We start from the raw sequence: 115,343 nt of genomic DNA on the forward strand, positions 1-115,343 counted from the left end.
GCACGGCCACCAGCACCGCGCCGGTCGAGGCACCGGACGAGATGCCGAGAACAAAGGGGTCCGCCAACGGGTTCCGCAGTAGAGACTGCATGATCGCGCCGCACAGCGCGAGACCCGCACCGCACACTGCGGCCAACAGTGTTCGTGGCAGCCGCAGTTCCCAGACGATGCCGTCCTGCAGCCGAGTGAGTCCCGACGTCCCGATGCCCCAGTGCTCGAGTATCACCGCGTACACGTCACGGACCGACAGACTCGCCGGTCCGATCGTGACCGTCACCGCGATCGACAGGAGCAGGAGAACCACACCGCCGACCAGCACGGTGGCGAACACAGTCCTCGATTCGGTCCACGGCGCCTTGGCGGGCGCGGCGCCGGCTGTTCCGGCGGCCGCGTCCCTCGGCGTCACGGGTGCACTCACGATTGCGGTTCGGCGAGATTCCACTGTCGAAGCGCCGTCGCGACCTTCTCGACCCCGTCGACGGTCCGGATGGTGGGATTCATGTCCGCGCCGTTGACGATGATGAAGCGTTCGTCGCGCACCGCTTCCATCTGTGAGGTGACCGGATTCGATTCGAGGAAGGCGATCTTGCTCTCGAGCGCGTCACCGTCGATACTGCGTCGGCTGAGGTCTGCCATGACCAGCGCGGTCGGGTTGCGGTCGGCCACCGTCTCCCACGTCACCTGTGGCCACTCGTCGGAGGTGTCGTCGAATACGTTTCTCGCGCCGACGGCATTGGTGATGACGCCGGACGACCCGCAGCACCCCGCCATGTAGGGCGTCTTGGTGTCCGCGAACCAGAACGCCAACGAGACGCCGGTCGCGTCGACCGACTCCGAGGCAGTGGTGTAGCGGTCCTGAAGTTCGGCGACGAACTCCTCGCCGCGTTCACGGACGTCGAAGATCGCCGCGAGCTCGCGGATCTCCTGATAGACACTGTCGAGCGTGTACGGAGTGGTGCGGGCGCCGTCGGCATTCGACGCCGAGGACACCTCTCCCGCGCAGCCGTTGTCGGTGGGCGACAAATACGTCGGTACACCGAGTTGTTCGTACTGGTCGCGACCGGCTTCGCCGCCGTCGCCGATCGACGATGCGAACGACGCGGTCACGAAGTCGGGCTCGGCATCGAGGACCACTTCCAGTGATGGCTTCTGATCGGACAGCCGCGGCACCGTCTCGTTGGCCTCGGCGAGGTTCTCACGGACCGGATCGGTCCACGTCGCAGTGCCGACCATCCGGTCCTCGAGGCCGAGGGAGAGCAGGATCTCGGTGGAGGCCTGGTTGAGGGACACGACCCGTTCCGGAGGGGCGTCAACCGTGACGCTTCGACCGCAGTTCTCGATGGTCACCGGGTAGCCGGCGGCCGTCGACGCATTGTCGCCGGAGTCGGAATCGGAGTCCGAGCTACCGCACCCGGCGACCACGAGGGCGGACACGGCGAGGGCAGTGGTCCAGCGAATCGCTGACTTGCGCATCAAGACGAATACTTCCTGCTCAAAGGCCCGTTCGCGGGGCCCGAAGTGAACCTGACCCGATCGTCGAGTAGCCGGACTCGCGTCACGCCCTTCACAAGCGGATGCTCACCGTTGCGCGTCAGTCCCGGATTCGCACCGGGTTCCCTCTCCGATCGGTGCCGCAGAGCGGCCGCGGTCACCATACACCGGGCCGTGCCCCGGCTCAGATCGCGAAGGAGTCGATGATGCGATTCAACACCGCCACGACGTCCTCGGTGGCCGCAGCCTTGTCCTCGGCCGCCGCGACATAGAGCGCCGACTCGTCGAGAGCTCCGATCGCGACGTGGGCGATCGGGCGGACCGGCTGGTCGGCGATCTGACCTGCCGCTATCGCCGCCAGCAGGATGCCCTCGATGAGGGCGAAGCCGAACTCCTCGCCCCGTGCGCGCCATTCGCTCCAGCCCAGGACGGCCGGGGCGTCGACCAAGGTGATCTGATGCACCGCCGGATCGGTGGCCCGTTCGAGGAACACACGTGACCCTGCCTTGAGCGCGCCGAGCGGATCGCTCGCGCCGATCTGCGCCACCTGTGTGGCGATCTCCGCGGTGATGTCCTGCTCCACCTGGTCGTAGACCGCGGCGAACAGTCCCTGCTTGTCCTTGAACTGGTGATAGAGCGCGCCCCGCGTGACGCCGGCCTCGGCGACGATCGACTGGGTGCCGACGGCGGCGTACCCGTGGTTGCCGAAGAGTGTGCGCCCCGCGGCCACGAGTGCTGCCCGGGTCGCGGCGGTGCGCTCGGCCTGGGTACGACGATTGACTTTCATACAGCTTGCACGTAACTTTCATACAGAGTGTTCGTAAGTTCTCCGAGTCTATCCGAGAGGCGGCACCCGCGATGACGACCACGATGTCGACGATCGATCTGCCCACCGCCACCATCGAATACGCGAGCCACGGCCCCGCCGACTCGCCCCACCCGCCGGTCGTGTTCGTCCACGGTGTCCTCGTCGATCACCGACTCTGGCAACCGACGGCTGAACTCCTCGCCGACGCCGGGTACCGCAGCATCGTGCCGACCCTGCCGCTGGGCGCGCACCACCTCCCGTGGGGGCCGACGGCGGACCGCAGCCCTCGTGGTGCGGCACGCCTGCTCCACGAGTTCATCGATGCATTGGATCTGTCCGGTGCGACCCTGGTCGCCAACGACACCGGCGGAGCGATCACACAGTTCGCCCTCGACGACGATCCGGACATCGTTCGCGCCGTGGTGTTCACCAATTGCGACGCCTTCGACCTCTTCCCGCCTCAACCGTTCCGACTGCTGTTCGCCCTGCTCCGGCAGCGACCGCTGCTCAAACCCCTCGCCGGGAGCATGCGGTGGCGTGCGCTGCGGCATTCACCACTCGGAGTGGGGCTCCTGATGAACCAGCCGGACCCAAAGCTCACGCGGTCGGTGTTCGAGCCCGTACAGACAGACGCCCGCATCCGAGACGATCTGATCGCGTTCCTGAAGGCGATCGACCCCGCGGAACTCGCCGAGGTCACCGCACGGATGTCGCGGGTACGGCTGCCGGTCACGATGGCGTGGGGCGCCGACGACCGGTGCTTCACCCCTGAGCACGGACGACGATTCGCCGCAGTCTTCCCGGACGCCCGCTTCGTCGAGGTGCCGAACGCCCGCACGTTCGTGTCGCTCGATCAGCCGCAGGCGGTGGCGGACGCCGTGGTGGCGACGTCGGCGCGGGTCTGACCTCGCCCGATCCCCGAGGAGATCCGGAGCCTGCGGAGGACCCGACCCCCTGGTCCCCGAGGAGATCCGGAGCCTGCGGAGGATCGTCACGAAGGGCCCTTCGAGACCCTTCGATACGCTCGCAAGCTCGCTACTCAGGGCGGCGCGCTCGCAAGCTCGCTCCTCAGGGACCGAGGGGGAACGCTCGCGACCACCGCGAAGAAATTCTCGGATCGGGCGTCGGATTCCGACCGCCACGAACGACGATGTAGATGTGAGCGGCGAACGAGAGGGTCCGCCCGGAGGCGGTGCGCCCGCGCTGCTGGCGGTGTACGACGATGCGCTGCCGGCGGTGTACGGCTACCTGTTCCGGCGGTGTTCGGACAGACGCGTCGCCGAGGACATCACCTCGGAGACGTTTCTCGCCGCGATGGACACCGTGCGCCGCGACGACGCGGCCAGGCCCACGACGGCTTGGCTGATCGGCGTGGCCCGGCACAAACTCGCCGACCACTGGCGCACGATGCAGCGCACACCGGAACCGGTCGAGGAGGTACCGGAACCGGCGGACGACCTCTGGGACGCCCATCTCGACCGTATGGTCGCCCATCACACCCTCGCCACGCTGTCACCGACACATCGCGCGGTGTTGACGCTGCGCTACGTCGACGACCTACCGGTCGGCGACTGCGCGGCGATCCTCGACCGCACCGTGGGCGCCACCGAAGCGCTGCTCACACGGGCCAAGCGGGCCTTCCGCGCGGCCTACCCGGAAAGCGACCGCCAGCCGGGCCGACCTCAGCGAACACGGAGAGGAGGTCACGCATGAACGCCCACGACGGCACCGGGCACGACAACACCGCATATCCCGGCGGTGCGACGCCACCCGACCCGTTCACCATTCTGCGGGCCGCCGACTCGCCGGGCTGGGCCGACCCGATCGCCCCCGACGCCGAGTTCGCCCGCCACCTGCGCGACCGACTCGAACGCGGGGCGACCCTACCCGAAGGAGTTGTCATGAGTACCACCCTCGACACCATCAGCACCACTGCCGAACCGGCGGTGGAACGCCCCGGCGCCCTGCCGTACCTGACCGTCGCCGATGCGCGTGCCGCGATCGATTGGTACGTCGCACATCTCGGCGCCCGACTGCGCGGAGAACCGATCGTCATGGGCGACGGCAGGATCGGCCACGCCGAACTCGAGATCGGTGGTGGTGCCGTCTATCTCGCCGACGAGTTCACCGAGATGGGCATGAGCGCACCACAACCGGGCCGGGTTCCGGTCAGTCTGATGCTGCCCGTCGACGACACTGATGCCGCGGTCTCCGCCGCCGAGCGCGGCGGTGCGGCGGTCACCCGGGAACCCTACGAGGGCTACGGCCATCGCAGCGGCACCGTCATCGACCCGTTCGGGCACCGGTGGATGCTCACCGGACCGTCGAAGGCAGGATCGGCGCCCGATCGCATCCGCACCGGCGACCTCGTGTACATGTCGTTGCAGACGCCGGACGTCGAGCGGGCGGCACGCTTTTATGGAGCCGTGCTGGGCTGGGAGTTCGATCCGGTCCGGCGTCAGGTCACGAATCTCGGTCACCGACTGGGCATCTCGCAGGCCGGCGACTACGGCGAGCACACCCTGTACTGCGTGTATGCGGTCGATGATTTCGACACCGCGCGTGCGGCGATCTTGGCCGCCGGCGGCAGCGCCGGCGAGGTCTCCGAAGTCGGTCAGGAGGGGCGGCGGGTTCTCGACGCCGTCGATAATCAGGGTGTGGCGTTCTCGGTGCACGTCCCGGCCGACGACGAACCCCGACCCGACTCCCACCCCCGCGGTGTGGGCGAGATGTCGTACCTCACGCTGCTGACCCCCGACAGCGCGCGATTCCGCGCCTTCTACGGTGCGGCATTGGGCTGGACGTTCCGCGGTGGCCGCATGGACGACGGGTGGGAGGCCGACGACGTCCGTCCGCAGATCGGAATCGCCGGCGGGGCCGATCGGTCGGTCGCCGTACCGATGTGGAACACCGACAACGTCGACGCCGCCCTCGAACGTCTACGATCCGCGGGGGGCAGGATCATCGACGAACCCGACCGCAAGCCGTACGGGGTGATGGCCTTCTGCGCCGACGACCAGGGCACCGAGTTCTATCTCGGCCAGCTCTACTGACCGCGCGTCTGCAGCAGCCCGAGGATCATCACCGCGAAACCGGCGGTGGCGATCACCGCCCGGATGAGGTTCCAGCGCACCCACGGTCCGACGAAATCCGCCCAGACCGTGGGTGCGTCGGCTGCGGGGACGTCACCTGCGGCGACGAGACGGTTGTTCAACGGCACGTTAACGGCCGCGGTGATCACCACGGCCATCAACGTGAGCACGACCCCGGCGATGAGCCACCACCGCATCGCGTCGCCCCACCAGAGAAGCACGGCCACGATTCCGAAACCGACAGCGCCGAAGAAGATCACCGCGAACACCGGATTGATGATCGCGTCATTGATGCGCTGCATCGCCGGGACGGCGGCCGGCGCACCCGCGCGCTGGAGGCCGGGCATCACCGCGTAGGCGAACGCGGCGAGGAGCCCGGCGACCAGCCCGGTGGTGGTGATCGCGAAAACCAGGACGATGTCGCGAAGGATGTTCATCGCGCGACCTGATCCTCGTGGGCGGGCGCAGTCGCCATCGACTCCGCGAATGCCGAGAAATCTGTCGCCGGGCGGCCGAGGACCCGGGCGACGTCGTCGGAGACATGCGAGTTCCGGCCGTCGAACAACGTGCCGAACAGTGCCAGTAGCAGCCCGATCTCGGCGTCGGGAACATCGAACTGCTGCAGCAGTTCTCGATAATCGTCGAGACCCACACGGGTGTAGGCGATCTCGGTGCCGCGAGCTCGGCCGATCTCGGCTGCGACGTCGGCGAAGGTGAGCAGACGCGGCCCGGTCAGCTCGTAGGTCCGGCCGGCGTGTGGATTGCCGGCGGGCGAATCGTCGAGGAGCGCGGCCACCGCGACCTCGGCGATGTCGTCGGCATCGATGAACGGCTCACCCACCGCCGGAACGGGAAGCGTCAACGAACCCATGGCCACCTCGGGTGCGAATCCGCCCTCGGAGAAGTTCTGATCGAACCACGCGCACGACAACACCGTCGACTCGATGCGGCTCTCGTGCACCAACCGGCCGGCCTCGGCGGCCTCCGGTTCACCGCGCCCGGCGAGCAGGACCAGACGCGTCACTCCGGCCGATTCGGCCATCCGGACGAACTCCGCGATGTCGTCGGTCGCGCCGGGAACGATGAGATCCGGTTGATACGAGATGTAGACGGGGCCGACGCCGGTGAGCGCCGGCATCCAGGTGGATCGGTCGGTCCAGTCGAAACGGGTCGCGCTCGACCGGCTCGCGCCGCGGACGGGGTGGCCGCGCCGGGCGAGGAGGTCGGCCACCCGACGGCCGGTCTTGCCGGTCGCCCCCACCACGAGGACGGGAGCCACCGGGGCTGTACGTGCAGTGTCTGGTGTTGCTGAGTTCTGTGTCATGAACTCAGTCCACACCGGAACGCCGAGACGATCCATGGTCGATCGGCTCGATTTCATACGTGATCGTCTCACCGGTCGTAGACTCGCTCACATGGACGCTCTCGGCAGCCTCTTGAACGGTCCCCGCGCGCAGGCGCCGATGATGCTGCGCATGGTCATGCGATCCCCGTGGTCGGTGCGGATCGAGGACACCGCCCCGCTGACCGTCGTCGCCGTCACCCGCGGGTCGTCGGTGCTGACCTACGACAACGGCACCAGCCATCACGTCCGCCCCGGCGACGTCGCTCTGATCCGGGGCACGCATCCGTACACGATCGGTGACGCCGAAGGCACCGATTGGGTGGCGCGGATCGATGCCCACGGCGACTGCTACGACCCGACCGGCACCCACAGCGTGGCCGACGACATGTGCTTCGGGGTGCGCTCGTGGGGCAACACCCCCGACGACTCCGACGCCGCCGCGATCATGCTCATCGGCACGTACTCCAGTGGCGAGGTCAGCGAACGCCTTCTGAACGCGCTGGACCGGATCACCCTCGTCCCGATGGCCGACCATCCGCTCATCTCGTTGATGGACGACGAGATCGTGCGTGATTCGCCGGCTCAGGAGGCGGTGCTGAACCGTCTGCTCGACCTGCTGCTCATCACCGGTTTGCGCCAATCGATGGAGGGCGGCCACCTCCGTGCCACCCAGTGGTACCGGGCGCACTCCGATCCCGTGGTCGGGCAGGCGCTGCGACTGTTGCACAACAGTGTCGACAAGCCGTGGACCGTCGGGACGCTGGCCGCCGCCGCGGGGGTGTCCCGAGCGGTCATGGCGCGTCGCTTCGCCGACCTCGTCGGGGAACCTCCGATGGCCTACCTCACCCACTGGCGTCTCTCGGTGGCCGCTGACCTCCTCGCCGACCACGACAGGTCGTTGAGCAGCATTGCCCGGCAGGTCGGCTACTCCAGTCCGTTCGCCTTCAGCGCAGCTTTCAAACGCCACCGTGGCCTGAGTCCGGCCGCGTTCCGCGCCCAGGCCACGACCGATCGACTCGCCGCCCGGCCGGAGGCCGCCCAGACCACATGATTCACTGATGGCCATGCCCGCCCGATCACCGATGCCCGATCTCGCGCGGCGCCTGCCCTTCGGCATCGGCACCGTCACCATGGTCCTCGTCGCCGCGATGATCGCGACGGTCGGCGTGGTGCTCGCCATCGGCACCCCGGAGAACCAGCAACAGGAGTATGTCGCCGGCCAGCTTCGGGGCTACGAACGCGAACCCGACGACGCGTGGACGCACTCCGACGAGACCTTGCCGGACTATCAGACCGGCGGTGGGATCGAGGTCGCGGACACCCACGCCGATCAGTGGCTGCTCAGCTACCCGTCGGGGCTGGGTCGGGCCTATCAGCTCGTCGACAAGCGCTCGGGCGCAACGATCTGGGGGGAGCCTGTCGTCGCCGGCCTCGGAGATTGCGCGTTCGACGAGTTCGGGCAGGTGGGATGCGCCGTCAAGGTCGGCGGTATCCCCGACGGCTTCTACCTCGTCGACGACGACGGCCCCGGCTCCCCGACAGCGCTCGACGACACGAAGCAGGTCGTCGGCCTGGGTACCAACTATCTTCGGATCGACCAGGCCGGGTATCAGGTCACGCTGCGCACCCCCAACGGTCGCGAGCTCTGGTCGCGGACGTTCGCCGCGGCCGCAACCGCCGACGTGCGCCCGGACGGCGTGCTGTTGGTGACGACCGCCGACGGCGGCCGGTTCGTTCTCGACCCGGACACCGGCGCCGACCGACTCTCGTGCACGCAGTGCACCATCACGACATATCCCAGCGGAATCGCCGTCCAGTACAACGAGTTCGGACAGGAGCGCGTCGAGACCCACGCTGTCGAGGGTGGAGTCGTCCGGACGCCGCCGACCACTGTGGCCGAAGGTCTGCGCATCGTCCCCGGCCCGTCGGTGCTGCCGGTGCTCACCGGAACCGGCGACGGCCAGGTGCAGGCCACGCAGGGTCGCTACGAGATCCGCGATCCCTCGCGGTCGGAGGCGCTGTGGCAGATCACCGACCCCGAGTTGTCGAAGGCCAACACCAAGCCGTGCGGCACCGAGGTCGCGTTCGCGCTCAAGGACCGGTCGCGGGTGTTCTACACGCTCGCCGACGGCGAACGGGTCGGTGGGATGGAGCCGCCCAGCTTCGATGCACCGGCGGAGAATCTCGACAATCTGAACTGCATCGGTTCTGCCGGAACCGAACTCGTCTTCGCCAATCCCGATCAGGTGACCGCGGTCGATACGGAGAGCGGCGAGATCACCTGGACGCGACCCATCATCGGGTCCGCCGAGGCGGTCGACGGCTATGTCGTCCTGAGGCAGGGAACCACCCTCACCGTGTTGCGACCGAACTGATCGTCGCCGAAATCGTGTGGCGGGTATCACAGCGACACCTGCCGACTCGCTGACCTGCTCAGCGAGCGGAGCCGATCAGCGACCGATCAGGAACCTCTCAGAATCGGTAACGGCACCGTAACGGCCGGCGGACGATCTGATGTACGGTCGAGCGCGGCCATGGCCCGCAGCGGCGGGTCGGAGGTCGACCGAACTGTCCGACAATCGTTGTCCGCGAGGTTGATACGCTTGGGAAAGCACTCCGCACCGCGTCCGCTGCCGTTCGCCCGGCCCACCGACACGGTGCCCCACCGGTCCCGAGCATCGCGATCCCATCGTTCCCGAAACACCCGTCCGCCCTGGCTGGCAGTGACCGTCGTCCCGCTGGGAGTGCTCGCTGCCGCGGCCACCACGACGGCTGGGGCCGGCCAATCCGCGGCTCCGCAGGCGTCCGACACGGCGAACGTGACGTCGGCGTCCCCGAACCCCCTCCCCCGCGTCGTGGACGCCTCGCCGGTGACCGCTGAGCGCCCCGCACCGCCCCCGGCACCCGCACCGCCTCCACCGCCACCGCCACCTCCCGCGAGCGTTGCCAACGGGTCGGTGCCAGAGGCCAACTACGTCGCGTATCGTGATGCCGCCCAGTCGATGTCGCAGTCGAGTCCCGCGTGCGGGATCGAGTGGCCGATGATCGCCGGGATCGGGCGCGTCGAGTCACACCACGCGAACAACGGCAATGTGGACCCGGCCAGCGGAGATCTACGCGATCCCATCTACGGGCCGACGCTGAACGGAACGCTGGCGGGCAACGAGGTCATCACCGACACCGATCACGGGCAGCTCGACGGAGACGCGCACTATGACCGCGCCGTCGGGCCGATGCAGTTCCTGCCGTCGACGTGGGAGACGTATGCGTCGGACGGCAACGCCGACGGAAAGGCCGACCCGCAGAACGTGTTCGACGCCGCCCTGGCGACGGCCCGCTATCTCTGCGACGAGCAGGGGGACCTGCGCGATCCGAAGGATCAGGTGGCCGCGATCCTGCGATACAACAATTCGATGACCTACGTCGATGACGTACTGGGCCACGCACGCACGTACTGAACGCAGAAGCCCCAGGTCAGGGTGCGCTCAGGAAAGCCTGCAGTGCAGCCGAATACATGGCCACGTCGGCAGCCCCCATCATCTCGCGGGCGCTGTGCATCGCCAGCTGTGGGGCGCCGACGTCGATGGTGGTCAGCCCGGTTCGTGCCGCCGTGATCGGTCCGATCGTCGAACCGCAGGGTAGATCCGCGCGATGGGTGTAGCGCTGCATCGGCACCCCGGCGTTCTCGCACGCCACGGCGAACACCGCTTCGCCCACCGCATCCGAGGCGTAGCGGAGATTCTGGTTCACCTTGAGTACCGGGCCACCGTTGATCGCGATCCGGTGCGACGGCTCGTGCCGTTCGGGATAGTTCGGGTGGGTCGCGTGCGCCATGTCCCCGGACACACAGACACTGCCCGCCATCGCCTGCAGGTAGTCGGCACGAGAGCCGCCCCGCGCCAGCACGATCCGTTCGATGATCGTCGCCAGGAAGCCCGAGGCGGCACCACGCTCGGAACCGCTGCCCACCTCCTCGTGGTCGAACAGCGCCAGGACCCGGGTGGGGATCGACGGCTCGCCGTCGAGGAGGGCCCGTAGGCCCGCGTAGCAGGTTCCCTGATTGTCCAGCCGTGGCGCACTGAGCAATTCGTCGTCGGCACCGATCAGGCGGCTCGGCGCCACATCGTGGGTCATCAGTTCCCACCCCAGCACCGATGTGGGGTCGATCCCGGCGTAGCCCGCGACCCACTCCAGCACGTCCGGCGCCTCGGGGTTCAACGACCAGATCGCATCGACGTGCCGCTGCGGGTCGAGGGTGACGCCCTTGCGGTCCTCGGAGAGGTGAATCGCCAACTGCGGCACCCGCACCACCGGCTCGGTCACGTGGACGAGCACATGGTCGACACCGCCTCCGGACCGGAAGGCGAGCCGGCCGGACAGACCGAGATCACGGTCGAGCCACGAGTTCAGCCAGGCCCCGCCATAGGGCTCGAGCGGCACCATTCCCAGGCCCGCGGACGTCTTCGCAGGCCGCTGCTTGACCCTTAGGTTCGGGCTGTCGGTGTGGCCGCCGACGATTCGAAAGGTGTTGCCGTCTCCGGCGTCCCAGGCGATGATCGACCCGCCGCGGATCACATAGTTCCGGCCGCCGGGCCCCGTCCACTCCTGGTCCTCCGCGAGTCGCACGTACCCGGCGGCCTCGAGTTCGGCGGCGACGGTGGCGCACACGTGAAACGGTGACGGCGACGCGTCGATGAACTTGCCGAGCCCCTCGGCTGTCGCGGTCGTCGTCATGGTCATCGAGAGGACTCCGTTCGTCGTCGGTTCACCGGGCGGGTCTCGGGCGGATTACGGGCGGGGACGGGTGACGGACGGGGTCGTCGGCACCTTCGCACCGCCGACCGCGGCCATCGTCACCAGGACCGACACCATCAAGACGAGTTCGCCGAGGTTGCCGACCCACAGCACCGAGCTACCGATCGGTGCGGCGATCAACATCACCAGGGCACCGACGAACAGCCACGGGAAACCTGCGTAGCGCCATGCGACCATGCCCAGGACGATCAATGCCAACACGGTGATGATGGCGGGGATTGGCGCTCCCTCGACGCCCGTGTTCACATATCGCAGGGCGTCGCCGGCGTCCTCAGGTGCCAGGTCGAGCCGTACGACGTCCTCGACGATCCCGATCAGGATCAGCATCGCCACGAGCGCCCAGCCGCCGAGAACGACGTTGCGGGTGCGTGCCTGCTCCACTCCGAGTCGCGCCACCAGGTTGCCGGCGACGATGATCAGCAGCGGCGTCATCACCGCGTGAATCCAGAAGCGCGGCATGTTGATTGCCATCAGCGTGTCGCCGTAGCCGACGACTCTGCCGATGGCGACGACGATGTTGTCGTAGGCGAGGCCTACGCAGATCGCGGCGACGAGCCCCGCGACCGCACCGACCTTCGGTAACAGTCGCAGCGCGAGCGCACCGACCACGAGCATCGCGACACCGATGGCCGCCATGATCACCGAGGTCATCGGGCTGTGGTCATCAGGCTGCGGCGAGGACCGAGTCGATGACGGAGTAGAACAGGCCGAGCCCGTCGTCACTGGGTCCCGTCAACGGTTCGGTCGCGTGCTCTGGGTGCGGCATCAGTCCGACGATGCGGCCGTCGCGGCTCGAGATTCCCGCGATGTCGAGGGCAGATCCATTGGGGTTGCCGCCGGCGTAGGTGAAGACGATCTGTCCTTCGCCCTCGAGTTCCTCGAGTTTGCCGGGCGGGGCGACGTAGCGCCCTTCACCGGACTTGAGCGGGATCAGGATCTCCGCGCCGAGTTCGAACCGGGTCGTCCAGGTGGTGGTGTTCGACTGCACCTTCAGCCACTCGTCACGGCAGATGAAGTGCAGACCCTCGTTGCGGGTCAGCGCCCCGGGAAGCAGGCCTGCCTCGCACAACACCTGAAAGCCGTTGCAGATGCCCAGCACCGGCATTCCCTTGGCGGCGGCGTCGACGACGGAACCCATCATGGGAGCGAATCGCGCGATGGCGCCGGCGCGCAGGTAGTCGCCGTAGGAGAAGCCGCCCGGGACGATGACGGCGTCGACGGACTTCAGGTCGGCGTCGCCGTGCCACAGCTCGACCGGCTCCGCGCCGGCGATGCGCACCGCGCGGACGGCGTCCACGTCGTCGAGGGTGCCCGGGAAGGTGATGACCCCAATTCGAGCAGTCATGCCGGAGCCTCCCCTACTCCGCGACGCGGGAGACGTTGAAGTTCTCGATCACCGTGTTGGTGAGGAGCTCCTCGGCGATGCGCTCGAGGGTGACGTCGTCGACGGTGTCGTCGACCTCGAGTTCGAAACGCTTACCCTGCCGGACATCGGCGATCCCGGAGAACCCCAGGCGACCCAACGCCCCGACGATCGCCTGGCCCTGCGGATCGAGGATCTCGGCCTTCGGCATCACATCGACCACCACTCGCGCCATGGGCAGTTGCTCCGTTCTCACAGGTGCGCAGTTCCGGCGATCAGCTTACCGGTACGCCGGCCCCGTCGAGTGGGCGCCACTTCTCGTTGACTGGGCGCCGCTTCTCGTTGACTGGGCAAGGCCGTGCCGCCGGTGCTACCCACTCAACCGAAAACGGCGCCCAGTCGACGGGAAACGGCGCCCAGTCGACGGGGCAAGAACGTCAGAGAACGGCCTCGATGGCCGAGACCACCGTCGGGTCGGTCGGCTCGGTGCGGGGACGGAACCGATTGATCACGGTGCCGTCGGCGCCGACCAGGAACTTCTCGAAGTTCCACTGCACGTCGCCGGCCTCGCCGTCGGCGTCGGGGGCCTTGGTGAGTTCGGCATATAGCGGGTGCTGGTCGTCGCCCTTCACGTCGGCCTTCTCCAGCAGCGGGAAGGTGACGCCGTAGGTCGTCGAGCAGAATGTCGCGATCTCCTCGGCCGTGCCGGGCTCCTGCCCCATGAACTGGTTGCAGGGCATACCGACGACGGTGAGTCCGCGGTCGCCGTACGTCGTGGCGATCTCCTCGAGGCCGGTGTACTGCGGGGTCAGGCCGCACTTGCTGGCGACGTTGACGACCAGCAACGGGCCCGCAAAGTCGGAGAGAGCGAGTGCGCTGCCATCGAGCGCCTTGACCGGGATGTCCTTGATATTGCTCACGGATCCGACGCTATCGCAGGCTCCGAGCCCATCCGGAGGCTGTGATCCGAATCACCCGCGCCTGCGAGATATGTGCGATCTCACCAATAATTGCGTGGACGATATAGTTGCGTGCGCGTAACTTTCTTGGGGTGTCCACGTCCGAAGAGTCTCGCGATGCCACGACGGCACTCGATGCCGCCTGCGCGACCTTCGTCGAATTCCTGGAGCGACTCAACTGTGTCGGCCAGGCGAAGACGATGGACGCGCTCGCCGCAACCGACCTGACCTTCTCCCAGATGCGCGTCCTGTTCGGGCTGGCCGCCCACTACGACGCCGGCGAAGACATGTCGGTCAATGACATCGCCGACCACGTCGGACTGTCACTGGCGGCGGCCGGGCGCACCGTCGACAAGCTCGTCAGCCTCGACCTCGTGGACCGCCGCGAGGACCCGACGGATCGCCGGGTCAAGCGGATCTCCCTCACTGCCGCCGGAACGCAGGTGGTGACCACCCAACTCGACATCAAACGCGAGACCGTACGAGCCTTCGTGACCGGGCTGTCACAGCCGCTGCGCGACGACCTGAACCACGTTCTCCGAGCCATCATCGACGCCGATGTCGATCACTTCTCGGTGTCGACCGATCGCACGTCCACCCCCTCGACTCCAGACCACACACAGAAAGCCACTTCATGACCTCCTCATCCACTCCGGCGCACGCGCATGCGGGCCCACCGGACACCAAACTGGACCGGCACGTCCTGATGGTCGCCGGCGTGGTCGTGCTCGGCGCGATCATGTCGATCCTCGACGTCACCGTGGTCGCGGTCGCGCAGAACACCTTCCAGCAGGAGTTCAACACCGATGCGGCCGGCGCTGCCTGGACCGCGACCGGCTACACGTTGGCATTGGCCGCCGTCATCCCGCTGTCCAGCTGGGCGGCTTCACGGTTCGGCACCAAGAAGGTGTACCTGACCTCGCTGGTCTTGTTCATCCTCGGCTCGGTGCTGTGCGCCCTCGCCTGGAACATCGGATCGCTGGTCGCCTTCCGCGTCATCCAGGGTCTCGGCGGCGGCATGCTGATGCCGATCGGCATGATGATCCTCACCAAGGCGGCCGGGCCCGAGCGTGTCGGATCGGTCATGGCAGTGCTCGGTATCCCGATGCTTCTCGGACCGATCGGCGGCCCGATCCTGGGCGGCCTGCTCATCGAGAAGGCCAGCTGGCACTGGGTCTTCCTGATCAACGTGCCGATCGGCATCGTCGCTCTCGTCTACTCGTGGTTCGTGCTGCGTGACGACGAGGCGACGTCGCGTCCGAAGATCGACATCATCGGCCTGCTGCTGCTGTCGCCGGGTCTCGCGCTGTTCCTGTTCGGCATCTCGTCGAGCGCGGAGCACCGCACCTTCATGAGCGCCAGTGTGCTGATCCCCGCGATCGTCGGCGCCCTCCTCATCGCCGGATTCATCTGGCACGCACTGCACACCGACAAGCCACTGCTGGATCTGCGGTTGTTCCGCAACCGCACCCTCTCGGTCGCCGTGATCACCATGACGTTGTTCATGATCGCGTTCTTCGGTGCCGCACTGTTGTTCCCGCAGTACTTCATCGGTGTCCGCGGCGAGTCCACGCTCACCGCCGGTCTCCTGCTCGCACCGCAAGGCCTGGGCGCCATGCTGACCATGCCGATCGCCGGTCGCATGACCGACAAGATCGGTCCCGGCAAGTTCGTGCTCGGCGGAATCCTCCTGCTCCTCGCGGGCATGTCGGTGTTCGTGTTCCTCGGCGCAGAAACCTCGTATCTGCTGCTGTGCGGTGCCCTGTTCGTCCAGGGTCTCGGCATGGGTATGACGATGATGCCGATCATGTCCGCCGCCCTCGCGACGTTGAACAACGCGCAGGTGCCCGACGGCTCCACGCTGATGAACGTCGTGCAGCAGAGCTCGTCGTCGATCGGTTCCGCGGTCATCTCGGTGGTCCTGGCCAGCGGACTGGCCGGCAGCATGCAGGCCGGCGTTGCGATCACGTCGAACACGGCACCGCAGAACCTGCCGCCGGAGCTGCAGAACGCGCCGATCCCGCCGTCGTTCTTCGAGTCCGCTGCCGACATCTTCGGCTCGACGTTCCTGGTGTCGGTCGTGCTCATCGCATTGACGTTCATCCCGGCGCTGTTCCTGCCGCGCAAGAAGATCGCCTCGCCGCTGGTGGAAGAGGACATGGATCAGCCCTCGCCGATCATCATGCACTGACGCCAGCGCAACTCCCGTCGCCACCGTGCCCAGCACGGCGGCCCGGAACGTACGTCGTCGACGCGACCAGCACGGCGGCCGACAGAACCCAGAAAATCACCGAGAGAACCCACCCGCACTGCAGACGCGGGCATCCGTCCAAGACGGTGGGTTCTCTCGGTGATTTTCTGGGTTCTGTCGGCGTGAAAGGAGGTTCTGTCGGCGTGAAACCGGGTTCTGTCGGCGAGATTCCGGGTTCTCTCGGCGTACGCCCCTCAGTCAGTCGGGAGCGACCGCCCCCGTCTGCTGCAGAATCCACGCCAACTCGAACGCGACTTCCTCCCACTGCTTGTAGCGTCCGCTGACACCGCCGTGGCCTGCCGACATCTCGGTCTTGAGCAGGATCGGATTACCCGACGTGCTCCGCTCCTGGAGCCGCGCAACCCATTTCGCCGCCTCGGTGAACAACACTCGGGTGTCGTTGAGTGACGTGAGGGCGAGGATCGGTGGGTATGGCTTCGCCTCGACGTTCTCGTACGGCGAGTACGACCGCATGTAGGCGTACACCTCCGGGTCGTGCAGCGGGTTGCCCCACTCGTCCCATTCGATGACCGTCAGCGGCAACGAGGGATCGAGGATGGACGTGAGCGCGTCCACGAACGGCACTGCCGCGAGAATGCCGTTGAACAGCTCCGGGGCCAGGTTGGCCACCGCCCCCACCAGCAGGCCGCCCGCAGAGCCGCCCTCGGCGACCATCTGTCCCGGCGTCGTCCACCCCGTGTCGACGAGATGTTGTGCGGCGTCGACGAAATCGGTGAAGGTGTTCTTCTTGGTGAGCGTCTTGCCGTTGTCATACCAGTAGCGGCCCATCTCGCCGCCGCCACGAATGTGGGCGAGCACGAACACCACCCCACGGTCGAGCATCGACAGCCGCGAAACCGAGAACGATGGGTCGATGCTCGCCTCGTATGACCCGTATCCGTACAGCAGCAGCGGCGCCGGGCGCGCGTCGTCAACGCCCTTGCGGCGCACGATCGACAGCGGGATCTCGGTCCCGTCGGCGGCCGTCGCCCACTCGCGGGTCTGGACGTAGTCGGCCGCGTCGTAGCCGCCCAGAACGGGTTGCCGCTTGAGGAGTTTCAGTTCGCCGGTGGCGACGTCGAGGTCGAGCACCTCCGTCGGATCGATGAAGCTGCCGTAACCGATGCGCAGGCGTGGCGTCGACCATTCGGGGTTGGCCGCGAGTCCTGCCGAACACAGTTCCTGCCGGAATGTGACCTCGTGGAAGTCGGTGGCGGCCGGAATTCCGTCGATCGCCCGCAGGTCGGCGATGGCCATCTTGGGCAGCGCCGCACGGCGGTAGGACAGGACGAGGTAGTCGCGGAAGGCGTCGATGTCCTCGATCCGCCGTTCCGGGTCGTGGGCGATCAGTTCGCGGCGGTCCGCCAGGTCGCCGACGGGCGCGATGTCGATCGCGAAGTTCTCTGCCTTCACGCCGTCCCGGATGTCGTTGTGCACGATCAGGAACTGGTCGGAGCCGTCGATCACCGCGTGTTCGACGCTGTACTCCACACCCTCGACCCGGGGTGCGACGCTGTGGAACTCGCCGGTCGGATCGTCGGCCGCCAGGACGTAGACCTCCGAGGTGACCTTGGAGCCGACCCCGATCATCAGGTACTTGTCACTGCGTGTTGCACCCATGCCGACCCAGTATCGCTCATCGGGCTCGTGGAACACCCGCACGTCGTCGGTGCCGGCTCCGATGTCGTGGCGCCACACCGTGTCCGGCCGCCACGCGTCATCGACGGTCTGGTAGAAGACATGTCGCGCATCCGCCGACCACACGGCACCGCCGGCTGTATTGGCGATGACGTCGTCGAGCAGGTCGCCGGTTCGAAGGTCCTTGAACCGCAACGTGTACCGCTCGTCACCGACGACGTCGGTGCTGTAGGCAAGCCAGTTGCCGTCGTCACTGACCGTCAACGCGCCCAGGCTGAAGAAGTCGTGACCCTCGGCCTCGATGTTGGCGTCCAGCAGGACCTCTTCACCGGGCAGCGGCGCGTCGGCGACGACCTCCGGTGGCGTCCAGTCGTCGTCGCCGGCGATGGGACACCGGCAGCGCGACCCATACTGCTTGCCCTCCTCGGTGCGGGCGTAATACCAATACCTGCCGCGGCGACTCGGGACCGACATGTCGGTCTCCTGGGTGCGACTCTTGATCTCCCCGAAGATGTCGGCGCGCAGACCCTCGAGACGGGCGGTGTGCGCCTCGGTGAAGGCGTTCTGTCCCTCGAGGTATGCGATGACCTCAGGATCGTCCTTGTCGCGCAACCATTCGTAGTCGTCGACGAAGGTGTCGCCGTGGTGGGTACGTTCGCTGGGCACCTTCTTGGCGACCGGCGCGTGGACGTCGGTGGTCACTGTCATCTCCTACTCGTTCCCCGGCCACTCATCGAACGATCTCTGCGAGATCCATTCGTAGGCCTCGATATAGCGTTCTCGGGTGCGTTCCACCACGTCATCCGGCAGGGACGGCGGCGGCTGATCGGCAACTCGATCCCAACCGGAGTCCGGCCCGGTGAGCCAGTTCCGCACGATCTGTTTGTCGAAACTCGGCTGCACCTGCCCCGGGCGATACGTTGCCGCCTCCCAATACCGAGACGAGTCCGGGGTCAACACCTCGTCGGCCAGCACGAGTTCTCCGCTCTGGCCGATACCGAACTCGAACTTGGTGTCCGCCAGTATGATCCCCCGCTCCGCCGCGAGCTCCGCACCGCGGCGGTAGATGTCGAGGGTGGTGGACCGGAGCCGCTCCGCCCGCGCCGTCCCTTCCTGCTCGACGACACGGTCGAACGAGATGTTCTCGTCGTGGTCGCCCTGCGCGGCCTTGGTGGCGGGGGTGAAGATCGGCTCCGGAAGCCTGCTGGCTTCCTCCAGACCGGAGGGGAGTTGGACCCCGCACACCGAACCCGTCGCCTGGTAGTCGAGCAGGCCCGACCCGGTGAGATACCCACGCGCCACACATTCGACCTGAACCATCGGCAGGCGATGGACCACCATCGACCGCCCCACCACCTCGGCGGGAATCCGCTCGTCGGTCGGCCCGCCCGCGAGGTGATTGGGCACGCCGAGAACGTCGAACCAGAAGAAACTCATCGCGGTCAGGATGCGCCCCTTGTCCGGGATGACCGGGCTCAGGATGTGGTCGTAGGCCGAGATGCGGTCGGACGCCACCAGCAGCAGGGTGCCCGCATCGATCTCGTAGATCTCACGCACCTTGCCCGACGCCACGTGTGTGTATGACTGCAGTTCAGGACGCATGGCTTCGACACTAGAGGTATGAGACGCTGCAACGCGTGACGGGCCCACAGATCTCCATCACCTACTGCACCCAGTGCAACTGGCTGCTGCGCGCGTCGTGGATGGCCGGCGAGTTGCTCAACACCTTCGGGACCGACCTGGGCTCGGTGACCCTGGTACCCGGTACGGGCGGGGTGTTCCACATCGATGTCGACGGGCAACAGGTGTGGGAACGCAAGCGCGACGGCGGGTTCCCGGACGCGGTCACCCTGAAGAAGCTGGTCCGCGACGTCGCTCTGCCGGACTGGAATCTCGGCCACGCGGACCGGAGTGCGGACCCTTCGTGACGGTCCTCCGCAAGCTCCGGACCTCCTCAGGGATCGAGGGGGAAACTCCTCCGCACCCGCTTGACCTCTTCGGGGAGCGAGGGAATCCTCCGCACGCCGCTGCCTGGGGAGCCCGCGACGCCACCCGTTGCCTGAGGAGCCCGCGACGAAGGAGCGGGCGTCACGAAGGCGTACCGACTGGTCAGAGGATCGGCGCAGGAGTGTACGTCGCCGCGTCGGGGTACTCGGCGATGACCTTCTCGGCCGCGGCGACCACGTCGGCGACCTGCTGTTCGGCGGCTCCGACGAACACCGTTTTGTCGGCGAGCAGTGCGTCGAGTTGTGCGCGATCCAGCGGGATGCGGTCGTCGGCGGCCAGCCGGTCGAGCAGGTCGGGCTCGCGGCCCTCTTCACGCATGGCGAGCGCCACCGCAACCGCGTTCTCCTTGATCGCCTCGTGAGCAGTTTCTCGCCCGACACCGGCCCGCACCGACGCCATCAACACCTTGGTCGTGGCGAGGAACGGCAGGTACCGGTCGAGTTCGTTGGAGATCACCGCCGGGTAGGCGCCGAACTCGGCGAGCACGGTCAGGAACGTCTCCATCAGGCCGTCGATGGCGAAGAAGGCGTCGGGCAGCGCCACCCGGCGCACGACCGAGCAGAACACGTCGCCCTCGTTCCACTGGGCACCGGCGAGCTCGGCGGCCATCGACCCGTAGCCGCGCAGCACCACCTGCAGCCCGTTGACCCGTTCGCAGCTGCGGGTGTTCATCTTGTGCGGCATCGCCGAGCTGCCCACCTGCCCCGGCTGGAAACCCTCGGTGACAAGTTCGTGGCCGGCCATCAGCCGGATTGTGTGCGCCAGCGACGACGGACCCGCCGCGAGCTGCACCAAGGCCGAGACGACGTCGTGGTCGAGGGAGCGGGGATAGATCTGCCCCACGGATGTGAGCGACCGGGCGAACCCGAGGTGATCGGCCACCCGTGACTCGAGGTCGGCGAGCTTGATCGCGTCGCCACCGAGCAGGTCGAGCATGTCCTGCGACGTCCCCATCGGCCCCTTGATCCCGCGCAGCGGGTAGCGGTCGATCAGCTCCCGCACCCGGGACAACGCGATCATCAGCTCGTCGGCCGCGCTCGCGAACCGTTTGCCCAGCGTGGTGGCCTGAGCGGCGACGTTGTGGCTTCGACCCGCCATCACCATCGCCGAGTATTGGGCGGCCCGGTCGACGATGCGGGCGAGCACCGCGACGCCGTGCGCGTGCACATGCTCGAGCGAACGCATGATCTGCAGTTGCTCCACGTTCTCGGTGAGGTCGCGGCTGGTCATGCCCTTGTGGATCTGTTCATGACCGGCCAGCGCGTTGAACTCCTCGATGCGGGCCTTCACGTCGTGCCGGGTGATCCGCTCCCGCTCGGCGATGGAGTCGAGGTCGATCTGGTCGACGACCTTCTCGTAGTCGGCGATCGCATTGTCGGGGACGTCGATGCCGAGGTCCCGCTGCGCCTTGAGGACGGCGATCCACAGTTCGCGTTCGAGCGCGATCTTGTGGTTCGGCGACCAGATCTCCGCCATCTCGGGAGAGGCGTAGCGGCCGGCCAGGACGTTGCTGATGGAGGGCTTCGACACGCACACAGTCTAGTCGCGGTGTGTCGACGCCAAAGAATCCGTCGACTCCGCGGTCACAGCGCGAAGCAGGCCCACCCCGACCCGTACCCCTGATGAACCGGGAACACCGCGATCGGACCGGTGGCTCCGTTCTGTGTCGCATAGAGTTCGGTGGTTGCAATTCGTCGCGGAACCCATTTGGTCGTCGCGATCGCGCCGTACGCAGGGGCCACTCCGATGACGCGGGCCGGCCCACCCCGGGGACGTTCCCAGAACGTCACGGCGCCCGAGGAGTTCACGTCGACCGTGAGTTCGTACAAGCAGCCTGTCCCGTAGACGATCGAGGAGAACGGCACCCCCGCATCGACCTTCCCGACCGGCGCGGCCGACGCCTGCCCGGGCACCGCTACCCCGGCCGCGGCGAGCGTCGCCGCGGCGGTGACCGCCAAACGCCGGCTCAGCGCCTGTCGTCGTCCCGATCCCATGGTCCGCTCCCCTCGTCGGCCGATCCTCTGCTACTCCCGAGGCGCGAGCACCTCGATGACTTCGATCAACGCGTCCCGCGCGGCCATGTACGGGCTGACCTGACGCAGTCCCAACGCGCCCACGACCGCGCCGTCCTCCACCGCGATCAGCTGCTGGACGTGGGCCGGCTCGGCCACCCGGAACGATCGCTGCAGGACGTCGGAATGCATCTCCGCCAACATCACCCACCGATCGATGACGACATCCTTCAGCCTTGGATACCGGGCGGCGAGCGCGAAGGTCTCGTATCGCGCGGCCAACGTCTCGATGGTCGTGTCGGGCCCGACGAACACCTCGGCAAGCGCATCCGCCGTCGCGTGCCCGCCGCGTCGTCGACGTGTCACGGCATCCCGACGCTGCGCGATGCACTTCTCCTCGTGATGACAGACGTGGGCGGCGGCCTCGGCCATCAGATCCTCAAGCGATCCGAAGTAGTACGTGGTCGATGCCAACGGAAGCTGCGCCCGTTCGGCGACCGCACGGTGACGGACAGCGTCGAAACCGCCTTCGAGCAGCAACTCTCCGGCGGCCTCGATGAGTCGGGACCGACGTCGCAGCCCCTTCGGGGTCGCCGCCGAAGTCATGGAATCATGCTGCCAAAGCGGTTGCCCACGGGGTGTTGCTTTGGCAAAAGCCACTTCGCCCGCAACCGGAACTCTCCCCCCATCGCGTCCCGCGTTCGCGCGGTCGACCTATCCGGATCCTTGCCTCCATATACCCCATGGGGTATGTTCGATCGCGTTCCTGGAATACCCCCATGGGTATATGAGTCCCACACGAATGCGGAGGAAGCATGACGACGACCTCGCAGCCATCAAGAACCGACCACGTCCCGCGATCCGGGCCGCTCGGACGGCTCGGCGGCGCGACTGCAGTCCATCGGCGCTGGGTGTTCGCGGCCTGGGCACTCATCGTGATCGGCCTCGGTGCCGTGGCGCCATCGGTCTTCAACTCCCTCGCCGGCGCCGGATGGCAGGCCAATGGATCCGAGTCCGTCGCCGTACGCGATCTCGCACAGGAGCACTTCGGCGGCAACTCCTCCGCGGCCGTGCAGGTGGTCGTCCACTCCGATGTGCAGTCGATCACCGACACCGGAATGCAGCAAGTCATCGACGAGATCAGCGACATCGCCGCCATCGACGACCGGTTCGGCGCGGTGGTGCCACCGCAGCCCGGCAGCTCCATCAGCCCGGACGGCCACACCGGCATCGTCCTGATCGGCGCAGACGGCACCACCGATGACATGGTGCGCGCCGTCGACGAGCACAAGGACGAACTGACCGCACTGTCCGGCAACGGAATCGAGGTCTACCCCACCGGGGCGTCCGCGCTGTGGAGCGACTTCAACAAGGCCAACCACGACGCGATGATCAAGGCGGAGATGGTGTCCTGGCCGATCACCTTGGCCATCATGGTCATTGCGTTCGGTTCGCTGGTCGCCGCGGGCCTGCCCCTGCTGCTGACCATTGCCGGTCTCGTCGCTTCGGCCGGCGGCCTGGTGCTACTCAACATGGTCACGCCGATTTCGGTGTGGGCCATGAACTTCGCGATGATGTTCGCGCTCGCGCTGGGCATCGACTACGCGCTGTTCGTGGTCTCGCGGTTCCGAGCGGCATTGGCCGCCCGCAAGGATCCGATCGCGGCGACCATCGAGACGATGGACACCGCCGGCAAGGCGGTCTTGTTGTCCGGCCTGACGGTTCTGGTGAGCCTGTCGGCGGTCCTCCTTGTGCCCGCGCCTGCGGTCCGGACCATGGCGGTGGGCATCATGTTGGCGGTCACCTTCGTCCTGGCCGCCACGATGACCCTGCTACCCGCCGTTCTCGGCGCACTCGGAACCCGCGTCAACGCGGTCTCCCTGCCCTGGGCCAAGCGTCAGCACCATCGTTCGCCGATCTTCGCCAGGTGGGGCGAGTTGCTGCACCGCCATCCGTGGCCGTTCGCTGTCGGCGCGTTGGTCGTTCTCATCGCACTCGCGTTGCCTGTCATCGGCCTCAAGGTCGCGATGCCGTCGATCAGCGTGGTGCCCGACGACGCCCCGGTACGCCAGGGCTACGCCGTGGTGCAGGAATCGATGGGCCCGGGAGCGCCCGGCGCACTGCAGATCGTCGTGCCGGATGGGCAGGCCACACAGGCAGCCGAAGTCGCGGCATCGACACCCGGCGTGTCGATGGTCACGCCGCCCCAGCCGGCCGTCGACGAGTCGGGTCTCGCGATGCTGCAGGCCGTTCCTGCTGTGGACCCGTCCGATCCGACGATGAACGCCATCGTCGAGGATCTACGGACCTCATTGCCGGCGAATGCGCTGGTCGGCGGCGCTCCGGCGGAGAACATCGACCTCCAGCAGGCACTGAACGACTGGTTCCCGATCATTGTCGCGGTGATTCTCACGCTGGGGTTCCTGCTGCTGCTCATCGCGTTGCAGGCTCCGGTGATCGCCCTGCTAGGCACCGTGGTGAGCCTGCTGTCGACCGCAGCCGCATTCGGCGTCGCGCGGCTGATCTTCCAGGAGGGCTGGGGCGCAGGGCTGCTCGGATTCGAGCCACAGGGGTTCCTGAACGGGTGGGGTCCGGTGTTCTTCTTCGCCATGATCTTCGCGATCGCGATGGATTACACCGTCTTCCTCCTGGCCACCGCCAAGGAACACTACGAACGCTCCGGAGACCCGAAGGTGGCTCATGTGGACGGGCTGGCCCACTCGGGTCGGGTGATCTTCGCCGCCGCGGCGGTCATGGTCGCCGTGTTCTTCACCTTCGCTCTCGCAGATCCGTTGCCGCCGAAGGAGATGGGCATCATCCTGGGCGTGGCGGTGCTGCTCGACGCCACGCTGGTCCGCCTCGTCTTGCTCCCGGTACTGCTGCGCATCACCGGCCATGGGGCGTGGTGGAGCCCCGCATGGCTTCGGCGCCTCCTACCGAAGGTCTCGTTCGGCCACTGACCTCCACCGCACATACCCCAAGGGGTATATGATCGTGGGTGGCAACCGAACAGAGAGAAGGCACCTCATGGTAGGCGACGAAGAAGCGATCACCGTGGTACTCAACCGATTGCGTCGAGCACACGGCCAGTTGGCGGGAGTGATCTCGATGATCGAGCAGGGGCGCGACTGCAAGGACGTCGTCACCCAGCTCGCCGCGGTCTCGCGGGCCCTCGACCGCGCCGGATTCAAGATCGTCGCGACCGGGTTGCGCCAGTGTCTGACCGGTGAGGACGCCGACAACATGGAACCGATGACCGAGGAGCAGCTCGAGAAACTGTTTCTCGCTCTCGCATGACCCCTATCGAAAGGACGAGCAATGCATCTCGGATACACCACGACTCTGCAGACCACCTTCGACGATGCCGTCGCACGTACGCGTGAGGCGTTGTCCGATCAAGGATTCGGCGTGCTGACCGAGATCGACGTCAAGGCAACGCTGAAGACCAAGTTGGACGAGGACATGGAGAACTACCTGATCCTCGGCGCCTGTAATCCGCCGCTGGCCCACCGCGCGCTCGGCATCGACCGCCAGATCGGCCTCCTCCTGCCCTGCAACGTGGTCGTCCGGGACGACACCGAAAACTCCGGCACGGTGATCGTGGAAGCGATGAATCCCGACATCATGGTCGAGGTGACCGACGCCCCGGGATTGCCCGATGTGGCCGCCGACGCCGCGTCGAAGCTCAAGGCCGCCATCGCCGCCCTGCAGTCGACGGTTTCGCAGTAGACATCCCCGACCCGAGGTCGCCTCGAAGCCCCGGGATGGCAATGCCAGATAACTGAGATGACACAAATTTGTGTTATCTCAGTTATTACTGCATACTCTGTTCATGCCTTCGGATGAGCAGCTCACCTTCGCCGACCACATGGCCCGCTACTACGCGACCCGTTTCAGCTTTCCGCCGATGGTCGGTCGGCTCATCGGCTATCTGACGGTGTGCGACCCGCCGAACCCCACCATCGGCGAACTCGCCGATGCCCTGCTCGCCAGCCGCTCCGCGATCGCGGGCGCGATCAACTCCGTCGAGAACCTCGGCATCCTCAAGCGGTCCCGCACGGCGGGTGAACGCATGGATCGCGTCCGCGTCGACCTGTCGTCGGCACGGGCGCTCGGCTTCGACACCAGTGAGTACGACGAACTCGCCGACCTCGCACGAGAAGGCCTCGCCGTGCTGAAAGACGCTCCGCCCGAACGCCGCGCCACCCTCGAAGAGGTGCTCGCGCTCGCGGAGTTCCTCGTCGACCGCATCCCCGTCATGTACGAGGAGTGGAAGAAACACCGGGCATCTCTGATCGCCTCGGGCGAACTGACCGACCCGGCCGCCGCAGCACCCGACGACAACGAGGTGAACCGATGACCACCACCCACTCCGGCAACTCCATCGCGGTGCGTGGACTGCGAAAGACCTACGGGGACAAAGTGGTCCTCGACGGACTCGACCTGACGATCGCTGCGGGCGAGGTCTTCGCACTCCTCGGGCCCAACGGGTCCGGCAAGACGACCACGGTGAACATCCTCTCGACGTTGCTTCCCGCCGACGCGGGGACCGTCGAGGTCGGCGGGCACGACCTCGCCGACGACGCGGACGGCATCCGCTCGGTGATCGGCGTGACCGGGCAGTTCGCCGCCCTCGACGACCTGCTCACCGGGCGGGAGAACCTGCGGCTCATGGCCGATCTACGCCACCTCGGCCGCGCCGCCGGAGCCGCTCGGGTCGACGATCTGCTGGCGCAGTTCGGTCTCACCGACGCCGCCGACAAGCCGGTGTCGACTTACTCCGGCGGCATGAAACGGCGACTCGACCTGGCGATGACGCTGGTGTCCACGCCCGATGTCATCTTCCTCGACGAACCCACGACGGGTCTCGACCCGCGCAGCCGCCGAGACCTCTGGGAGACCATCGCCGGTCTGGCGCACAGCGGGGTGACGATCCTGCTGACCACTCAGTACCTGGAGGAAGCCGACCAGTTGGCCGACCGGATCGCCGTCCTCGACGCCGGGCGAATCGTCGCGGAGGGCACCGCGGGTGACCTCAAGAAGCTCGTCCATGGCGCCGCGGTGCGGCTGGTCTTCACCGACGACACCGACTTCGACCGCGCGGCCGCGACATTCCCTGACGCAGTGGCACATGCGGCCGGCCGACGGGTCGACGTACCCACCGACGACACCGTTCGCACCCTCCGGGAAGCGTTGAGCCGCATCGAATCCGAGAATCTGGAACTCGCCGATGTGTCGATTCACACCCCCACTCTCGACGACGTGTTCTTCGCCCTGACCGGACACCGGCCGGCATCCGAAGGACCCGGCACCGAGGCCGTCGACCAACCGGTGGCCGTCGATCAGACCACCACACACTCCGAAGGGGTCCCGCGATGACCACCCTCACCCACACCGCCGCCGACTCGGCCACCATGCTGCGTCGCAGCCTGCGACGCATCATCCGCTACCCGTCGATGACGGTGCTGCTGGTCGGCATGCCGATCGTCTTCCTACTGCTGTTCGTGTTCGTGTTCGGCGGCCAATTGGGCGCGGACATGACGAGCGCCTCGGGCAACACCGGCCGTGCGGCCTACCTCGACTACGTCGTCCCCGGTGTGTTGCTGATGACGATCGCCGCCGCCGTCCAGGGCACGTCGATCACCGTGGCGATGGACATGACGTCGGGCATCATCGCCCGGTTCCGCACCATGCCGATCAGTCGGTCGTCGGTGCTGACCGGCCACGTCCTGGGCAGTCTGATCCAGACGATCGCCAGCATAGCGATCGTGTTGGCCGTCGCCGTCGCGCTTGGATTCCGGCCCTCGGCGACCCCGATCGAATGGCTCGCCGCGTTCGGGTTGGTCGTCCTGTTCTCCGTCGCGCTGATCTGGCTCGCGGTGTATCTGGGACTGTCGGCGAAGACCGTCGAGACCGCGAGCAACACCCCGATGTTGCTGACCCTGCTGCCGTTCCTGGGCAGTGGTTTCGTCCCCGTCGACACCCTGCCGCCGGGGTTGAAGCAGTTCGCCGAATACCAGCCGTTCACACCGGTGACCGAAACCCTGCGCGGTCTCCTCAGCGACACACCGATCGGAACCGGAACGGTCGTGGCCGCCCTGGCCTGGAGCGTCGGGATCGCCGTCGTGTCCTATGCCGCGGCCCTGCGCACGTACTCGCGGCGCCGCGTCGCCTGACCCGGCCCGACGCGGACGCTCATCGCCAGTACGCTGTGGAGGCAATGACCTCCGAACGGACGCCCGAACGCGGCACGGCGATCACGAGCACGACAACTGGCCCGACCGGGCATCGTCCCGGTCGGGCCAGTCGCCGTTCCGTCCTCGTCGGCGGGTTCGGAGCCGCCATGGCGGCCGGTCTGGCCGCATGCTCCACCGAGGAGCCGACCACCGTCGAACCGCGCAATCTCGAGACCCCCGCGGCCGACGACGTTCTCCCCCAGGAGGCCAGCCCACCCGAGATCCCCACGGAGGGTCCGCAGCTGGTCACCGGAAGTTTCACGTCGGCGAAGATGGGTGGCCGGTCCACCCGCTGGGCGGTCGCGCGTCCGGTCGGGGTCTCGGGTCGGCTCCCGGTCGTCGTGGTGCTGCACGCCCTGAACACGAACGAGCAGTCGATCTTCTCGTCGAAGCTGCAGATGCAGAACGTGCTCCAACGCTACGTCGATGCCGGTGGCGCGCCGTTCGCACTCGCTGCCGCCGACGCCGGCCGCAACTACTTCCATGCACGCACCGACGGCACCGACGGCGGCGCGATGGTTCTCGACGAGTTCCTACCGATGCTCGAGTCGAATCCGGACCTGAACCTGTCGACCGAACGCATCGGTCTGTTCGGCTGGTCGATGGGTGGGTACGGGGCACTGCGTCTCGGGTCTCTGCTGGGTGCCCCCAAGGTGTCTGCCGTGGCGGTGAGTTCGCCTGCGCTGTGGGCGGATCCGCGCAACTTCCCGCCGCGGGCGTTCGACTCGCTGGAGGACTACCGGGCGAACTCGCTGTTCGGTCGGCAGGACGCCTTCACCAAGATCCCGCTGCTCATCTGCATCGGGTCGTCGGACCAGTTCTTCACCTACACCCGCCAGTGGGCCGCGGGCCTGCACCCACCCGCCGCGTTCGGGACGTCTGCCGGCGGGCACACGAACCGGTACTGGCGCAGCGTGTTGCCCGATCAGGTGGAGTTCCTCGGCCGGAATCTGGCCCGCTGACCCACACCGACTGACGTCCGGGCTGGTCAGAGGCTGATGCGGCCCTCGAGAGCGGCTTTGCCGATGTCGGTACGGTAGTGCGAGCCCGGCAGCTTGATCTCCGCGATGCGGTCGTAGGCCTGGGCGCGCGCCTCGGCGAGGTCGGCACCCGTGCCGACGACGGCGAGCACCCGGCCGCCGGCAGAGACCACCGACCCGTCGTCGCGTGCCGTGCCGGCGTGCAGGACGCCTTCGCCGTCGGCGCCCGTGATGACGTCGCCGGTGCGCGGTTTGCCCGGGTAGTTCTCCGCGGCGACGACGACCGTGACGGCCGCACCGTCGGCCCATTCGAGCGGCGGAAGACTGTCGAGGGTGCCGGTGGCGGTCGCGTTGAGCGCCTGTCCCAGAGGGGATTTCAGCAATGCCAGCACGGCCTGTGTCTCCGGGTCGCCGAATCGGCAGTTGAACTCGACCACGGCGGGACCGTCTTTGCCGATCGCGAGGCCGGCGTAGAGCAGGCCGGAGAACGGCGTGCCCCGGCGCGCCATCTCGGCGGCGACGGGCTTGACCACGTCGTCGACGATCTGCCGGGTCACCTCGTCGGGCAGCCACGGCAGGGGCGTGTAGGCGCCCATGCCGCCAGTGTTGGGTCCGGCGTCGTTGTCGCCGACGCGTTTGTGGTCCTGTGCAGGGATCAGCGGGACGACGTTCTCGCCGTCGACCAGTGAGAACAGCGACACCTCGGGGCCGTCGAGGAAGCTCTCCAGCAGCACCGGGTGTCCGTTCTCGAGCAGCTCGGCGGCGTGGTCGCGGGCGGCGAGCCGGTCGTCGGTCACCACCACGCCCTTGCCGGCGGCAAGACCGTCGTCCTTGACCACCCAGGTCGGCCCGAACCGGTCGAGTGCGGCGTCGAGTTTGGCGGGGTTGTCGACGATCTCGCTGTGGGCGGTGCGCACCCCGGCCGCGGACATCACGTCCTTGGCGAAGGCCTTCGATCCCTCGATGCGGGCGGCCTCGGCACCGGGGCCGAAGGTGGCGAAACCGGCTGTGCGCAGCGCGTCGGCCACCCCGGCGACCAGCGGAACCTCGGGGCCGATGACCACCAGGTCGGCCTCGACACGCTTGGCCAGCGCGACGACGGCGTCGGGCGAGACGATGTCGACCGGATGGTTGGTCGCGATGGCCGACGTACCAGCATTTCCCGGACCGGCGTGGAGTTCGGTGACCGAGGGGTCGTTCGACAGTCCGATGAGCAGGGCATGTTCGCGGCCGCCCGAGCCGATCACGAGTACGCGCACGATCCCGACTCTAGTTCACCCGCGTTCGTCCGCCCGATATGTGCTCCTCCCCCGGACGTTTCCGAAGGGGCTACGCATATCGGGCGGACGAACCCTGGCCAGACGTCAGCCGGTGGGTGCCGTGAGGTCGTAGACCGTGGTGCTGCCGACGGTGGTCGCGGTGAAGTTGTCGGCGACCCACGCGGCGATCTGCGCCGACGGTTGCGAATCGTCCGAGTTGCCGAATCCGCGACCGCCGCCGAGGAAGTAGTGGATCTTCTTCTCCGACACCAGTTTCTGGAACTGCTCCAGGGTGGGCGAGGGATCGGTGCCGTTGAAGCCGCCGATCGGCATCACCGATTCTCCCGATTCGAGCTGGTAGCCCGACGCCTCGTTGGAACCGACCGCCGCGGCCGCCCAGACGTAGTCATCGGCGTCGGATTGCAGCATCGCGACGAGTTCGTCACTGGGCTGCGAGCCCCTCAGCAGACCGCCCGGCCCACCTGCTCCCGCTGCCGCGTCCATCCGGCCAGGTCCGCCTCCGCCCGGCATGCCCGCACCGCCGGGGCCGGTCATCGGGCCTCCGCCGCCGAACGCGGTGCCTGCGACGCCGGGTCCGGTGGCCTGCGTCCCGTCGGAGAAGGGAGGCGGACCTCCCCGCATCCCTCCGGCTCGCGGGCCGCCGCCCGGACCGCCGCCGCCGGGACCGAATTCGCCCTCGACTCTCGGGCCGGCGCTGATGATCGACCCCTGTTTGGGGGTCGCGATCGTGTCGACGGTGTACGCGATCGGTCCGGCCAGACCGGCGACCAGGGCCGCGACCACGGCCACCGCCGACAGATAGGCCCGGTGGGCGACCAGCATCACGGCGCCGCCGACGATTCCCATGGCGAGCACCGTCCATCGCAGCCATGGCACGAAGTCCGGTGACCGGTTCAGCAGTACGAAAGCCCAGATCGCGGCGATCCAGACAGCTGTGGCGAGCACGATCCGTACCCACAGTCGCTCGCGCTGTGACCAGCACACAGTCGCGCCACCGGCGACCACCGCCGCGACGGCAGGCGCCAACGCGGCCGTGTAGTAGCTGTGGAAGATGCCGGCCATGAAGCTGAAGACCGCCATCGTGACGAGAAGCCACAGTCCCCACACCACCAGGTAGGCGCGCCGCGGATCGGTTCGGCGGGCCTTGCCGATCAGCACGAGCGCCGCGATGGTCAGCACGATCCCGGTCGGGATGAGCCAGGCGATCTGGCCGCCCTGCGCGGGCTCGAACATTCGCAGCCAGCCGGTGTCGCCCCACATGCCACCGCCACCACCGCCATCGCCGGGCGCGCCGTATCCGCCACCGGGCACGACACTTCCGGTCTCGTTGCCGTTCAGTCGGCCCAGGCCGTTGTATCCCAGGGTGAGTTCGAGGATCGAGTTGTTCTGGGACCCGCCGATCCACGGCCGCGCCGACGCCGGCCACAGTTCGACAGCGAGAATCCACCAACCCGCACTGACGATCATCGCGCCCAGCGCAGCGAGCAGATGTCCGATGCGTCTGACCCAGTTGTGTTGCCCGAAAGCGAGATACGTGACGGCCAGCGGCGGGACGATCAGCATGACCTGAAGCTGTTTGGTGAGGAATCCGAATCCGACGAACACGCCGGTCAGGATCATCCAGCGGAGCCGCCCGTCGTCGATCGCCTTGAGCGTCGCCCAGACCGCCGCGATCATCAGCAGGATCAGCAGCGCCTCGGGGTTGTTGAAGCGGAACATCATTGCCGCCACCGGCGTGACGGCGAGCACAAACCCGGCCAGGATGCCCGGCCAGTGCCCGAAGTACTTCCGGGTGATCAGGTACAGCAGCGCCACCGACGCAACCCCCATCAGCACCTCGGGAACGAGGATGGACCAGGAGTTGAGTCCGAAGATCCGGACCGACAGGCTCGGAATCCACAGCGAAGCAGGCGGTTTGTCGACGGTGATGGAGTTCGCCATGTCCGACGACCCGAAGAACCAGGCCGTCCACGACTCCGAGCCAGCCTGGATCGCGGCGGAGTAGAACGAGTTGGCCCAGCCGTTGGCCGACAGATTCCAGAGGTATGCGATCGCAGTGCCCAGCAGCAGTGCTGCCACCGAGAATGGTTGCCAGAGTCCGGCTTTCCGCTCGTGCTCAGGGATCTCCGGTTCGGCGGGCACCGCAGATGTCGTATCGATGACGGTCATTCGGCGCCTCCTTCGACCGCAGCATGCGGCGCGCCGGTCGCGTGGGTGCGAAACACCCAGCGGAGACCGACGAACCGGGTGATGGTCGCAACGAGATTCGCGACCACGAGCACCGCGAGTTCCACGTGTTTCGACGCCCCGGGGGCGACGCCGTGCAACACGATCAACGATCCCGCCGTGACCGCCCAACCGAACGCGAACACGCCCAGCCCGAAGAAGTGGTGACGCAGCATGCCGTCGCGCCCGGATACGCCGAAACTGAAGCGCCGGTTTGCCGCCGTGTTGAGCACGGCCGTGATGGCGAGGGCGACGAAGTTGGAGACCTGGGCGCCGAGGAAGGCGTGCAGCAGCAGGTAGAGAATCGCGTAGGCGGCGGTCGAGGCGACACCGATGACACAGAAGCGCGCGAGTTGACCGATCAGGCCGTGTGGGACACCGTCGATCTCGGGGCCGGGACCGCGGTCACGGCCGACGGCCGCACGCAGCTCGGCGATCGGCAGCCGGCCGGTGGTCAGTGCGTATCCGACACGGGCGCAGCCCTTCAGGTCCGCGATGGCGGTGGCGACGATGTCGACGGTGCTGTCGGGGTCGTCGACCCAGTCGACGGGCACCTCGGCGATGCGCAGCCCGATGCGTTCGGCCAGCACGAGCAGTTCGGTGTCGAAGAACCAGCCGGTGTCCTCGACATAGGGCAGCACCCGGCGGGCGACGTCGGTACGCATCGCCTTGAAACCGCACTGTGCGTCGGAGAACTTCGCCCGCATCGTCGTCTTGAGGATCAGGTTGTACGAACGCGAGATGAGCTCTCGTTTCGGTCCGCGGACCACACGGGAGGAGCGCGACAGGCGGGTGCCGATGGCCACGTCGGAGTGCCCGGAGATCAGCGGAGCGATGAGCGGCATCAGCGCGTTCAGGTCGGTCGACAGGTCGACGTCGCAATACGCGACGATCTGCGCGTCGCTGGCCTGCCACACCGCGTTGAGTGCGCGACCGCGGCCCTTCTGTTCCAGATGGGCGACCCGCACGCCGTCGATCTCGCCGGCGAGCTGCGTGGCGATTGCCAGTGTCGAGTCGGTGCTGGCATTGTCGGCGACGGTGATGCGGGCCGGGTAGGGCACGGTGGCGCGCAGATGATCCGCAAGTCGTCGCACCGATCCGGCGAGGTCGGACTCTTCGTTGTAGACCGGGACGACGATGTCGAGGACGGGTGCGGGTGGCGAGCTGTCGGCGACGATCTCCACCCGCTCTCCCACCGTCGGGAGGATGTCTGGCTCTGCTGTCATGGGTACGAGAATCGGACGCGCAGCTTCGCCTACTCTGCGTCGACGCTGTCAGCTTCCTGTGAACGAATCGGCTCGCTGTCCACAGCCTCGACGGTCGGCCTGAGTGTGTCGGTTCGAGCAGATAGGTTGGCGTCATGTCTCCCGCAGCAGCGACCCTGGCCCCCGATCAGCAAGCGGCCGCCGACCGGGTGATCGAGAGTCTGGCCGGTTCCGGGGCGCGCCTTCGCGACGACCAGCTCACCGCGGTGTCGGCCTTGGTCGAGCCCGCGGCCCGGGTGCTGGTGGTGCAGGCCACCGGGTGGGGAAAGTCGGCGGTTTATTGGTCGGCGACCGCGATCCTGCGTTCATCCGGCGCCGGGAGCGAAGGGAGCGGGCCGAATCAGCACCATTCGGGTCCGACGTTGATCGTGTCGCCGTTGCTGTCGTTGATGCGCGACCAGGTGGCCGCAGCCGAACGTGCGGGGTTGCGGGCAGCGACGCTGAACTCGTCGAATTTCGACGACTGGTCGGTGATCGAGGCGCAATTGCACGCCGGAGATCTCGACGTGCTGTTGGTGTCGCCGGAGCGACTCGCCAACCCGGGGTTCGGCCGCCGGGTGCTCGACGCGCTGTCCGGCCGACTGGGTTTGCTGGTGATCGACGAGGCGCACGCCATCTCCGACTGGGGACACGACTTCCGCCCCGACTACCGGCGCGTCTCCGATGTGCTGCAGACACTCAATCCACAGACGCCGGTGCTGGCCACCACCGCGACGGCCAATGCCCGGGTCACCGACGACGTCGCGGCCCAACTGGGTGGTCAGACCCTGGTGCTGCGCGGCCCGCTGGCCCGTAAGTCGTTGCATCTGAACGTGATCGACGACCTGTCACCGATCGAGCGGTACGGGTGGGTGGCTCGGTACCTGCCGGACCTGCCCGGATCCGGAATCGTATATGTACTCACCGTGGCCGACGCCGATCGGCTCGTCGCCGCCATCGCGGCTGTGCACGGCGACGACGTCCCGGTGGCCGCCTACACCGGGCAGCTCGACGCAGCACGCCGCCACGAGCTCGAGGACGCACTGTTACGCAACGAGGTGAAGGCACTCGTGGCGACGTCGGCGCTCGGGATGGGTTACGACAAACCCGATCTCGGCTTCGTGGTGCACGTCGGTTCGCCTCCGTCGCCGGTCTCCTACTATCAGCAGGTAGGGCGTGCAGGGCGCGCGCTCGACGACGCCGTGGTGATGTTGTTGGCGTCCCGTACCGACGACGCCATCTGGGACTATTTCGCCACCGCGACCATCCCCGACCCGGACAAGATGACGGCCCTCCTCGCGGCACTCGACGAGGCGGACGGGCCTATGTCGGTGCCACAACTCGAGGCTTCCACCGGATTTCGCAGGGGCCGTGTCGAATTGATGCTCAAGCAGCTGTCGGTGGATGGGGCCACCGACCGCGGACCGGACGGGTGGACAGCGACCGGGACACCGTGGAAGTACGACCAGGAGCACTACGACGGCGTGATCGGCGTGCGCCGGCGTGAAGCCGACATCATGCGCGACTACGTGGCGGGGCGGCAGTGTCTGATGCAGTTGCTGACATCGTCGCTCGACGACCCGGAGGCACAACCGTGCGGCCGATGTTCGGTGTGTCGTGGACAACTGACCGAACCGTTGTCGGCGGAGGTTCCGGCTGAGATCGTGCGTACGATCACCGGCGCCCTGCGTCGGTCGGCCGTGCTGCTCGAACCCCGCAAGATGTGGCCCGGTGGTTCGTTCGGCACCCGCGGCCGCATTCCGGCGGGCCTGGCCGCGGAGACCGGGCGGGTCCTCGCCCACGCTGACGCACCCGAGTGGGCCGACCTGTTGGCAGGCGCGCGCCGCGGCGACGAGCAGGCAGTTGCCGACCTCGGCGACGCGGCGGTCGCCACCCTGAGTGCGTGGGTGCGCGAGACGGGTGCGCGTCCCGATGTCATCGCCGCGTTGCGGTTGACCGGAACGGCGGTGGCCGAGAAGGTCGCCGAGCATCTCTGTCGGGTCGGCCGTCGGCCCGGTCTCACGGTCCCGGTGCGGATGGGCGATCCGCCCGGTCGTGACGCGACCGGCGCCACCGAGGCCGCCTACTGGCGTGACCATCTGGGCGAGATGCCCGATGTCGCGGGACAGAACGTGCTGCTCGTCGTGGACGAGACGTCGTCGGGCTGGCCGATCACCGTTGCCGCCGCCGCGCTGCGTGAGGCCGGCGCCGCCGCGGTGTCCCCGCTGCTCATTCATCGGTCGGTATGACGCGGCACCCGCGTCTCGAACGGTCTCGAGCGGCCCTTCGGGACGACCCTCCGCAAGCTCCGGGTCTCCTCAGGGACCGGGGGGAGGCGAGCGTCACGAAGGGGGTCGCATCGTCTCAGGCGTCGGCGACGTACTCTCCGTAGCCGGTTCCGCGGAGCGCGGCGCGAATCCTCTCCGCGGCGTCGTCGAGGGCGGCCGGATCGGGGTCCTTCTGCGCATTGCCCAGGTCGAAGTCGTCCATGCTGGCCAGCGGGAACACATGAATGTGTACATGCGGCACCTCGAGCCCGGCGATCATCGTGCCGATGCGGTCTGCCCCGAAGGCCTCCTTGACCGCTCGGCCCACACGCTGGGAAACATCAGCGAGGTGGGTGTAGGTCGCGGTGTCCATCTGCTCCCAGTGATCGACCTCTTTGCGTGGGACGACCAGCACATGGCCCGGGGTGACCGGGTTGATGGTGAGGAAGGCTACGGCCTGGCCGTCCTTCCACACGAAGCGGCCCGGGAGTTCTCCGTTGATGATCTTGGTGAAGACGGAAGCCATGGGCATCACTGTAGCCGCGGGGTCGGGTGCGCCCGCCGTGTTGTCCCCTCGTCGTGTTGTCACCGTCCTGTCAGAGGTCCATGACATTCTTTTCCGTGTGAGTCGACCAGAGTTCACCCGTCGTGCGCCGGCGCGGGTCCACAGTGTGGCATCGTCGGAGGTCGTCGAATCGGCGCAGCGCTTCCCGCGGCTGCGCTACATGGGCTCGAAGTATCGGCTCCTGCCTCACCTCGAACGCACTTTCGCCGAGATCGGCGGAACCACCGCGGTCGACGCGTTCTCCGGCTCGGGGGTCGTGTCGTATCTGTTGAAAGCACAGGGCTTTCAAGTCCTGAGCAACGATTTCCTGACGTTCCCCCACATCATCACCCGCGCGACGGTCGCCAACTCGAGCGTGCGACTGGAGCCGGAGCTGATCGAGGAAATCTGCGGTCCGCCCGCCGACGACCGCGACTTCATCCGCTCCACGTTCGACGGCCTCTACTTCGATGCCGAGGATCGCGCGTTTCTCGACTCGGCGTGGTCGCACATCGACCAGTTGCGCGGCTACCGTCGGGACCTCGCGATCTCGGCCCTGGTGCTGTCGGCGGCCCGTAAACAGCCGCGCGGCGTCTTCACCTTCACCGATTCCTCACGGTATGCCGACGGCCGCCGTGACCTGCGGATGTCATTGCGCGATCATTTCCGCACGCGGTCGGCGGCCGAGTACAACGCAACCGTGTTCAGCAACGGACGGTCGAGTCGCAGTGTCAGCGGCGACATCTTCGACCTCGACCTCGCCGCGTTGGACGGCCCGCCGGACCTCGTCTACCTCGATCCTCCTTATGCGCCGCCAACCGACGACAACGACTACATCAAGCGGTATCACTTCCTCGAAGGTCTCAGCGCGTACTGGCGCGGCATGACGATCATGGAGCACACCAAGACCAAGAAGCTCACCAAGCGGTACACGCCGTTCGCGTACAAGCACTCGATCGACGACGCGCTCCTCCGTACATTCGAGCACTTCGAGAACGCGGGCGCGATCGTCTTGTCCTATTCGTCGAACGCGCTGCCGGGCGCCGACCGGATCATCGACCTGCTGGGTAAGGTCAAGCCGTCCGTGGAGGTGATCGCGATCGACCACAAGTACAGCTTCGGCACCCACGTCGCCGCCACCCGGCGCGACGTGAGTGAGTACCTCTTCATCGGGCGCGATTGAGCCGGAGGGTGTTTCGTTGTCGGCGGGAGGTCGTGGGGTCTCGATACGCACGCTCGTTCCTCGCGGGCTACTCGACCAGCGGAAAGGGTGTCGCGGGGTCTCGATACGCACGCTCGTACCTCGCGGGCTACTCGACCAACGGAAAGGGTGTCGCGGGCTACTCGACCAACGGGAAGGGTGTCGCGGGCGATGAGTGACGCCGGGGACTTCGACGATTACCTGAAGACGTTGGGCCGCCTCACCTCTCATGTCGATCCGACGGCGTCGACACCGGAGGCGGAGCGGATCGTGGCGGCCACCGGCACCCTCGGGGAGCTGCTCGACACCGACATCGCGGGCCTCGCCGCGTGGGTGCGCGATCATCCGGGCGATGTACCGGTACTGGGGCTGGCAGTCGGGTTGTCGCAGGAGAAGCTGAAGAATGTTCTGCGAGATCGGTTCGGCACTACCGGGTGGCACGGTGTGGCCCGTAGTCAGCCGGTCGATCTGGTGACCTGGCTCGACACCGAGTTCGACCTGGTGCGGATGCTGCGAACCCAGCTCGCCCGCACGTTCACCTTCGCCGACATCCTCGTCGCGCGCGCCGGCAGCCGGGTCACCGCGACGCGTGCGGGGGCGTCGGGCCGACGCATCGAGGACGAGATCGAGTCCATCGCACAGGATCTGGGCCTCGACTACGTGACACGCTCCCGTTTCACCGGACGCAACGGACGCACCGCGCCCGCCGACCTGATCATCGGCGACCCCGAGACCGCCGACATCGTCGTCGCGGCAAAGGGATTCGATTCGACCGGCAGCAAACTCACCGACGCGGTACGCGAGATCGAGGAGATGGCCGAGGTCCGGCTGCCCAAACAGCTCGTCCTCGCGGTGATCGACGGAATCGGCTGGAAGTCACGGCAGTCCGATCTCCGTCGAATCCATCAGCTCTGGGCGGACCGACAGATCGACGGCATGTACACACTGGTCAGCCTGGACCGATTCCGTGACGACGTGCGCGAATTCGCCACGCTGCGCCGGCTGATCTGATCGGGCCCGATCACTCCCCGTACAGCCGTGCGATGTCGGGAGAGTCGAGCCAGCCCGAGTAGGTGGGCGTCCGCGGCCAGCCGTCCGGCGAATCCTGCCACTCCTCCCGCCTGCCGTAGGGCAGCAGGTCCATCAGCGAGAATGTGTACGACAGTTGCTCGGTTCCGCGCCCGTTGGTGTGCCAGGTGCGGTACACGCTGTCGCCGTCGCGGAGGAAGACGTTGACGGCGAAGCCTTCTCCGGGCGCGGCATCGACATCGGCACCGAACGAACTCTCCGACGACGAATACCACTCCATCTTGTTGCCGACCCTCGCCCTGTAGGCCAGCGCCTCCTCGATGGGCCCGTTGGTCACGATGACGAACCGCGCGTCGTAGTTGTCGAGGAAGTCGAGCCGGGTGAACTGCATGGTCAGACTCGTGCAGCCGCCGCATTGGAACTCGGCGCCGTCGGTCCACATGTGGTTGTAGACGATCAGCTGCGACTTCCCGGCGAAGATGTCGGCCAGCCGGATCGGTCCGTCGGCGCCGATCAGCGTGTAGTCCGGCATCTCGACCATGGGCAGGCGTCGCCGCTGTGCGGCGATGGCGTCGAGTTCTCGCGTCGCCGCCTTCTCCCGGACTCGGAGATCGGCCAGGGCATCCCGCCAGGTCTGGGCGTCGACGACGGGTGGCGTGTGTGCAGACATGGTTCTACTCCTCTCGCTCCTACGAGTATCGACCGCGCCCGCCGCCGGAATTCATCGTTTCACTCGACCCGCCGCGGCAGTCGGACCCAGAAAGTCGCCCCCTCACCCGGTGTCGAGTCCACCCCGACCGTCCCGCCGTGCGCATCCACCAATGCGGCAACGATGGACAGGCCGAGTCCACTGCCGCCGCCGCGGTCGCCCCGCTGCCGCGATGAGTCGCCGCGGTAGAACCGTTCGAACACATGGGCGGCCTCATCCTCGGTGAGGCCCTGTCCGGTGTCGGTGACGGTCACGACGACATCGTCACGGCCGGGGGTGCGGTCGATCTCGATGCCGACGGTGATCGACGCGTCGGCCGGCGTGTGCGCGATGGCGTTGTTGATCAGGTTGCGCACCACCTGCAGCAACCGCGGGGCATCGCCGGTCACCATCGGCGGTTCGTCGGAGTCACCCACATGGAGCCGGATGTCGCGCTGCGGGGCGGCCACCGCGGCCCCCTGCACCGCGTCGGCGGCGACGCCCAGCACGTCCACGGGCTGCTCCTCGATCGGCCGGTGGGCGTCGAGGCGCGCGAGAACCAGCAGATCTTCGACGAGGACATTCATCCGGCCGGCCTCGGTGTCGATACGGCCCATCGCGTCGGAGGCGTCTGGGACACCGCCCTGTTTGTACAGTTCGGCGAAGCCCTTGATCGACGTCAGCGGTGTACGGAGTTCATGACTCGCGTCGGCGATGAATCGGCGCATCTTCTCCTCGGATGCGCGCGCCTGTTCCTCCGACGACCGTGCCTGCCGCTCCGAGGCCGCCGTCCGCGCGAACGCGCGCTGGATCTGACCGAGCATGGTGTTCAGCGACGCGGCGAGACTGCCCACCTCGGTGTTCTCCGGCGACGGCGGCACCCGCATGGTGAGGTTGCCGGCCGCGATCGCATGTGCGGTCTCCTCCACCCGCCGCAGGGGCCGAAGACTGGATCGGACCAGCAGATAGCTGAGCACGCCGAGCGCCAGGACGACCAGCGCTCCGATGCCGAGCTGGAGCCACATCAGCCGGGAGAGTGTGTCGTGCACGTCGGTCAGGGGGGTCGCGACGACCGACACACCGAACGGGCTCTCGTCCTTGATCGCGCGCCATTGCGGGCCGTCGCCGCCTTCGGAATCGATCGTCGACGGTCCGACGTCCCCGGCGGGCAGGTCGTCGAGGTCGGGTTGATGGGAGAAGTCGTTGCTGACGATCGTGTCGCCGTCGGCGGTGACGATCATCGAGTAGTACTGCGACGGTGGGCGACGAGGCCCCAGAGGCGGTCCGGGAAGCTGGCTGACGGGCTCCCGGGGTTTCGCCCAGGTCTCCACCGCCGACGTCAGGCCCTCGTCGGTGCGGGAGATGAGGTCCTGCTTCATCGCGGAGGTGACCGCGACGCCGGATGCGAACAGTCCGAGAGCCGCCAGCACCAGCGTCAGCCCGACCAGCGACAGCCGCAGCGGCACACCCCGTCTGCCATTTCTTCCGGTCGGCGGGCCTGCCCGATCGCCGGTCGGCGCGACCGCCGAGGTGGTGGTCACCCGCGAGGCTCCCGCATCACGTACCCGACGCCGCGCAGCGTGTGGATCAACCGCTTGTCCCCGGTGTCCAGCTTGCGGCGCAGGTAGGAGACATAGGACTCGACGACGTTGACCTCGCCGCCGAAGTCGTAGTTCCACACGTGGTCGAGGATGCGCGGCTTCGACAGCACCGTTCCGGCGTTCACCATGAAGTAGCGCAGCAAGGTGAACTCGGTCGGCGAGAGGGCCACCAGTTCCCCGGCCTTCCACACCTCGTGGGTCTCGTCGTCGAGTTCGATGTCGGCGAAGGTGATGCGCGCCGACTCCGCGCCCTGCTCGTCGAATCCGCCGCGTCGCAGCAGCACCTGCAGACGAGCGACGACCTCCTCGAGGGAGAACGGCTTGGTCACGTAGTCGTCGCCGCCGATGGTCAGGCCGTTGATCTTGTCCTCCACCGAGTCACGCGCGGAGAGGAACAGCGCCGGCGCCTCGATCCCGTCGGCCCGGAGTCGTCGCAGTAGGCCGAACCCGTCCATGCCGGGCATCATCACGTCGAGGATGAGCGCCGCCGGTTTGAAGGTGCGGCACCGGTCCAGGGCCGCAGGGCCGTTGGCCGCGGTCGCGACGTCGTACCCCTGGAATTTGAGCGACACCGACAACAACTCGCGGATGTTCTCCTCGTCGTCGACGACGAGGACCTTGGCGCCGCGCCCGCCTGCCGAAGTCCCAGCTGCCGAGATGTCGGATTCGCTCATGTCACCACCTTCTCCGACCAGGCTGCCACGGAACTGCATGATTGCTGGGAGCTTGCTGTGAATGCTCACCTGCGGCGATGTCGGAGTGCTCAGCGCTTCATGAACGGTGCGGGGTATCCCGCCGTCACACGGGTCTCGCCCAGCCATTCGGCAAGTTCGTCGGCTCTGGCAGTGAGGGCCCGGCCGGCCGCCCGGGACACCTTCTCGAAGGTCTGCACCTCGATCCGCCCGCCGTCGACCTGACGCCAGCCGCCGACGATGCGTCCGCCCCACCACGCGGTCTGCCCGCCGTTGCCGTTGCTGTCGAAGATCTGCGCGGCGTGATCACCGAGGTAGAAGCCGCGTTCCTTCCATCCCATGGTGGCCGGATCCAGTTCCGGCAGCAGCGCCGCCTGCGGATCCACGTCGTCGTCGGATGCGGTCTGCGGCACGTCGTCGGCGAGAACGTAGCCGACAGACCCGCCGTCGAGATCGACCTCGACGACGTCGAGGTCGGCGAGCGCTGCGCGCACGGCCCGTTTTGTGGAGCCCAGCCACCAGACGATGTCGGTCTCGGTGCCGGGCCCGAACGTCCGGAGCCATCGGCGGATCAGCGCGCGGTGCCCGTCGGCGACGGAGACCTCGGGTAGTGGATGCCCGAGCCACGACTGCATCGACACCCACGACGGCCGCGACAGTGTCCACCGTCCACTGTTCGGGCCGCGCACGATCTCGCCGGCCGCGCTCATCATGTTCAGCACCCGCGGACCCATCGCCGTGCGACCGCCCCACGACTTGCCCTCGCCGAACACGATGTGACCGTCCAGGGCGGGGTTGCGGGCGCGCAGTTCGGTCGACGTCCGGGCGGTGCCGTCGGCGAGATCGGCGAGGACGGCGGCGCGAGCAGCGTCGATCCAGCCCTCCGGATCATCGAAGTCGGGGCTGCGGCGCAGATCGCGCAGCATGTTGGTCCGCTCGGATGCGGTGACGCGTGGCCCGACCGCGCCGATCGCCTCGGCGAGCGTGTCGTGCCCGAACACGAACAGGGTGCGACGCATGGCGAGCTGCTTGACGAGAGTGCGATCCGTGTAGAGGGCGTCGTCCATCGCGTCCGGCGCGAAGCCCTCGACCCGTGCCCACGCCGACAGGTACACGGTCGACGCCGTCGTGGCGTGGAGGCCGACGACGGCGTCGGCGGCCGCCGTCACCGTCGTTGCACGACTGTCGACGGCCAGCAGGTGTCGGCGCTGCAGCCGGCGGCGTCGGGTCTCGTCGTCGATCGTGGGCCGCGCGGCCATCACGCGGGCGGGGCGGCGATCGCCTCGATCTCCACGAGTTGGTCGTCGTAGGCGAGCACGGTCACGCCGAGCATCATGGCCGGCGGAACGGGATCGCCGAACTCGGCGACGACCGCCTCCCATGCGACGACCAGATCGGCCTGGAGATTCTCGGCGACATAGATGGTGAGTTTGACGATGTCGGCCATCGATGCGTTCTGCTCGGCGAGGACGGTCCGAAGGTTCGCGAGGCAGGTGCGGGTCTGACCGACCACGTCGCCGGTCGGTTCCACCGACCCCGCGGCGTCGAGGGGGCTGATGCCGGCGGTGAACAGCAGTGGCCCCGGAGACACCGACGCGCTGTAGGCGAACCCCGCGGCCGGAAGTGCGGACGAGCCGTTCAAGTGGACGCGTGCCATGCCGCGATCCTAACCGGGAAGGTTGGCTGCAGCCGTTGCGCGACCCGCACCCCCGAACAAGCGGCGTCCGTCGCGCCACCGCGCATCGTGCAACGGCTGCAGCCACGCGCTCGATGGCGGTCTCGCGCGTTGCTCTGTAGTTCACTCCGTCCACCCCTCGACTGCCAGTGCCCAGTCCGTCCGGCGCCCAAATGTGCTGCTCAGGGTGGAATCGAACATTCCGGACCGGACACCGGACGGCCTCCGGCGCAGTGCGACCTCGTCGATCGGCCCGCTCACCAGCGTGTTCCGGCTCACTCGAATGGCGGTTGAGGCACCTGACGGAGCATGATGGGGCCGAGATTGTCGGTCGGGGGTTTTCGGTGATGGTGAGTGGACTTCGGTAGTGCGTTGGCGCGCCTGTTCGTACAGGCTGGACGCCCCACGTTGCGTGCCGCCGCGGCCCGGTCCACGGTGTCGGCGCAACGCATCAGTGACTGGCGCAACGGCCGTCATCTGCCGCGGGATTTCGCGACCGTCGAACCGCTGTTGCTGTGGCTCACCGCGCGGGCCGTCGCCGACGGCCAGGATGACGTACTGAACCTGCCGCAGTGGCGTGAGCTCTGGGACAAACACCTCACCGAGTCCGATGCCGACGATCCACCGGGTCCGGCGACGACCACCACCGTGGCGCGGCCCTACGCCGGCCTCGCCACGATCACCGCGGCCGACAGCGCGGTGTTCTTCGGCCGCGACGATCTCGTCTCGACGCTCGTGGACACCATCATCGATGCCGCCATCGCGCCGTCCGGTCCGCGGCTCGTCGTCGTCGCCGGCGTCTCCGGTTCCGGCAAGTCGTCACTCCTCGATGCCGGTCTCGCCCGCGATCGGCGCATCGTCAGACCGCGCCGCGCGGCCGTCACCACGACCGGTGTCCGCGTCGATCCCGTCACCGACGACGGCGGGGTCGTCGTCACCCCGGACCCCGCCGGCGACGAGGTGTGCGACGTCATCGTCCTCGATCAGTTCGAGAACGTGTTCGCGCAGGCGCCGGAGACCCTCGTCGACACGATGCGGGCGGTCGAGGAGCTGTCGGCCGAATCGGTCGTGGTGCTCGGCGTACGCGCCGACTTCTTCGGACAATGTGTGGAGTTCGCGTTCCTGGCGCAGGCGTGGCAGTCGCGCTGCGTGATCGTCTCCGAGATGACCGGCGCCCAGCTGCGTGAGGTCATCACCGGGCCGGTGCGGTTGGCGGGCGGGCGGATCGAGTCGGGTCTCGCGGACGTGATGATCAGCGATCTGCACGCCGCGTCGACGGTCGGCGACCGGGCGGGACGGTTGCCGTTGTTGGCGCACGTCCTGGCGGCGACCTGGTCACGGCGCTCGGGCAATCGCATGACGATCTCCGGGTACCGGGCCACCGGCGGCATCGCGCGGGCGGTCGCCGACACCGCGGAGGCGGCGTGGTCGGCGGTCGAACCGGAGGACCGGAACCTGGCGCGGGCCCTGCTGCTCGCGCTGGTCCACGTCGGCCCCGGCGGCGTGGCACTGCGCGTGCCGCTGCACACCGAGACCATCGCCGATCGGTTTCCCAAGCGGATATCGGCAGTCATCGACATCTTCGCGCAGGCACGACTGCTCATCGTGACGTCGGACTCGATCATGCTGGTCCACGACGTCGTGTTGACGTCGTGGCCGCGGCTCGCGGAGTGGATCGCCGCCGACTCCGGAATCCACGTGTGGCGTCAACAGCTGGCCACCGACACGGTCGCCTGGCTCGAGACGGACCGGAGCAGGTCGTTCCTCTACACCGGGTCACGGCTCGACGACGCCCGCCGGCACCGGGATGCGCTGCGACGCAGCTACCAGCACCTGCTGACCACCGAGAACGAGGAGTTCCTCGACGCCGCGGTCACCCAGCAGCGCCGACGACGACTGATCCAGATGCTGTCCATCGCTGTCGTCGTGGTGCTCGCGGTGGTCTCGACGATCACCGCGGCGATCGGATTCCGGCAGGCCCACGACCTGACGCAGCAGCGCAACAACGCCGAACGCGCCGCCCTGCTCTCCCACATCGACAGCCTGCAGCAGACGAATCCGTCGTTGGCGGCGCGACTGCTGCTCGTCGCGCTCGATCTGTATCCAGACGACCCGACGGTCAGCCAACGTGTCCTCGGCGCCGCCACCAGTCCTCTGTCGGAACCGTTGAGCGGCCACACCGGCCCGGTGTACGACGTCAACTTCTCTGCCGACAGCTCGATGTTCGCGTCTGCGAGCGGTGACCGCACCGCGAGGCTGTGGGAGCGAACCGCGGGCGGCTCCTACCAGTCGGTGTCGACGCTGCGCGGCTACGGCAACTACCTCACCTCGGTGGCGTTCCATCCGTCCCGGCCGTTGCTCGTGACCGGCAGCGGCGACGGCACCGTCCGCATCTGGAACATCGCCACGCCGTCGGCGCCCCGCCAGCGAACATCGGTGAGCCCGGGCCACGGCACGGTCTACATGGTGCGGTTCGCTCCGGACGGTTCCCATCTCGCCGCTTCCTCCGACGACGGCACCGTCACCATCTACGCCGTAGACGACACCGGCGCGCTGCGCGAGACGACCGTTCTCGACGCGCACACCGCCGCTGCCCGCACTGTGTCGTACAGCCCGGACGGCAGGCTGCTGGCCACCGGCGGCGACGACCGCGCTGTCCGGCTCTACGACACCCGTGACGGCGACGTCCCGATCCCGGCGACACCGCCCATCACCGGTTTTCCGAGCATCACCCATGCGGTGGCGTTCAGCCCCGACAGCCGCACGCTCGCGGTGACCGGCGACAGCCCCAACGCCCAGCTGTGGGATGTGTCCACACCGGCGCGGCCCACTCCGCTGTCCACGTCGCTGCCCAACACCACCGCCGGGTCGTGGTCGATCTCGTTCGACGACGACGGCAACCAGCTGGCGTCCGCCCGTGCCGACGGCCGGGTAACGGTGTGGAACACCGTCGACCCGGACATGCCGGTGACCCAGTGGACGCTGCAGTCGTCGAGCACCCAGGGCACGCCCGAGCAAGGGTCGGTCCGGACATTCTCGACGGTGTTCAGTCCCGACGGCACCAGCATGGTCGTCGGTCGTTCCGACGGCGCCATCGACCTGTGGCACCTGCCGTCGGGGGTGATGCCGGACCGCGGCGGCACCGTCACGGGTCTCGCCAACGACGCCGACGGCAGTGTGCTGACCACGGTGGGCACCGACACCACACTCAATGTGTGGTCGACCGGCCCGGACGGGTGGGTGCGACAGTCCCGCACGCCGATCCAGCGTCGGGTGAACGATCACCCGTCGGTCAGCGTGAACGCCGACGGCACGCTGGCGGCCACCGCGAACAACAACGGCGGTCTGGTGCAGCTGTGGGACATCGGCGACCATTCGTCGCCGCAGGCGACCGCAGATCTGCGGGTCTCGACGCGCTACACCAATGCGATCGCGTTCGCCCCGCAGGCCGACATCCTCGCGGCCGGCGCCACCGACACCACGGTCCAGCTGTGGGACACCGCCGACCCACGGCGACCCGTACCGATCAGCGCGCCGCTCGCCGGGCCGAGCGACCTGATCCGCAGCGTCGCCTTCAGTCCGGACGGTCGCCGTCTCGCGGTGACCTCCGACGACAAGCAGACCTATCTCTACGATCTCGACCGGGACCAGACGTCACCGTCGGCGGTCATCAGCGATACGAGCCCGGCGGCGCGGGCCGTGTTCAGCCGCGACGGTGAGACGCTGATCATCGCGGCACGCGACCTGACCACCTGGGATGTCCGGGACGGGCGCACCGACCTGATCGAACGCGAGCCGAACATCCATGCGGCGACGTTGTCGTTGACGCCGATGCGGTTGGTCGTCGGCACTACCACCCACCACCTCACGACTTTCGTGTTCGAGGACGGGCGACTCGGTGCACAGCAGTCCATCGTGCCGCTGATGTCCACCACCGACACCACCACGCGGTGGCAGTTCCCCGATCACATGTACAGCGACGACACCATCATCACCGCCGGTGACGTGACCGGCAGCGTCCATCTGCAGACCACCGACCTCGCCACCGCGAGCAGGTGGATCTGCGACACCACGCCCCGGTTGAGCGACTCCCAGCGCGAGACGTACCTGCCGCACACCGACATCCCGGACGAGTGCCGGGGTGAGTCCGGCTAGTGCCTTGACGACGAGACCCGCCACAGGCGTACCTGTGACGGGTCTCGGTTCGGCGTGCTGCGAAGTGTCAGTACTCCGGGAACAGCGTCAGGGCGAACTCGCCGATCGGCGCCAGTTCCGGATTGGTCTCGACCGCCTTGTCGATGCCGAGCTTGATGTTGTCGAGAGTCGGCGCCGCGTTCTCGACGGTCGGCTCGACCGTCGGCAGCGGCTGCGCGCTCGCAGGTGCCGCCGCGAATGCCATGGCGCCGGCCATCGCCGCGCCGGCGAATCCGGCCCCGACCACACGACGAACGATCTTCCCCCGCGAAACCTGAACGCCCGACTTCTTGAAAACCTGGTCCATGTCGTTGACCGCCTTTCCCCCGCAGAAGGCGCGAGAGTCGTGATGTGTGACTGCAGTGACCCAATGTATGCGGTCTTTGCATCCGCAGGCACATCGTGATGGCTTGAGTCACAAAAGTTATCGGGTAGCGACCATTACCAGCAACGACCACGCCTTCAGGACCGCGAATCGCACGCGGGCTGGGCGTCTCAACGGAAGCTGAGCACCTCGTCACCCCAGGCGTCGCGGATCTCGCGGTCCAGATCGTCGACCAGGCGGTCGTCGCCGTCGATCACCAGTGAGGTCCGGGTCTGTGCGTCGTAGGCCGGCCACGGCAGTCCGCCGCCGTCGTCCGGGTCCCCGTGATGCGCGTAGGACGTCCAGCGGCGTTGCATCCGCTCGGATATCGCCTCGCCGGTCCTTCGTCCGCCGAGCTTGAACGTGATGTCGGCGGGGCCGGCCACCAGGTTGCCCCAGACGTAGGGCAGTTCGGTCGCGTGCGTGGCGCCCACTCGCAGCGCACGCAGCATCCGGGTGGCCCAGTCGAACCGGTAGAGGTGGACGGGGGTGTGCTGCGCGTGCGCCTCGGCGAGCCACACGGTCGGCATGCGGAACGCGATGTCGCGCGCGACGCCGAGGCCGGCGACCTTGGGCCGCATGCCGGAGTACGCGGAGGTGATCTGCGCACGTGGCGGCAGCCGCACGTCCGGGTATTCGACGATCATCGACGCGAACATCCGCTCGATGTCGGCAGGCGTGATGGGCATCAGCGGCGACTTCATCCACTTGAACAAGGCGGCCTCGTCCTTGTTGGTCCCGATCATGAGCGGCACCCGCAGCGACTCGCCGGCCCGGAACACGTCCATCGGATGGCGAGGCACCAGGTCACCGTCGATGACCGGGGCGAAGGCGATGGTGCCCGGACTGTCGGCGGGCACGTCGGTGAACACCTTCATCGTCGCCGCCGTGATCTGCTCGACGTCGATTGTCTCGAGGCGGGGAGCATCGGCGGGCCCGAGGTCGAGCGCGCTCAGGACCCGCGCGGCGATGCCGGCCGAGCGCTCGTGGTCGTACATCGACGTGGCCGGAGAGCTCTGCGCGATGGCGCGATGGAACAGCCCTCGCGCAGCCGGCATCGTCAGCAGCGTGGTGACGATGCCGGCACCTGCCGATTCGCCGAACACGGTCACCGCGTCCGGGTCCCCACCGAATGCCGCGATGTTCTGCTGAACCCACTGCAGGGCGAGCAGGACATCGCTGAGGGCCACGTTCGACTCGAAACGGCGCGGGTCGCCCTCGGACCTGTTGTCGTCGAGTGAGGTCAGGTCGGCGAAACCCAGAGCACCGAGTCGATAGTTGAGCGTCACCACCACGACATCGCCGCGGCGGGCGAGCGCGCTGGCCTCGTACAACGGCTGGCTTCCGCTGCCGAACACGTACGCGCCGCCGTGCAGCCAGACCATCACCGGCAGCGGCCGGTCGGCGTCGGGTCGCCAGACGTTGAGGAACAGGCAGTCCTCCGACATCGTCGCGTCCTTGCCGAGCCCGATCGCCGGGTTGCGTTCCTGGGGGCACACCGGTCCGAAGGCGGTGGCGTCGACGATCTCGTCGTGAGCCTGCGGCGGTCGGGCTCGACGCCAGCGGAGATCCCCGACAGGCGGCGATGCGAAGCGGATACCCCGCCAGATGCCGACACCGTCACCGCGGCTGCCGCGAACCGGTCCGTACGTGGTCGTCGCGACCAGATCGTTCGACATCTCTCCATCGTGATGGGTGGCGGCTCGACGCGCCCACGGAACGCCGGGGTATGCACGGGACGCGTAACGCAGCGCTCGACATTCCCGACGCCAGAGCCACGCCCTAGAGTCAGTCGGGTGGCATTGTCCGACCTCGTCTCGCTGCCCGGCGGCCGCTTCCGCATGGGTTCCGACAGGCACTATCCCGAGGAACGTCCCGCTCACGACCGTGCCGTGGATGCATTCGCGATCGAACGCCACCCGGTGACCACCGCCCAGTTCGCCGAGTTCGTCGAGGCGACGGGGTATGTGACGGTCGCCGAGGAGGCCGTGGACCCGGTCGATTTCCCCGATGCCGACCCGTCGATGCTGGTGCCGGGGTCGGTCGTGTTCACCCCGACGCCCGGTCCGGTCGATCTCCGCGATTGGCGCCAGTGGTGGCGCTGGCAGCCCGGCGCATCGTGGCGTCGACCCGACGGCGCTGACCTGTCGGTCGAGGACCGCGCCGATCACCCGGTCGTGCATGTCGCGTATCGCGACGCCGCCGCGTACGCCGAGTGGGCCGGCCGCCGGCTGCCGACCGAGGCGGAGTGGGAGTTCGCGGCGCGCGGGGGACTCCAGGATGCCGAGTTCGCCTGGGACGGAGATGAACTGCGACCTGCCGGGCGGGACATGGCGAACACCTGGAAGGGCGCGTTCCCCTATCGCAACGAGGGGTGGGGTGCGACGTCGCCGGTCGGTGCCCACCCGGCCAACGGCTACGGGCTGCTCGACATGATCGGCAATGTGTGGGAGCGCTGCGTCGACGCCTACGTGCCGCGTCACTTCATCCCGGGGGCCGGCAGTGTCGCCGCAGAGGGACGGCCGGATCTGCTTGCCCCGACGACGTCGCCGCAGGTCATGCGGGTCACCAAGGGTGGGTCACATCTGTGTGCGCCGGAGTACTGCCGCCGCTACCGGCCGGCTGCGCGTTCGGCCCAGTCAGACGATTCGGCGACGTCGCATCTGGGGTTTCGGTGCGTGGTGTGAGCGATACACTGACAGACACTCAGGTGTCGCGACGGCACGCCAACGTGACCGGCGATCCGGGGCATGGCAATCGGTGTGTGTCGTTTCGATGTCGTCGACGGGCGAGCGCCCGGAGGTGAGGGTATGTCGACTCGACTGGTCACTCCCACCACTCACGCTCGACGCGACATCCGATGCGATGTGGGCGATGCCATGGTCGCCAATCTCGCCATTCATTTCGTGTTCTTCTTCGACCGTGCGCTGGACGTCGACAAGTTGCGCCAATCCTTCGCGCGTACGCTCGACAGCTACTTCATCTTCGGTGGCCGCCTGACGGTGGTCGCGGGCCGCATGGCCATCCGCTGCCGCGGCCGGGGTGTCCCGTTCACCATCGTCGCCTCGCCACGGAATCTTCTCGAGGCGATGCGCGCGACCGCAGACGACACCGGGCAGTGGCTCGTCGACCCGGTCAACGGCACAACCGAGCGGCTGGGCGTGGGGCCGTTGTGCCGAATTCAGATCACCCGTCTCGCCGATGATGCAACCGCGATCGGCGTCTCCTGGCATCACGTCATCGGGGACATGCGGACCTTCATGATGTTCATGAACGCCTGGGCTGCATCCTTCGCCGACCGCCCGGTCAGCACACCGCTGATCGTCGACGACCGAGCCGCGTATGTCGCCGCCCGTCTCCCCGACAGCGGCACTGCCGAACCGGGGGTTCGGTGCCTCAGCCCAACAGAAACAGTGCGCAGCGTCTGGTATCTGGCCAAGAACGCGCGCCGACAGCGGACCGTCAGCATGTACTTCGCCGACAGCGAGATCGACCGCATCCGCGGGGCCTACGGCCGGCGGGCGCGTCTGTCGGTCAACGATGTCGTGTGCGCGCATGTGGCGGAAGCGCTCATGTCGCTCGACCGCGCCGTCAGTCGGCGCACCCTCGCGATCGCCGTCGACATTCGTGACAGATGCGGACTCGATGCCTCCTTGGTCGGCAACATCCTGACCACGCTGCACGTCGACCTGCGCCGCGGCGACGACGCGATCACGATCGCCCAGCGAGTGCGGGACACCGTCGATCACTTCGCCGATCACCATTCCGACATGCGCGCCAACCAACATTTCGTGGACGGCCTGGGCGCCTGGCAGGCGGCCAGGGTGGTCTCGACGGCGTTCGATCCGAGGCGGTGGAATCCGCTGGTGACCAACCTGAGTGGATTCGACGTACACGACATCGTCTTCGACGGCGCCCGCCCCGTCTTCTGCACGCAGGTACTGAAGCTGCCCGTGGCCGGCCTCGGCGCTCTCATGGACGGCGCGGGCGGCCGCGGGATGGTCTTCATCATGTCGTTGCCGCCCGAGGAGTTCGCCGCGCTCACCACCCCACAGATGCGCGCCCACCTGCACCGGTTCCGGCGCCCCGATGACGAGATTCCGTGGGTCCACCGGAAAATCCATCTCTGAGACGATTTCTGGCCACACGGATCAGTTGCCGCGCAACACTTCCGATGTCTCGAGCCGTCCCACGTACACCACCGGATAGGTGGCCGCGGCCATCACGATCACTGCCACACCGACAAGTCCGGTCCCCAGCGCCGCCACCGGCACGCCCCATGAGATGGGCGTGCCGTAGAACACTCCTGAGCCCAACGACCAGAGATACGTGACCCCCATGCCGCCGAGTATCGCGAGACCACCCACCACCAAACCGAGGACCGCCGCATGCGACATGACCACGGCACGCTCCTGGCCAGTAGTGACCCCCACCGCGCGGAGGACGGCGCGCTCCCGTCGACGCTGAATCAGGCCCAACACGAACACGTTCAGTACGCTCAGGCCGGCGGCGACCATCACGACGAAGCCGGCGAGAGTGAACGGCCGCAGGAATCGTGTGATGCCCGCAGCGGACTCTGCACGCCAGTGCTCGTTGTCGAACACCCAGAGACCCGCGTCGAGCTCGAGATAGTTGCTCCGGTGGGTGGCCGCGTCGACCGGGGATGGGTACTGCACCGCCATCTGGTCGCGCGCCGCAGCCCACTGGGTCCGCGCGACGGATTGGTTCACCAGCACGATGTCGGCCACGGCCGCGTCGTTGAGCATGGCGGACCGAACGGTCCCGGCCACGCGGAAGTCCTGACGTCCCCACACGGTCGGCAACGTCACGAGGTCTCCCTGTTGGACGCCGAGCCGAGTGGCGGCTTGCTCGGTCAGCGCGACCTCGCCGCGGTGCAACCGGTCCCAGAGCGCGTCTGCATCGGTGGTCGGTTCGTACTGTGCCCGGCTGTACCAGTCGCCCGGCGTGACGCCGAAGACGAGGCGAGTCGACGCACCCGACGAGATGGTCGCGCGCCATCGAGAAGCCACAGGATGACCGGCCGCGGTGCGCGTCACGGCGGCGGCGGTGGCGTCTGCGATCACCCCGTCGCGCTGATCGAACACCGACTGCGCCGTGAGCATCAGCGCCGACGGCAGCCGGTCGGACTTCTGCGCGGCAACCTGCTCGGCACCGAGCAACTGCATACTCTGTGAGCCGATCGCCAGACTCGTGGCCTCGGTGAGCAGAGCGGCCGACAACCCGAACAGCATCACGTAGCGGCGGAGATCTGCACCCAGCAGGCGTCCGATGTCGGGGCGCACCGACGTCACTGCCTGGGCAGCGCCCTGCGCGACACGCGGCGCAATCCACACAGTCGCCAGGACGATCCCACACAGCGCGATCGTCAAGCCGTTGACGCCCATGGTCAGCGGCAACGCACCGCCGGCAAAGATCGTCATCACCGCGGCGGCACCGGCGAGCAGGCAGACTCCGACGACCAGCGGCCACACCGGTACCGACCGGGCCCGCGGCACGCCTCCCGCGGTGGCCATCGAGGCGAGGGGACCGTTGCGCAACAGCGTGAACGCAGGTGCCAGCATTGCGAGAACGCCACATGTGATCCCCGCTGCAGCGCCGACGGCGAGCAGCCGGGGCTCGAAATGAGCCGAGATCGTGCCGCCGGAGCCGGCCACCATGGATGTGCCGAATGTGTCGACGAGGAAGGTCCCCAACCCGAAGCCCGTCGGCACCCCCAGTAGTCCCCCGAGGACTCCGACCACTGCCCCTTCGCCGAGCATCCCTGCGAGCACACCGGTCGGTCGGGCGCCGATCGCGAGGATCGTGGCCATCACCGTCCGCCTGTCCTCGACCGCCAGCAGGACCGTGTTCACCGAGACGAGGACGCCCACGATGATCCCGGCCAACGCGATGAGATCGAGGCTCTGCCTCCCGTTCTCGAATACCGCGGGCAGTTGCGCACGTGGCGCCACCGCCGTCGCCGTATCGGCGATGGCCCTGTCGACGTCATGCTCGATGTCGTCGCCGGGGCGCGGAACCACGAAAGCCGCGGTGACGAACCCCGGAATCGACAGCAGCTCCGCGGCCACTGCCGCCGACGGGGCGACGAGCACATACCCATCGTTGATGGACTCGACGCGGTCCACGTCGTCGAAGGTCGCCGCGAGATACGCGGAGCCGGGTGGCAATCCCGGTAGCGCGAGGTCGTCGCCGACGCTCAGGCCGAGCTCTGCGGCCACCGGCGCGGCCATCTGCATCGGCACACCGGGCCTGTGGAAGTCGACCGCGTCACGCGCCCTGGTTGCGCAGCCGAAATCGCCGATCAGCAATTCGATGTCGCACGAACCGCCCAGCAGAAAGAATCCTTGCGTGTTGTCTCCGGTACCCACCGGGGTCAAGGTGGCGACGAAAGGGACAATGGCCTGTGCCCCCGACACCTCGGCACGAAGCCGGTCGACCGTGGTGGTCGGCAGACGTCCGCTGACATCAGGAATCACCTCCACCACCCCGTCGTCGGCCGCTGCGGTCAACGACGGACCAAATGCGTCGAACGGTCGGACCAGATCGGATCTGAGCACCAGGACGCCGAGCACCACCGTCACGCCGATTGCCACACCGACAACCGTGAGCAACGATCGACGCCAGTCGGAGATCAACGCCGCAAGGTGAATGCGCCGAAACGACGTCCAGCATGCCGACCACCCACGCATCAACCGTCACCGCCGATGCCCGTCGCGTCAGCCGACCGCGCATTGCCGTCGATGATGTGCAAGGTGCGGGATCCGTAGCCGATAGCCGCCGGATCGTGGGTGACCAGAATGACGGCGGTCGAGTCCTCCTGGCACAGGGAACGGAGGAGGTCGAGCACCTCGGTAGAGGACTGCTTGTCCAGATTTCCGGTCGGCTCGTCGGCGAGGAGCACCGATGGCCGGGTCACCAACGCGCGAGCCACTGCGACGCGCTGCATCTGTCCACCTGACAGCTCGGCAGGGCGGTGATGGCGGCGGCCGGTGAGACCGACTCGGTCGAGAAGCTCTGCGCCTCGGGCGTCGGCGACACGAGCCGGCGTGCCATCCAGCACGAGCGGCAGCGACACGTTCTCGACAGCGGAGAGCATGGGGACCAAATTGAAGAACTGGAAGACGAACCCTAGATGGCGGCGACGGAACGCAGCTCGCGCACGTCGGTTCATCGACCACAGGTCATGGCCACTCACCGAGACCGTGCCACGATCGGGCGCGTCGAGACCGCCTGCGACGTGCAGCAACGTCGACTTTCCCGCACCTGACGGTCCGGTGATCACGACGAATTCGCCCGCTCGGACGGTCAGGTCGCAGTCGACGAGCACGTGTACGTGCTCGTCGCCGATCCGATAGGTCTTCGCGACCCGGTCGAGCTGCAGTGCCGGCGTGGCGTCCGCAACCATGGAACTGACCTTCTACGAGGTGGCTATCGCTCGTGCAGGAATGCGGGCTGGGCGGGAGTGCCCGTGGCGGCGATCTCGACGCCCGGACGGCGGGATCGCGACGGTGCGCAGGGTGCTGTTCCATTCGACACCGATCGGTGCCGTGCGCGCACGCCTTCGGAGAATGTGTCGTCCGAACGCTCGACGCAAACGCCACGGGACCGGGGTTCTCGAGGGGATGGCGGGACTGACTCGAGCATGTTGAGATGAGTCGCATCACACGCCGGAACACGGCCCCTTTCGGGACCGTTTACCACTGGGCGCCGGGACCGGCTCGATTGCTGGCCCGCCGGTGATGGGGGGCTTTTGGAGCCCCCCTGCCGGAGGCGGGTTCTCAGAGCCCCCCTGCCGGAGGCGGGTTCTTGGAGCCCCCCTGCCGGAGGCGGGTTGTTGGAGCCCCCCTGCCGGAGGCGGGTTCTCAGAGCCCCCCTGCCGGAGGCGGGTTCTTGGAGCCCCCTGTCAGGATTGAACTGACGACCGCTCGCTTACAAGGCGAGTGCTCTACCACTGAGCTAAGGAGGCATGCGTGCGCGAGTATATCGGCCGTGCGTTGGGGTGGCTGAACCCCGTCCGGCTGATCGAGGACCGACCGGCGACGATCGACACGATCGAACCCGGCAGCATCATGGTCTCGCCGCGCAAGCCGATCGACCGGTTCGACGTCGCGGCGATCACCGAGGTCCTCGACCTCGCCACCAAGATCGGTGCCGTACTACTTGATTCGGGCACGGCCGCGATCGACACCCAGCAGCAGATCGCGTTCGTCTGCGGCGTGTACGGGCTCGAGGACGTCGAGGTGGATGTCACGTACAACACCATCGTCGTCAGCGCCCGGCGCGGAGCGACACTGCCGCCGATCACCACGATGGAGCAGGTCTACTACCGGTCGATGGACTTCACCCGGCTGGCCCAGATCGATCGCCTGGTCCGGCGCATCCGCGACATGGCGATCACGCCGTCGAGCGCCCACCGCATGGTCGACGAGATCATCACCGCTCCCCACCCGTACCGGCACCGGGTGGCCACATGCGCGTGGGGCCTGATGGCCGCGAGCATCTCTGTGCTGCTCGGCGGCGCGGAGCTCGGTGCGGTCCTGGCGTTCCTGACGACAGTGGTCATCGTCGTGGTGAACCGCAGACTCAACCGGATCGGCACTCCGGTGTTCTTCCAGCAGTTCACCGGCGGTTTCATCGCCGTCGTCCCCGCGGCGGTGACGTTCGGCCTGACCCAGAACACGAGCATCAACCTGTCGCCGTCGTTCGTCATCGCGGCCGGCATCGTCGTCCTGCTGTCCGGTCTGTCACTGGTCGGCTCCGTCCAGGACGCCATCACGGGCGCGCCGATCACCGGTGTGGCCAGGTTCTTCGAGTTGCTGCTGATGACCGGCGGGTTGATCGCCGGCGTCGGTATCGCGATCAGCCTGCTGGAGAACGCGGGGATCTTTCTCCCGACGATCACGCCGACGACCACCTTCCCCGCGGTCGAGCTGCCCGTCCGCATCTTGGCGGGTGGGCTCGCAGCGCTCGCCTTCGCACTGGCGAGCTATGCCGAGAAGCGGGCACTGCCGGTGGCGTTCATGAGTGGCGCGATCGGCGCCGCGGTGGTGGCGTCGGCCACCTTCGTCGGGGCCATCGGCGACGTGGTGGCGAGTGCGCTGGCCGCGGCGCTCGTCGGCCTGGTCGGCGGCCTGCTCGCTCGGCGCGCGCTGACCCCGCCACTGGTCGTCGCGATCGCCGGTATCACCCCGCTGCTGCCCGGTCTCGCCGTGTATCGCGCTCTGTACGGACTGCTCGGTGACCAGACCCTCGACGGCATCACCTGGATGATGAGCGCCCTCGGTGTCGGCGCCGCGCTGGCCGCGGGTGTGACGCTGGGTGAGTTCATCGCCCGATCGTTGCGCCGCCCGCAACTGCCGGTGCGCCCCGCCTGGATGTCGATGCTCCGCCGGAACCGGATGCAGGGCTACCGACGTCGCGAGGTCGCGCCGGATGTGCGACAACGAAACAGGTAGCATCGGAGTGCGCGCACCAACGCCGGGCGCGTACGCCTCGCCGGTCGCCGCCGGGGCACGCCGTTGTGAAGCAAGAGGACCTCAATGCCTGCGAAGACCACCGACATCACCGACGACGAGTTGGAGCCGGTAGCCGACGAGACCGCCAGCTCGGCGCGTCGTGTCGTCGCCGCCTACGCGACCGACGCCGATGAGTGCCGGATGCTGTTGTCGATGCTGGGAATCGCGCCAGGCGAGAACGCCTGACCACATGGCGGGCTCCGAGGACGTGACGCACGGCGGGGCAACCGCCGACCAGCATTTCGGTGACGCGGAGTTCGTCGTCGTCGCCAACCGCCTGCCTGTCGACAAGGAGGTCTTGCCCGACGGCACGGTGAATTGGAAACGCAGCCCGGGCGGGCTGGTCACCGCTCTCGAACCCATCCTGAGGTCTCAGACCGGCGCATGGGTCGGTTGGTCCGGGATCGCCGACTCGGACGACAACCCCGACATCGAGGGCATCGACATCCACGCGGTGCCGCTGTCCACGCAGGAGATCGCCGAGTACTACGAGGGCTTCTCCAACGCGACGTTGTGGCCGCTCTACCACGACCTTCTCGTCAAACCCGAGTACCACCGCGAATGGTGGGACACCTACGTCGACGTGAACCGTCGCTTCGCGGAGGAAACCGCCAAGGCCGCCGCCGAGGGGGCGGTGGTCTGGATTCAGGACTACCAGCTCCAGCTCGTGCCCAAGATGCTGCGCATGCTGCGTCCGGATCTCAAGATCGGCTTCTTCCTGCACATCCCGTTCCCACCGGTCGAGCTGTTCATGCAGCTGCCGTGGCGGACGGAGATCGTCGAAGGCCTGCTGGGTGCCGATCTCATCGGTTTCCATCTGCCGGGCGGTGCGCAGAACTTCCTGTTCCTGGCGCGGCGACTCGCCGGCCAGGCCACCAGCAAGGGCACGGTCGGTGTGCGCTCGCGGTTCGGCGTCGTGCAGGTCGGTTTCCGGACGGTGCGGGTCGGCGCGTTCCCGATCTCGATCGACTCCGGCGACCTCGACGCCAAGGCCAAGTCCAAGGAGATCCGGAACCGGGCGCGCGAGATCCGCAAGGACCTCGGCAATCCGAAGACGATCATGCTCGGCGTCGATCGGCTCGACTACACCAAGGGCATCGACGTGCGCCTCAAGGCCGTCTCGGAGCTGTTGGCGGAGAAGCGGCTCGACCCCGAAGACACGGTGATGATCCAGCTGGCGACGCCGAGCCGCGAGCGCGTGGAGAGCTACGTGCAGATGCGCGCGGGCATCGAACAGTTGGTCGGCAACATCAACGGCTCGTTCGGCTCGGTCGGCCAGCCGGTGGTGCAGTACCTGCACCGACCCGTTCCCCGCGACGAACTGATCGCGTTCTTCGTCGCCGCCGACGTGATGCTCGTGACCCCGCTGCGGGACGGGATGAACCTCGTCGCCAAGGAGTACGTCGCGTGTCGCAGCGACCTCGGCGGCTCACTGGTGTTGAGCGAATTCACCGGAGCCGCTTCGGAATTGCGCTCGGCGTATCAGGCCAATCCGTACGACCTCGAGGGCGTGAAAGACGCCATCGAGGCGGCGGTGGGGCAGACGACGGCGGATGGTCGTAAGCGGATGCGCGCGCTTCGTCGTCAGGTGATGGCCCACGATGTGGCCAAGTGGGCGGAGAGTTTCCTCGGCACGCTGGCGTCGGTGACCGAGACGGCGACGGACGCCAACCGCGGCGTCCACCTCGTCCAGACGTCCGACGCGGCGGATCAGGACGCATGAGCGCCACCGGGATACCTGCCGCATTGCGGGAGGCCCTGATCGACGCGGTGTCGGTTCCGACTCTGCTCGTCGCATCGGACTACGACGGCTGCATGTCCCCGTTGGTGTCCCGGCCGGAGGACGCGATCCCGAATCCCGCGTCGGTGGCGGCGATCGCGGCGGCCGCCGAGCTGCCCGACACGACCGCAGCCGTGGTGTCGGGTCGCGAGCGCGCGGTGCTGGCCGAGCTGTCGGGGTTGTCCGCGCCGGTGGCCCTCGTCGGCAGCCATGGCAGCGAGTTCGAGTCCGGGTTCGTGTTCGAGATCACCGACGACCACCGCGCCCTGCTGGCCCGGCTCATCGACGAATTGCGTTCCATCGCAGCAGATCACCCCGGTACGCGGGTGGAGACCAAACCGGCCAGCACAGTGTTGCACGTGCGCAACGCGGCTGCGGCCGACGCCGAGAAAGCTCTCGAGCGGGTTCGTTCCGGGCCGGCCACGTGGCCGGGTGTGCAGAGCACCGAGGGCAAAGAGGTTCTCGAACTCGCGGTGATCGAGACGAGCAAGGGACACGCCCTCGATGTGCTGCGGGAGCAGGTCGGCGCGAACGCGGTGATCTATCTCGGCGACGACGTCACGGACGAGAAGGCCTTCGCCCATCTACATCCCGACAATGGCGACGTCACCATCAAGGTCGGGACCGGCGACACGATCGCGACCTACCGTATCGACGACACCGACGACGTCGCAACGGTTCTCGAGTTCGTCGTGGCGAAGCGGCGGGAAGCTCAAACCCACTCCTGAGCGTCACGAAGGGTCGCCCCAACCGCTGGTCGAGTAGCCGGGGCGCCCCCAACCGCTGGTCGAGTAGCCGAGGAGCTTGCGACGAGGCCCGCCTGGCGGCTCGCGGGCTACTCGATCATCGGGTGGGGCGAGCTTGCGAGCGTCACCCCACTCCCACCATCGGATCGGTGATCGCCAACCGTGTCGCCGACTCCCGGATCACGCGGTGGACGAATCCCAGCTTCCGGACGACCGGCCGCGGGATGTCGAACGGATAGAGCGGCCGCGCACCCATGGCGGCGTTCACCCGATTGAACATGGTGGACAACCATTTCCAGTCGTACAGGAGCCGTTCGATCGGGACATCCGCGTACGATTTCAGCGGCACGATGTCGCGGTCCATGGTGAAGCTGACCTGGTCACTCTCCAGCATGAGACCGGATTCGCGCGCGGTGTCGATGGTCCCGGTGATGTGGAGGTAGTGCGCGAAGCATTCCGCGAAGTCCTCCCACGGGTGCATCGTCGCGTACTCGGAGATGTACGAATCCTGCCAGTCGCGCGGCGGGCCATATGTGTAGTGCCGGTCGATGGCGTCGCTGTAGGAGACGCGTTCGTCGCCGAAGATCTCGCGGGCATCTGCCAGGTATTCCGCGGCACCGTCGCCGGTTTCGACGAGGATGTGCTCGAAGTAGTGGCCGACCTCGTGCCGGAAGTGACCGAGCATCGTCCGGTAGGCCTCCCCCAGGTCCACGCGAAGTCGTTCGCGGTGGGCGTCGAGGGATTCGGCGAGGTCGATCGTGACGACACCGTTGGCGTGACCGATGATCACCTGCTGCCCCGTCGTCTGACTCGAGAGCAGATCGAATGCCAGTCCCCCTTCGGTGCGCCAGAAGGGCTCCACAGGCAGACCCAGGTCCGCGAGTTGATAGATCAGCATTCGGAGGTCACGTGTCGTGGAGGTCAGCTTCTCCACCGCGATGGTGTCGTCGGGGTCGGGATCACGTCGGACGAGTGAACACGGAAAACATCTGCCCCGCAGCCCGATCGACCCTTCGTCGACCTCGGCCAAGGTGAGCCAGTTGCACCCGGTTCGGGTCGCGTTGGAACACCGCACCCACTGCCGTCCGTCGATCTGGACACCCTCGGTCGCGACCACCGCCAACGATTGGCTCGGTAGGTGGATTCCGACCGAGCTCCCGCAACTGGGGCAGTGTTGGGGATCGAATCCGGAGAGGGCGTTGCAGACCGGGCACGTGAGTGCATGCACAGCGGTCAGCCTATCGCGATGCGATCCTCCCCGGTGTCGGTCGGCAGGTCTCCCTGCACGATCGCGGTCACCTTGTAGGAGTTCAGGTTGATGGTGCCCCGATGATTGTCGAGGAACGCGGTGTCGGCTGCGTCGCGGCCGGTGGAGATGCGCACCATGGTCTGGCGCGGGGCCAGGCCGGTGGCGTCCACGACCACCCAGCGTCCGTCGATCAGTGCCTCGGCGACTGCATGGAAGTCCATCGGATCGCAGCCGGGGGCGTACACGGCGACGAGCCGGGCCGGGATGTTCAGGGCCCGAAGCAATGCCACGACGAGGTGGGCGTAGTCACGGCACACGCCGGCGCCCGCGAGCAGGGTGTCGGCCGCACCGTCAATGGGATCGCTCGCGCCGGGAATGTAGCTGAGGCGACTCTCGACGAACGAGGTCACCTGCTGCAGCAGTTCGCTCGGCGGGAGGTTGATGTCGAACTGTCCGGCGGCGTAGCCGAAGAACTTGTCCGCCTCGGCATATCGGCTGGGCCGAAGGTAGATCGAGTGGTCGGTCACCTCGACCTCGATCGGGTCGGCCGGGGTGGTGACCGAGGCGGAGTAGTCGACCACGACGAGCCCCGAGTCGACCTGGAGGCGGTGGATGCGGGAGCCGTGCTCGCCGACGATCTCCTCCGGCTCGATCGGGTCGCCGTCGACGGTTACCGACAGCGTTTCGTCCACCGTGAGGCCCGGCAGCTTCGCGACGGTGATCTGCATCTCGAGCTCGGTGGCGGCGGTGACGTTCACCTCGAGGGAGGCAGCGACTTCGCGCGGGGGTGTGGTCATACGTTCACGTTAGGCGATGGGTGATTCCCGGTCGCGGCGACTGGGTCGGCGTAGATCACGCTCAGGGCCACGATGACCGCTGCGCTCTCCTGGATACGTACCCCGAACCGCGACGGCGCGATCTCTAGTGGGCGGCGGATGGTGGTGGCGGCGTCGAACGCGGCCTGTACGGGCGCCAGTCCTCGCGGGTGCGCGGCGAACGCGTCGCCGGCGACCACGACGGCATCCGGATTGAGGACGTCACGCATCATCGCCACGACACCGCCGAGTACTTCCGCGCGTTCGTCGAGAATCACCGGCGCGTCCTCGTCCGCACCGATTCGTCGTGCCGCCTGCTGCGCCGACGCACGACCCACCACATCCTGCAGGACCGGGTCCGGCGAGTCCGCGAGATGCGGTGCGACGACCGGCAGGTGGGCGATCGATCCGGCCCCGCGTCTCGGCATCAGGACCCTGCCGTCGACGGACATCGCCATGCCGACGGTCTCGCGGGCGTAGAAGAACAGCCCGGTGCCGACGACCTCGCGTGGCGCACTGAGCAGGAGTTCTGCGGCCGCCATCGCCTGGACATGCTCGCCGACCGAGACCGGGACAGCCAGCGCATCGGCGAGCATCTGCCCGACCGGAACGCGCTGCCATCCCAGCACCGCGTGGTCGATGTGCCCGGACGTGGAGTCGACGACGCCGCCTGCGGCGACACCGCCCCACAACAGTCGCCGACCACTGAATCGTGCTGCCAGGTCTCGCAACTGCACGCAGAGGTCGCCGACCCCGGCCGCGTCGCGCGGCGTCAGCACTGCGTGGCTGTACAACGTGCGCCCGCCGAGGTCCGCTATCGCGAGCAGCGTGCGCCGGGCACCGATGTGCATCCCGGCGACGCACAGTGAGTCCCGGTCGAGCGTGAGCGGGTTCTTCGGTCTACCGATGGCGCCCGGATCGACGAGATCGGGTCGCTCGACCACCAGGCCGAGCCGCGTCAGCGCGGCGACCTGGCGGTTGATCGTCGCCGGCGAGAGCGACGTGGCGCCGGACAGATGATCGCGGGTGACGGGGCCGCTGATCCGGATGGCGTGCAAGACGGCCGCCGCGGGCGTGGAGCCGACCTGCAGGGCCGCGGGCACGACTCCGGTCGACGACATGCACCGAATTTAGCAATGCCGATGCATCGCTAAGCTGAGGTTCATGACCAGCACCACGCAGAACGGGACGGCGGAGCAAGCGGCAGCGGAACCAAAGGTTGCGGTGGTCACGGGCGCGAGTTCGGGGATCGGGGCCGCGACCGCACGTCAGCTGGCCTCTCAGGGCTACCACGTGGTGCTGGGTGCGCGACGCACCGAGATGATCGATGAACTCGCGGCAGAGATCGGCGGGACGGGCCGACAACTCGATGTCACCGACGCCGAGTCCGTCGACGCGTTCGTGGCGGGCCTGGAGAAGGTCCACGTGTTGGTGAACAACGCGGGCGGCGCCAAAGGCCTCGACCCCGTCGCGACGGCCGACCTCGACGACTGGAGGTGGATGTGGGAGACCAACGTGCTCGGCACACTTCGGGTCACGAAGGCGTTGCTACCCGCGTTGATCGGTTCCGGTGACGGCCTGATCGTCACGGTCACCTCGATCGCGGCCCTCGAGGCCTACGACAACGGCGCGGGCTACACGTCGGCCAAGCACGCCCAGGCAGTCATGCATCGGACCCTTCGGTACGAGCTACTCGGAAAGCCGGTGCGGCTCACCGAAATCGCACCCGGAATGGTCGAAACCGAGTTCTCGCTGGTGCGTTTCGAGGGCGACCAGGCGAGAGCTGATGCCGTCTACGAGGGCCTGACCCCGCTGACTGCCGACGACGTCGCCGAGGTGATCGGTTTCGTCGCGTCCCGCCCTCCCCACGTCGACCTGGATCAGATCGTCCTCAAGCCGCGCGACCAGGCGTCCGCTCGGCGAAACATCAAGACGGGCTGAGGTCTGGGCTCGTCGACGGAGGTTACGTGTAGCGCGACCGCGCCATGTCTCCGGTCGAGTAGTCCGAGCCGCCCCTTTCGTTAGTCGAGTAGTCCGAGCCGCCCCTTTCGTTAGTCGAGTAGTCCGAGCCGCACCCCACCCGCTGGTCGAGTAGTCCGAGCCGCTAGGCGAGGACGTATCCGCCGGATTGAGCCTGTCGAAATCGAGACCTCCGACACCCGCCAATCCCACTGCACCACAGTTCTTGTCGCACCCAACCGATATCCTGAACGCAATCGGAAATCGCAGACTCAACGCCATCCACAGGTCGCCGCTGACCCACCAAGAGTTGTCAGACCCACCCGATACTCTGTTGTCAGTTCCATTACGACGCAGCTTTGTCCGTTGATGTAGCCCGAACCGCACACCCCCTTCGTTGGTCGAGTAGTCCGAGCCGCCCCCTTCGTTGGTCGAGTAGTCCGAGCCGCTAGGCGAGGACGTAATCGAGACCGAAGGAACCATCGAAACCTACTGCACCACCGAACTTGTCACACCCCCGCGATATCCTGAACCCAACCAGAAACCGCAGCAGAACCACTATCCACAGGCTCCGGATCAGCAACCAAAAATTGTCAGACCCACCCGATACTCTGATATCAGTTTCGCTCCCGCACAGCACCTCCCACTCACGAAAGGCCTGGCGTGTTCACCTACACCGACCCCGCCGCAACTTTCACCCGTTGGTCGAGTAGTCCGAGCCGCTAGGCGAGGACGTATCGAGACCGAAGGAACCATCGAAACCTACTGCACCACAGTTCTTGTCACACCCGACCCATATCCTGAACGCAATCGAAAAGCGCAGACTCAACGTCATCCACAGGCAGCCGCCGACCCGCCAAGATTGTCAGACCCACCCGATACTCTGACATCAGTCCCATTCCCGCACAGCACCTCCCACCCACGAAAGGCCTGGCGTGTTCACCTACACCGATCCCGCAGCCGACGACAACCTGTTGTCGTCGGTCGGTGCTGAGGGATTGGGGGCGTTCGCGCGCGACGCGCTGCGGCTGAGTCGACAAGCCGAAGCACGCGCCTTGCTGATGGCCTACCACATCGGCGAAAGCGCGTACAACGAGCGACTGTTCGGAGCCGACGGCCGCCACCGCATGATCTTCGGCCAGACCGCCCGCAACACCGCGGTCGGCGAAATCTCCCTGGCATTGCGGATCAACAAAACCAAAGCCGGCGAATGGTACTCACTGGGCGCCTCCCTGCAGGAGTACCCGAAGATTCGGATGGCCTATCTGGCCGGCGAGTTCAGCACCCATCGCATGTCGGTGATGGTGCACGCCGCCGACATCGCGCCCAAAGGCGACCTACGCGACCAACTCCCCGACACCGACACCGACACCACCGACGCCGACGACCCGGCTGACGAGCCGTCCGACCCGACCCTCGACGACCTCCTCGACAACGACGACGAGGCCGACGACACCGATCCGGATGCCGAGGTGCAGCCAGAACCACAACCCGACCAGGATGGGCCGGTCAGCTTCGAAGACCTCGCCCTGGAGCTGGGGAATCGGGCCTCCACCGACACCGCCCTGCGGGACGACCTGGCCGACGCGGTCATCAGCCTCGACCCCGACGGTGCTGCCGAATCCCGGGATGCGATCGCCGAAGCGTTCGAGAACATCACCTTCAGCAACGAAGCCGGCGGGCACATGAACCTCGATGCCTGCATGCCTGCCGAGCACGGCGTGCATCTGCGTGACCGCATCACCAAGCTCGTCGCCGCACGCGTGTGCAAGAACGACCCGCGCACCCTCGGCCGACAGCGCATCCTCGCGTTCGGTGAGATCGTCGGTATCCCTGGCGCCACCCTGACCTGCGAATGCGGCGAGGACACCTGCACCGCAGGACAAACCCGCACCAAGCTCGGCAAGCGGACGGCGGCCAGCACCGGCGGCCATGCGTCGAGCCAGAGCTCCCCGGAGACAGCCGAAACCACCGACACCACCGACCGTGAGACCGACCCGAGCAACGACGGCGACGAGAATGGTCGGTCGCCGAGCAGCGCGTCCATCACCGCGCCCACCGACGCCGATGATCCCACCGACACCGAACCAGCCGCATCCGCCGAGAACCATGACACCGCCGACACCACGGACGGCTCCGACAACCACGACGTCGCCGAGACCGGCAGCGAGCCCGACATCGCCAACGTCGACAACACCGACGATGACGACACAACCGAGACCGACGCCGACACCGCGGCCGACACCGGCAACGCCGACGACACCGACGAACAGACCGCCACCAACCCAACGCCCGCCGACCTCCCGGCCCCACCGGTCTGGACCCTGCTGCATGACCCGACCGGCATCGAACCCACCCGGCTGCAGGGCTACGGGGCCATCGATCCCGTGCACGCGGCCGACCTGGCACAGCGGGCGAAGATCATCACCGTTCCCACCCTCGCGACACCGAAACCGGCCAGCAGCCTGATCATCGTCGGCGACCGAGCCCTGGCACCACCCATCGACCCCACCGGACACGGCGGATTCGACATCCCACCACCCGGAGCCCTGATCTACCGACCACCCGACCGGCTGCGCGCCGAAATCACCTACCTCGATCGGCGCTGCCGCTACCCCTACTGCAGCAGGCCATCCCACGAATGCGAACTCGACCACCTGGTGAAGTTCAACCATGCCGACCCACTGGCCGGCGGCTGGAGCGTGCCCTTCAACTTCGCACCGCTCTGCCGACCCGATCACCACCGCAAACACGACGGCGGCTGGGTACCGACCATGCACACCGACCGCACCATCACCTGGCGCAACCTACGCACCGGCGAAACCATCATCACCTACCCGCGGTGAGGTTGTGCCGTAACGGTTTTCAGCCTGCTGGCGCGGGTGCCGCTGACCGTGGAGCTCCGGAGGGCGTTGCCGGGGCGTCGATCTGTGATGGGTCACCCTTGATCGCAGACATCGAGGTCCATGTCTCCCAGTCAAAGATCCAGTCGAAGATGTCGCCGTCGGCTTCCGACAACGCGATTCGCGTCCCGGTCACCTCCACCGGATCTCCGTACACAGCCACCTCGAAGTAGCGCTGTGCGTTCTCCAACGACAAGTTGATGCACCCGTTGGTGACATTCGACGACCCCTGCACCCCAACAGTTTGCGGATTGGCGTGGATGAACTCGCCATTGTTCGAGATGCGCACGGCGAACCTCTCCCGCACGTTGAAATAGCCGGCCGCCGGGTTGCTCATGTAGAAGTCTTCATACTTCTCGGTCACCACGTGGATGCCCGAGCGTGTGACGTTACGGTCCAGGTCACCCTCGCCGTAGCTGCACGGCAACGTCATCAGCACACCGCCGTCACGCACCACCACGATCTGGTGCGACGACGCCTCGGCCTGAACAATCTGGGATCGGCCGATTCCGAAGTCCGACGTCACGTCGGCCGCACCGTAGGCACCACCGCCGTAGTCGACGCCGTAAAGCTTCGCCGACATGTGCACCTTGGTGCCGGGCGCCCAGTACTCCCGCGGCCGCCAGTGCACGCGTGACCCGTTGTCCTCGCCGAGCCAGGCCCACGCGCCCTCGGTCTCTGGTTCGGTGGTGACGCTGAGCGCCTTCTCGACCGCTTCCTTGTCCTCAACAGTCGCGTCGAACTTCAAGATGATCGGCGCGGCGATGCCGACTTCCTGCCCGTCGCCGATGTTCACCACGAGGTTGATCTGCGAATCCGGAGCAAGCGTGGTGAACGCGCCGGCGATCGGCGTGGTGACGCGGTCATATCCGATCGCGCTGCCCTGCCACGTGTACTCAGTGCCGTACCCGAGGGGCTCTGTAATGGTGAACGTCTTCTGATCATCGGCCATCGACCCTGCGACGACCTTGCCGTTCGGGTTCAGCAACTTGATGTCCGGGTTGAGTACCCCGTTCTCCGCCTTGACCGAGAAGGTGTCGGTCGGGTTCGGCGCCTCCTCCGCGTCGAGCGCAGGTGTGAAGACCAGCTCCACCGTCGGATCCGCGGGCCCCGCATCATCGGTCGTCGACTCGTCGCCTGAGCACGCGGCCACGGCGACACCCACAGCGCCGAGGCCGGCTGCGGCGAGAACTGTTCGTCGAGTGAGAAGGGGCTGCGCGCTCATAACGGACTCCAGCGTACCGACCAGCACCGGAAAAGCGTGGTCTGCCAGCTGTGATGTGACTGAGTATCGACGTTCGTCACCCCGGAAGGTGCGCGCGCTCACCGTCGTGGTCGAAGATCGACACGATCTCGGCCGGCCCGTCCACCGCCGACATCCCGTGCGGCACCATCGTCGAGAACTCCGCCGCCTGCCCCGGCGGCACCAGGATCACCCGATCCCCCAGGTGCAGCCGGATCGTCCCGGAGATCACGGTGAACCACTCCCGCCCGGGATGTACACCCAGGTTGTTGGGGTCGGTCCGGTGTTCGGCGGTATACCGGATCTTCGCCACCGTCACACCACCCGGCGTCTGGTCACGAGACAGCTTCCACATGGTCATACCCGCGGAGCTGTGGGGCTCCGGCCGGATCACCACGTCCTCGTCGTTCGCGGGTTCCACAAGCTGATCGAGCGTGGTCCCGAGAGCACGCGCGATCGGCACCAACTGGTCGAGTGCGACCCGCCGGTGCCCGGTTTCGATCCGGCTCAGCGTCGACGGACTCAGATAACAGCGTGCAGCCAGCGCGTCGAGGGTCCATCCCTTGGCCACCCGCAGGCCCCGGATGCGCTGTCGGACGACCGCATCGATTTCTTGCTCCATACGCAAGAGCGTATGCCAACAGCGCATCCTCTCGCTACCGTAGATGTCATGACGGATACCTCGCCGACCCAGCACGGTGGGCACCCACGACACGGACACTCAGGACACGGGCACCAGGCACACGGCCACCACCACGACCACGACCACCCGATGGCCGACGGAATGGCCGAGGTGCTCGACCTCGATGCAGCCGCCACCGGGCAGTACGTCGACGCCCTGGCCGACCAGATCTCCGCGCTGGCACCCCGACCACGCACGATCATCGATCTCGGCTCGGGCACCGGCACACTCAGTCTTGCGCTGGCACGACACCTACCCACCGCGGAGGTCATCGCCGTCGACAACTCACCGGAGATGCTTGGCCGGGTCACCGCGGCCGCACAACGGGCAGGCCTCGACGATCGGGTCCACACCCTGCAGGCCGACCTCGACGCCGCACTTCCCTCCGACCTCACCGACGTCGACGTCGCGTGGTCGTCATCGACCATGCACCACTTCGCCGATCCCGCGGCTTTACTCCGGTCGGTGCACGACGCGCTCCGACCCGGAGGCATCATCGTCGTCGTCGAACTCGACGGGCTCCCGGCGTTCCTCCCGCCGGACTCCCCGGAGGGAGCGCTGGAAGCGCGACTTCAGGACATCATGTCCGAGCGCGGCGCGAACGCCCATCCCGACTGGACACCAACCATCACCGGCGCCGGATTCGAACTCGTCGACACGGTCACCTTCGAGAACCGGCCCGCCCCTCGGGATCTCACCGCCCGCTACGCCGTCGCATGGATCTCACGCATGCGCCAGGGCCTCGACGACGACCTGTCCGACACCGAGCGCGCCACCCTCGACGACCTACTCGACCCGAACCATCCGTCGTCGCTGCACCGACGCGACGACCTCACCGTCCGCACCCGTCGCACCGCCTGGATCGGGCGACGATCCGACCACCCCCGAGGAGAAAACCCATGAGCACCAACCACTTCGACGTCGCCATTGTCGGCGGCGGGCCAGCCGGACTCAGCGCCGCGACCACCCTCGCCCGCTCGTTGCGATCGGTGATCGTCATCGACGCCGGCGAACCCCGCAACGCTCCCGCCGACGGCGCCCACAACGTCCTCGGGAACGAGGGCATCCGACCGACCGAACTGCTGGAGAAGGGGCGCGCCGAAGCCCATGGCTACGGCGCCGAGATCCGTTCCGGCACAGTGATCGGCGCCGCCCGCACCGATACGGGATTCACCCTGGACCTGGCAGACGGCGACACCGTCACCGCTCGACGCGTCCTCCTCGCCGCCGGGCTGGTGGACGAACTGCCGGATGTCCCCGGAGTCCGGGAACTCTGGGGCTCGACGGTCCTGCACTGCCCGTACTGCCACGGCTACGAGGTCCGCGGCAGGCGCATCGGCGTCCTCGGCACCAACCCGATGTCACTACACCAGACGCTGCTGTTCAGCCAGCTCAGCGACGACGTCACCTTGTTCACGCACACCATGCCACCCGTCGAACCCGCTGAGCTCGAACAACTGTCGGCGCTCGGAGTGACGATCGTCGACGGCCCCGTGGACCATCTCGACATCGCCGACGACGCGCTGCGGGCCGTCGTGCTCGGCGACGGCACCACGGTGGAGCGCGACGCCCTCGTCGTCGCCCCTCGATTCGTGGTGCGCTCGGAGTTGTACACGCGCCTCGGCGGGACCCTCAGCGACCATCCGATGGGTGGGCAGTTCATCGCAGCCGACCCGATGGGCGCCACCGACATCCCCGGCGTGTGGGCGGCTGGCAACGTCGCCAATCTCGGTGCGACGGTGTCCGTTTCGATGGGCGCCGGGGTGACCGCCGGCGGTGCGATCAACATGGATCTCGTCGCCGAGGACGCCCGACGCGCGGTCGACGCCCGCGGGGTCGGCGCCACCGCCGCGGTCTGACAGCTCAGGTCTGCCGAGTCAGGCTGCGAAACCCTCGAGGACCGCGCGCGACCCGGACAAACCGAGCCGGGTCGCGCCGGCCCCGATGAGTTCGGCGGCGAACTCGGCCGTCCGGATACCGCCGCTCGCCTTCACACCGGCACGGTCGCCGACCGCATCCCGCATGAGCCGCACCGCCTCCACGGTCGCACCGCCCGATGGGTGGAAACCGGTGGACGTCTTCACCATCGACGCCCCGGCCTGGACGGCACGCCGACACACCTCGGTCACCGTGTCCGGTCCGGCGAACTCCAGCAGAGCGGCGGACTCGATGATCACCTTGAGCACGACGTCACCGATCGCCTCCCGGACGGTCAAAACATCGGCGAACACCTCGTCGAACCGGCCGTCGACTGCCGCGCCCACATCGATCACCATGTCGATCTCGTCGGCGCCGCTGTCGACGGCCAGCCGGGCCTCGGCCGCCTTGACCAGCGAATGGTGCTTACCCGAGGGAAAACCCGCGACCACACAGGTCTGGAGCGACCCGGTCTCGATGGGCAGCATCGACGGCGACAGACACACCGCGTAGACACCCAGCTCCGCGGCCTCGGCAACGGTGGCCTCGGCCGCCGCACGGGTGGCCTCCGGCTTAAGCAGAGTGTGGTCGATCATGGCCGCGACATCACGGCGGGACAGGTCGGTGGTGATCACACAGACGAGCTTGGCACACTGACAGTCGTGGCAGCACCAGAGCCGACCCCGGCACAACCGACACCGGCGCGACCTACCCCTTCTGGGGCCGACCCAGAGCACCGGTACGTCCTCACCCTCGGATGTCCCGACCGGACGGGCATCGTTGCGCGCATCTCCGGATTCCTCGCCGACATCGGCGGCTGGATCACCGAGGCCGGCTACCACTCCGACAGCGAGACGGGCTGGTTCTTCACCCGTCAGACCGTCCGCGCCGGTTCCGTGCAGATCGGGCTGGACGAGATGCGGGAGCGATTCGCGCGCGAGGTGGCGGCCGAGATCGGCCCTGAGACGGAGTGGCGACTCACCGACACCGGCTCACCGAAGTCGGCGGTACTGCTGGTCAGCAAGGAAAGCCATTGCCTCGTCGACCTCCTCGGCCGTGCGCATCGTGGCGAGCTCCCGGCGACGGTCTCCGCGGTGGTCGGCAACCATCGGGATCTCGAGGAGTTGGTGACACGGTTCGACGTGCCGTTCCACCACGTGCCGTTCCCGTCGGAGGGCAAGGCGCAGGCGTTCGAGGAGGTCGCCGGCATCGTCGAGGGGTACGCGCCCGACGCCGTGGTCCTGGCCCGCTTCATGCAGATCCTGCCGCCGCAGCTGTGCGATGCGTGGGCCGGCCGCGCGATCAACATCCACCACAGCTTCCTGCCGAGCTTCGTCGGCGCACGGCCGTATCACCAGGCGTTCGCGCGGGGGGTCAAGCTGATCGGCGCGACCTGTCACTACGTCACCGCCGACCTCGACGCCGGGCCCATCATCGAGCAGGACGTCATCCGGGTCGACCACAGCGACACCGTCGCGGACATGGTCCGTCAGGGTCGCGACATCGAGACGATGGTGCTCTCCCGCGGCCTGCGCTGGCACCTCGAGGACCGCGTTCTGGTCCACGGCCGCAAGACCGTCGTCTTCACCTGAGGCCCTCAGGGAGCAGGTGACATCCCTCAGCAGCGAATCTTCGCCCCCTCAGAACCCGAAGTCGCCGAAGTCCCCGCCGCCGAAATCGCCACCGCCGTCGAAGAATCCGCCTCCGCCGTCTCCCATGTCGCCGTCGCCCATGTCGCCACCACCCATGTCGCCGCCGGCATCACCGGCGTCGCCACCCTCGAGCGCACCGGCGTCGCTACCGTCACCGGCACCGCTCTCGAAGGCGTTGGCGTCGTAGTTGACTCCGGCCATCCCGGAGAACAGCGCCGAGAACAGGAACATCGAACCGATGCCCCAGGCACCGGCGACAAGGGCGGGCTTCCACCACGGCTCGGAGTACCAGCCGGCGGGAACCGGTCGTCCGGCGACGCGGCCGCCCGGATAGTAGTTGGGTGTCCGCGACGACGGGCTCGGCGAGGCCTCCACCTGGCGGCCCTCGAAGTCGACGGTCCGGTCCTCGGTGACCGAGCCCGCGCTCTTCTGCCCTTCGAGCTCCGGAACCACAGGACCCGGGTCCATGTTCATCGCGGTGCGGGCGGCCCGCACGTAGTACAGGCCCTCGAGGGCCGTCTGCTTGGCGAGCTTCGCCTGCGCCGGCGAGTTGGCCTGCTCGATCTGCGATCCGGCCGCGTTGTAGCGTTCACCGGCGTCGGCCAGGGCCTGCTTCGATGCCGGACCGTCGCCGACCAGCATGAACACCTGCCCGCCGAGTCGTTCGATGGCCTGCCGCGCGTCGGCCTTGGCGTCGTCGAGTTCGCGGGCCGCATTGACCCCGGACCGTTGCTGGGTCATCACGACGATGCCGACGACGACCAGGACCACGACAGCGATCAGGATCAGTGCGTTCATCTCTTCCTCCGTTGGGGATTCCACCTCAGATGCCGTCCCCGGACCGCGATGGCGTCCCGTCGAGACCGACAAAATCGGACATGTCCCAGCGTACCGGCGAACCGGATGTGGCTGCGCCGACCGAACGCCGGCGGCCGGCGATCAGGCCGCCGAGCAGTCCCCGGACCCGCCGGTCATCTGACCGGACAGCGCCACGTCCTGGCCGTCGACGGCGAAGTCGACGCCCTGGTCGGTGACCTGCATGCTCTGCACGGTGACCTCGTCGAAGAGCGGCCCGAACAGCGAGTCGGAGACACTGTCGACGACCTGCTGAGCGAAGTCCGACGGGATGCCGAAGATGAACGCGCTCGCCTTCACCACTTCGAAGTCCACCCGGCCCTCTTGCAGCACGGGGCGGATCGTCGTCGACACCGGGATCGGCAGGAACGCGACCTGAACGGCGGAGTCCACCTGGATCGTGCCGTCCGCGGCGTTGCCGGTCATCGTCTCGATGCTCGCGCCCTGCATCAGACCGCCTGCACCGGACTGACCGTTGCCGGACGTCGACGGGTCTGCGCCCGCCGTCGCCTGCTGACTCATCGCGACGACCCGATCGAACGGGACGAACCCGTTCCCGACGAGCGACCGGATGTTGGAGGAGTCACCCTCACCCGTGATGCCTTCGGCGCGCGCATGCAACCGCATCTCCCCGGGTTCATCGACGGTGTCGATCTGCACGAACGGGATGTCGTTGCCGAATCCCTGCAGCAGCATCGGTTTACGACTGAGCGACACCGTGGTCTCGGTGCCGGTCAGCTCGGTGAACGCGCTCTCCATGCAGTCGGTCGCCTTGTTGCGCAAGTACAGTTCGCTGCCGACCGCGGCGATGACGAGCATCAGGATGACCGCGACCGAGACCAGCCCGACGATCTTGCCGGTGCTGCGCTTCTTGGCGGGCGACGTCGACACCACCCCGGACTGCGCATCCGGAGGGATCGGCGCGAACCCATCCGACTGGGCATCGAAGCCGCCGGTGTGGCCGGGCCCGAACTGCGCGGTCTCGGTGCGCGGGATCTGCGAATAGGCGCGCGGGGACTCATCGGTGGGAGCCGCGGCACCCAGCTTGGCCGTGTGGTCGTCGGCGTGTTCACCGGCGGGATGCTGATCGGCGGGGTGGTCCGGATCCCGGGGCGTCTGCGGGTCGTCACCACCCGATCCGGGCCGGTCGGTGTTCTGGCTGTCGGTCATGTCGCGCGGTCCTCAGTTGCTGCTCGGTCAGTTCGTACTCGGTGCCGAGACCTGTTGGATGGGCCGCTCGTTGTCGAGGACGGCCAGGGCCTTGCGTGCCTTCTCCACTGTGCCCAGGTCGACATCGTGAACCCCGACCTGCACGCCTTCGTCGTATGCGGCGACCACGGTACCGAAGGGATCTGTGAGTTGGCTGTGACCTATTCCGGTGGGCGCCGACGATTCCCGGACCTCGGGATCGGTGGGCAACGCCTGTCCGACGGCCGCCACATAACAGGTCGAATCGAGAGCGCGTGCGGTGGCCAACGCCTGCCACTGGTGCACCTTGCCGGCACCGGCGCCCCAGGATGCCGGGACAACGATGACCTGCGCTCCGCGACGGGCCAGCGCGGTGAACAACGCCGGGAACCGGATGTCGTAGCAGGTTGCGACGCCAACCGTGACGTCGTCGACGGAGAAGGTGACCAGCTCGTCCCCCGGCGCGACCGTGCGGGACTCGGTGAACCCGAACGCGTCGTACAGATGGATCTTGTCGTAGGACCGGCGTGACCCGTCGGGCGCGGCGATGACCAGCGTGTTGGCCACGCGGTCACCCGCCGGCGTGAACATCCCGGCCACCACGGTGACGCCGTGCCGTGCGGCGATCGCCGACACCTCGGTGGCCCAGGGTCCGTCGATCGGCTCCGCGATCGGACCGAGCTTCACGCCGAACCGACACATCGTCGCCTCGGGCAGCACCACCAGATCGGCCCCGCCCGCGGACGCCTCGGCGACGGCCGCATCGACCTGTTCGAGGTTCTTCGACGGGTCGGTGCCGGAGGTGATCTGCGCCATGGCGATTCGCATGGCCACCAGGGTAGTGATCGCCGAGGACGTGACAAGCGTGCGATGGAACGGTATTCGAACAATCGGATGACCCCGGGGCCCGGCTGTCCTCAGGGTTCGACTGTCCTCAGGGTTCGACTGGACTCAGGGCGGGGCGACGACGGACCAGGGCACGGTCAGAATGTTGTCGACGACGCGCCCCCGCGGGATGGCGACCGGGACGCCTTGCTCACGCAACAGGGTCAGCGCGTGCCGCCACCGCGTGCGCGGCCCGAACGCGGCATGTGTCGCCGCGATATCCCAACAGCGGTCGGCCCGGACCAGCAACTCGTGGATCGGCTGACCCGGCACGTTGTGGTGGATCAGGATCTTCGGTAGCCGCTCGGCGAGCTCGGAAGGGCGCTCGGTGTGTTCGGGCGACCAGCTCAGGGTCAGCGACCGTGGACCGTCGGCATCGAGGACGATCCAGCAGCATCGGCGACCGATCTCGTCACAGGTGCCCTCCACGATCAGTCCGCTGGGTGCCAGTGAACGCTGCATTCGCGCCCATGCGTCGGCGACCTCGAATTCGTCGTACTGGCGGAGGACGTTGAATGCCCGCACCAGATGAGGTCGCAGCCCGGCGAGTTCGAACCCACCGAGGGCGAAACGCACGCCGTCGCGGGGTTCGACGATCCGCTCGGGATCGATCTCGAGACCCACCATCTCCAGGTCGGGCGCGTTCGGCCGCAGCCGCCGGGCCATCTCCACGGCGGTGTCCGGGCGGGCGCCGTAGCCCAGGTCGACGACGAGTGGGCGCGGAGTGGAGCTCAGCAGTGAAGCGATCGCCGAGTCATGGGCCATCCACCGATCCACCCGCCGCAGGCGGTTGATGTTGGTGGTGCCGCGGGTGACCCGGCCGTGAGGTTTCATGCCGCGATCGGCGACCCGGCGATTGTGCAGGCAGACGTCAGAGGTTCTTCTTGACCCAGTCGGCCGCGTACTCGGCCTCGGCGCGGAAGAGGTCGACGAGGTTGACGAGCATGAGCTGCTCGAGTTTGCCGTTGACGAACGGGATGAACACCTTGACCTCGGTGGTCTTGCGGATGGTGCAGCCCGTCTCGGTCGGGAAGAGCTCCTGCCAACCCTGCAGGCTGCCCGGGCCGGCCGGGATCGAGGCGTTGTAGTTGCCCTTGGTGTTGTCGGGGTCGAAGGGGCCGAAGGACTCCTCGCGCGTGATGACCATGTCCTTCATCAGCACGGTCTGGGCCAGCTGGGGCAGCTGGTCGCGACCGATGGTCTGCTTGAGGACCACGCGCAGGCCGGTCTCGTCGGAGGTGAACTCCTCGACCGCGCAGTGCGGGGAGATCATCTGGAATCCGGCCATCATGTCGTCCCAGTACTGCCGGGTGCTCTGGGCCTGGTAGAGCGTCTCCGCCGGGTGGGTGAAACGCGCCGAGTAGCTGAGCCGTCGTGCCATGGGGATCAGGCTACGTTACCGATTCGTTGCTTCCCAATTCTTCCGGCGGAACGTCGGAGGGTCGTCACGACGGGCTGCGATGCGCGGCCTCCCAGGCCACGGTCTGCTCTTGCTCGGCGTCCAGCAGTTCGACGAGCTGATCGATGATCGCCTTCTCGATCTTGCCGCCGACGAAGGGGACGCTGACCTCCACATCCGCGGTGTAGCGCGTGGACGCGGGATCGCCGCTGGTCACGAACGCCCCGTTCACCTTGGCCGGTGCCCCGGACACGGTCGCGGTCATCTCACCGGTGATCCGGTCGCCGGCGAGGGTGAACGTGTTGCGGCGCGGGATCTCCAGATCCCCCGGACGGACCTTGGTCACCACCGACGGCAGCTTCTCCGCCGGCACACCCTGCTGCATCACGACGGTGATGGTGTCGCCGGTCACGTCGAAGGAGTCGAGTTGGCCGTGACTGGAGTTGATGGCATCGAGCAGGTCCCGCCAGTACTGCTCGGACGAAAGGATCTCCCACAACCGCGATACCGAGAAGGGATAGGACACCGTGTGTTCCATGGTGCTCGCCATGAGGGTGAGGGTACCGGAGATCACCGACCCGGCTACGGTTGGTCGGGTGAGCGACCCCGTGCCCGCCGGCCCGGCCCGACAGACGCAGGACACCCTGCTGTCCTCGGTGACGACGCTGCGCCTGGGCGGCCCTGCGCGTGCCTTCGAACGATGCCTCGACACCGACCATCTGATCGGCGCGGTCACCGACCTCGACCGGCAACGGCACCGCTGCCTGCTCGTCGGCGGCGGATCGAACCTGGTGGTCGCCGACGAGGGGTTCGACGGCACCGCGGTACTGATCGAGTCATCCGAGGTCACCTTCGGCACCGAAAACGGCCGCTCGTATGTGACCGCCGACGCCGGAGTCGACTGGGACGGTTTGGTCGCGGCGACCGTCGACGCGGGATTCGGTGGGCTGGAATGCCTTTCGGGCATACCAGGAGCAGCCGGTGCCACCCCGGTGCAGAACGTGGGCGCCTACGGCGTCGAGGTGGCCGACCTACTGCGCGACGTCGACCTCCTCGACCGGCGCTCCGGCGAACGACGCCGGGTGACGCCGTCCGCACTCGAACTCGGCTACCGGACGAGCAATCTCAAGCACCGCGACGACCATGTGGTGCTCGCGGTCTCCTTCTGGCTCAACGAGAAACGCGTCAGCCGCCCCATCCGGTACGGCGAACTGGCCGCGACCCTGGGCCTCGAACCCGGCGCGCAGTCCGACGCGGCGGAGGTCCGCGAACAGGTACTGGCCCTGCGACGTGGCAAGGGCATGGTCCTCGACGCCGACGATCACGACACCTGGAGTGCCGGTTCGTTCTTCACCAATCCGGTGCTGACCGCCGACGAAGCGGTGCCCGTGTTGCGCCGTATCCGAGATCAGGTCGGCTCCGACATCACCGTCCCGACCTACCCCGCGGGCGACGGCGTCAAGCTGTCGGCGGGGTGGCTGATCGAACGCGCCGGGTTCCGGCGTGGCTACCCCAGCCCCGGCGCGCCGGTCCGCCTGTCGACCAAACACACTCTCGCGCTGACCAATCGGGGTGACGCGACCACGGACGAACTCCTCGATCTCGCTCGCGATGTCCGTGACGGTGTGCGTGCGGCGTTCGGGGTGGATCTGCACCCGGAGCCGGTGCTCGTCAACTGCTCGCTGTAGTCCCGACCGCCTCGGCGTCGGCAGCGACAGCGTCCTGGCGCCCCACATCGACCAGCACGTCGTCGAGCAATTCGTTGAAACGTACGTCCGCCTCGATGCTCGACATGTGTCCGACACCGTCGAGCACGATCAGATCTCGAAGTGAACCGTTGCGCCGCAACACCTCTGCCATCTCCTCCGCATGGACGGGCGGGGTGAGGCGATCTTCGGTACCGACCACGACGGTCGTCGGTACCCGCAGCGCTTCGAGGCCGGCGACGACCTCCAGCTTGCCCATCGCCGATCCCCACCCGGCCCGCGAGCGCGCCGGACATTCGGCGATCATGCGATCGACGAAGTCGACGTGCGCCTTGCGCGCGTTGGGGCCCAATGCGATGTAGTGCGACAGCCACGCACTGTGCGCGGTGTGCGGCAGCGGTACGGGCGCCGAGGTGACGAGTTTGCCGACGGTCGTCTCGAACGGCTTGGTGTAGCGCGGTAGCCCCACCGGAATGAGCAGGTGATTCTGCACGACCGCCTGCGCCGCGGTGGACGTGAGCACCACCGACGACACCCGCGAGGAGATCTTGTCGGGGAACTGCGCGGCCCACGACAAGATCGTCATGCCGCCCATGCTGTGGCCGACGAGGATCGCCCGCCGCCCCTCTGGCACCACCGCGTCGAGCACCGCGTCGAGATCCTGACCGAGCATCGCGATGGTCGGCCGGACCCGACCCAGCTGGCTCGCACCATGCCCGCGCTGGTCATAGGCGACGACCGGCTTCGTCGCGGCAAGGTGATTGATCTGCGGATACCAATAGCGGATGCTGCAGGTCCACCCGTGCACCATGACGACGATGTCGTCGTTGGTGTCGTCGGGCCCGTGGGCTTCCACGTTGAGTCGCACACCGCCGGCGGTCTCCACGCTCATCCGCCGCGGCTCGGCCCCGGGTGTGGCAAGCAGATCATCGGGCCCGTCGTCGAGGGCCCGCTCCGCACGGAACGCCTCGCGGAGCAGTCCCGCGAAGATCGTCCCGATCCCGGCGGCCACCACGCCGACCCCCACCGCCGCAGCTGCGCCGGCGATGGTCGCGATCGGCCCCGGCTTCCGCACGGTCAGTGCTCTCATGATTCCCCCTCATGTCGAACGATGCCCTCGGGCCGGTCCCCCACGGCACGCAGTTCGGTGACACCATCGGCGTCGGACGAGTCCGACTCCAAACCGGTGGCCACACCTTCACCGTCGGGCGCGCTGGCGTCGAAGTAGGTGCTGGCCTCGCCGATCGCCGCGGAGATCTGCCGGTCGAGGGCCTGACGGAACGTCGACTCGACGATGTCGTGCGCCATCGGTCGCACCGTCTGGATCAGCTCGGCCATCTTGCTGACCTGCTCCTCCCCGAGGTCGGGCAGGTTCTCGTCGAAGTACTTGTCGGTGATGATCGAGACAAAACTCTTGGCGACGTCATCGAGGTCGTCCTGCACACGGACCCACCGATCGAGCAGGACGTCGATGTCGATCCCGGCCTTGACCAGGGTCTCGGCCCCTTCGAGCAGTTCCGGGTTGCGGATCGCGTAATGGGCGCCGTCCTTGGCCAGCAACCCGAGTTTCTGACTCAGCGCGATCGACCGGTCGGTGGCGTTCAGCGTCTTGCGCAGTTCGGTGATGGTGATGGTGGCCGCGCGCTTGAAGTTGCGGAAACGTCCGCCGCGGGGAGCACCCCGCAACACCTGCTCCACCCGCATCCCGTAGTGGGCGGCGTGCAGCAACTCGCTGATGGTGGCAAACGTGTAGCCACGTTCGAGCATGCGGGAGATCAGATTGAGCCGGACCAGGTGCTCATCGGAGTACCAGCCGGTGCGGCCACGGATGATAGGTGGCGGAAGCAGGCCGCGGTCCTGATAGACGCGGATGTTGCGCACGCTGACACCTGACGCCTCTGCCAGTTCGTTGATCCGGTACTCGGCCACTTAGCCAGTGTATTCACCCTGCCCGTGCGGTCGGAAACAACCGCCGGGCCGGGCACGTCACGCCCGCTTGCTGAACCAGCGCTTGCCCTGGATCTCGTCGACCCGCGGACGGACGTCGACGATGTAGACCAGCATCGCGACCACACCGATGATCCCGAGCAGGTTCACCGCCCCGAACAGCCAGATGAACAGGGTCGCGGCGGCCAGGATCGACACCCAGATCACCTTGCTCTGCCGGTCGACCGCCGGGAACGCATCCTTGCGCTGCATTGCCGCATGAATCAACGCCACCGCCGCGGCGACCCCGGCAACCAGGGTCAGCAGCAGCAGGATCAGATTCTGGCCGTAGGCCATAAAACTCATCAGGTCCACGAGGCCAGCTTAGACTCCGATCGCCGCGGCGTCGCCGAGCCGAGCGTCGGAGAGCACCACTCAGGCCTCGTCGGGGGTCATCCGCTGCGGAGGTGTCTTCTTCGCGGGCGCCTTCTTGGCCGGCGCTTTCGTCGCAGCCTTCTTGGCGGCCTTCTTCGCCACGGCCTTCTTCGCCGGTTCCTGCACCGACTCGGCCTTCTTGGTGGCTGCCTTCTTGGCGGGCGCCTTCTTCGCCGGAGTCTTCTTCGCGGCGGTCTTCTTCGCTGCAGTCTTGACTGGGGCCTTCTTTGCCGGTGCCTTCGCCGGGGCCTTCGTCGCTGTCTTCGCCGGGGTCTTCTTCGCCGGGACCTTCGTCGCGGGCTCGTCGGCGACGTCCGCCCCGGAGGTGATCCCGGCCATGGTGGCGGCACGTTCCCCGACCGCGCGGGTCTGGGTGGAGATGGTGCCCAGCGCATCCTCGGTCAGGCCGAGCGCGTCGTTGTACACCTTCTCCAGCTTCGGCAGGTTCTCTCCGACGAGAGGCTGCGCCTTGAGCCGTTCCACCACATCCTCGCCGCGTTCGGACAGGGCGGTCAGCAAGCCCGCGGCGACCGCGAGATACGCCTCGGCGACCTTGCGCAGTTCATCGGGCCCGAACTTCGCGAGCAGGTCGTCGATCTCGGAGGGGACCTCGACCGGCAGAGCCGACAGGCGCGCCTTGGCATCCTCGAACACCGCCAGGGCCGAATCCCGGGTGTCGTCCACGCGGCTCTGCGCGCGGGCCTGGGCTTCTCCGAGACGCTTCTGCGCCTCCTCCCCGGCAGCGCCACCGCGCTCGCGCAGATCGGTGAGCAACGCGGTCACCTGCTCGATGACCGTGTTCAAGGGATTCTCCGGCATGTTCACTCCTTGGCGTCGGTGTTCTCTCTGCGGAACGACTCATAGATCTCGAGCAGCATCTGCTTCTGGCGTTCGCTGATCGAGTCGTCGGCGAGGAGCGCGTCACGCACGGGGCTCGCCGGACGTTCTTCGAGGATGCCCGCGCGGACGTAGAGCACCTCCGCGGACAGCCGCAGACCCTTGGCGATCTGCGCGAGGACGTCGGCCGACGGCTTACGCAGACCTCGTTCGATCTGGCTCAGGTACGGGTTGCTGACGCCGGCTCGTTCGGCGAGCTGACGCAACGACACCTCGGCGGCGATCCGCTGCGTCCGGATGAAGCCGCCGATGTCCTGCGCGGCCGTCGCGACGGCGTCCTGCGCGGCGGTCGCCACCGCCTCGACGGCCTCGACCGGACCGGACGAACCACCGTCGTCGGCCTCATCCGACGGCGTCGCGCCATCGGCGGGGTCGGGAAGGTCGTTCTCGTCCGGCGTCATCACTCTCCCGTGTCGGTCCTGCTCACCAGTATCAGCGGGAGTGCTAGCACGTGCAAGCAGACGGGCTCCCCCAAACCCGCTCACCCGAAGACGAGGACCGAGACCGTGTAGATCGTGAGACCGGCCAACGCGCCGACGACGGTTCCGTTGATGCGGATGAACTGCAGATCGCGACCCACCTGCAATTCGATCTTGCGACTGGTGTCGTCGGCGTCCCAGCCCCGCACCGTCTCGGTGATCACCGAGATGATCTCCTGCGAGTAGTTCGCGGCGACGTGCTGGGCCGCACGCACCACCCAGCCGTTCATCTTCTCCTGCAGCGGCCGGTCGTCGCGGATGCGGATGGCGAGGCGGATCGCGGCGTCCGACAAAGAGTTCCGCAACGTGCTGTTCGGGTCGCTGAGCATCTGTTCGATGACCGCCTTGCCGGTCTTCCATGCGGTCGACGCGGCGTCGGAGACCTCGTCGCGCCCGATGAGTTCCTGTTTGATCTTCTCGAATCGCTCGATCGTCTCCGGATCGTTCTGCAGATCGTCGGCGAACTGCTCCACGAATGTGTGCATCGACCGGCGCAACTGATGCTGCGGGTCGGTCTTCACCTTGAAGGTGAAGTCGACGAGTTCGCGATAGATCCGGTCGCCGAGCAGGACGTTGACGAACTTGGGCTTCCACGACGGCCCGACATCTTCGTCGACGACGCGGTCGATGAGATCCTGGCTACCGAGCGCCCACTCGTGTGCGCGGTCGCACGCGAGCTGGAACACCGGCTCGAGACGGTCCTCGGCGATGAGTTGCTCGAGGACACGCCCCAGGGGCTGCGCCCACTCCGGCTCGCCCGCCCATTTGATGGCGTGCTCGATGAGCTTCTCGATGTCCTCGTCGCGCAGCATCTCCGCGGCGAGCGCGATCAACCTGGCGGCTTCGTCGGAGACCCGCGGCGCGTTCGCCGGGTCGGCCAGCCAGGTGGACAGACGTCGGGGTAGATCGAGGGTCTGGGCGCGGTGTTCGATGACGTCGGGCGTCATGAAGTTCTCTTCGATGAACCCGCCGAGCTGCTCGCCGATGTCGTCCTTCTTCTTGCGGATCAGCGCGGTGTGCGGGATCGGCAGGCCCAGCGGGTGTTTGAAGAGTGCGGTGACCGCGAACCAGTCGGCGAGGGCACCGACCATGCCCGCCTCGGACGCCGCGCGCACATAGCCGACCCAGGCCGCGACGTCGGCACCGTCACGATGCTCGATATACCGGGTGAACGTGTAGACGACGGCGGCGAACAGCAGGAACCCGGTCGCGACGACCTTCATCCTGCGCAGGTCGCGGCGGCGGGCGGTATCGCCCTCACCGTCGGCCCCGAACCCGAGCGACGCCCGCGGCGGCTCTGTCGCGGGCGGACGATCCGGCGACCCGGAGACGTCCGAAATGACTGTTGGCGGCATTGAACCAGTTTTACCCGGCACCCACTAGGCTGGCCAGGTGACGCCCAACCGGCCCAGTCCCGCGGTGGCCGCCCGCACGGCCGTGACCGCCGCAGCGAACGTGACCCGAGGGCTCGAACACGCGTTGCGCAGCACTGTCGCCGACCCGACGACCAAGCCGGATGGGCGACGTAGGCGCTGGGAGAAGCACAAGGCGAACCGTCGCACCGAACTGACCGACGGCACGATCGACGCCGTCCGGGTACTCGGCGCGGATGTCGGGATGGACGAGATCGCCGCGCACATCGGTGTGTCGAAGACGGTGCTGTATCGCTATTTCACCGACAAGAACGACCTCGCCGTCGCGACCGCCGTGCGCTTCTTCGAGACCACGCTGCTGCCCCGACTGACCGAGACGATCACCGACGACGTGGACGAGTACACGCTGACGCGCACCGTCATCGAGGTGTACGTGACCGCCGTCGCCGACGAGCCCAATTTGTACAAGTTCGCCCTGACCGGCGCGCCGTCGTCGGTCGCCACGGCGGACTCGGAGAAGTTGGTCGCGCAGTTGATGACCGATCTGCTCGTCCTGCGGATGTCCGAACGCGACGCCGACACCTCAGGCGCCGAGGTCTGGTCCAACGCACTCGTCGGCGCGATCCAGCGTGCGGTCGATTGGTGGATGACCGAGCGCTCGATGCCGGTGGGCGATCTGATCGACTATCTGACGATGCTGTCGTGGAGTTCGATCGTCGGGATCGCCGCGGTCAACGGATCCCGTCAGGCGTTCGTCGCGGCGCCCCCGACGCTGCCCGAACCCGCCGACGACGGCCGGGGTGGCGGCCGTGTGAACTCGATCGAGAACGCCACATGACGCGAACCGCCCTGGTCACCGGAGGGAGCCGCGGCGTCGGTCAGGGTGTCGCCGCCGCTCTCGTCACCGCCGGATGGCGGGTCTACGTGACCTCGCGGCACGGCACCGGACCAGACGGCACCGTCCCGCTGGCCTGCGATCACACCGACGACGCGCAGGTCGCCGACGTGTTCGACCGCGTGGCGCGGGAGGCGGGCGGCCTCGACCTGTTGGTCAACAACGCGTGGGCCGCGCCGCGCGGCTTCGGCGGCTTCTCCGACAGGTTCTGGGAACGGCCGGTCGACGACTGGGACACCCTGATCGAGGTCGGCCTTCGAGCGCACTATGTCGCGTCGGTGCACGCGGCCCGGCTCATGGTCGAGGCGGGCAGTGGGTTGATCGCATCGATCTCGTCGTTCGGATCCCGTGGTCACCTGCACTCGGTGTTGTACGGGATGAGCAAGTCCGCACTGGACAAGATGGCCTTCGACATGGGCCACGAACTCGCCGGCACCGGTGTCACCGCGGTGTCGTTGTGGCTGGGGCTGATCCGCACCGAACTGCTGCTGTCCCTCGGAGTGGACGAGTTCGCCGGGTTCTCGCTCCAGCGCGCCGAGGACCCGGAGTTCGTCGGCCGGGTGATCGCCGCACTGGCCGACGACCCCGACCTCACCGATGTCAACGGCCACACTCTCGTCACCGCAGAACTCGGTGCCCGCTACGGCATCACGAACAACGACGGAACCGCGCCCGACTCCCACCGCGGCGCTTTCGGCGGTGGGCCGCTGTTCCCTCCCGCCGCGACCGAACCAGGTCAACCACGTGAATCAGGTGAACCACGAGGAGAGGACGTCCATGGGTAAGCACAGCCCCACCGCCGGCTGGACCGTGCCGGCCGCCGAGGCGTTGCGGGTCACCTCCACCGGCCCGATCGCCGATTTCGACCCGTCATCGACACCGGGCTTCGACGGCGACAAGAGCACCGGAGCGGAGTTCCTCGCCGAGCGCGGTGAAGTTCTCGCCGATCTGCAGGAACTGTTGTACGCCAACGGTCGTGCCGGCGATCACCGTTCGGTGCTGCTCGTTCTGCAAGGTATGGACACCGCCGGCAAGGGCGGGATCGTCCGTCATGTCGGCGGCCTGGTGGACCCACAGGGGCTGAGCATCAAGGGATTTGGGCCGCCGACGCCCGAGGAGCAGCAGCACGATTTTCTCTGGCGCATCCACCAGGCGCTGCCGGCCGGCGGGCGCATCGGCATCTTCGACCGCTCGCACTACGAGGATGTGCTCCCGGTGCGGGTGCACAACCTGGTGCCGAAGTCGCAGTGGGAGAAGCGCTACGAGCTGATCAACAAGTTCGAGCGTGACCTCGTCGCCGCCGGTACCACCATCATCAAGTGCTGTCTCGTGGTGTCGAAGGCCGAGCAGAAGGAGCGGCTGTCCGAGCGCCTGGAACGGCCCGACAAGCACTGGAAGTACAACCCGGGCGACATCGACGAACGGGGGTTCTGGGACGACTACCTGGAGGCCTATCAGGCCATCTTCGATCGCTGCGACAGCGCGAACGCCCCGTGGTTCCTGATCCCGTCCGACCGCAAATGGTTTGCGCGACTCGCCGTCTGCGAACTGCTGATCGCTGCGCTCGAGGGACTGGGACTGGACTGGCCGAAGGCCGACTTCGACGTTGAGGTAGAGAAGGAGCGGGTCGCAGCGCTCGACGACTGACCGGTCACATCGTCACGGAATCGTTGTCCCCCTGTTCTCGTCCCCAGAGCCGCATTGCCTAACGTCACTGACATGAGAACCCGATCCATCATCCCGATCATCGGAGTGGCCGCGCTCCTCGCCGCGTGCTCAGACGACCCCGACGGCGGTTCCTCCAACCGCGGCTCCGGGTACTCCGGTACCGGCGCCGGTGAGGTGTCGATCGGCAACGCCTTCATCACGCCCGAGAACATCGGCGGGCGCTGCGCACTCCAGGTCGGCGGCGAGGCCGGTTTCCGCTACATCATCTCCAACGGATCGGAAACCGACCCGGTCACGTTCACCGGCATCTCCACGGATGTCGCGGAGTCCGTGCAGATCTCGCCGGCCGGGCCGAAGCAGATCGAACCCGAGTCCGAGATCAATTCCGGCGTCCCGGGCGCCGACCTCGCGCCCGGCGACGGGGCCTTCACCACCACCCTGATCGGCCTGCGTGAGGACGCCGAACCCGGTCAGTCGTTCACCGTCACGTTCACCTTCGAGAACTCGGACCCGGTGGACCTGATCGTGCCCGTGGAGGCGTGCCCGGCCGCGTGAGGCTCGAGGCGCCCCGCGCGCCCCACCCTCCGTCGACTGGGCGCCATTCCCCGTCGACTGGGTGCCGTTCTTCGTTGACTGGGTGCCGTTCTTCGTTGAGTGGGCGCCATTTCCGTCGACTGGGCGCCGTTCTTCGTTGACTGGGTGCTGTTCCCCGTTGAGTGGGCACCGTTTCTTGTTGAGTGGGCGCCACTTCCTGTTGAGCGTGTGCTCAGGACGTAGCCGTGCGTCCCCCGGCACGAAGTGCCGAATGCGCAGCCACCCCGATCACCAAGCCCCAGAAGGCCCCGCCGATGCCGAAGAAGGTGAGACCCGACGCGGCCGCCACGAACGTCAGCGCCGCCGGTATCCGCGTCTCGACCGCTGCGAACGCTCCCATCAACGCAGCGGCGAAGGTCCCCAGAAGAGCCAGGCCGGCAACGGCTTCCACCAGGCCGCCGGGCGCGATGGCGGCCATCGTCACCAACGCCCCGGACACCGCCGCCAGCGCGAGGTAGCTCACCCCGGCCGACACTCCGGCGATCCATCGGCGGGACCGGTCCGGTCCGGCTTCGTCTCCGGCGGCGAGTGCCGCCGACAGCGCGGCCAGGTTGATGGCATGACCGCCGAACGGCGCGACGACCGCGGTTCCCGCGCCGGTCACCGCCATCGCGGCCCGCCACGGGGTCGCATACCCGAACGACGACAGAACGGCGACCCCCGGGATGTTCTGCGCCGCCATGGTCACCACGAAGAGCGGGACGGCGATGCCCACGATCGCCGCGACATCCAGCTGCGGGGTGGTCCACGTCAACGTCGGCAACCACGTCGAGTCGGCGTGCAGTTCGTTGCCGGACACCGACACGTAGACCACGATGACGACGAGCGCGGTCACCAGGGTGAGCGGCATCGCCCACCGGGCCAGCCAGCGCGTCGCCGCCAGCCAGACCGCAAGCACCGGGAGCGTCGCGAACGGCTCGGCGGCCAATGACTCCATCGGCGCCAGACACAGCGACAACAACACCCCGCCGAGCATCGCCTGGGCTATCGGGGTCGGAATCCGCGCGATGAGGTCGCCGAGCGCGGGTATCAAACCGACCACCATAATCAGGCCGCCGACGACGAGGAACGCACCGACAGCGGCGGGCCATCCAGCGTCGTGGCTTGCGCCCATGCTGACGAGCAGAGCCGCTCCGGGAGTCGACCACGCGAGGGTGACCGGTGCGCGCGACCGCACGCTGAGCACGATGATCCCGATACCGAACACCACGGTCAGCGCGAACAGTCCCGACGCCGCCTGCTCGGGCGTCGCCCCCACGGCCCGCAAACCGGCGATCACCACCGCAAACGATGAGGTGAAACCCACCAACGCCGTGACGATGCCGGCGATGATCGGCTCGCGCAATCCGGCCTGTGCTCTGATGGTCATCTGTGCAGAATAGGCGACCGTTCTGTTTACGGAACGGTCGCCTGCGTGCGAACCGTCAGAAAGGCCATCCTTGCCGTGACCATCGACCAACGCCGACGCGAGATCGGTGCCCGCATCGCGATGACGCGATCCGAGCGCAGGATGTCGCTGTCGGAACTGGCGCGGCGCGCCGGTATCGGTAAGGGCTCGCTGTCGGAGATCGAGTCGGGACAGCGAAATCCAACGCTGGACACCCTGTACGCCATCGCCGGCCCACTCGGTGTACCGCTGACCGCACTGCTCGGCGAGGAGGCCGGCACCGAAGGCAGTGGCGAGCACCTGCTCGCCCGCGTGCTGCACGTGGAGCACCATCCCGACGGCACCACGACCGAGGTCGTCTGGCTGACCGTGCTACCGGGCGGAACCCGGGTATCGCCGGCACACGGCCCCGGCGTCACCGAACACGTGCTGGTCGTCGACGGCGAGCTCACCGCCGGCCCGCTTGGCTCGGAAAGCCGTGCGGTAAGCGGTGATTCGATGCAATGGCGCAGCGATGTCGAGCACAGCTATCGGAGCGGCGATACGCCCGCACAGGCGGTGCTGACGATTCGTTCCCCGGCGGTTGACTGATAGCGGTGGCGGCGAAACGCGGCCGGCGGACATAGCACTCGGCCCCGCTCACCACATGGGATGAGCGGGGCCGAGTCCGTATGCGTGGCCGAGTCAGATCAGCTGGAGGCCTTCTTGGCCGGAGCCTTCTTCGCAGGCGCCTTCTTGGCCGGAGCCTTCTTGGCAGCGGCGACCTTCTTGGCCGGCGACGACTTGGACGTGCGCGCCTTGGCCTCGACAGTGCCTGCCGCACCACCGATTTCCGAAGCGGCCTCGGCGGTCTCGCCCTTGATGACCTCGCCGGCCTCCTCGATGTCGGCGGCGACATCTTCGACACGGCTGCCGACCATGCTGGTCAGCTTGGCAGCGCGCTCACCGACGAGGCGGGTCTGCGACGACACCACACCGAGCGCGTCTTCGGTCATGTCGACCGCGTCGTTGTAGTACTTCTCGGCGCGACCCAGGTTCTCCTGGACGACCGGCTGCTGACGCAAGCGCTCGACGGTGGTCTCGCCACGCTCGGCCAGCGAGTTGTAGAACTCGGTCGCGCTGTCGAGGTAACCCTCGGCGAACTTACGCAGTTCCTCGCTGGTCAGCTTTCCGCGCAGCTCCTCGATGCCTGCGGGAACATCCTCGGGCAGCGCGTTGATGCGGGTGCGGGCCTCGTCGATCCTGGTCTGCGCATCGTCGCGGGTCTGCTCGAAACGCGACTGTGCGCTCTCCGAAGCGGCTTCGGTGCGTTCGCGCAGCTGGGCGATGATGTCGTTGAACTGGGTGAGGACGTAGTCCCCGGCGCCGACTGCGGCGTAGAGCGGGTTGGCGAGTGTACGTGTGGATTCACTCATGGTTCACACCTCCTGTGTGATGGGCGGAAGTCGGTTGTGGCCACCAGGGCGCGACTTCGCGGATGACCACCCCCACAGATCACCCGGTGCCAGATCCCTCGAACGACGCCGTGTCTCGACGTCTGTTCGGCGTATCCGCCTGGTTCCACAACCCAGTATCCACAACTTGCTAGCAAATGCAAGCACGCAGCAAGCGCAGGTGTGAGATGTCACGCGACGTTGATCTGGCGTCAACATGCCCGACGCCTGCCAAAAATGGCCGTCCTCCGGGGGACGAGCCACGAGCTACTTGGCCGTCCCGTTCTCGGCGTAAGGATAGAAACCGCGACCGGCCTTCTTGCCCAGTCGACCCGCCTCGACCATGCGCAGCAACTGCGGGGGCGGCGCGAAAAGGGGTTCCTTGAACTCCTCGTACATGCTGTCGGCGATGGCCTTGACGGTGTCGAGACCGACGAGGTCGGCCAGTTTCAGCGGCCCCATCGGGTGAGCGCAGCCGAGCACCATCGCCTTGTCGACGTCCTCGACGGTGGCGAAGCCGCTCTCCACCATGCGGATCGCCGACAAAAGGTAAGGAACCAGCAGTGCGTTGACGACGAACCCGGACCGGTCGGCCGACTTCACGACCTGTTTGCCGAGTACGTCGTGGGCGAAATCCTCGGCGCGAGTGCTCACGTCGGGGGATGTCATCAGGGTGGTCACGAGTTCCACCAGGGGCAGCACCGGAACCGGGTTGAAGAAGTGCATGCCGATGACGCGGCCCGCATCCTGTGTTGCCATGCCCAGCTTCATGATCGGGATGGATGAGGTGTTGGAGGCGAGGACCGCGTCGGGGTCGGCGACGACCTTGTCGAGATCGGAGAAGATCCGGGTCTTGACCGCCTCGTCCTCGACCACGGCCTCGACGACGAATTGCCGATCCGCGAAATCGCCGATGTCGGAGGTGAATCGGAGCCGCGAGACCGCCTGCTCCCGCTCACGCTCGGTCAGTTTTCCACTGGACACGCCACGATCCAGCGACCGCAGAATGCGGCTCCGACCGGCGACGCAGAGTTCGCGGGAGGACTCGTAGACCAGGACGTCGGTGTGCGCACGCGCGCACACCTCGGCGATGCCGCCGCCCATCTGGCCGGCGCCGACAACACCGACCCGAGAGACCTTTTCGGTTGCCATTGCGGGCTCCTCGGACTGCAATACGTGGGTAAATGAAACCCGGGGTGAGCAGAGTGGTAACCCTGCTCACCCCGGGATCATGTAGGGCAACGGTTTTCGCCGTGGCGACCGGTTCTAGTGGAACTGGCCTTCCTCGGTCGAGCCCTTCAGCGCCGCGGTCGACGTGTTCGGGTCGACGGTGGTGGCGATGCTGTCGAAGTAGCCGGCGCCGACCTCACGCTGGTGCTTGACGGCGGTGAAGCCGCGCTCGTCGGCGGCCTTGAACTCACGGTTCTGCAGGTCGACGAAGGCGGTCATCTGCTCGCGGGCGTAGCCGTAGGCCAGATCGAACATGCCGTAGTTGAGCGAGTGGAAGCCGGCCAGGGTGATGAACTGGAAGGTGAAGCCCATGGCGCCCAGCTCGTTCTGGAACTTGGCGATGGTGCTGTCGTCGAGGTGCTTGCTCCAGTTGAACGACGGGCTGCAGTTGTAGGACAGCAGCTGATCGGGGAACTCGGCCTTGACCGACTCGGCGAACTTGCGAGCCAGCTCGAGATCCGGGGTACCGGTCTCCATCCAGATCATGTCGGCGTACGGCGCGTAGGACTTGGCACGCGCGATGCACGGCTCGATGCCGTTCTTCACGTGGTAGTAGCCCTCGGCGGTGCGCTCGCCGGTCACGAACTCCTTGTCACGGTCGTCGACATCGGAGGTGATGAGGGTGGCGGCCTCGGCGTCGGTGCGCGCGATGACGACGGTCGGGGTGCCCGAGACGTCGGCGGCCAGGCGAGCCGAGTTCAGGGTGCGGATGTGCTGCTGGGTCGGGATGAGCACCTTGCCACCGAGGTGACCGCACTTCTTCTCCGAGGCGAGCTGATCCTCCCAGTGGGTACCGGCGGCACCCGCGGCGATCATGGCCTTCTGCAGCTCGTACACGTTGAGGGCGCCACCGAAGCCGGCCTCGCCGTCGGCGACGATCGGCACGACCCAGTTGTCGACGGAGTCGTCACCCTCGACGCGGGCGATCTCGTCGGCGCGCAGCAGCGCGTTGTTGATGCGACGCACCACGTTCGGCACCGAGTTGGCCGGGTACAGCGACTGGTCGGGGTAGGTGTGGCCCGACAGGTTGGCGTCACCGGCGACCTGCCAACCGGAGAGGTAGACGGCCTTGAGGCCGGCGCGAACCTGCTGCACGGCCTGGTTACCGGTCAGCGCGCCCAGCGCGTTGATGTAGCTGCCGTCACCCTTGGTCACGCCGTCCCACAGGATCTCGGCGCCACGACGGGCGAGGGTGTGCTCTTCGACGACCGAACCCTGCAGCTCGGCGACCTGCTCGGCGGTGTAATCACGCTTGACGTTGTTCCACCGCGGGTTGCTGTCCCAGTCCTGCTGGATCTCCGCAGCGGTGCGGGGCTTTCCGACGTTGCTCATTGCCTACTTCACTTTCCGTTCGTTGGCTCAACAGTTCTGCATCGTTCCCGGTGGCGCCCGGGGCCGATCTGCTGACAGACGGCCGTCGTCACACGCCCTGCCCGCAAAATGTGCGAACAAGTCCGCGTCGTCTGGCGGTGTCTGAACCAAGAGTGCCACAGGACAAACCTGCAGGTCCAATCCCTTTCAGGTGCAAAATTGGGCCACAGTTCGGCGAAGTTTTGCAAATTTTGCGAAGCTGTCGGTGTGAATATCGCAGCAGGTCGCGCCAAAAAGTACGCGCGTACTGCATGTTTAATCTACCGGCCGGTAGCCCCGATGGCGAGGCGACGCCATCAACGACCCACAACGACGCAGCGGGCACGCCCTCGGTGTGTGATGGGTTTCACGTTCGCCGTCGGCGCGGATCACCGCGCAGCGGCGGCGACCGCCTCGTCGAACAGCGCGCCGAAGGCGGCGTCGCTCATCGGTGGTTCCGGTGCGGGCGGTGGTTCGGCGACGGGCGGGGCATCGCCGGACACGGTCAACTGCACGGTCACCGCGCCCGACTCCCTGCCGAGGTCGGCGTATCCGGCGAACCCGACCTGGTTGGTGGCCGATCCGTCGGGCAGTGTCGTGGTGACGTCGGAACGCAACAGCACGGACTGTCGCAGAGCCGACAGTTGCTGCGCTCCCGGCGGGATCGGAAGTCGGGTGTGCCGGGTGACGATGCGCGCGCCCTGCAGTGTTCCGGCGCGGATGATCGTCGTGGTGACGGCGCACCGGCCCGTCGACGCGCCGATGTCCGCGGCGATGTCGCGCGGTGCCGTGGTGACGAGTTCGACGAGAGACGCCGACGCTGCGCGAGCCGCGAGGATCGCGGAGTTGACGTCGTCGAGCCGGGGATTCAAATCGGCGTCGGCGGTGGGTCGACAGAACGGCGGCTGCACTTCGGCGTCGGCCGCCGACTCGATCCGGGCACCGTTGCCCTCGACCAGTTCGGACACCGACAGCTGCGCGGGGTCGAACCCGGGAGGCAGATCGGCCGGGGCGAGCAACAAGTCGGCCGGGACCGCGGATTCCGTGGCGGGGGCCGTCGGGTCGACGTCGGTCTGGCAGCCGGCGATCGTCGCCGACACGAGCAGAGCCGCGAGCACCGGCACTCCCCGCCGACGCAGCCCCAGCACTCGCACGCGGTCACCGTACCCTGAACATGCAGGCAGGTGGATCGGCAGGAGGTTGCCATGACCAAGACCTACGTCGGTTCGCGACTGCGGCAACTGCGCTCCGAGCGCGGGCTGTCCCAGGTCGCGCTGGCCCAGACCCTGTCCATCTCGCCGTCATACCTCAACCAGATCGAGCACGACGCGCGCCCACTGACCGTTCCCGTCCTGTCCAAGATCACCGAGGTATTCGGGATCGACGAAGAGTTCTTCGACACCCAGGACAACGTCCGCCTGGTCGCGGAACTGCGGGAGGTGATGCTCGACGACGACGTCGAGGCGGCGGCGTCGGCCACCGAAGCCCATCAGATCAGTTCGCTGGTGGCCGCACATCCCGAGTTCGCCCGGGCGATGGTGAATCTGCATCAGCGCTACCGGATCGCCACCGATCAACTCGCCGCCGCCACCGACGAGCGTGGTGATCGGAGTATGCGCGGCGCCATCACCGCGCCGCACGAGGAGGTGCGCGACTACTTCTACCAGCGGCGCAACTACATTCACGAGCTCGACGTCGCAGCGGAGGAGATGACGGTCCGGATGCGGATGCACTCGGCCGACATCCGCCGTGAGGTCGCCAACCGTCTGGAAACCGTTCACGGTGTGAACATCGTCCGCCGAGTCGATCTCGGCGACTACACCTTGCATCGGTTCGACCCCGAGTCGCGCCGCCTCGAGTTCTCCGCCGCCCTGTCGGCCGGGCAGCGCACGATGAAGCTGGCCGCCGAGCTCGGCTACCTCGAGTACGGCGACCTGCTGGACCGGCTCGTCGATGACGGCAACTTCACCAGCGAGGAGGCCCGGTCGCTCGCACTGTTGGGCCTGGCCAACTACTTCGCCGCCGCTGTCATCCTGCCGTACAACCAGTTCCACGGCGCGGCAGAGGATTTCCGCTACGACATCGAACGGCTGTCGGCGTTCTACTCGGTGTCCTACGAGACGATCTGCCATCGGCTGTCCACCCTGCAGCGCCCGAACCTGCGCGGTATCCCGTGGACGTTTGTCCGCGTGGACCGAGCCGGGAACATGTCGAAAAGGCAGTCCGCCACCGGATTTCATTTCTCGTCCAGTGGCGGCACGTGTCCGCTGTGGAACGTGTACGAGACGTTCGCCTCCCCCGGCAAGATCCTCACCCAGATCGCGGAGATGCCCGACGGGCGCGACTACTTCTGGGTGGCGCGTACCGTCGAGCGACGCGCAGCGCGTTACAACCAGCCGGGCAAGACATTTGCCATCGGGCTCGGGTGCGAACTCCGTCATGCCGGGCGGGTGATCTACTCCGACGGCCTGGAGATCGGGCCGCAGGCCCGCATCACCCCGATCGGCGCCGGATGCCGGGTGTGCGAACGGCAGAACTGTCCGCAGCGCGCCTTCCCCGCCCTCGGCGCGAGCCTGCAGATCGACGAGCACCGGAGCACGGTGTCGCCGTACATGACCAGCTGAGCACGCTACGGCCGGACCCTTCGTGACGGTCCTCCGCGGGGATCGGGTGGCCGCCCCATCCGGCCCCTGAGGAGCGCGCGAGGAACGAGCGCGCGTCACGAAGGGTCTCGATCCAGCAACGGTTGCGCAGTGGGTCGCGTGTCCCAGACATCTGTACCACATGCCGTCGTACGCTCTCGAAGTGCGGAGATCATCGGGGATCTCCTCACCCAGAGGGAGCACGCGATGTGGCGGTGTCACTCGAAACCGTTGTCGGGAAATGTGTTTCGCCCCGCTGCAGCGGTCGCATTGACCCTGATCAGTCTGATCGCCGTTGGTGCCGCACCCGGCAACGCCGAACCACCCAACATGATGGCGATACCGCCCGAGGTGCCGGCCGGCATCGACGCGATACTGCCTGACGCCCCCTTTCCCCGATTGGACCGAATACCCGCACGTGCTCGTGCAGAGGGTTTTTCGCACCGAATCCAGGAACTCCGCGAGGCGGCACTACCGTCGCCGACCGGCGACGCCATGTTCGATCACTGGCCGAAAGACCTCGCATCACTCCCGCCCGGCCGGATCATCGCGACCCGTGACATCACCGCCACCGCGGCACCGGTGGTGACCACGCCGATCCGCTCGGCGCACCTGCTGAAGTTCCGGAGCACCGACGCGATGGGGACGCCGTCATACGGCACCGCGACCGTCCTCGTCCCTCGGGCCACGCGCCGCACGGGAGTCCTCGTCAACAACCTGCCCATCGACTCCCTGGGTACCGCGTGCACTCCGGGATACGCTCTGGCACATGGCTTCTCCATCGCCACGAATCCGACCGACCTGATTCCGCCGACCACTCAGATCGCGTTGGCTCGCGGCTACACGGTCCTGATCCCCGACCATCAGGGGCCGCGAATGGCCTACGCCGAGCCGATCGTGGCCGGGCATGTCGTGCTCGACGCCATCCGCGCGATCACCGAGCTGGACCGCGACACATTCGCCGATGCGCCGATCGCGATGACGGGATACTCCGGCGGGGCGATCGCGACGGGTGGGGCGGCGCGGCTGGTCACCACCTATGCACCGGAGCTCGCCCGACGAGTGGTCGGCGCCGCGCTGGGTGGCGTTCCCGCCGACTTCCGGATGCTCGTGGGCAGCATGAACGCCAATCTCGCGACCGGGATCTTCCATGCGGCGACCTTCGGTATCGCGCGCGAGCGCACCGAGATTCTCACCATGGCAAACGATCTCGCACGGTGGATGGGGACCTCGCCGCTGAAGAACATCTGCACCATCCCGGCCGCCCTGGCCGGTCAGACGTTCTGGCCGATGCAATTGTTCGCCAACGACCCGGACCCATTCCATTCTCCGGTGGCACAACGCATCTTCCGAATCACCGCGATGAGCGACCGACGCTCGGCGGTGCCGTTGTACTTCTATCACGGGACGCACGAGTGGTGGATTCCCGCAGACGGGGCGCGCCGATTGTTCCGGGCACAGTGCGCACTGGGCGCGCGAGCGGTGTATCGGGAGGTGTTCGGCGAACACGTCTCCGCCGCCGTTCTCGGATACCCGGAAGCACTCGACTGGTTGGACGACCGCCTCAGCGGAGCCCCGGCCCGAACCGAATGCCGCTGACCGACGCGCGCCGTGCGACCGTTCGTCAAAACGGATCATTACCTGTGAGTCAGGTCCACCGGGTATCGCGAATGTAAGTCACGCCACTTACAATCCTTCGAGGATTGTTTGAGAGAGCGAAAATCGGTCATCCGTCCCAGTCGGTCGGTGCGACCCGTTTCGCGTGCAGTAAGAGGTGGACGATGCCGGCACGGCGATCAAGAACTGTGACAACGATGGTCCGAGCCATGGTGGTCGTGTCGATCACGATCGCCGCCGCGGCCAGCGGAGTCGGCAATGCAGTCGGCGAACCCGTCAACCTGATGCCGTTCCCCGACCGCCTGCACACCGGGATCGACTCCATGATCCCGGCGCCCGACATTCCCCGACTCGACTCCATCCCGGCCCGCTCCGTCGTCCCCGGCGCCAGCCGGGAACTGCAGGAACTCCGCGAGGCGATCATGCCGTCCCCGTCCGGGGATCCGTTCTTCGACGTGTGGCCGCGCGGCCTGGAGCAGCGCCGACCGGGCGACATCCTCCGGTCCCGCGACGTCGCGTCGGTGGCGTCCGAGGTCCTCGAGGTGCAGGTCGGGTACGCGCGACAGATCAAGTTCGCGACGCGGGATGCCAAGGACCGGCCACTGTTCGCGACCGCGACCCTCTTCGTGCCGCCGACGAAGTGGAAAGGCCCCGGCGCCCGGCCGGTGATGGTGAACAACCCGCCGATCGTCGCGCTGGGCACACGCTGCACCACCGGCTACACGCTCGCGCACGGCAAGACCGACGACACCAACAACACCGACCTCCGGCCGCCGACCACCCAAGACTCGCTGGCGAAGGGCTACGCGGTCATCGTCCCCGATCACACCGGGGCCCGGATGGCCTACGCCGAACCGTATGTGGCCGCCCACGTCGTCCTCGATTCGATTCGGGCCGCCGAGAACTTCGACCCGCGCAACTTCGCGAAGGGTCCGGTCGCGATGCTCGGATACTCGGGCGGTGCGATCGCCACCAACGCCACCGCCAAGCTTGCTTCGTCCTACGCACCCGACGTCGCAGATCGCTTCGTCGGCGCGGCGATCGGCGGGGTTCCGGCCGACTACCGCGCGCTCGCCGGCGCCATGAATGCCAATCTGGCGACAGGAGTCTTCCATTCGGCGATCCTCGGCATCGCCCGGGAACGGCCGGAACTGCTGCCGTTGGCGAACAATGTGGCGCAGTGGCTGGCCACCATCGACTTCTTCAAGAACCTCTGCACCGGGAAAATGGGCTACATGGGATTCTCGTTCGTCCCCACCCAGGTGCTGTCGAACGTCCCCGATCCCTACCAGTCACCCGTCGCCGAGGAGATCTTCGACATCACCTCGATGAAGGACATGCCGGCGGCGATGCCGGTCTTCATCTATCACGGGGCCCAGGAGTGGTGGATTCCCGCGAGCCAGGCCCGTGCCCTGCACGCCGAGCAGTGCCGGCTCGGTGTCAACTCGACCTACCGCGAGTACCCGGGCGAACACATGATCACCGTCTTCACCGCGTTCGAAGACGCGATGGGTTGGATCGAGCAGCGACTCACCGGGAATGTGCCGCAGAGCGGATGTGGGGGATAACTGCTGGTCGATGGGTGCCCTTCGTGACGCCCTCCGCAAGCTCCGGGCTCCTCAGGGACCAGGGGGTGACGCCACCGCTCAGTAGACGAGAACCCGCACGTTCTCCGCGACGCAGGCCGGCTTCTCGACACCCTCGATCTCGATGGTGTTCTTGACGACCATGTTGACGCCAGCGGGGGTCTCGTCGACCGACGTGATGACGGCATTGGAGCGGACACGCGACCCGACCTTCACCGGGTTGGGGAAACGCACTTTGTTGGCGCCGTAGTTGATGACCAGCTTCGGCCCCTCGACGGTGAAGATGCCACCGGCCAGGACCGGGAGGAGCGAGAGCGTCAGATAGCCGTGCGCGATGGTCGCGCCGAACGGACCGTCCTTGGCACGCTCGGGGTCGACGTGGATCCACTGGTGGTCGCCGGTGGCCTCTGCGAAGGCGTTGACGCGTTCTTGATCGATCTCCATCCACTCGCCAGAGCCGAGGTCCTCCCCGATCGCGGACTTGAGTTCATCGACACTGGTGAACGTTCGCTGTGTGGTGCTCGTCATAGTCTCGGTAGTCTACCGTGGCCCCATGGGCACTCCTCGCGTCGCTCCCGGCGGCTTCGGCGATCTCGGTCCGATCAACTGGCTGTTCGCGCGGGGCGCGGCTCGCGCCATCGGCGTCGACGAGGCCCGCATCTTCTCCACGCTGGGCCGCGCGAAGGGACTGTTCCGCGGTTGGTTGCACTTCGGTGCGCGGCTGATGCCGTTCGGGTCGTTGTCGCGCAAGGACTCCGAGATGATCATCATCCGCGTCGCGCATCTGCGCGGGTGTGACTACGAGCTGGATCATCACCGTCGACTCGGCGCGCGGGCCGGACTGACGGAGCAGGAGATCGGCAGAGTGTTCGAGGGGCCGGATGCCGGGTGGGGCGACCGGCAGCGCTGGCTGCTCACGGCCACCGATGAGCTCGTCACCGGCAAGGACATCGCCGACGACACCTGGGCCGCCCTGCGCCGCCATCTCGACGACGCCAGGCTCGTCGCGTTCGTCCTATTGGTCGGCCAGTACGACATGCTCGCGACGACGATCTCGACCTTGCGGGTGCAGCGCGACACCAGGGTCTGACGCGAGACCGACACGACTTCCGGGGGGATGATGGCCGACTCTTTCGTGCAGCGGGTCATGCACAACGCGGTGTTCTCGCAGGTCTATGAGCATATCTGGCGACCGACGTTCACGCGGCTGTTCAGCCTGGGCGGTACCGGTACCGCCGATTTCGACCGAGCCCTGACTGCGTATCTGACCCGCCCGGGAGACCGACTCGTGCTCGACGTCGCCTGCGGGCCAGGCAATTACACTCGGCGTATCGCCGATGGGCTGACCGGCGACGGTCGTTGCGTCGGCGTCGACTATTCGCCGCCCATGCTGCGGCAGGCCGCCCAAACCAATCGGACGGACCGCACCATGTACATCCGTGCGGACGGGCATGCGCTTCCCTTCGCGGACAACACCTTCGACACGGTCACCTGTCTGGCCGCGCTGTATCTTATTCCCGATGCACTCCCTGTCGTCGACGAGCTCGTGCGGGTGACGCGTCCCGGCGGTGAGGTGGTGATCTTCACGTCGGTTCGAACTGGCCTCACCTCGTTTCCGGGGGCCGTCGCGACGGTCGGGTCAACCGGTTATCGCATCTTCGACAGACACGAGATCGTCGATCGACTTCGCGCGGCCGGCGCCGACCACATCGAACAGACCATCACCGGCCAGGGCCAGTACGTTCTGGGGACAAAATTCCCCTGACGCCATCGGCCGACAGAATCCCACGGAGTGTTTCAGAACTCCCGATAGTCGCGGACGGTCATCCGCGGGCCGTGCCGCTCCGGCCGGACGCCGTGCCGTGCGACCATCCGGATGACCCGCTGCCGTTGTCCCGCATAGGGTTCGAGTAGCTCGAGCATGCCGTTGTCGTCGACCGGCTCCCCGATCAAGGTGAGTCCCACCAGTTTCGGGATGTGATAGTCGCCGACGTTGACGACGTCGGGGTCGCCGACCGCGCGAGACCGCGCCTCAGCCTCGGTCCATCGCCCTACCCCACGCAGCACCGTCAGACGGTCGTGATGACGCTCGACGTCCATCGCGGTCGCACCCCGGATGGTGCGCATCCGCACCGGTTCGATGCCGCTGCGATGCCACTCCCAACTCGGAATCCGGGCCCACTCACGCTGGGGCGGCGGTACCCGCATGGTGTCGGGAACGGGCCCCGGCGCGGGCTCACCGAACTTGCGCACCAGGTATCGCCAGGCGCGAAATGCTTCGGCGCCCACCACTTTCTGCTCGAGGATCGCCGGGACCAGCGCTTCCCAGACCCGGTCGGTTCGGCCGAGACGCAGGCCGTCAGAGCGGCGCACCAGTTCGGCGACGACGTCGTCGCGCGGCACCAACTCCTGCGGATTGTCTTGTGCACCAAGAAAGTCGGGCATCTGCCCGAGCAACCAGTCGGCACCCGGCCCCCATGCCCTGCCGGTGATCGTCGTCCCGTCAGAGCGGATCGTCAGCGTGCCGGGCCCGTCCGGCGTGTGGACAGCCCGCCACACCGATCCGTCACGGCCGTAGGTGAACGTCGGGTCGCCGGAGCCCCGGCGGTGCAGGCCGACGGTGGCGCGGATGTCGAGCACGAACCCGGGTGACCACGTGCGGGTGACCTCACCCACCGATCGCACCCAGCACAGCGGCCGAGACCACCCCACCCAACGCACCCAGCACGGCGGTCGAGAGAACCCCACCCAACGCACCCAGCACGGCGGTCGAGAGAACCCCACCCAACGCACCCGGCACGGCGGTCGAGAGAACCCGGATTTTCGTCGAGAGAACCCAGCCCACCCACCAAACGGATACTGTCGGCAGAATTCTGGGTTCTCTCGGCGAAAATCCGGGTTCTCTCGACATAAAGAAGGCCCGAAACGACCTACAGGTTGATCATGTGCCCGATCGCGCCGTGGAACGTCTCCTGCATCGCCTCCGACATCGTCGGGTGGGTGTGCACGTTGCGGGCGAGTTCCTTGGCGGTGAGATCCCACTTGTGGGCCAGCGTCATCTCCGGGAGCATCTCGGAGACGTTGTCGCCCACCAGGTGTCCACCGAGCAGCTCGTCGGTGTCGGCATTGGTCAGCAACTTGGCGAAGCCCGCGGTCTCCCCGAGTCCCTGCGCCTTGCCGTTCGCGCTGAACGGGAAGTTGGTCGCCTTGACGTTGTAGCCCTCGTCCTTGGCCTGCGCCTCGGTGAGCCCGAACGACGCGACCTGCGGCTGGCAGAAGGTGGCGCGCGGCATGAACCGGTAGTCGCCAAGAGTCATGGTCTCCGCGCCTGCCATCACCTCGGCGGCCACCACGCCCTGCGCCTCCGCGACGTGCGCGAGCATCAGCTTGGCTGTGACATCACCGATGGCGTAGATGCCGTCGACGTTGGTGCGCATGAAGTCGTCGATCGCGATGGCGCCGCGGTCGGTCAGCTCGACGCCGGTGTTCTCGAGACCGAAGCCCTCGACGCGCGGGGCGAAACCGACGGACATGAGGACCTTGTCGACGGTGATCTCACCGTCTTTGTCCTTGGCGTCCTTGTAGCTGACGGTGACACTGTTGCCCTCGTCCTTCACCGACTGGACCTTGGTGGAGGTGAGGATCTTGACGCCGAGCTTCTTGTACTCCTTGGCGATGACCTTCGACGCGTCGGCGTCCTCGTTGGGCAGCACACGGTCGAGGAACTCGATGATGGTGACGTCGACGCCGTAGTTGGCGAGGACGTAGCCGAACTCCATGCCGATGGCGCCGGCGCCGACGATGACGATCGATTCCGGCAGCTCACGGGTGAGGATCTGGTCTTCGTAGGTGACGACGTTGTCGGAGAGTTCGACGCCGGGCAGCAGCTTGACGGTGGACCCGGTGTTGATGATGACGTTGTCGAAGGTGATCTCACGGTCGCCGACGGTGATGGTCTTGGCGTCCTTGAAGGTGCCGTAACCGTCGATCTCGGTGATCTTGTTCTTCTTCATCAGGAAGTGGACGCCCTTGACGATCCCCTCCGACACCTTGCGGCTGCGGTCGAACGCCGTGCCGAAATCGAAGGAGACCTCACCCGACATCCCGAAGGTCTTGGCCTGGTGGTTGAAGATGTGCGCCAGCTCGGCATTTCGGAGTAGCGCCTTGGACGGGATGCATCCAACGTTGAGACACACGCCGCCCCAGTACTTCTCCTCGATGACGGCGGTCTTCATGCCCAGCTGGGCGGACCGGATCGCGGCCACGTACCCACCAGGACCTGCACCTAGTACTACTGTTTGAAAGTGTTCAGCCACGCCTGCCAGCCTACGTCGGGCCGTGTCTTCGCCGCACGGCGTCCCCGTACTCATAGGTAACTTCTTCGCCGGTTCCGGCATTCCGGCAACTGTCACGCCGGTCGGCTCGGCTCCCGCGAGTCGTCGACGGTCCGCGTCACCCGGCACCGCCAACGTCACCGAAATCGACCCGCGCCATCCGCGGGATGCTCCCGTCGCTCCGATTCAATCAGTGATTGAAACAGTGATTGATCTGTGCTTGCATCGACCCATGCCCGCATCGACGCGCAGCGCGACGACCCGCACCGCCCTGCTGACCGCAGCCGAATCCCTCCTGCTGACCGAGGGGTACGAGCAGGTTTCCGTCCGCGCGATCTGCGCTGCGGCCGGAGCCAATCCGGCGGCCGTGCACTATCACTTCGGCTCCAAGGACGCGCTGGTGGTGGCACTCCTCGAGGACCGGATGGGGCCGCATTGGGCCGATCTGCTCGACAGGTTCGATGCCACGTCCGCGGAGGTGACCGACCTCGTCGACCTGATCCTGGAGCCGTTCGCGACCATTCAGTCCGAGCCGGTCGGCCACCTGCACCTGCGCCTGCTGGCCAGGTTCGTCTCCACCCACCCGGACGCGGAGTGGACGAGGCCGTGGTTCCGACTCGATCGGTGGTCGCAGATGCTCGCGCAGATCGTCGACGACCTCGACGCCGACGATGCGCGCCGCCGGTGGGGCCTGACCTTCGGCCTGATCCTGGACCAGTTCGCCGGTGACTCGCCGCTGTCATCGACTGCCACCGCCGCGCTGCGCGACTTCGTGGTCGCCGGCCTGTCGGCACCGGCTCGTACCGCCCCGGCACCCGAGGAGTCCCGATGATCAGTCCAGACCCGTTCACCCCGGCCCGCCTCGGCCCGCTCACGCTGCGCAATCGGCTCATCAAGTGCGCCACGTTCGAGGGCGCGACCCCCGACGCCCTGGTCACCGACGACCTCGTGGAGTTCCACCGCGAGGTGGCCGCGGGTGGTGTCGCGATGAGCACGGTCGCCTACTGTGCCGTCGCACCGGAGGGGCGCACCGACCGAAATCAGATCTGGCTGCGCGAGGAGGCGATGCCGGGTCTGCGGCAACTGACCGACGCCATCCACGCCGAGGGTGCGCTCGCGGCAGCGCAACTCGGTCATGCGGGCCCGGTCGCCAACTCGGTGTCGAACCGGAAGAAAGCCTTGGGGCCGTCACGTATACCGGCGCCGATGGGGATGTCGGTCACGCACAAGCTCGACGCCGACGACATCGCGGCAATGGTGGCGACTTTCCGGCGGGCCGCGCGGATCGCCGTCGACTGTGGATTCGACGGCCTCGAGATCCACTGCGGCCACAACTATCTGATCAGTTGCTTTCTGACGCCGCTGCTGAATCATCGTCGGGACGGCTACGGCGGATCTCTGGTGAACCGGGCCCGCTTCGCCCGCGAGATCCTCGCTGCCGTTCGCGACGAAGTCGGCGACGAGGCCGCGATCTGGGTGAAACTCAACATGTATGACGGCGTCGGACGACCCGGGCCGGGCCACGGGAGCAGGTTCGGCGGCTTCAACATCGACGAAGCCTGCGCCGTCGCGCAGTTACTCGAATCCGATGGCCACATCGACGCGATCGAACCGACCGCCGGCTCTTCCCTGCTCAACCCGATGTACCTGTTCCACGGCGAGCCACCCCGTGAAGAGTTCGCAGATGCGTTCCGTGGCGCGATGCGCACCGGTCTCAAGGTGGCGGCGCCGTTCTTCCTGAAGCACTACGAGTATCACGACGCCTACCTGCTGCCCCTCGCGCGTCAACTGCGCGCGGCGGTACGACTGCCGTTGATTCTCCTCGGTGGGATCACCGATCGCACGTCGATGGACAAGGCTCTCGCAGAAGGCTTCGACTTCGTCGCGATGGGCCGCGCCCTGCTCCGCGAACCCGATCTCCCGCTTCGCATCCGGGCGGATCCGACGACGACGTCGCGGTGTGTGCACTGCAACCTGTGCATGCCGACCATCTACTCGCACACCCGCTGTCCGATCCGCGAGGGCGAGGTGCCCGACCCGTTGGCGCTGGTCTAGCGATCCGAAACCTGCGGCGACGACGGAAACCACGTGGTCGACGTCGGAACGTACTGCCGGAAGATCAACCGGAATGTTCCCGCCGGGGCGGGGAGCCAGTTCGGGAGCAGTCTCGGGTCGTCGGGTGGCCTGGATGACAGCACGATGTCCACCGAACCGTCCGGGTTCCGCGTCAGCGCGGACGCCTCCGGGCCGAGCGAGTACCGCCCGATCAGGTTGGGTACCAGGAAGTTCGCGTCGTCGTACATCGTCACCGACCACCATCCGCCGTCGCCGGGGTCAACCGGGACCAGCGGGCGACGTGCCGGGAGGTGCAGGCGATAGGACCGCGAGCCGTCGAGCCGTGCACCGCTGCCGTCGGTGGCGGCAAGGAAGTACCGCGACTCGGCCTCCACGTTGGCGCCCAGACCCCAACGAGCTACCGCCGCGCGGGTGGCGTAGTCGGTGCCGTAGTGGCCCGCCGTCGCCAGACTGCTCCAGGAATCCCGTCGGGCGAGATTGCCGGCGACGGCCGCTTGGATCTTCCGTTCACCCAACGGGATCGCCCTATCAAGGAGGTTCGCGGTGGGTCCCCGGCTCGGGGTCGACCCGGGTGTCACGCCGACTGCCGCCAAGCCGGCCACCGCGGAGGCGTCACGCGCCGGCGGCGGGTTGGCGACCAGCACGTCGGCGAGTTCGTCGAAGAAGACCGGGCCGTCGACGGCCAGGTTCTGCGGGGACCGTCCAGTGCACGCGGGCGTGCGTAGACGCGGCGGCACGACCGCCGGATAACCTTGTCGCGGACCGACGGTGAGCCCGATACCCGCCTGAACCTGTTGCGCGATCGGGAACCCGCCGCCGGCGATCAGGATCCGTCCGAGCAGCCACACGTCCCAGGTCGTCGACTGCATCCGTTGTGAACCGGCCGGGATCTGCCCGGTGTAACCGGGCGGGACGACGGTGACCGATGCCGGGCCGGGACCGGTGGTCCTGGTGCCGACGTTACCGATGACGTCGGTGTACATGTCGAGCAGCTGCAGCACCAGATAGCGGCCACCGGTGTTCGGATAGCTCAGCGTCACCGGCCCGTCACGCAGGTCGAGAAAGGCTGTCGTGTACAGGGTGTCGGAGTTGGGTGCCACCACAACGCGAATGAGGGGGTTCGCCGCGATCGGGACGTTGATCAGCTGGTTGGGCGCCGGCCGCAGCGGCCCACGCGGGCAGAGCAACTGCGACCGGGTACGCACCATGGCCACCGGTGCCGCGCCGTAGACATATGCATTCGAGGCGCTCTGGATCGTCGCAGTCGCAGGCGACGCGGAGACCCGCGTCGGGGCGAGACCTGCGCAGGTCACTGCCATCAGCGCGGCGAGTGCCGCGATCGCGGCCCGACGTCGACGGTTCGTCATTCGCGCGTGAACACCCCGTCACTGCAGTCGTCGTCGTAGTACTCGATGGTCATCGAGTCGCCCGCGAATGTCACCGTCGAGATCGATCCCGCCTCCGCGTTCTCGTCACGCATCGTAAAGGTGAACGTGTCGGCGTCCCAATGGCTGAGTTCGTGCGTCGTCACGCCGTCGGGCCCGAGGGCGAGTATGAGTTTGTCTCCGTCTTCGCGCACCTCGGCGGGGCCGTACACGTCGTTGCGGTAGGTCCCGACGTATGACGGGAGTGGCTGTGGCGCAGTGGGATCAGCCGGCGGCTGCTCGCCGACGACGGAACCGCTGGGCTCGCCCTCCGACGCGAAGAACTCGCCGTAGAGGTCCCGCCAGTCCTGCCGGATCTCGCCGAACTGGACGAGGTCGGCGAACTCCGCGGTGAGCGCCTCGACCGCGCCGACCGGGGCGGCGTTGCTGAGTGCGACGATCGCCACGTCCGCCGACGGTATCGCCACGAAGTTGGTCGCAGCGCCCAAGCCGAACGCACCGGAGTGGCTGTACTGGGTTCGCCCGGCTTCGGTGACCGTGGAGTTGAACCCGTAGCCGTAGAAACCGGCGCGGGCATCGGTCGAGGTGGATGGTGCGGAGATGATCTCGGGGGTGACCGCAGGGATCAGCGCCTCGCCGTCGACGATCTGCTCGCCGTCGTACTCGCCGTCGGCCAACAGCATCGACAGCCAGCGGGCGAGATCGTTCACCGACGACGAGACGCCCCCTGCGGGCGATTGCGCATCAGGGTCGCGTTGCGCCGGGGTGGGCACCCATTCGTCGTCGACCTTGACGTGTCCGACGACGCGGTCGGGTTCGGCCTCGAAGTCACGGAATCGTGAACTCGTGCGATCCATGCCGAGCGGATCGTAGATGGCGTTCTCCGACAGCGTTTCCCAGTCCTCGCCCGCCTTGCGCGAAGCGGATTCAGCGGCGGCGGTGAGACCGAAGTTGGTGTAGTTGTAGGAGATTCGGAACGGATCGAGCGGCACGTAGCGGAGCCGTTCGATGACGTCTGCGCGGTCGTAGCCCATGTCCTCCAGTTTGTCGCCGGCGTGCTCGGGCAGCCCGGACCGGTGGGCGTACATGTCGCCGATGGTGACGTTCTGGGTCACGTAGAGATCGGACAGGGCAAAGCCCGGCAGGTTGTCGGCGACCGGTGTACTCCACTCGACCACGTCGTCGGTGACCAGCTTGGCGATGACCGTGGCGCCGATCGGCTTCGACACCGAGGCGAGGGGAAAGACGGTGTCGGCACCCACCTCGCGGCCGGTACCCACCTCGGCGACGCCGAAGCCCTTCGCGTACACGGACCGGCCGGAGTGCACCACCGCCACCGACATCCCGGGTATCCCGGTCGAGTCCATCAATGTATCGACGAGGCCGTCGAGTCGGCCGAGCGCGATGTTCAGACCATCGTCGGGCAGTGGCAGTGCGACGGCGGCGGCGGGATCGGCCGGTTCCGCGGCTTCCGATGCCGACGGCGCCGGGGACGACGACATCTCGGAGTCCGTGGCCACCGTCGCACAACCCGCTGCCAGGGCAGCGACCACACCGAGTGCGCAGACGGTCGTCATGGCACGCGCACCCGCGGCCCACCGAGTTCGGACGACCATCAGTCGTACCCGCTTCCTCACCAGAGCGTGCCGATCTGTCGACACGGCGACGTTCGACCCGCGCCAAGCCTATCGGCCGATGTCGGTCGCGAGGACGGGTTCGGGCGAGGGGGTTGGGCGGGCGGGTGCGGGTGGGTGGGTCTCGATACACCTCGTCGCCAGCTCCTCGGCTACTCGACCAGCAGTAGGCGGGTGCGACGGGTCTCGATACACCTCGTCGCAGGCTCCTCGGCTACTCGACCATCGGTAGGGGGGCTCCTCGGTTACTCGACCAGCGAATTGGGGGCTCCTCGGTTACTCGACCAGCAGGTGGGGAGCCCCGGGCCCCGTCAACGCCCCGTCGGGCACGGGTCGGCCGGAGACGGCGAGCAACAGGTCGATGGCGCGGCCACGGACTTCCGGCCCGGCGCCGTGGGCATAGTCGCCGTCGGTGACCACGAGGCACGTGCCCTGGGCGCGCTGTCGGCCGCCGCCAAAGGAGACCGATGTCGCGAGCTGGTGGTCGAGGGCGTCGATGACGGCGTCCGTCGGGTAGGCACCGACGATGCCCAGCGGTCGGCGGATGTCCTCACCGTGGACGAAGGCCTCGACGAGGCGGGTAGCCGCGGCCGCCGGGGGCGAGTCGGTTGACGACACCACGGCACGCAGGGCATCGAGCGTGGCGGCAGGATCCGCTCGGCGCTGCGCGCGGATACCGGCGTCGTTGTCGCGGTCGAAGTCGAACCGGGCCGCGATCATGCGACGCACGAAACGCCTACGGGTGGTGGTCGCGGAGTCGATGAGGTGTGCGACCACGTCATGGACATCCCAGCCGGGGCACAGCGACGGCGTCGACCACGCGGCCGGCGCAACAGCGCCGAGGTCGGCCGCGAGGCGAGCGCGTTCGTCGTGCACGATCGGCCATACGGCCTCGAGCCGTGAACGGCCTCGCGGTGGTTGTGCGGATTCGGCCCGTCGTCGTTCGTTCAGCACACCGGGGTAGACCTCGGCCCGCCCCGAATCTCATCGCCGCGATAGGTTGGCGAGAGGACGGCTCGCGGGACCTTACAACGGGTGGCCGCGACGATGCGATCGTCGGAGAACGAGGAGATCCATGAGTACCGAACAGCCGACATCCACCGCGTCGGATGCCACACCGGATGACCCCTACGTGTGGCTCGAAGACGTCACCGGTGACGCTGCGCTCGACTGGGTGCGTGCCCACAACGAACCGACGGTGGCGGATTTGGCGTCCGGCGACAGGTTCAGCACCCTCGAGTCCGAGGCGCTGGAGGTACTCGACACGGATGATCGCATCCCCTACGTCAGACGTCGCGGCGAGTATCTCTACAACTTCTGGCGCGATGCGACCAACCCCAAGGGCCTGTGGCGACGCACCACGTTGGAGTCTTATCGCAGCGACTCGCCCGACTGGGATGTGCTGATCGACGTCGACGCCCTCGCGGCCGCCGAGGACGAGAACTGGGTGTGGGCGGGTGCGACGGTACTGCGTCCCGAGTACCGGCATGCGCTGGTGTCGTTGTCGCGTGGTGGCGCCGACGCGACGGTGATCCGCGAGTTCGACATCGAGACCCGCTCCTGGGTCGCGGACGGGTTCGAGCTGCCCGAGAACAAGTCGAGCATCGGCTGGATCGACCGTGACACCGTTTATGTCGGAACCGATTTCGGTGAGCAGCCGGACGGATCATCGGCTCTCACCACATCCGGGTATCCGCGGATCACGAAGCGCTGGTCGCGGGGCACCCCGCTGGCGGACGCGGTCGAGGTGTTCGCGGGCGAGGTCGACGACGTCTCCGCGGGAGCCGGCTACGACAGCACCCCCGGCTACGAGCGACATTTCGCGAGCCGTGCCACCGATTTCTTCAACGCCGAACGCTACGAGTTGCGTGACGGTGAGCGGATTCGTATCGACGTTCCCACCGATGCGCATTCGGGAGTGCGACTCGACTGGCTGATCGTGATGCCGCGGTCGGACTGGACGATCGGCGACACCACCTATCCCACCGGAAGCCTGCTCGTCTTCGACTACGCGGACTATCTGGCCGGCGGCCGTGATGCGACGGTCCTGTTCACGCCCGACGCGCACACCAGTCTCGCCGACTACTCGTTCACCGCTTCTCATCTCATCCTCACCACGCTGCACGACGTGCACACCGAGGTGACGACGCTGACCCTCGGCACGTGGGAACCGCTCGAGACGCCCGGTCTGCCGCCGCTGGCGACCATCTCGGTTCTCGACACCGACCCCGACGAGAGCGACGAGATCTTCTGGTCGGCCGATTCGTTCACCACGCCACCGAGCCTGCTGTACGGGCAGTCGGGTGGCGAGGTCGAGGTGATCAAGCAGTCCCCGGCGTTCTTCGATGCCGACGACGTCGTCGCCGAGCAGCGCTTCGCCACGTCGGACGACGGGACCGCTGTCCCGTACTTCGTTGTCCGACGGGCCGGTGTCGAGTCGGGGCCCACCCTGCTCTACGGGTACGGCGGTTTCGAGAACTCGCTGACCCCGGGCTACATGGCGATTGCCGGGCGCGGGTGGGTTGCGCGAGGAGGGATCTACGTCATCGCGAACATCCGCGGTGGCGGCGAGTACGGGCCGTCGTGGCACACCCAGGCGCAGAAAGCGGGACGCCACAAGGTGTACGAGGACTTCTCCAGCGTCGCCAAGGCCCTGGTGTCCGAGGGGCTGACGACGCCGAAACAGCTTGGTGCGCAGGGTGGATCGAATGGTGGGCTGCTGATGGGCGTGATGCTCACCCGCTACCCGGAGTTGTTCGGTGCGCTGGTCTGCCAGGTCCCGTTGATCGACATGCGGCGCTTTCATCTGCTGTTGGCCGGCGCATCCTGGATGGCCGAGTACGGCGACCCCGACGATCCCGAGCAGTGGGCGTTCATGGAACCGTTCTCGCCCTATCAGAACCTTCGGGCCGACGCGGCCTACCCGGAACTGCTGGTCACCACGTCAACCCGCGACGACCGAGTACACCCGGGTCATGCCCGAAAGCTGGTGGCGCGGTTGGAGGAACTCGGCCATTCGGTGTCGTACTACGAGAACATCGAAGGTGGGCACGGCGGAGCCGCGGACAACAAGCAGGCAGCATTCAAATCGGCGTTGGCCTATGAGTTCCTGTGGCGGGTTCTCGGGCAGGAGTGAATAGGCGGCCTGCCGTGTGGCCAACCACCTGGGTTCGTGTCGGAGTGCGCGGTGCGTTCGCCGGTCGCCGATGGCAGCCGTGAAAGCCCGATTTGGCGGCCCTCGTGAACGATCGGTGAGCGGCGTGTAGCCGATCCGCTTGACGGCGGCGGGTTCGACGTAGACGATGCTGGCGCCGGCAGTGGTGTCTCCGATGATGCTCTCATCGACCGCAACTGCAGCCGCTTCGGCTTCGTCGATGGAGAAGTCGACTGTGCCCGTAGTAGGTTCGGCTTCACCGGACTCGTTGACAGGTTGGGGCGTCACGACTTCTGGCTCGATCTCGACGACCGGGTTTGAAGTCTCGTCCTCGCTGGGCGCAGCCGTCGGTTCGCCGGCCCCTGGCCCTTCCCGGCCATCGGCGACACTTGTGTCCAAGGTGTCGATTGTCTCGGTGGCGAGGTCGGGTCTCCGGATCTCGGCGCTGCGAGTGTCGGACTTTCCGGCCCGGCAACCATCCACACCACACCCGCAGCGCAGTTCGACACCCGGCACACCGATCAACTCGGCCAGCGCGATCACCCGCTGCTGCCCGACCCGACGACCATCGGCCCGACACACCCGCTCGGCGATCAACGCAGCGATCCGCGCCTGCAGAAACACCCCATACTCCGCCGGGATACACGCCTCGAGATTCATGTGCCCGAACGATTCCTTGCTGAGCACCACATTCGCGTAGACCTCGGAGATGTCCTCACGGTTCTCCGCAGCACCATCCGGATCCAGACCGATCACCGCAGAATCCAGATCCTCACGCAACACCGTATCCGTCGTCGCCCGATGACCCAACTCCAGAGCAATATCCTCAAACGTCACCGACACCCCACCGGTGCCCGAACCGGCATCGTCGGCAGGAGCGTCGTCGACATCATCGGCGGTAGTGGCGTCGGCATCGGAATCGGCGTCCCCGCCCGACTCACCAACATCCGCCGTCGGGTCTACCCCATCAAGGACGTCCTCGTCGGCGGCATCCTTGTCGTGCGCGGGATCGTCGTGAGAGTCGTTGTGCCCGATCGCATCCTCGGCGGCCTCGGCGAACCGCTCCTGCAGATCACCCTTCGGCGCCGCCGCAGCCGCCCGCACCAACAACGACATCCGATGCGTGCTGAAATCACCGTCCAGATACGCCTCACGGATCTTCGGGAACTCCCCCAGCATCTCCCCCAGACGCGACCACTTCCCCGCCATCGTGCGCGACACACCCAACCGCAACGAGATCTCCGAGATCGCAGCACGCTCGGCATGCTGACGCGCCCGCACCCGACCACCCGGCCCCTGCCCGAACAGGCGTTCGTTGTACGTCGAAAGCCCCAACCGATACGCCCCCAGCACCACCCGCGCCTCGGCCTGCCGACTCAACCGCAACGCATCGCGCAAACCAGGAACCAGATCATCAGGCTCCGACGACGCCAACAACCGCTCATCGGCCGGCCGATCGGAAAACGAGAACACGGAACGCCTTTCGCGAGCATCGGTTGCGGAGAATGCGGTGGAGAAGAACTGATGTCAGAGTATCGGGCGGGTACGACAAGAATGATTCATCGAAGACGTCGGTGTGGATGCCCGCATTGATTCGTTGAGAACAGGGTATCGGTCGGCACCGACAAGATTGGCGCACAACGGTTCAAGAGGTACCGAGGTCTCGATACACTTCTCGCCTAGCGGCTCGAAGCTACTCGACCAGCGGTAAAGGTGCGGCTCGAAGCTACTCGACCAACGGCAGAGAACGCGGCTTCAAGCTAGGCGACCAACACCAAGCGTCACAGATGTCGCAGATAGCTGTTCGGTTCATCGAGGAAACGGCGCCAGTGACGTACGAGGGAAAGATCTTGCCAGTCAACGAGAGTCGGTCCGTCGTCGGTCATCTCGATGATGGTCGAGCCCGGCGTCGCGGTGAGGAGCGGCGAATGCGTGGCGCAGATGACCTGGGACCCGTGCTCGGCGAGTTCGGTGAGAATCGCGAGGAACCGCAGAGTCGAGGTAAACGAGAATGCGGTCTCCGGTTCATCGAAGATGTACAACCCGGCCCGGGTCAGCATGGTTTCCAGGATATGCATGAATCCCTCGCCATGGCTCTGCTGTTCCACATCGACGTCCCAGTATCCCGGCACTCCCGTGAAACGGCTGTTCATCTCGATGACGGTCTCGGCGCGAAAGAAGAAGCCCTGCCGATCCTCCCGAGGTGCGCGGCGCATACTCTGCCCCGCCCATGTCAGGTCCAATGTCAGTAACTCGCCCAGCGGACTCTTGGGCAGATCTCGGTTTCCGCCGGTGATCCCGGCTCTGCCACCGCGCGGGTCGAGTCCGAATTGCTCGCCGATCGCCTCGACCACCGTCGATTTGCCGGAACCGTTCTCGCCCACCACGAAGGTGATGGGCGAACCGAACTCCAATGTGGCGCCATCGATGATCGCCGCGATCGACGGCACATCCTTCATCCAGGATCCGCCGATCGGCGCGTCCCGAGCACCCACCCTTGCCCGTTCGACGAACAACGCGTCACCCCCAGTTTCGAGAACAGGCGGACGACCTGAACTACCGCCGACCGACCACGAGTCGCCCGACGATCCCCAGCACCACGACACCGCAACCGACCGCGCCGACGATCAAGGCCAGATCCTGCAGATCGGTTGCCGCGCCGTCGATGATGACCGCCGACACCTCTCTTCCGCCCTCTTCGGCGGCCTCGACCTCGTCCTTGGCGCGATCGGCGAAGAACATGGCCACGGCCCACGCGAACACCGCCGACGCGACGACACCCACGCCGAGCCACGCCAGCACCGTCGATCGTCGCCGGGCGATCAGCAGCGCCAACAGGCCGGCGACGACGGCGACCACCAACGACAGATATGCCATCGCGGTGATCTGTTGGCCCACCTCGTGATACCTGCCCGCCTCGAGCCCCGACCCGCTGCTTCCGGACAGCGGCACCAGAATCGGGCCGGATACGCGCGCATCCACCCCGGTCTGTTCGATGACCCGGTTCACCATGTCGGTGATGTCGAGCTGCATCGTCGTCGTGTCCGATCCGGCGGGAGCCTGGTCGAACAGGAACGCGTGCTGCTGCGACACCACGTCGACGAAGTCGGCTTCGAACTGGTCGCTGTGCGTGTACGCGCGGGCGGCGGGCTCGACCACCGCGGACGTCGCCGGAATGCCGACCTGTTCGGCGGCCTCCTCGGCGATCTGGGAAGCCAGGTAGTCCTGGACCTGCTCGTTCTGCGCCATCGGCGTGATGGTCGTGACGAAGCCTTCCGAATCGACGAGACGCTCCTTCACCCACAACGAGGGGAAGGCGAGCACGATCGCCACCATCGCCACGACGGTCAGGAGGCCACTGAAGAATGTCCGCACAGCACGAGGCTACCCAGGATGCTCGTCGATCCGTCGGCGACTATTCCCCGACCAGGTTGCGGGCGCGTCCGACCAGCAACGGGTCTGGGGCGCCGACGAGTTCGGTGTTCTTGCCCTCGTAGTCGAACAGACTCAGCACGTGGCGCATCGCGTTGACACGGGCCCGTTTCTTGTCGTTGCTCTTCACCACGGTCCACGGCGCGTGGTCGGTGTCGGTGGCTGCGAACATCGCCTCTTTCGCCTCGGTGTAGGCGTCCCACTTGTCCAGCGACGCGAGATCCATCGGCGAGAGCTTCCATTGCCGTACCGGGTCGATCTGGCGGATGGCGAATCGGGTGCGCTGCTCGAGGGGGGTCACCGAGAACCAGAACTTCACCAGGTTGATGCCGTCGTCGACGAGCATCCGCTCGAACGCGGGCACCTGCTTGATGAACTGGGTGTACTGCTCCTGCGTGCAGAAACCCATGACGCGCTCGACTCCCGCCCGGTTGTACCAGGACCGGTCGAAGAAGACCATCTCGCCGGCCGCAGGCAGGTGCTGCACGTAGCGCTGGAAGTACCACTCCGTGGACTCGCGCTCGCTCGGCTTCTCCAGCGCGATGGTCCGGGCACCACGGGGATTGAGGTGCTCGTTGAACCGTTTGATGGTGCCGCCCTTGCCGGCGGCGTCGCGGCCCTCGAACACGAGCAGATGCCGCTGGCCGGTCTGCTTGGACCACTTCTGCAGCTTCAGCAACTCGATCTGCAGCCGGCGTTTGGTGACCTCGTACTCGCGGCGACTCATCCGCTCCTCGTACGGGTAGTCCTGCCGCCAGGTGTCGACGACGTTGCGCTCGGGCAGTGTCAACAGCACGGGATCGTCGTCGTCATCGTCGTTGACGGTGAACTGGGTGGTGTCGTGCAGGTCGACGAGATGCTGGAGGGCCTCACGACCGTTGAGAACACTGAAGTCGGGGCCCACCTGCGCCGAGGCGGACATCACGTGGTCTTCTAGCTCAGTCACGTCTCAACGATAGGCGTATGCCCCCAACGTTGTGTGGCGACGAGGTGAACGAGGCGACGTCGCCCCGGGCGCAGGAGGGTTGTCCGCAGGCGTCAGTTGTGCAGGTCGACCGTTCCCGAGTGCAGACACGCCTTGCCGGTCGTGCTGTCGAACGCGGTGGCGAAGCCGCCCTGGCAGATGGCGCCGTCGGGCCCGGCGATGGCCTGTCCGCCCCATCCACCGACGGCGACGGTGACACCGCCGTTGCGGGCCTGGGCCACCGACAGCGCACGCGGACCCGTCGTCACCGAGAACGCGGTGCCGCGGGTGGTCGCCCCGGCGAGTGCGCTCGAACCCGGCTGCAGATTGCGCGC

At 67.2% G+C, this 115,343-nt stretch carries 107 protein-coding genes, 1 tRNA gene and 1 riboswitch (2 of these 109 cut by a window edge); of the genes, 45 read left to right on the plus strand and 63 right to left on the minus strand.

Annotation, left to right across the window (positions count from 1 at the left end):
* From VZC37_RS05315 to VZC37_RS05325, 3 genes are all read right to left on the minus strand, one after another.
* Nucleotides 1–331, minus strand: the 5' end (the start) of a protein-coding gene (locus VZC37_RS05315; RefSeq protein ID WP_330431713.1) for a FecCD family ABC transporter permease. It extends 674 nt beyond the left edge of the window; 331 of the gene's 1,005 nt are visible here — the first part of the coding sequence; the start codon lies at nt 329–331; its stop codon lies beyond the left edge, outside the window.
* A gap of 83 nt (nt 332–414) precedes the next feature.
* Nucleotides 415–1,473 (minus strand): ABC transporter substrate-binding protein, encoded by a 1,059-nt coding sequence (locus tag VZC37_RS05320; RefSeq protein ID WP_330431358.1) that lies wholly within the window; start codon nt 1,471–1,473, stop codon nt 415–417.
* Between the two features lie 45 nt (nt 1,474–1,518).
* Nucleotides 1,519–1,658: riboswitch (cobalamin riboswitch) on the minus strand.
* Nucleotides 1,659–1,675: 17 nt separating this feature from the next.
* Nucleotides 1,676–2,278 (minus strand): TetR/AcrR family transcriptional regulator, encoded by a 603-nt coding sequence (locus tag VZC37_RS05325; RefSeq protein WP_330431359.1) that lies wholly within the window; start codon nt 2,276–2,278, stop codon nt 1,676–1,678.
* A gap of 71 nt (nt 2,279–2,349) precedes the next feature.
* Here VZC37_RS05325 and VZC37_RS05330 point away from each other — a divergent pair, with 71 nt between their 5' ends.
* The 3 genes from VZC37_RS05330 to VZC37_RS05340 all read left to right on the plus strand — a co-directional run bounded on the left by VZC37_RS05330 (nt 2,350) and on the right by VZC37_RS05340 (nt 5,352).
* Nucleotides 2,350–3,204, plus strand: coding sequence for an alpha/beta fold hydrolase (locus VZC37_RS05330; protein ID WP_330431360.1), 855 nt, complete (start codon nt 2,350–2,352; stop codon nt 3,202–3,204).
* Between the two features lie 253 nt (nt 3,205–3,457).
* Nucleotides 3,458–4,012: an RNA polymerase sigma factor gene (locus VZC37_RS05335; RefSeq protein WP_431309320.1), complete on the plus strand. Its 555-nt coding sequence runs from the start codon at nt 3,458–3,460 to the stop codon at nt 4,010–4,012.
* Nucleotides 4,009–5,352, plus strand: coding sequence for a VOC family protein (locus VZC37_RS05340; protein WP_330431361.1), 1,344 nt, complete (start codon nt 4,009–4,011; stop codon nt 5,350–5,352). Before VZC37_RS05335 ends, VZC37_RS05340 begins: the two co-directional genes overlap by 4 nt.
* On the opposite strand, the gene VZC37_RS05345 is transcribed toward VZC37_RS05340, so the two are convergent.
* Complete coding sequence (locus VZC37_RS05345) at nt 5,346–5,828, minus strand: anthrone oxygenase family protein (protein WP_330431362.1); 483 nt, start codon at nt 5,826–5,828, stop codon at nt 5,346–5,348. The two genes, VZC37_RS05340 and VZC37_RS05345, sit on opposite strands and share 7 nt — an antisense overlap.
* Entirely contained in the window at nt 5,825–6,670 is an 846-nt protein-coding gene (locus VZC37_RS05350) for an NAD-dependent epimerase/dehydratase family protein (protein WP_330431363.1), read from the minus strand. The genes VZC37_RS05345 and VZC37_RS05350 overlap by 4 nt, the downstream gene beginning before the upstream one ends.
* Nucleotides 6,671–6,806: 136 nt before the next feature.
* Between VZC37_RS05350 and VZC37_RS05355 the strand changes: the two genes are divergently transcribed.
* From VZC37_RS05355 to VZC37_RS05365, 3 genes are all read left to right on the plus strand, one after another.
* Entirely contained in the window at nt 6,807–7,787 is a 981-nt protein-coding gene (locus VZC37_RS05355; RefSeq protein ID WP_330431364.1) for an AraC family transcriptional regulator, read from the plus strand.
* Between the two features lie 7 nt (nt 7,788–7,794).
* Nucleotides 7,795–9,111 carry a hypothetical protein gene (locus VZC37_RS05360; RefSeq protein WP_330431365.1) on the plus strand — a complete coding sequence of 439 codons (1,317 nt, stop codon included), beginning with the start codon at nt 7,795–7,797 and terminating at the stop codon, nt 9,109–9,111.
* Between the two features lie 228 nt (nt 9,112–9,339).
* Entirely contained in the window at nt 9,340–10,194 is an 855-nt protein-coding gene (locus VZC37_RS05365) for a lytic transglycosylase domain-containing protein (protein WP_431309321.1), read from the plus strand.
* A gap of 16 nt (nt 10,195–10,210) precedes the next feature.
* On the opposite strand, the gene VZC37_RS05370 is transcribed toward VZC37_RS05365, so the two are convergent.
* The 5 genes from VZC37_RS05370 to VZC37_RS05390 all read right to left on the minus strand — a co-directional run bounded on the left by VZC37_RS05370 (nt 10,211) and on the right by VZC37_RS05390 (nt 13,834).
* Entirely contained in the window at nt 10,211–11,476 is a 1,266-nt protein-coding gene (locus VZC37_RS05370) for a M18 family aminopeptidase (RefSeq protein ID WP_330431367.1), read from the minus strand.
* A gap of 48 nt (nt 11,477–11,524) precedes the next feature.
* Nucleotides 11,525–12,202 (minus strand): hypothetical protein, encoded by a 678-nt coding sequence (locus tag VZC37_RS05375; RefSeq protein ID WP_330431368.1) that lies wholly within the window; start codon nt 12,200–12,202, stop codon nt 11,525–11,527.
* A gap of 13 nt (nt 12,203–12,215) precedes the next feature.
* Entirely contained in the window at nt 12,216–12,896 is a 681-nt protein-coding gene (gene purQ / locus VZC37_RS05380) for a phosphoribosylformylglycinamidine synthase subunit PurQ (protein ID WP_330431369.1), read from the minus strand.
* 13 nt (nt 12,897–12,909) lie between these two features.
* Nucleotides 12,910–13,149 (minus strand): phosphoribosylformylglycinamidine synthase subunit PurS, encoded by a 240-nt coding sequence (gene purS / locus VZC37_RS05385; protein ID WP_330431370.1) that lies wholly within the window; start codon nt 13,147–13,149, stop codon nt 12,910–12,912.
* A gap of 202 nt (nt 13,150–13,351) precedes the next feature.
* Nucleotides 13,352–13,834, minus strand: coding sequence for a glutathione peroxidase (locus VZC37_RS05390; RefSeq protein ID WP_330431371.1), 483 nt, complete (start codon nt 13,832–13,834; stop codon nt 13,352–13,354).
* Between the two features lie 131 nt (nt 13,835–13,965).
* Here VZC37_RS05390 and VZC37_RS05395 point away from each other — a divergent pair, with 131 nt between their 5' ends.
* Both VZC37_RS05395 and VZC37_RS05400 read left to right on the plus strand, forming a co-directional pair.
* Entirely contained in the window at nt 13,966–14,511 is a 546-nt protein-coding gene (locus tag VZC37_RS05395; RefSeq protein ID WP_330431372.1) for a MarR family winged helix-turn-helix transcriptional regulator, read from the plus strand.
* Nucleotides 14,508–16,064, plus strand: a complete 1,557-nt coding sequence (locus tag VZC37_RS05400; protein WP_330431373.1) for a DHA2 family efflux MFS transporter permease subunit — start codon at nt 14,508–14,510, stop codon at nt 16,062–16,064. Before VZC37_RS05395 ends, VZC37_RS05400 begins: the two co-directional genes overlap by 4 nt.
* Before the next feature lie 258 nt (nt 16,065–16,322).
* Here the strand turns inward: VZC37_RS05400 and VZC37_RS05405 are convergent, their stop codons facing one another.
* Complete coding sequence (locus VZC37_RS05405; protein ID WP_330431374.1) at nt 16,323–18,470, minus strand: S9 family peptidase; 2,148 nt, start codon at nt 18,468–18,470, stop codon at nt 16,323–16,325.
* Between the two features lie 3 nt (nt 18,471–18,473).
* Nucleotides 18,474–19,364 carry a phosphoribosylaminoimidazolesuccinocarboxamide synthase gene (locus VZC37_RS05410; RefSeq protein WP_330431375.1) on the minus strand — a complete coding sequence of 297 codons (891 nt, stop codon included), beginning with the start codon at nt 19,362–19,364 and terminating at the stop codon, nt 18,474–18,476.
* Between the two features lie 35 nt (nt 19,365–19,399).
* Here VZC37_RS05410 and VZC37_RS05415 point away from each other — a divergent pair, with 35 nt between their 5' ends.
* Nucleotides 19,400–19,690 carry an Rdx family protein gene (locus VZC37_RS05415; protein ID WP_330431376.1) on the plus strand — a complete coding sequence of 97 codons (291 nt, stop codon included), beginning with the start codon at nt 19,400–19,402 and terminating at the stop codon, nt 19,688–19,690.
* A gap of 181 nt (nt 19,691–19,871) precedes the next feature.
* Here VZC37_RS05415 and purB read toward each other — a convergent pair whose 3' ends face one another.
* The 3 genes from purB to VZC37_RS05430 are packed head-to-tail and all read right to left on the minus strand — an operon-like array spanning nt 19,872 to nt 22,387.
* Entirely contained in the window at nt 19,872–21,299 is a 1,428-nt protein-coding gene (gene purB / locus VZC37_RS05420; RefSeq protein WP_330431377.1) for an adenylosuccinate lyase, read from the minus strand.
* Nucleotides 21,300–21,352: 53 nt separating this feature from the next.
* The gene (locus VZC37_RS05425; RefSeq protein WP_330431378.1) at nt 21,353–21,763 is read right to left on the minus strand and encodes a hypothetical protein; all 411 of its coding nucleotides are present in this window, start codon (nt 21,761–21,763) and stop codon (nt 21,353–21,355) included.
* 30 nt (nt 21,764–21,793) lie between these two features.
* Entirely contained in the window at nt 21,794–22,387 is a 594-nt protein-coding gene (locus VZC37_RS05430; protein ID WP_330431379.1) for a TetR/AcrR family transcriptional regulator, read from the minus strand.
* A gap of 209 nt (nt 22,388–22,596) precedes the next feature.
* Between VZC37_RS05430 and VZC37_RS05435 the strand changes: the two genes are divergently transcribed.
* The 7 genes from VZC37_RS05435 (at nt 22,597) to VZC37_RS05465 (ending at nt 28,979) form a co-directional block, all read left to right on the plus strand.
* Nucleotides 22,597–24,741: an MMPL family transporter gene (locus VZC37_RS05435; protein WP_330431380.1), complete on the plus strand. Its 2,145-nt coding sequence runs from the start codon at nt 22,597–22,599 to the stop codon at nt 24,739–24,741.
* Nucleotides 24,742–24,808: 67 nt separating this feature from the next.
* Nucleotides 24,809–25,078, plus strand: coding sequence for a metal-sensitive transcriptional regulator (locus tag VZC37_RS05440; RefSeq protein WP_330431381.1), 270 nt, complete (start codon nt 24,809–24,811; stop codon nt 25,076–25,078).
* 21 nt (nt 25,079–25,099) lie between these two features.
* Nucleotides 25,100–25,510 (plus strand): DUF302 domain-containing protein, encoded by a 411-nt coding sequence (locus tag VZC37_RS05445; RefSeq protein ID WP_330431382.1) that lies wholly within the window; start codon nt 25,100–25,102, stop codon nt 25,508–25,510.
* Between the two features lie 103 nt (nt 25,511–25,613).
* Entirely contained in the window at nt 25,614–26,141 is a 528-nt protein-coding gene (locus tag VZC37_RS05450) for a GbsR/MarR family transcriptional regulator (RefSeq protein ID WP_330431383.1), read from the plus strand.
* Complete coding sequence (locus tag VZC37_RS05455) at nt 26,138–27,160, plus strand: ATP-binding cassette domain-containing protein (protein ID WP_330431384.1); 1,023 nt, start codon at nt 26,138–26,140, stop codon at nt 27,158–27,160. Before VZC37_RS05450 ends, VZC37_RS05455 begins: the two co-directional genes overlap by 4 nt.
* Complete coding sequence (locus VZC37_RS05460) at nt 27,157–27,957, plus strand: ABC transporter permease (protein ID WP_330431385.1); 801 nt, start codon at nt 27,157–27,159, stop codon at nt 27,955–27,957. The genes VZC37_RS05455 and VZC37_RS05460 overlap by 4 nt, the downstream gene beginning before the upstream one ends.
* Nucleotides 27,958–28,001: 44 nt before the next feature.
* On the plus strand, nt 28,002–28,979 hold the full coding sequence (locus tag VZC37_RS05465) for an alpha/beta hydrolase (RefSeq protein WP_330431386.1): 978 nt from the start codon (nt 28,002–28,004) through the stop codon (nt 28,977–28,979).
* A gap of 26 nt (nt 28,980–29,005) precedes the next feature.
* Here the strand turns inward: VZC37_RS05465 and purD are convergent, their stop codons facing one another.
* The 3 genes from purD to VZC37_RS05480 form a co-directional block, all read right to left on the minus strand.
* Nucleotides 29,006–30,256: a phosphoribosylamine--glycine ligase gene (gene purD / locus VZC37_RS05470; RefSeq protein ID WP_330431387.1), complete on the minus strand. Its 1,251-nt coding sequence runs from the start codon at nt 30,254–30,256 to the stop codon at nt 29,006–29,008.
* A 105-nt stretch (nt 30,257–30,361) separates the two neighbouring features.
* A complete protein-coding gene (locus tag VZC37_RS05475; protein WP_330431388.1) occupies nt 30,362–32,446 on the minus strand; it encodes an ArnT family glycosyltransferase in 2,085 nt (694 codons plus the stop codon).
* A complete protein-coding gene (locus VZC37_RS05480; protein WP_330431389.1) occupies nt 32,443–33,729 on the minus strand; it encodes a bifunctional glycosyltransferase family 2/GtrA family protein in 1,287 nt (428 codons plus the stop codon). Before VZC37_RS05480 ends, VZC37_RS05475 begins: the two co-directional genes overlap by 4 nt.
* Nucleotides 33,730–33,863: 134 nt before the next feature.
* Between VZC37_RS05480 and VZC37_RS05485 the strand changes: the two genes are divergently transcribed.
* The gene (locus VZC37_RS05485) at nt 33,864–35,996 is read left to right on the plus strand and encodes a RecQ family ATP-dependent DNA helicase (RefSeq protein ID WP_330431390.1); all 2,133 of its coding nucleotides are present in this window, start codon (nt 33,864–33,866) and stop codon (nt 35,994–35,996) included.
* Between the two features lie 115 nt (nt 35,997–36,111).
* Here the strand turns inward: VZC37_RS05485 and VZC37_RS05490 are convergent, their stop codons facing one another.
* Nucleotides 36,112–36,540: an HIT family protein gene (locus tag VZC37_RS05490; RefSeq protein WP_330431391.1), complete on the minus strand. Its 429-nt coding sequence runs from the start codon at nt 36,538–36,540 to the stop codon at nt 36,112–36,114.
* Nucleotides 36,541–36,637: 97 nt separating this feature from the next.
* Between VZC37_RS05490 and VZC37_RS05495 the strand changes: the two genes are divergently transcribed.
* On the plus strand, nt 36,638–37,741 hold the full coding sequence (locus tag VZC37_RS05495; RefSeq protein ID WP_431309322.1) for a DNA adenine methylase: 1,104 nt from the start codon (nt 36,638–36,640) through the stop codon (nt 37,739–37,741).
* A 189-nt stretch (nt 37,742–37,930) separates the two neighbouring features.
* The gene (locus tag VZC37_RS05500) at nt 37,931–38,770 is read left to right on the plus strand and encodes a hypothetical protein (RefSeq protein ID WP_330431392.1); all 840 of its coding nucleotides are present in this window, start codon (nt 37,931–37,933) and stop codon (nt 38,768–38,770) included.
* 10 nt (nt 38,771–38,780) lie between these two features.
* Here the strand turns inward: VZC37_RS05500 and VZC37_RS05505 are convergent, their stop codons facing one another.
* From VZC37_RS05505 to VZC37_RS05525, 5 genes are all read right to left on the minus strand, one after another.
* Nucleotides 38,781–39,458: a DUF899 domain-containing protein gene (locus VZC37_RS05505; protein WP_330431393.1), complete on the minus strand. Its 678-nt coding sequence runs from the start codon at nt 39,456–39,458 to the stop codon at nt 38,781–38,783.
* Nucleotides 39,459–39,517: 59 nt separating this feature from the next.
* Nucleotides 39,518–41,017 carry a sensor histidine kinase gene (locus tag VZC37_RS05510; RefSeq protein ID WP_431309323.1) on the minus strand — a complete coding sequence of 500 codons (1,500 nt, stop codon included), beginning with the start codon at nt 41,015–41,017 and terminating at the stop codon, nt 39,518–39,520.
* Nucleotides 41,014–41,751, minus strand: a complete 738-nt coding sequence (locus VZC37_RS05515) for a response regulator transcription factor (protein ID WP_330431395.1) — start codon at nt 41,749–41,751, stop codon at nt 41,014–41,016. Before VZC37_RS05515 ends, VZC37_RS05510 begins: the two co-directional genes overlap by 4 nt.
* An 89-nt stretch (nt 41,752–41,840) precedes the next feature.
* Nucleotides 41,841–43,028, minus strand: a complete 1,188-nt coding sequence (locus tag VZC37_RS05520) for a winged helix DNA-binding domain-containing protein (protein WP_330431396.1) — start codon at nt 43,026–43,028, stop codon at nt 41,841–41,843.
* Nucleotides 43,028–43,426, minus strand: a complete 399-nt coding sequence (locus VZC37_RS05525) for a RidA family protein (RefSeq protein WP_330431397.1) — start codon at nt 43,424–43,426, stop codon at nt 43,028–43,030. Before VZC37_RS05525 ends, VZC37_RS05520 begins: the two co-directional genes overlap by 1 nt.
* Nucleotides 43,427–43,798: 372 nt before the next feature.
* On the opposite strand from VZC37_RS05525, the gene VZC37_RS05530 reads away from it, so the two are divergent.
* A complete protein-coding gene (locus tag VZC37_RS05530) occupies nt 43,799–47,599 on the plus strand; it encodes an NACHT and WD repeat domain-containing protein (protein ID WP_330431398.1) in 3,801 nt (1,266 codons plus the stop codon).
* 67 nt (nt 47,600–47,666) lie between these two features.
* On the opposite strand, the gene VZC37_RS05535 is transcribed toward VZC37_RS05530, so the two are convergent.
* Nucleotides 47,667–47,945: a hypothetical protein gene (locus VZC37_RS05535; RefSeq protein WP_330431399.1), complete on the minus strand. Its 279-nt coding sequence runs from the start codon at nt 47,943–47,945 to the stop codon at nt 47,667–47,669.
* Between the two features lie 188 nt (nt 47,946–48,133).
* Entirely contained in the window at nt 48,134–49,681 is a 1,548-nt protein-coding gene (locus VZC37_RS05540) for a carboxylesterase/lipase family protein (RefSeq protein ID WP_330431400.1), read from the minus strand.
* A 162-nt stretch (nt 49,682–49,843) separates the two neighbouring features.
* Here VZC37_RS05540 and VZC37_RS05545 point away from each other — a divergent pair, with 162 nt between their 5' ends.
* Nucleotides 49,844–50,689 carry a formylglycine-generating enzyme family protein gene (locus VZC37_RS05545; protein ID WP_431309352.1) on the plus strand — a complete coding sequence of 282 codons (846 nt, stop codon included), beginning with the start codon at nt 49,844–49,846 and terminating at the stop codon, nt 50,687–50,689.
* 123 nt (nt 50,690–50,812) lie between these two features.
* On the plus strand, nt 50,813–52,132 hold the full coding sequence (locus VZC37_RS05550) for an acyltransferase (RefSeq protein ID WP_330431402.1): 1,320 nt from the start codon (nt 50,813–50,815) through the stop codon (nt 52,130–52,132).
* Nucleotides 52,133–52,153: 21 nt separating this feature from the next.
* Here VZC37_RS05550 and VZC37_RS05555 read toward each other — a convergent pair whose 3' ends face one another.
* The 3 genes from VZC37_RS05555 to VZC37_RS05565 form a co-directional block, all read right to left on the minus strand.
* Nucleotides 52,154–54,616, minus strand: coding sequence for an ABC transporter permease (locus tag VZC37_RS05555; RefSeq protein WP_330431403.1), 2,463 nt, complete (start codon nt 54,614–54,616; stop codon nt 52,154–52,156).
* A 95-nt stretch (nt 54,617–54,711) separates the two neighbouring features.
* A complete protein-coding gene (locus VZC37_RS05560; RefSeq protein WP_330431404.1) occupies nt 54,712–55,428 on the minus strand; it encodes an ABC transporter ATP-binding protein in 717 nt (238 codons plus the stop codon).
* Between the two features lie 486 nt (nt 55,429–55,914).
* Nucleotides 55,915–55,989: transfer RNA gene (locus tag VZC37_RS05565), tRNA-Thr, on the minus strand.
* Nucleotides 55,990–55,993: 4 nt separating this feature from the next.
* On the opposite strand from VZC37_RS05565, the gene VZC37_RS05570 reads away from it, so the two are divergent.
* From VZC37_RS05570 to otsB, 4 genes are all read left to right on the plus strand, one after another.
* The gene (locus VZC37_RS05570; protein WP_330431405.1) at nt 55,994–57,478 is read left to right on the plus strand and encodes a threonine/serine exporter family protein; all 1,485 of its coding nucleotides are present in this window, start codon (nt 55,994–55,996) and stop codon (nt 57,476–57,478) included.
* An 84-nt stretch (nt 57,479–57,562) separates the two neighbouring features.
* Entirely contained in the window at nt 57,563–57,724 is a 162-nt protein-coding gene (locus VZC37_RS05575; protein WP_006330670.1) for a hypothetical protein, read from the plus strand.
* Nucleotides 57,725–57,728: 4 nt separating this feature from the next.
* Nucleotides 57,729–59,261 (plus strand): alpha,alpha-trehalose-phosphate synthase (UDP-forming), encoded by a 1,533-nt coding sequence (locus VZC37_RS05580; RefSeq protein ID WP_330431406.1) that lies wholly within the window; start codon nt 57,729–57,731, stop codon nt 59,259–59,261.
* Entirely contained in the window at nt 59,258–60,046 is a 789-nt protein-coding gene (gene otsB, locus VZC37_RS05585; RefSeq protein ID WP_330431407.1) for a trehalose-phosphatase, read from the plus strand. Before VZC37_RS05580 ends, otsB begins: the two co-directional genes overlap by 4 nt.
* 142 nt (nt 60,047–60,188) lie before the next feature.
* Here otsB and VZC37_RS05590 read toward each other — a convergent pair whose 3' ends face one another.
* From VZC37_RS05590 to VZC37_RS05600, 3 genes are read right to left on the minus strand one after another with little or no spacing between them, the layout of a single operon-like run.
* Nucleotides 60,189–61,292, minus strand: a complete 1,104-nt coding sequence (locus VZC37_RS05590; RefSeq protein WP_330431408.1) for a zinc-binding metallopeptidase family protein — start codon at nt 61,290–61,292, stop codon at nt 60,189–60,191.
* Between the two features lie 5 nt (nt 61,293–61,297).
* On the minus strand, nt 61,298–62,110 hold the full coding sequence (locus VZC37_RS05595; RefSeq protein WP_330431409.1) for a transglutaminase-like domain-containing protein: 813 nt from the start codon (nt 62,108–62,110) through the stop codon (nt 61,298–61,300).
* A complete protein-coding gene (locus VZC37_RS05600) occupies nt 62,107–63,249 on the minus strand; it encodes an ROK family transcriptional regulator (protein ID WP_330431410.1) in 1,143 nt (380 codons plus the stop codon). Before VZC37_RS05600 ends, VZC37_RS05595 begins: the two co-directional genes overlap by 4 nt.
* Before the next feature lie 43 nt (nt 63,250–63,292).
* Here VZC37_RS05600 and VZC37_RS05605 point away from each other — a divergent pair, with 43 nt between their 5' ends.
* Nucleotides 63,293–64,069 (plus strand): SDR family NAD(P)-dependent oxidoreductase, encoded by a 777-nt coding sequence (locus VZC37_RS05605; RefSeq protein ID WP_330431411.1) that lies wholly within the window; start codon nt 63,293–63,295, stop codon nt 64,067–64,069.
* A 953-nt stretch (nt 64,070–65,022) separates the two neighbouring features.
* On the plus strand, nt 65,023–66,933 hold the full coding sequence (locus tag VZC37_RS05610; RefSeq protein WP_330431412.1) for an HNH endonuclease signature motif containing protein: 1,911 nt from the start codon (nt 65,023–65,025) through the stop codon (nt 66,931–66,933).
* A 19-nt stretch (nt 66,934–66,952) separates the two neighbouring features.
* On the opposite strand, the gene VZC37_RS05615 is transcribed toward VZC37_RS05610, so the two are convergent.
* Together VZC37_RS05615 and VZC37_RS05620 are read right to left on the minus strand one after the other, a co-directional pair.
* Nucleotides 66,953–68,215 carry a L,D-transpeptidase gene (locus VZC37_RS05615; RefSeq protein WP_330431413.1) on the minus strand — a complete coding sequence of 421 codons (1,263 nt, stop codon included), beginning with the start codon at nt 68,213–68,215 and terminating at the stop codon, nt 66,953–66,955.
* Nucleotides 68,216–68,291: 76 nt separating this feature from the next.
* Nucleotides 68,292–68,855, minus strand: a complete 564-nt coding sequence (locus tag VZC37_RS05620) for a helix-turn-helix domain-containing protein (RefSeq protein ID WP_330431414.1) — start codon at nt 68,853–68,855, stop codon at nt 68,292–68,294.
* 48 nt (nt 68,856–68,903) lie between these two features.
* Here VZC37_RS05620 and VZC37_RS05625 point away from each other — a divergent pair, with 48 nt between their 5' ends.
* Both VZC37_RS05625 and VZC37_RS05630 read left to right on the plus strand, forming a co-directional pair.
* Complete coding sequence (locus tag VZC37_RS05625; RefSeq protein ID WP_330431415.1) at nt 68,904–69,818, plus strand: class I SAM-dependent methyltransferase; 915 nt, start codon at nt 68,904–68,906, stop codon at nt 69,816–69,818.
* A complete protein-coding gene (locus VZC37_RS05630; RefSeq protein WP_330431416.1) occupies nt 69,815–70,774 on the plus strand; it encodes an NAD(P)/FAD-dependent oxidoreductase in 960 nt (319 codons plus the stop codon). The genes VZC37_RS05625 and VZC37_RS05630 overlap by 4 nt, the downstream gene beginning before the upstream one ends.
* Nucleotides 70,775–70,792: 18 nt before the next feature.
* On the opposite strand, the gene deoC is transcribed toward VZC37_RS05630, so the two are convergent.
* On the minus strand, nt 70,793–71,467 hold the full coding sequence (gene deoC, locus VZC37_RS05635; RefSeq protein ID WP_330431417.1) for a deoxyribose-phosphate aldolase: 675 nt from the start codon (nt 71,465–71,467) through the stop codon (nt 70,793–70,795).
* 27 nt (nt 71,468–71,494) lie between these two features.
* Here deoC and purU point away from each other — a divergent pair, with 27 nt between their 5' ends.
* Nucleotides 71,495–72,424, plus strand: a complete 930-nt coding sequence (purU, locus tag VZC37_RS05640) for a formyltetrahydrofolate deformylase (RefSeq protein WP_330431418.1) — start codon at nt 71,495–71,497, stop codon at nt 72,422–72,424.
* Between the two features lie 48 nt (nt 72,425–72,472).
* On the opposite strand, the gene VZC37_RS05645 is transcribed toward purU, so the two are convergent.
* The 6 genes from VZC37_RS05645 to VZC37_RS05670 all read right to left on the minus strand — a co-directional run bounded on the left by VZC37_RS05645 (nt 72,473) and on the right by VZC37_RS05670 (nt 77,361).
* Complete coding sequence (locus VZC37_RS05645) at nt 72,473–73,282, minus strand: DUF1542 domain-containing protein (RefSeq protein WP_330431419.1); 810 nt, start codon at nt 73,280–73,282, stop codon at nt 72,473–72,475.
* Between the two features lie 141 nt (nt 73,283–73,423).
* Nucleotides 73,424–74,509 carry a DUF2993 domain-containing protein gene (locus VZC37_RS05650; protein ID WP_330431420.1) on the minus strand — a complete coding sequence of 362 codons (1,086 nt, stop codon included), beginning with the start codon at nt 74,507–74,509 and terminating at the stop codon, nt 73,424–73,426.
* Nucleotides 74,510–74,536: 27 nt separating this feature from the next.
* On the minus strand, nt 74,537–75,355 hold the full coding sequence (locus VZC37_RS05655) for a carbon-nitrogen hydrolase family protein (RefSeq protein WP_330431421.1): 819 nt from the start codon (nt 75,353–75,355) through the stop codon (nt 74,537–74,539).
* 123 nt (nt 75,356–75,478) lie between these two features.
* Nucleotides 75,479–76,246: a class I SAM-dependent methyltransferase gene (locus VZC37_RS05660; RefSeq protein ID WP_330431422.1), complete on the minus strand. Its 768-nt coding sequence runs from the start codon at nt 76,244–76,246 to the stop codon at nt 75,479–75,481.
* A 37-nt stretch (nt 76,247–76,283) separates the two neighbouring features.
* A complete protein-coding gene (locus tag VZC37_RS05665) occupies nt 76,284–76,793 on the minus strand; it encodes a DUF2505 domain-containing protein (RefSeq protein ID WP_330431423.1) in 510 nt (169 codons plus the stop codon).
* 64 nt (nt 76,794–76,857) lie between these two features.
* A complete protein-coding gene (locus VZC37_RS05670) occupies nt 76,858–77,361 on the minus strand; it encodes a DUF2505 domain-containing protein (protein WP_330431425.1) in 504 nt (167 codons plus the stop codon).
* Between VZC37_RS05670 and VZC37_RS05675 the strand changes: the two genes are divergently transcribed.
* Complete coding sequence (locus VZC37_RS05675; protein ID WP_431309324.1) at nt 77,360–78,499, plus strand: UDP-N-acetylmuramate dehydrogenase; 1,140 nt, start codon at nt 77,360–77,362, stop codon at nt 78,497–78,499. The genes VZC37_RS05670 and VZC37_RS05675 overlap by 2 nt on opposite strands.
* Here VZC37_RS05675 and VZC37_RS05680 read toward each other — a convergent pair.
* The 6 genes from VZC37_RS05680 to VZC37_RS05705 form a co-directional block, all read right to left on the minus strand.
* Nucleotides 78,483–79,607 carry an alpha/beta fold hydrolase gene (locus VZC37_RS05680; RefSeq protein WP_330431427.1) on the minus strand — a complete coding sequence of 375 codons (1,125 nt, stop codon included), beginning with the start codon at nt 79,605–79,607 and terminating at the stop codon, nt 78,483–78,485. The two genes, VZC37_RS05675 and VZC37_RS05680, sit on opposite strands and share 17 nt — an antisense overlap.
* Complete coding sequence (locus VZC37_RS05685) at nt 79,604–80,446, minus strand: MerR family transcriptional regulator (protein WP_330431428.1); 843 nt, start codon at nt 80,444–80,446, stop codon at nt 79,604–79,606. The genes VZC37_RS05680 and VZC37_RS05685 overlap by 4 nt, the downstream gene beginning before the upstream one ends.
* 57 nt (nt 80,447–80,503) lie before the next feature.
* The gene (locus VZC37_RS05690; RefSeq protein ID WP_330431717.1) at nt 80,504–80,800 is read right to left on the minus strand and encodes a DUF2516 family protein; all 297 of its coding nucleotides are present in this window, start codon (nt 80,798–80,800) and stop codon (nt 80,504–80,506) included.
* Nucleotides 80,801–80,878: 78 nt separating this feature from the next.
* A complete protein-coding gene (locus VZC37_RS05695) occupies nt 80,879–81,697 on the minus strand; it encodes a heparin-binding hemagglutinin (protein ID WP_330431429.1) in 819 nt (272 codons plus the stop codon).
* A 2-nt stretch (nt 81,698–81,699) separates the two neighbouring features.
* A complete protein-coding gene (locus VZC37_RS05700) occupies nt 81,700–82,176 on the minus strand; it encodes a helix-turn-helix domain-containing protein (protein ID WP_330431430.1) in 477 nt (158 codons plus the stop codon).
* 80 nt (nt 82,177–82,256) lie between these two features.
* A complete protein-coding gene (locus VZC37_RS05705; protein WP_330431431.1) occupies nt 82,257–83,609 on the minus strand; it encodes a DUF445 domain-containing protein in 1,353 nt (450 codons plus the stop codon).
* 100 nt (nt 83,610–83,709) lie between these two features.
* Here VZC37_RS05705 and VZC37_RS05710 point away from each other — a divergent pair, with 100 nt between their 5' ends.
* From VZC37_RS05710 to VZC37_RS05725, 4 genes are all read left to right on the plus strand, one after another.
* A complete protein-coding gene (locus VZC37_RS05710) occupies nt 83,710–84,465 on the plus strand; it encodes a TetR/AcrR family transcriptional regulator (RefSeq protein WP_330431718.1) in 756 nt (251 codons plus the stop codon).
* Nucleotides 84,462–85,307: an SDR family NAD(P)-dependent oxidoreductase gene (locus VZC37_RS05715; protein WP_330431432.1), complete on the plus strand. Its 846-nt coding sequence runs from the start codon at nt 84,462–84,464 to the stop codon at nt 85,305–85,307. The genes VZC37_RS05710 and VZC37_RS05715 overlap by 4 nt, the downstream gene beginning before the upstream one ends.
* On the plus strand, nt 85,300–86,169 hold the full coding sequence (locus VZC37_RS05720; protein WP_330431433.1) for a polyphosphate kinase 2 family protein: 870 nt from the start codon (nt 85,300–85,302) through the stop codon (nt 86,167–86,169). The genes VZC37_RS05715 and VZC37_RS05720 overlap by 8 nt, the downstream gene beginning before the upstream one ends.
* A gap of 72 nt (nt 86,170–86,241) precedes the next feature.
* A complete protein-coding gene (locus VZC37_RS05725; protein WP_330431434.1) occupies nt 86,242–86,745 on the plus strand; it encodes a copper chaperone PCu(A)C domain-containing protein in 504 nt (167 codons plus the stop codon).
* Between the two features lie 211 nt (nt 86,746–86,956).
* Here VZC37_RS05725 and VZC37_RS05730 read toward each other — a convergent pair whose 3' ends face one another.
* Nucleotides 86,957–88,153: a benzoate/H(+) symporter BenE family transporter gene (locus VZC37_RS05730; protein WP_330431435.1), complete on the minus strand. Its 1,197-nt coding sequence runs from the start codon at nt 88,151–88,153 to the stop codon at nt 86,957–86,959.
* 45 nt (nt 88,154–88,198) lie between these two features.
* Between VZC37_RS05730 and VZC37_RS05735 the strand changes: the two genes are divergently transcribed.
* A complete protein-coding gene (locus VZC37_RS05735) occupies nt 88,199–88,762 on the plus strand; it encodes a helix-turn-helix domain-containing protein (protein ID WP_330431436.1) in 564 nt (187 codons plus the stop codon).
* Between the two features lie 98 nt (nt 88,763–88,860).
* Here the strand turns inward: VZC37_RS05735 and VZC37_RS05740 are convergent, their stop codons facing one another.
* The 4 genes from VZC37_RS05740 to VZC37_RS05755 all read right to left on the minus strand — a co-directional run bounded on the left by VZC37_RS05740 (nt 88,861) and on the right by VZC37_RS05755 (nt 93,338).
* A complete protein-coding gene (locus tag VZC37_RS05740; protein ID WP_330431437.1) occupies nt 88,861–89,586 on the minus strand; it encodes a heparin-binding hemagglutinin in 726 nt (241 codons plus the stop codon).
* A gap of 285 nt (nt 89,587–89,871) precedes the next feature.
* Entirely contained in the window at nt 89,872–90,756 is an 885-nt protein-coding gene (locus VZC37_RS05745; RefSeq protein ID WP_330431438.1) for a 3-hydroxybutyryl-CoA dehydrogenase, read from the minus strand.
* A gap of 114 nt (nt 90,757–90,870) precedes the next feature.
* Entirely contained in the window at nt 90,871–92,166 is a 1,296-nt protein-coding gene (gene aceA, locus VZC37_RS05750; protein ID WP_330431439.1) for an isocitrate lyase, read from the minus strand.
* Between the two features lie 407 nt (nt 92,167–92,573).
* Nucleotides 92,574–93,338, minus strand: a complete 765-nt coding sequence (locus VZC37_RS05755; RefSeq protein WP_330431440.1) for a hypothetical protein — start codon at nt 93,336–93,338, stop codon at nt 92,574–92,576.
* Nucleotides 93,339–93,389: 51 nt separating this feature from the next.
* Here VZC37_RS05755 and ramB point away from each other — a divergent pair, with 51 nt between their 5' ends.
* The 3 genes from ramB (at nt 93,390) to VZC37_RS05770 (ending at nt 98,011) form a co-directional block, all read left to right on the plus strand.
* Nucleotides 93,390–94,808 (plus strand): acetate metabolism transcriptional regulator RamB, encoded by a 1,419-nt coding sequence (ramB, locus tag VZC37_RS05760; protein WP_330431441.1) that lies wholly within the window; start codon nt 93,390–93,392, stop codon nt 94,806–94,808.
* 225 nt (nt 94,809–95,033) lie between these two features.
* Entirely contained in the window at nt 95,034–96,425 is a 1,392-nt protein-coding gene (locus VZC37_RS05765; RefSeq protein ID WP_431309325.1) for a lipase family protein, read from the plus strand.
* 215 nt (nt 96,426–96,640) lie between these two features.
* Nucleotides 96,641–98,011, plus strand: coding sequence for a lipase family protein (locus VZC37_RS05770; protein WP_330431443.1), 1,371 nt, complete (start codon nt 96,641–96,643; stop codon nt 98,009–98,011).
* A gap of 78 nt (nt 98,012–98,089) precedes the next feature.
* On the opposite strand, the gene VZC37_RS05775 is transcribed toward VZC37_RS05770, so the two are convergent.
* Nucleotides 98,090–98,557: a MaoC family dehydratase gene (locus tag VZC37_RS05775; protein ID WP_330431444.1), complete on the minus strand. Its 468-nt coding sequence runs from the start codon at nt 98,555–98,557 to the stop codon at nt 98,090–98,092.
* Nucleotides 98,558–98,582: 25 nt separating this feature from the next.
* Here VZC37_RS05775 and VZC37_RS05780 point away from each other — a divergent pair, with 25 nt between their 5' ends.
* Together VZC37_RS05780 and VZC37_RS05785 are read left to right on the plus strand one after the other, a co-directional pair.
* Complete coding sequence (locus VZC37_RS05780) at nt 98,583–99,119, plus strand: carboxymuconolactone decarboxylase family protein (RefSeq protein ID WP_330431445.1); 537 nt, start codon at nt 98,583–98,585, stop codon at nt 99,117–99,119.
* Nucleotides 99,120–99,146: 27 nt separating this feature from the next.
* On the plus strand, nt 99,147–99,794 hold the full coding sequence (locus tag VZC37_RS05785) for a class I SAM-dependent methyltransferase (protein WP_330431446.1): 648 nt from the start codon (nt 99,147–99,149) through the stop codon (nt 99,792–99,794).
* A 32-nt stretch (nt 99,795–99,826) separates the two neighbouring features.
* Here VZC37_RS05785 and VZC37_RS05790 read toward each other — a convergent pair whose 3' ends face one another.
* From VZC37_RS05790 to lpdA, 3 genes are all read right to left on the minus strand, one after another.
* Complete coding sequence (locus VZC37_RS05790; protein ID WP_330431447.1) at nt 99,827–100,705, minus strand: DNA-3-methyladenine glycosylase family protein; 879 nt, start codon at nt 100,703–100,705, stop codon at nt 99,827–99,829.
* Nucleotides 100,698–100,874 (minus strand): hypothetical protein, encoded by a 177-nt coding sequence (locus VZC37_RS05795; protein WP_330431448.1) that lies wholly within the window; start codon nt 100,872–100,874, stop codon nt 100,698–100,700. The genes VZC37_RS05790 and VZC37_RS05795 overlap by 8 nt, the downstream gene beginning before the upstream one ends.
* Before the next feature lie 85 nt (nt 100,875–100,959).
* Nucleotides 100,960–102,345, minus strand: a complete 1,386-nt coding sequence (gene lpdA / locus VZC37_RS05800) for a dihydrolipoyl dehydrogenase (protein WP_330431449.1) — start codon at nt 102,343–102,345, stop codon at nt 100,960–100,962.
* Nucleotides 102,346–102,595: 250 nt separating this feature from the next.
* Here lpdA and VZC37_RS05805 point away from each other — a divergent pair, with 250 nt between their 5' ends.
* Complete coding sequence (locus tag VZC37_RS05805) at nt 102,596–103,195, plus strand: TetR/AcrR family transcriptional regulator (RefSeq protein WP_330431450.1); 600 nt, start codon at nt 102,596–102,598, stop codon at nt 103,193–103,195.
* A complete protein-coding gene (locus VZC37_RS05810; protein ID WP_330431451.1) occupies nt 103,192–104,418 on the plus strand; it encodes an NADH:flavin oxidoreductase in 1,227 nt (408 codons plus the stop codon). Before VZC37_RS05805 ends, VZC37_RS05810 begins: the two co-directional genes overlap by 4 nt.
* On the opposite strand, the gene VZC37_RS05815 is transcribed toward VZC37_RS05810, so the two are convergent.
* From VZC37_RS05815 to VZC37_RS05825, 3 genes are all read right to left on the minus strand, one after another.
* Nucleotides 104,415–105,806 (minus strand): DUF1254 domain-containing protein, encoded by a 1,392-nt coding sequence (locus VZC37_RS05815; protein ID WP_330431452.1) that lies wholly within the window; start codon nt 105,804–105,806, stop codon nt 104,415–104,417. The genes VZC37_RS05810 and VZC37_RS05815 overlap by 4 nt on opposite strands.
* Nucleotides 105,803–107,401, minus strand: a complete 1,599-nt coding sequence (locus VZC37_RS05820; protein WP_330431453.1) for a serine hydrolase — start codon at nt 107,399–107,401, stop codon at nt 105,803–105,805. Before VZC37_RS05820 ends, VZC37_RS05815 begins: the two co-directional genes overlap by 4 nt.
* Before the next feature lie 333 nt (nt 107,402–107,734).
* On the minus strand, nt 107,735–108,337 hold the full coding sequence (locus tag VZC37_RS05825) for a maleylpyruvate isomerase family mycothiol-dependent enzyme (RefSeq protein WP_431309353.1): 603 nt from the start codon (nt 108,335–108,337) through the stop codon (nt 107,735–107,737).
* Nucleotides 108,338–108,533: 196 nt separating this feature from the next.
* On the opposite strand from VZC37_RS05825, the gene VZC37_RS05830 reads away from it, so the two are divergent.
* Nucleotides 108,534–110,594: a prolyl oligopeptidase family serine peptidase gene (locus tag VZC37_RS05830; protein WP_330431454.1), complete on the plus strand. Its 2,061-nt coding sequence runs from the start codon at nt 108,534–108,536 to the stop codon at nt 110,592–110,594.
* 1,799 nt (nt 110,595–112,393) lie between these two features.
* On the opposite strand, the gene VZC37_RS05835 is transcribed toward VZC37_RS05830, so the two are convergent.
* From VZC37_RS05835 to VZC37_RS05850, 4 genes are all read right to left on the minus strand, one after another.
* Nucleotides 112,394–113,071, minus strand: coding sequence for an AAA family ATPase (locus VZC37_RS05835; RefSeq protein ID WP_330431455.1), 678 nt, complete (start codon nt 113,069–113,071; stop codon nt 112,394–112,396).
* A 97-nt stretch (nt 113,072–113,168) separates the two neighbouring features.
* Nucleotides 113,169–113,987: a hypothetical protein gene (locus VZC37_RS05840; RefSeq protein ID WP_330431456.1), complete on the minus strand. Its 819-nt coding sequence runs from the start codon at nt 113,985–113,987 to the stop codon at nt 113,169–113,171.
* Between the two features lie 40 nt (nt 113,988–114,027).
* On the minus strand, nt 114,028–114,966 hold the full coding sequence (ppk2, locus tag VZC37_RS05845) for a polyphosphate kinase 2 (RefSeq protein WP_330431720.1): 939 nt from the start codon (nt 114,964–114,966) through the stop codon (nt 114,028–114,030).
* Nucleotides 114,967–115,082: 116 nt separating this feature from the next.
* Nucleotides 115,083–115,343: the 3' portion of a DUF6764 family protein gene (locus VZC37_RS05850; protein WP_330431457.1), read on the minus strand. It continues 255 nt past the right edge of the window; the window shows 261 of its 516 coding nt (coding positions 256–516); its start codon lies off the right edge, out of view; it ends in the stop codon at nt 115,083–115,085.

The organism is Gordonia sesuvii, from assembly GCF_036350415.1.
Classification (GTDB): domain Bacteria; phylum Actinomycetota; class Actinomycetes; order Mycobacteriales; family Mycobacteriaceae; genus Gordonia; species Gordonia sesuvii.

Coding starts and splice junctions, on each gene's coding strand:
- VZC37_RS05320 (WP_330431358.1), bottom strand. CDS start 1,473: ATGCGCAAGTCAGCGATTCGCTGGACCACTGCCCTCGCCGTGTCCGCC.
- VZC37_RS05325 (WP_330431359.1), bottom strand. CDS start 2,278: ATGAAAGTCAATCGTCGTACCCAGGCCGAGCGCACCGCCGCGACCCGG.
- VZC37_RS05330 (WP_330431360.1), top strand. CDS start 2,350: ATGACGACCACGATGTCGACGATCGATCTGCCCACCGCCACCATCGAA.
- VZC37_RS05340 (WP_330431361.1), top strand. CDS start 4,009: ATGAACGCCCACGACGGCACCGGGCACGACAACACCGCATATCCCGGC.
- VZC37_RS05345 (WP_330431362.1), bottom strand. CDS start 5,828: ATGAACATCCTTCGCGACATCGTCCTGGTTTTCGCGATCACCACCACC.
- VZC37_RS05355 (WP_330431364.1), top strand. CDS start 6,807: ATGGACGCTCTCGGCAGCCTCTTGAACGGTCCCCGCGCGCAGGCGCCG.
- VZC37_RS05360 (WP_330431365.1), top strand. CDS start 7,795: ATGGCCATGCCCGCCCGATCACCGATGCCCGATCTCGCGCGGCGCCTG.
- VZC37_RS05370 (WP_330431367.1), bottom strand. CDS start 11,476: ATGACCATGACGACGACCGCGACAGCCGAGGGGCTCGGCAAGTTCATC.
- VZC37_RS05375 (WP_330431368.1), bottom strand. CDS start 12,202: ATGACCTCGGTGATCATGGCGGCCATCGGTGTCGCGATGCTCGTGGTC.
- purQ (WP_330431369.1), bottom strand. CDS start 12,896: ATGACTGCTCGAATTGGGGTCATCACCTTCCCGGGCACCCTCGACGAC.
- purS (WP_330431370.1), bottom strand. CDS start 13,149: ATGGCGCGAGTGGTGGTCGATGTGATGCCGAAGGCCGAGATCCTCGAT.
- VZC37_RS05400 (WP_330431373.1), top strand. CDS start 14,508: ATGACCTCCTCATCCACTCCGGCGCACGCGCATGCGGGCCCACCGGAC.
- VZC37_RS05405 (WP_330431374.1), bottom strand. CDS start 18,470: ATGACAGTGACCACCGACGTCCACGCGCCGGTCGCCAAGAAGGTGCCC.
- VZC37_RS05410 (WP_330431375.1), bottom strand. CDS start 19,364: ATGCGTCCTGAACTGCAGTCATACACACACGTGGCGTCGGGCAAGGTG.
- VZC37_RS05425 (WP_330431378.1), bottom strand. CDS start 21,763: ATGGGATCGGGACGACGACAGGCGCTGAGCCGGCGTTTGGCGGTCACC.
- VZC37_RS05430 (WP_330431379.1), bottom strand. CDS start 22,387: ATGACTTCGGCGGCGACCCCGAAGGGGCTGCGACGTCGGTCCCGACTC.
- VZC37_RS05435 (WP_330431380.1), top strand. CDS start 22,597: ATGACGACGACCTCGCAGCCATCAAGAACCGACCACGTCCCGCGATCC.
- VZC37_RS05440 (WP_330431381.1), top strand. CDS start 24,809: ATGGTAGGCGACGAAGAAGCGATCACCGTGGTACTCAACCGATTGCGT.
- VZC37_RS05445 (WP_330431382.1), top strand. CDS start 25,100: ATGCATCTCGGATACACCACGACTCTGCAGACCACCTTCGACGATGCC.
- VZC37_RS05450 (WP_330431383.1), top strand. CDS start 25,614: ATGCCTTCGGATGAGCAGCTCACCTTCGCCGACCACATGGCCCGCTAC.
- VZC37_RS05455 (WP_330431384.1), top strand. CDS start 26,138: ATGACCACCACCCACTCCGGCAACTCCATCGCGGTGCGTGGACTGCGA.
- VZC37_RS05460 (WP_330431385.1), top strand. CDS start 27,157: ATGACCACCCTCACCCACACCGCCGCCGACTCGGCCACCATGCTGCGT.
- VZC37_RS05465 (WP_330431386.1), top strand. CDS start 28,002: ATGACCTCCGAACGGACGCCCGAACGCGGCACGGCGATCACGAGCACG.
- VZC37_RS05475 (WP_330431388.1), bottom strand. CDS start 32,446: ATGACCGTCATCGATACGACATCTGCGGTGCCCGCCGAACCGGAGATC.
- VZC37_RS05480 (WP_330431389.1), bottom strand. CDS start 33,729: ATGACAGCAGAGCCAGACATCCTCCCGACGGTGGGAGAGCGGGTGGAG.
- VZC37_RS05485 (WP_330431390.1), top strand. CDS start 33,864: ATGTCTCCCGCAGCAGCGACCCTGGCCCCCGATCAGCAAGCGGCCGCC.
- VZC37_RS05490 (WP_330431391.1), bottom strand. CDS start 36,540: ATGGCTTCCGTCTTCACCAAGATCATCAACGGAGAACTCCCGGGCCGC.
- VZC37_RS05500 (WP_330431392.1), top strand. CDS start 37,931: ATGAGTGACGCCGGGGACTTCGACGATTACCTGAAGACGTTGGGCCGC.
- VZC37_RS05505 (WP_330431393.1), bottom strand. CDS start 39,458: ATGTCTGCACACACGCCACCCGTCGTCGACGCCCAGACCTGGCGGGAT.
- VZC37_RS05515 (WP_330431395.1), bottom strand. CDS start 41,751: ATGAGCGAATCCGACATCTCGGCAGCTGGGACTTCGGCAGGCGGGCGC.
- VZC37_RS05520 (WP_330431396.1), bottom strand. CDS start 43,028: ATGGCCGCGCGGCCCACGATCGACGACGAGACCCGACGCCGCCGGCTG.
- VZC37_RS05525 (WP_330431397.1), bottom strand. CDS start 43,426: ATGGCACGCGTCCACTTGAACGGCTCGTCCGCACTTCCGGCCGCGGGG.
- VZC37_RS05535 (WP_330431399.1), bottom strand. CDS start 47,945: ATGGACCAGGTTTTCAAGAAGTCGGGCGTTCAGGTTTCGCGGGGGAAG.
- VZC37_RS05540 (WP_330431400.1), bottom strand. CDS start 49,681: ATGTCGAACGATCTGGTCGCGACGACCACGTACGGACCGGTTCGCGGC.
- VZC37_RS05545 (WP_431309352.1), top strand. CDS start 49,844: ATGGGTTCCGACAGGCACTATCCCGAGGAACGTCCCGCTCACGACCGT.
- VZC37_RS05550 (WP_330431402.1), top strand. CDS start 50,813: ATGTCGACTCGACTGGTCACTCCCACCACTCACGCTCGACGCGACATC.
- VZC37_RS05560 (WP_330431404.1), bottom strand. CDS start 55,428: ATGGTTGCGGACGCCACGCCGGCACTGCAGCTCGACCGGGTCGCGAAG.
- VZC37_RS05575 (WP_006330670.1), top strand. CDS start 57,563: ATGCCTGCGAAGACCACCGACATCACCGACGACGAGTTGGAGCCGGTA.
- VZC37_RS05580 (WP_330431406.1), top strand. CDS start 57,729: ATGGCGGGCTCCGAGGACGTGACGCACGGCGGGGCAACCGCCGACCAG.
- otsB (WP_330431407.1), top strand. CDS start 59,258: ATGAGCGCCACCGGGATACCTGCCGCATTGCGGGAGGCCCTGATCGAC.
- VZC37_RS05595 (WP_330431409.1), bottom strand. CDS start 62,110: ATGACCACACCCCCGCGCGAAGTCGCTGCCTCCCTCGAGGTGAACGTC.
- VZC37_RS05600 (WP_330431410.1), bottom strand. CDS start 63,249: ATGTCGTCGACCGGAGTCGTGCCCGCGGCCCTGCAGGTCGGCTCCACG.
- VZC37_RS05605 (WP_330431411.1), top strand. CDS start 63,293: ATGACCAGCACCACGCAGAACGGGACGGCGGAGCAAGCGGCAGCGGAA.
- VZC37_RS05615 (WP_330431413.1), bottom strand. CDS start 68,215: ATGAGCGCGCAGCCCCTTCTCACTCGACGAACAGTTCTCGCCGCAGCC.
- VZC37_RS05620 (WP_330431414.1), bottom strand. CDS start 68,855: ATGGAGCAAGAAATCGATGCGGTCGTCCGACAGCGCATCCGGGGCCTG.
- VZC37_RS05625 (WP_330431415.1), top strand. CDS start 68,904: ATGACGGATACCTCGCCGACCCAGCACGGTGGGCACCCACGACACGGA.
- VZC37_RS05630 (WP_330431416.1), top strand. CDS start 69,815: ATGAGCACCAACCACTTCGACGTCGCCATTGTCGGCGGCGGGCCAGCC.
- VZC37_RS05645 (WP_330431419.1), bottom strand. CDS start 73,282: ATGAACGCACTGATCCTGATCGCTGTCGTGGTCCTGGTCGTCGTCGGC.
- VZC37_RS05650 (WP_330431420.1), bottom strand. CDS start 74,509: ATGACCGACAGCCAGAACACCGACCGGCCCGGATCGGGTGGTGACGAC.
- VZC37_RS05655 (WP_330431421.1), bottom strand. CDS start 75,355: ATGCGAATCGCCATGGCGCAGATCACCTCCGGCACCGACCCGTCGAAG.
- VZC37_RS05660 (WP_330431422.1), bottom strand. CDS start 76,246: ATGAAACCTCACGGCCGGGTCACCCGCGGCACCACCAACATCAACCGC.
- VZC37_RS05665 (WP_330431423.1), bottom strand. CDS start 76,793: ATGGCACGACGGCTCAGCTACTCGGCGCGTTTCACCCACCCGGCGGAG.
- VZC37_RS05675 (WP_431309324.1), top strand. CDS start 77,360: ATGAGGGTGAGGGTACCGGAGATCACCGACCCGGCTACGGTTGGTCGG.
- VZC37_RS05670 (WP_330431425.1), bottom strand. CDS start 77,361: ATGGCGAGCACCATGGAACACACGGTGTCCTATCCCTTCTCGGTATCG.
- VZC37_RS05680 (WP_330431427.1), bottom strand. CDS start 79,607: ATGAGAGCACTGACCGTGCGGAAGCCGGGGCCGATCGCGACCATCGCC.
- VZC37_RS05690 (WP_330431717.1), bottom strand. CDS start 80,800: ATGGCCTACGGCCAGAATCTGATCCTGCTGCTGCTGACCCTGGTTGCC.
- VZC37_RS05695 (WP_330431429.1), bottom strand. CDS start 81,697: ATGCCGGAGAATCCCTTGAACACGGTCATCGAGCAGGTGACCGCGTTG.
- VZC37_RS05700 (WP_330431430.1), bottom strand. CDS start 82,176: ATGACGCCGGACGAGAACGACCTTCCCGACCCCGCCGATGGCGCGACG.
- VZC37_RS05705 (WP_330431431.1), bottom strand. CDS start 83,609: ATGCCGCCAACAGTCATTTCGGACGTCTCCGGGTCGCCGGATCGTCCG.
- VZC37_RS05715 (WP_330431432.1), top strand. CDS start 84,462: ATGACGCGAACCGCCCTGGTCACCGGAGGGAGCCGCGGCGTCGGTCAG.
- VZC37_RS05720 (WP_330431433.1), top strand. CDS start 85,300: ATGGGTAAGCACAGCCCCACCGCCGGCTGGACCGTGCCGGCCGCCGAG.
- VZC37_RS05725 (WP_330431434.1), top strand. CDS start 86,242: ATGAGAACCCGATCCATCATCCCGATCATCGGAGTGGCCGCGCTCCTC.
- VZC37_RS05730 (WP_330431435.1), bottom strand. CDS start 88,153: ATGACCATCAGAGCACAGGCCGGATTGCGCGAGCCGATCATCGCCGGC.
- VZC37_RS05740 (WP_330431437.1), bottom strand. CDS start 89,586: ATGAGTGAATCCACACGTACACTCGCCAACCCGCTCTACGCCGCAGTC.
- VZC37_RS05745 (WP_330431438.1), bottom strand. CDS start 90,756: ATGGCAACCGAAAAGGTCTCTCGGGTCGGTGTTGTCGGCGCCGGCCAG.
- aceA (WP_330431439.1), bottom strand. CDS start 92,166: ATGAGCAACGTCGGAAAGCCCCGCACCGCTGCGGAGATCCAGCAGGAC.
- ramB (WP_330431441.1), top strand. CDS start 93,390: ATGACCAAGACCTACGTCGGTTCGCGACTGCGGCAACTGCGCTCCGAG.
- VZC37_RS05765 (WP_431309325.1), top strand. CDS start 95,034: ATGTGGCGGTGTCACTCGAAACCGTTGTCGGGAAATGTGTTTCGCCCC.
- VZC37_RS05770 (WP_330431443.1), top strand. CDS start 96,641: ATGGTCCGAGCCATGGTGGTCGTGTCGATCACGATCGCCGCCGCGGCC.
- VZC37_RS05775 (WP_330431444.1), bottom strand. CDS start 98,557: ATGACGAGCACCACACAGCGAACGTTCACCAGTGTCGATGAACTCAAG.
- VZC37_RS05780 (WP_330431445.1), top strand. CDS start 98,583: ATGGGCACTCCTCGCGTCGCTCCCGGCGGCTTCGGCGATCTCGGTCCG.
- VZC37_RS05785 (WP_330431446.1), top strand. CDS start 99,147: ATGATGGCCGACTCTTTCGTGCAGCGGGTCATGCACAACGCGGTGTTC.
- VZC37_RS05805 (WP_330431450.1), top strand. CDS start 102,596: ATGCCCGCATCGACGCGCAGCGCGACGACCCGCACCGCCCTGCTGACC.
- VZC37_RS05810 (WP_330431451.1), top strand. CDS start 103,192: ATGATCAGTCCAGACCCGTTCACCCCGGCCCGCCTCGGCCCGCTCACG.
- VZC37_RS05815 (WP_330431452.1), bottom strand. CDS start 105,806: ATGACGAACCGTCGACGTCGGGCCGCGATCGCGGCACTCGCCGCGCTG.
- VZC37_RS05820 (WP_330431453.1), bottom strand. CDS start 107,401: ATGACGACCGTCTGCGCACTCGGTGTGGTCGCTGCCCTGGCAGCGGGT.
- VZC37_RS05830 (WP_330431454.1), top strand. CDS start 108,534: ATGAGTACCGAACAGCCGACATCCACCGCGTCGGATGCCACACCGGAT.
- VZC37_RS05835 (WP_330431455.1), bottom strand. CDS start 113,071: ATGAAGGATGTGCCGTCGATCGCGGCGATCATCGATGGCGCCACATTG.
- ppk2 (WP_330431720.1), bottom strand. CDS start 114,966: ATGTCCGCCTCGGCGCAGGTGGGCCCCGACTTCAGTGTTCTCAACGGT.